General features: G+C 70.6%; 105 protein-coding genes and 1 tRNA gene (2 of these 106 running past the window's edge). 36 read left to right on the forward strand and 70 right to left on the reverse strand.

Annotated elements, in window-relative coordinates; all coding sequences use genetic code 11:
* The 4 genes from AC5YDA_RS00300 to argG form a co-directional block, all read right to left on the reverse strand.
* Positions 1–763: the 5' portion of a universal stress protein gene (locus AC5YDA_RS00300; RefSeq protein WP_496187890.1), read on the reverse strand. The gene continues 155 nt to the left of window position 1, outside the view; only the first 763 of its 918 coding nucleotides appear in the window; the start codon lies at positions 761–763; the stop codon falls past the left edge of the window.
* Positions 764–845: 82 nt separating this feature from the next.
* Positions 846–2,162, reverse strand: a complete 1,317-nt coding sequence (locus AC5YDA_RS00305) for an MATE family efflux transporter (RefSeq protein WP_496187891.1) — start codon at positions 2,160–2,162, stop codon at positions 846–848.
* Positions 2,149–2,964, reverse strand: a complete 816-nt coding sequence (locus AC5YDA_RS00310; protein ID WP_496187892.1) for a hypothetical protein — start codon at positions 2,962–2,964, stop codon at positions 2,149–2,151. Before AC5YDA_RS00310 ends, AC5YDA_RS00305 begins: the two co-directional genes overlap by 14 nt.
* Before the next feature lies 1 nt (position 2,965).
* Positions 2,966–4,396, reverse strand: coding sequence for an argininosuccinate synthase (argG, locus tag AC5YDA_RS00315; protein ID WP_496187927.1), 1,431 nt, complete (start codon positions 4,394–4,396; stop codon positions 2,966–2,968).
* A gap of 70 nt (positions 4,397–4,466) precedes the next feature.
* Between argG and AC5YDA_RS00320 the strand changes: the two genes are divergently transcribed.
* Positions 4,467–7,034, forward strand: coding sequence for a PEP/pyruvate-binding domain-containing protein (locus AC5YDA_RS00320; RefSeq protein WP_496187893.1), 2,568 nt, complete (start codon positions 4,467–4,469; stop codon positions 7,032–7,034).
* Here the strand turns inward: AC5YDA_RS00320 and AC5YDA_RS00325 are convergent.
* The 9 genes from AC5YDA_RS00325 to AC5YDA_RS00365 form a co-directional block, all read right to left on the reverse strand.
* Positions 7,006–8,484, reverse strand: coding sequence for an SDR family NAD(P)-dependent oxidoreductase (locus AC5YDA_RS00325; protein WP_496187894.1), 1,479 nt, complete (start codon positions 8,482–8,484; stop codon positions 7,006–7,008). The two genes, AC5YDA_RS00320 and AC5YDA_RS00325, sit on opposite strands and share 29 nt — an antisense overlap.
* 136 nt (positions 8,485–8,620) lie before the next feature.
* The gene (gdhA, locus tag AC5YDA_RS00330; protein WP_496187895.1) at positions 8,621–9,964 is read right to left on the reverse strand and encodes an NADP-specific glutamate dehydrogenase; all 1,344 of its coding nucleotides are present in this window, start codon (positions 9,962–9,964) and stop codon (positions 8,621–8,623) included.
* Positions 9,965–10,079: 115 nt separating this feature from the next.
* Positions 10,080–11,834, reverse strand: a complete 1,755-nt coding sequence (leuA, locus tag AC5YDA_RS00335; protein WP_496187896.1) for a 2-isopropylmalate synthase — start codon at positions 11,832–11,834, stop codon at positions 10,080–10,082.
* A 234-nt stretch (positions 11,835–12,068) separates the two neighbouring features.
* A complete protein-coding gene (locus AC5YDA_RS00340) occupies positions 12,069–13,262 on the reverse strand; it encodes an FUSC family protein (protein ID WP_496187897.1) in 1,194 nt (397 codons plus the stop codon).
* Between the two features lie 40 nt (positions 13,263–13,302).
* Entirely contained in the window at positions 13,303–14,337 is a 1,035-nt protein-coding gene (era, locus tag AC5YDA_RS00345) for a GTPase Era (RefSeq protein WP_496187898.1), read from the reverse strand.
* Positions 14,334–15,722, reverse strand: a complete 1,389-nt coding sequence (locus tag AC5YDA_RS00350; protein ID WP_496187899.1) for a hemolysin family protein — start codon at positions 15,720–15,722, stop codon at positions 14,334–14,336. Before AC5YDA_RS00350 ends, era begins: the two co-directional genes overlap by 4 nt.
* 68 nt (positions 15,723–15,790) lie before the next feature.
* Entirely contained in the window at positions 15,791–16,243 is a 453-nt protein-coding gene (ybeY, locus tag AC5YDA_RS00355) for an rRNA maturation RNase YbeY (protein ID WP_496187900.1), read from the reverse strand.
* Positions 16,240–17,190, reverse strand: a complete 951-nt coding sequence (locus AC5YDA_RS00360) for a PhoH family protein (protein ID WP_496187928.1) — start codon at positions 17,188–17,190, stop codon at positions 16,240–16,242. Before AC5YDA_RS00360 ends, ybeY begins: the two co-directional genes overlap by 4 nt.
* 138 nt (positions 17,191–17,328) lie before the next feature.
* Complete coding sequence (locus tag AC5YDA_RS00365) at positions 17,329–17,772, reverse strand: DUF5709 domain-containing protein (protein ID WP_496187901.1); 444 nt, start codon at positions 17,770–17,772, stop codon at positions 17,329–17,331.
* 69 nt (positions 17,773–17,841) lie between these two features.
* Between AC5YDA_RS00365 and AC5YDA_RS00370 the strand changes: the two genes are divergently transcribed.
* Positions 17,842–18,570, forward strand: a complete 729-nt coding sequence (locus tag AC5YDA_RS00370) for a queuosine precursor transporter (protein ID WP_496187902.1) — start codon at positions 17,842–17,844, stop codon at positions 18,568–18,570.
* Here the strand turns inward: AC5YDA_RS00370 and AC5YDA_RS00375 are convergent.
* The 5 genes from AC5YDA_RS00375 to hrcA all read right to left on the reverse strand — a co-directional run bounded on the left by AC5YDA_RS00375 (position 18,561) and on the right by hrcA (position 23,586).
* Positions 18,561–19,301: a PP2C family protein-serine/threonine phosphatase gene (locus tag AC5YDA_RS00375; RefSeq protein ID WP_496187903.1), complete on the reverse strand. Its 741-nt coding sequence runs from the start codon at positions 19,299–19,301 to the stop codon at positions 18,561–18,563. The two genes, AC5YDA_RS00370 and AC5YDA_RS00375, sit on opposite strands and share 10 nt — an antisense overlap.
* A 64-nt stretch (positions 19,302–19,365) precedes the next feature.
* Entirely contained in the window at positions 19,366–20,586 is a 1,221-nt protein-coding gene (gene tgt / locus AC5YDA_RS00380; RefSeq protein ID WP_496187904.1) for a tRNA guanosine(34) transglycosylase Tgt, read from the reverse strand.
* Positions 20,583–21,329, reverse strand: a complete 747-nt coding sequence (locus AC5YDA_RS00385) for a 16S rRNA (uracil(1498)-N(3))-methyltransferase (RefSeq protein ID WP_496187905.1) — start codon at positions 21,327–21,329, stop codon at positions 20,583–20,585. Before AC5YDA_RS00385 ends, tgt begins: the two co-directional genes overlap by 4 nt.
* Before the next feature lie 34 nt (positions 21,330–21,363).
* Positions 21,364–22,545, reverse strand: a complete 1,182-nt coding sequence (gene dnaJ / locus AC5YDA_RS00390) for a molecular chaperone DnaJ (RefSeq protein WP_496187906.1) — start codon at positions 22,543–22,545, stop codon at positions 21,364–21,366.
* A gap of 18 nt (positions 22,546–22,563) precedes the next feature.
* The gene (hrcA, locus tag AC5YDA_RS00395; RefSeq protein WP_496187929.1) at positions 22,564–23,586 is read right to left on the reverse strand and encodes a heat-inducible transcriptional repressor HrcA; all 1,023 of its coding nucleotides are present in this window, start codon (positions 23,584–23,586) and stop codon (positions 22,564–22,566) included.
* A gap of 105 nt (positions 23,587–23,691) precedes the next feature.
* Between hrcA and AC5YDA_RS00400 the strand changes: the two genes are divergently transcribed.
* Entirely contained in the window at positions 23,692–24,540 is an 849-nt protein-coding gene (locus tag AC5YDA_RS00400) for an MBL fold metallo-hydrolase (protein WP_496187907.1), read from the forward strand.
* Between the two features lies 1 nt (position 24,541).
* Here the strand turns inward: AC5YDA_RS00400 and AC5YDA_RS00405 are convergent, their stop codons facing one another.
* Together AC5YDA_RS00405 and AC5YDA_RS00410 are read right to left on the reverse strand one after the other, a co-directional pair.
* On the reverse strand, positions 24,542–25,300 hold the full coding sequence (locus AC5YDA_RS00405; protein WP_496187908.1) for an inositol monophosphatase family protein: 759 nt from the start codon (positions 25,298–25,300) through the stop codon (positions 24,542–24,544).
* Complete coding sequence (locus AC5YDA_RS00410; RefSeq protein WP_496187909.1) at positions 25,300–26,163, reverse strand: DUF3097 domain-containing protein; 864 nt, start codon at positions 26,161–26,163, stop codon at positions 25,300–25,302. The genes AC5YDA_RS00405 and AC5YDA_RS00410 overlap by 1 nt, the downstream gene beginning before the upstream one ends.
* Positions 26,164–26,269: 106 nt before the next feature.
* Between AC5YDA_RS00410 and acs the strand changes: the two genes are divergently transcribed.
* Both acs and AC5YDA_RS00420 read left to right on the forward strand, forming a co-directional pair.
* A complete protein-coding gene (acs, locus tag AC5YDA_RS00415; RefSeq protein WP_496192701.1) occupies positions 26,270–28,153 on the forward strand; it encodes an acetate--CoA ligase in 1,884 nt (627 codons plus the stop codon).
* Positions 28,154–28,424: 271 nt separating this feature from the next.
* Entirely contained in the window at positions 28,425–28,640 is a 216-nt protein-coding gene (locus tag AC5YDA_RS00420; RefSeq protein WP_496187930.1) for an RNA-binding S4 domain-containing protein, read from the forward strand.
* 31 nt (positions 28,641–28,671) lie between these two features.
* Here AC5YDA_RS00420 and hemW read toward each other — a convergent pair whose 3' ends face one another.
* Complete coding sequence (hemW, locus tag AC5YDA_RS00425) at positions 28,672–29,886, reverse strand: radical SAM family heme chaperone HemW (RefSeq protein ID WP_496187911.1); 1,215 nt, start codon at positions 29,884–29,886, stop codon at positions 28,672–28,674.
* Positions 29,887–29,918: 32 nt separating this feature from the next.
* Positions 29,919–30,758, reverse strand: coding sequence for an S-methyl-5'-thioadenosine phosphorylase (locus AC5YDA_RS00430; RefSeq protein WP_496187912.1), 840 nt, complete (start codon positions 30,756–30,758; stop codon positions 29,919–29,921).
* 74 nt (positions 30,759–30,832) lie between these two features.
* Between AC5YDA_RS00430 and AC5YDA_RS00435 the strand changes: the two genes are divergently transcribed.
* Complete coding sequence (locus AC5YDA_RS00435) at positions 30,833–31,453, forward strand: rhomboid family intramembrane serine protease (protein ID WP_496187913.1); 621 nt, start codon at positions 30,833–30,835, stop codon at positions 31,451–31,453.
* A gap of 3 nt (positions 31,454–31,456) precedes the next feature.
* Here the strand turns inward: AC5YDA_RS00435 and lepA are convergent, their stop codons facing one another.
* The 3 genes from lepA to holA form a co-directional block, all read right to left on the reverse strand.
* On the reverse strand, positions 31,457–33,289 hold the full coding sequence (gene lepA / locus AC5YDA_RS00440; RefSeq protein ID WP_496187914.1) for a translation elongation factor 4: 1,833 nt from the start codon (positions 33,287–33,289) through the stop codon (positions 31,457–31,459).
* 106 nt (positions 33,290–33,395) lie between these two features.
* Positions 33,396–33,656 carry a 30S ribosomal protein S20 gene (gene rpsT, locus AC5YDA_RS00445; protein WP_496187915.1) on the reverse strand — a complete coding sequence of 87 codons (261 nt, stop codon included), beginning with the start codon at positions 33,654–33,656 and terminating at the stop codon, positions 33,396–33,398.
* 107 nt (positions 33,657–33,763) lie between these two features.
* Positions 33,764–34,759, reverse strand: a complete 996-nt coding sequence (gene holA, locus AC5YDA_RS00450) for a DNA polymerase III subunit delta (RefSeq protein ID WP_496187916.1) — start codon at positions 34,757–34,759, stop codon at positions 33,764–33,766.
* 63 nt (positions 34,760–34,822) lie between these two features.
* Between holA and AC5YDA_RS00455 the strand changes: the two genes are divergently transcribed.
* Positions 34,823–35,302, forward strand: coding sequence for a SixA phosphatase family protein (locus AC5YDA_RS00455; RefSeq protein ID WP_496187917.1), 480 nt, complete (start codon positions 34,823–34,825; stop codon positions 35,300–35,302).
* A 16-nt stretch (positions 35,303–35,318) separates the two neighbouring features.
* Here the strand turns inward: AC5YDA_RS00455 and AC5YDA_RS00460 are convergent, their stop codons facing one another.
* From AC5YDA_RS00460 to AC5YDA_RS00480, 5 genes are all read right to left on the reverse strand, one after another.
* Positions 35,319–37,664: a ComEC/Rec2 family competence protein gene (locus tag AC5YDA_RS00460; protein WP_496192702.1), complete on the reverse strand. Its 2,346-nt coding sequence runs from the start codon at positions 37,662–37,664 to the stop codon at positions 35,319–35,321.
* Positions 37,651–38,451: a ComEA family DNA-binding protein gene (locus AC5YDA_RS00465; RefSeq protein ID WP_496187919.1), complete on the reverse strand. Its 801-nt coding sequence runs from the start codon at positions 38,449–38,451 to the stop codon at positions 37,651–37,653. The genes AC5YDA_RS00460 and AC5YDA_RS00465 overlap by 14 nt, the downstream gene beginning before the upstream one ends.
* 120 nt (positions 38,452–38,571) lie before the next feature.
* On the reverse strand, positions 38,572–41,040 hold the full coding sequence (gene leuS, locus AC5YDA_RS00470; protein ID WP_496187920.1) for a leucine--tRNA ligase: 2,469 nt from the start codon (positions 41,038–41,040) through the stop codon (positions 38,572–38,574).
* 167 nt (positions 41,041–41,207) lie between these two features.
* Entirely contained in the window at positions 41,208–42,140 is a 933-nt protein-coding gene (locus tag AC5YDA_RS00475) for a carbohydrate kinase family protein (protein WP_496187921.1), read from the reverse strand.
* Positions 42,141–42,159: 19 nt separating this feature from the next.
* Positions 42,160–43,110, reverse strand: a complete 951-nt coding sequence (locus tag AC5YDA_RS00480; protein ID WP_496187922.1) for a DUF4192 domain-containing protein — start codon at positions 43,108–43,110, stop codon at positions 42,160–42,162.
* Between the two features lie 111 nt (positions 43,111–43,221).
* Here AC5YDA_RS00480 and AC5YDA_RS00485 point away from each other — a divergent pair, with 111 nt between their 5' ends.
* The 9 genes from AC5YDA_RS00485 (at position 43,222) to AC5YDA_RS00525 (ending at position 50,143) form a co-directional block, all read left to right on the forward strand.
* Positions 43,222–43,773 (forward strand): hypothetical protein, encoded by a 552-nt coding sequence (locus AC5YDA_RS00485; protein WP_496187923.1) that lies wholly within the window; start codon positions 43,222–43,224, stop codon positions 43,771–43,773.
* Positions 43,774–43,934: 161 nt separating this feature from the next.
* Entirely contained in the window at positions 43,935–45,089 is a 1,155-nt protein-coding gene (locus AC5YDA_RS00490) for an ABC transporter substrate-binding protein (RefSeq protein WP_496187924.1), read from the forward strand.
* 85 nt (positions 45,090–45,174) lie between these two features.
* On the forward strand, positions 45,175–46,059 hold the full coding sequence (locus AC5YDA_RS00495; RefSeq protein ID WP_496187932.1) for a branched-chain amino acid ABC transporter permease: 885 nt from the start codon (positions 45,175–45,177) through the stop codon (positions 46,057–46,059).
* Positions 46,059–47,030 (forward strand): branched-chain amino acid ABC transporter permease, encoded by a 972-nt coding sequence (locus tag AC5YDA_RS00500; protein WP_496187933.1) that lies wholly within the window; start codon positions 46,059–46,061, stop codon positions 47,028–47,030. Before AC5YDA_RS00495 ends, AC5YDA_RS00500 begins: the two co-directional genes overlap by 1 nt.
* The gene (locus tag AC5YDA_RS00505; protein WP_496187934.1) at positions 47,027–47,812 is read left to right on the forward strand and encodes an ABC transporter ATP-binding protein; all 786 of its coding nucleotides are present in this window, start codon (positions 47,027–47,029) and stop codon (positions 47,810–47,812) included. The genes AC5YDA_RS00500 and AC5YDA_RS00505 overlap by 4 nt, the downstream gene beginning before the upstream one ends.
* Positions 47,805–48,509 carry an ABC transporter ATP-binding protein gene (locus AC5YDA_RS00510; RefSeq protein WP_496187935.1) on the forward strand — a complete coding sequence of 235 codons (705 nt, stop codon included), beginning with the start codon at positions 47,805–47,807 and terminating at the stop codon, positions 48,507–48,509. The genes AC5YDA_RS00505 and AC5YDA_RS00510 overlap by 8 nt, the downstream gene beginning before the upstream one ends.
* A gap of 2 nt (positions 48,510–48,511) precedes the next feature.
* Positions 48,512–49,153 (forward strand): CBS and ACT domain-containing protein, encoded by a 642-nt coding sequence (locus AC5YDA_RS00515; RefSeq protein ID WP_496187936.1) that lies wholly within the window; start codon positions 48,512–48,514, stop codon positions 49,151–49,153.
* 79 nt (positions 49,154–49,232) lie between these two features.
* A tRNA-Ala gene (locus tag AC5YDA_RS00520) sits at positions 49,233–49,305 on the forward strand.
* Between the two features lie 124 nt (positions 49,306–49,429).
* Positions 49,430–50,143, forward strand: coding sequence for a purine-nucleoside phosphorylase (locus tag AC5YDA_RS00525; protein ID WP_496187937.1), 714 nt, complete (start codon positions 49,430–49,432; stop codon positions 50,141–50,143).
* 17 nt (positions 50,144–50,160) lie between these two features.
* On the opposite strand, the gene AC5YDA_RS00530 is transcribed toward AC5YDA_RS00525, so the two are convergent.
* Genes AC5YDA_RS00530 through AC5YDA_RS00545 form a run of 4 tightly spaced genes read right to left on the reverse strand, consistent with a single transcriptional unit; the run spans position 50,161 to position 51,994 of the window.
* A complete protein-coding gene (locus tag AC5YDA_RS00530; RefSeq protein ID WP_496187938.1) occupies positions 50,161–50,805 on the reverse strand; it encodes a histidine phosphatase family protein in 645 nt (214 codons plus the stop codon).
* A 4-nt stretch (positions 50,806–50,809) separates the two neighbouring features.
* Positions 50,810–51,193 carry a ribosome silencing factor gene (gene rsfS / locus AC5YDA_RS00535; RefSeq protein WP_496187939.1) on the reverse strand — a complete coding sequence of 128 codons (384 nt, stop codon included), beginning with the start codon at positions 51,191–51,193 and terminating at the stop codon, positions 50,810–50,812.
* Positions 51,180–51,845, reverse strand: a complete 666-nt coding sequence (gene nadD / locus AC5YDA_RS00540; RefSeq protein ID WP_496187940.1) for a nicotinate-nucleotide adenylyltransferase — start codon at positions 51,843–51,845, stop codon at positions 51,180–51,182. Before nadD ends, rsfS begins: the two co-directional genes overlap by 14 nt.
* Positions 51,842–51,994, reverse strand: a complete 153-nt coding sequence (locus AC5YDA_RS00545; protein WP_496187941.1) for a hypothetical protein — start codon at positions 51,992–51,994, stop codon at positions 51,842–51,844. The genes nadD and AC5YDA_RS00545 overlap by 4 nt, the downstream gene beginning before the upstream one ends.
* 173 nt (positions 51,995–52,167) lie before the next feature.
* Here AC5YDA_RS00545 and AC5YDA_RS00550 point away from each other — a divergent pair, with 173 nt between their 5' ends.
* Entirely contained in the window at positions 52,168–54,036 is a 1,869-nt protein-coding gene (locus AC5YDA_RS00550; protein WP_496187942.1) for an FAD-dependent monooxygenase, read from the forward strand.
* An 81-nt stretch (positions 54,037–54,117) separates the two neighbouring features.
* Here the strand turns inward: AC5YDA_RS00550 and AC5YDA_RS00555 are convergent, their stop codons facing one another.
* The 7 genes from AC5YDA_RS00555 to AC5YDA_RS00585 form a co-directional block, all read right to left on the reverse strand.
* A complete protein-coding gene (locus AC5YDA_RS00555; RefSeq protein WP_496187943.1) occupies positions 54,118–55,359 on the reverse strand; it encodes a glutamate-5-semialdehyde dehydrogenase in 1,242 nt (413 codons plus the stop codon).
* A gap of 146 nt (positions 55,360–55,505) precedes the next feature.
* Positions 55,506–56,636 carry a glutamate 5-kinase gene (gene proB, locus AC5YDA_RS00560; RefSeq protein ID WP_496187944.1) on the reverse strand — a complete coding sequence of 377 codons (1,131 nt, stop codon included), beginning with the start codon at positions 56,634–56,636 and terminating at the stop codon, positions 55,506–55,508.
* Positions 56,637–56,638: 2 nt separating this feature from the next.
* Positions 56,639–58,141 carry a GTPase ObgE gene (obgE, locus tag AC5YDA_RS00565; RefSeq protein WP_496187945.1) on the reverse strand — a complete coding sequence of 501 codons (1,503 nt, stop codon included), beginning with the start codon at positions 58,139–58,141 and terminating at the stop codon, positions 56,639–56,641.
* A gap of 119 nt (positions 58,142–58,260) precedes the next feature.
* Positions 58,261–58,641, reverse strand: coding sequence for an RNA-binding S4 domain-containing protein (locus tag AC5YDA_RS00570; protein WP_496187946.1), 381 nt, complete (start codon positions 58,639–58,641; stop codon positions 58,261–58,263).
* A gap of 108 nt (positions 58,642–58,749) precedes the next feature.
* Positions 58,750–59,007 (reverse strand): 50S ribosomal protein L27, encoded by a 258-nt coding sequence (gene rpmA / locus AC5YDA_RS00575; protein WP_496187947.1) that lies wholly within the window; start codon positions 59,005–59,007, stop codon positions 58,750–58,752.
* Positions 59,008–59,019: 12 nt separating this feature from the next.
* Positions 59,020–59,331 (reverse strand): 50S ribosomal protein L21, encoded by a 312-nt coding sequence (gene rplU / locus AC5YDA_RS00580; RefSeq protein WP_496187948.1) that lies wholly within the window; start codon positions 59,329–59,331, stop codon positions 59,020–59,022.
* Between the two features lie 140 nt (positions 59,332–59,471).
* The gene (locus AC5YDA_RS00585; protein WP_496187949.1) at positions 59,472–60,110 is read right to left on the reverse strand and encodes an alpha/beta hydrolase family protein; all 639 of its coding nucleotides are present in this window, start codon (positions 60,108–60,110) and stop codon (positions 59,472–59,474) included.
* A gap of 40 nt (positions 60,111–60,150) precedes the next feature.
* Between AC5YDA_RS00585 and AC5YDA_RS00590 the strand changes: the two genes are divergently transcribed.
* The 7 genes from AC5YDA_RS00590 (at position 60,151) to AC5YDA_RS00620 (ending at position 69,383) form a co-directional block, all read left to right on the forward strand.
* The gene (locus AC5YDA_RS00590; RefSeq protein ID WP_496187950.1) at positions 60,151–61,035 is read left to right on the forward strand and encodes a transglutaminase-like domain-containing protein; all 885 of its coding nucleotides are present in this window, start codon (positions 60,151–60,153) and stop codon (positions 61,033–61,035) included.
* A gap of 70 nt (positions 61,036–61,105) precedes the next feature.
* Positions 61,106–62,353, forward strand: a complete 1,248-nt coding sequence (locus tag AC5YDA_RS00595; protein ID WP_496188048.1) for a DUF445 domain-containing protein — start codon at positions 61,106–61,108, stop codon at positions 62,351–62,353.
* Between the two features lie 28 nt (positions 62,354–62,381).
* Positions 62,382–63,110: an NYN domain-containing protein gene (locus AC5YDA_RS00600; RefSeq protein WP_496187951.1), complete on the forward strand. Its 729-nt coding sequence runs from the start codon at positions 62,382–62,384 to the stop codon at positions 63,108–63,110.
* Between the two features lie 118 nt (positions 63,111–63,228).
* Positions 63,229–63,891, forward strand: coding sequence for a 4Fe-4S dicluster domain-containing protein (locus tag AC5YDA_RS00605; RefSeq protein ID WP_496187952.1), 663 nt, complete (start codon positions 63,229–63,231; stop codon positions 63,889–63,891).
* A 13-nt stretch (positions 63,892–63,904) separates the two neighbouring features.
* Positions 63,905–65,152: an NrfD/PsrC family molybdoenzyme membrane anchor subunit gene (gene nrfD, locus AC5YDA_RS00610; RefSeq protein ID WP_496187953.1), complete on the forward strand. Its 1,248-nt coding sequence runs from the start codon at positions 63,905–63,907 to the stop codon at positions 65,150–65,152.
* Positions 65,149–68,361 carry a molybdopterin-dependent oxidoreductase gene (locus tag AC5YDA_RS00615; protein ID WP_496187954.1) on the forward strand — a complete coding sequence of 1,071 codons (3,213 nt, stop codon included), beginning with the start codon at positions 65,149–65,151 and terminating at the stop codon, positions 68,359–68,361. Before nrfD ends, AC5YDA_RS00615 begins: the two co-directional genes overlap by 4 nt.
* A complete protein-coding gene (locus AC5YDA_RS00620; protein WP_496187955.1) occupies positions 68,337–69,383 on the forward strand; it encodes a 4Fe-4S dicluster domain-containing protein in 1,047 nt (348 codons plus the stop codon). Before AC5YDA_RS00615 ends, AC5YDA_RS00620 begins: the two co-directional genes overlap by 25 nt.
* Positions 69,384–69,388: 5 nt before the next feature.
* Here the strand turns inward: AC5YDA_RS00620 and AC5YDA_RS00625 are convergent, their stop codons facing one another.
* The 6 genes from AC5YDA_RS00625 to AC5YDA_RS00650 all read right to left on the reverse strand — a co-directional run bounded on the left by AC5YDA_RS00625 (position 69,389) and on the right by AC5YDA_RS00650 (position 77,648).
* Positions 69,389–70,468 (reverse strand): sensor histidine kinase, encoded by a 1,080-nt coding sequence (locus AC5YDA_RS00625; RefSeq protein ID WP_496187956.1) that lies wholly within the window; start codon positions 70,466–70,468, stop codon positions 69,389–69,391.
* Positions 70,469–70,473: 5 nt separating this feature from the next.
* Positions 70,474–71,172 (reverse strand): response regulator, encoded by a 699-nt coding sequence (locus AC5YDA_RS00630; protein WP_496192703.1) that lies wholly within the window; start codon positions 71,170–71,172, stop codon positions 70,474–70,476.
* A 35-nt stretch (positions 71,173–71,207) separates the two neighbouring features.
* Positions 71,208–72,215 carry a DUF2891 family protein gene (locus tag AC5YDA_RS00635; RefSeq protein WP_496192704.1) on the reverse strand — a complete coding sequence of 336 codons (1,008 nt, stop codon included), beginning with the start codon at positions 72,213–72,215 and terminating at the stop codon, positions 71,208–71,210.
* A 1-nt stretch (position 72,216) separates the two neighbouring features.
* Positions 72,217–74,895 (reverse strand): Rne/Rng family ribonuclease, encoded by a 2,679-nt coding sequence (locus tag AC5YDA_RS00640; RefSeq protein WP_496187959.1) that lies wholly within the window; start codon positions 74,893–74,895, stop codon positions 72,217–72,219.
* 199 nt (positions 74,896–75,094) lie between these two features.
* A complete protein-coding gene (locus AC5YDA_RS00645; protein WP_496187960.1) occupies positions 75,095–75,817 on the reverse strand; it encodes a TIGR03936 family radical SAM-associated protein in 723 nt (240 codons plus the stop codon).
* Between the two features lie 97 nt (positions 75,818–75,914).
* A complete protein-coding gene (locus AC5YDA_RS00650; protein ID WP_496187961.1) occupies positions 75,915–77,648 on the reverse strand; it encodes a SulP family inorganic anion transporter in 1,734 nt (577 codons plus the stop codon).
* A 190-nt stretch (positions 77,649–77,838) separates the two neighbouring features.
* Here AC5YDA_RS00650 and AC5YDA_RS00655 point away from each other — a divergent pair, with 190 nt between their 5' ends.
* The 4 genes from AC5YDA_RS00655 (at position 77,839) to AC5YDA_RS00670 (ending at position 83,733) form a co-directional block, all read left to right on the forward strand.
* Positions 77,839–79,908, forward strand: coding sequence for a glucose PTS transporter subunit IIA (locus tag AC5YDA_RS00655; RefSeq protein ID WP_496187962.1), 2,070 nt, complete (start codon positions 77,839–77,841; stop codon positions 79,906–79,908).
* Positions 79,909–79,914: 6 nt separating this feature from the next.
* Positions 79,915–80,763, forward strand: coding sequence for a PRD domain-containing protein (locus tag AC5YDA_RS00660; protein WP_496187963.1), 849 nt, complete (start codon positions 79,915–79,917; stop codon positions 80,761–80,763).
* 62 nt (positions 80,764–80,825) lie between these two features.
* Positions 80,826–82,547: an AMP-binding protein gene (locus tag AC5YDA_RS00665; protein WP_496187964.1), complete on the forward strand. Its 1,722-nt coding sequence runs from the start codon at positions 80,826–80,828 to the stop codon at positions 82,545–82,547.
* A gap of 1 nt (position 82,548) precedes the next feature.
* Entirely contained in the window at positions 82,549–83,733 is a 1,185-nt protein-coding gene (locus tag AC5YDA_RS00670; protein ID WP_496187965.1) for an MFS transporter, read from the forward strand.
* Here AC5YDA_RS00670 and AC5YDA_RS00675 read toward each other — a convergent pair.
* The 5 genes from AC5YDA_RS00675 to AC5YDA_RS00695 are packed head-to-tail and all read right to left on the reverse strand — an operon-like array spanning position 83,699 to position 88,357.
* Positions 83,699–84,031, reverse strand: coding sequence for a DUF3017 domain-containing protein (locus AC5YDA_RS00675; RefSeq protein WP_496187966.1), 333 nt, complete (start codon positions 84,029–84,031; stop codon positions 83,699–83,701). The two genes, AC5YDA_RS00670 and AC5YDA_RS00675, sit on opposite strands and share 35 nt — an antisense overlap.
* The gene (locus tag AC5YDA_RS00680) at positions 84,028–84,888 is read right to left on the reverse strand and encodes a bifunctional methylenetetrahydrofolate dehydrogenase/methenyltetrahydrofolate cyclohydrolase (protein WP_496187967.1); all 861 of its coding nucleotides are present in this window, start codon (positions 84,886–84,888) and stop codon (positions 84,028–84,030) included. Before AC5YDA_RS00680 ends, AC5YDA_RS00675 begins: the two co-directional genes overlap by 4 nt.
* Positions 84,889–84,940: 52 nt before the next feature.
* Positions 84,941–86,497 (reverse strand): bifunctional phosphoribosylaminoimidazolecarboxamide formyltransferase/IMP cyclohydrolase, encoded by a 1,557-nt coding sequence (gene purH, locus AC5YDA_RS00685; protein WP_496187968.1) that lies wholly within the window; start codon positions 86,495–86,497, stop codon positions 84,941–84,943.
* Between the two features lie 15 nt (positions 86,498–86,512).
* Positions 86,513–87,100, reverse strand: coding sequence for a phosphoribosylglycinamide formyltransferase (gene purN, locus AC5YDA_RS00690; protein WP_496187969.1), 588 nt, complete (start codon positions 87,098–87,100; stop codon positions 86,513–86,515).
* 9 nt (positions 87,101–87,109) lie between these two features.
* Positions 87,110–88,357 carry a cell division protein PerM gene (locus tag AC5YDA_RS00695; protein WP_496187970.1) on the reverse strand — a complete coding sequence of 416 codons (1,248 nt, stop codon included), beginning with the start codon at positions 88,355–88,357 and terminating at the stop codon, positions 87,110–87,112.
* A 99-nt stretch (positions 88,358–88,456) separates the two neighbouring features.
* Between AC5YDA_RS00695 and AC5YDA_RS00700 the strand changes: the two genes are divergently transcribed.
* Positions 88,457–90,157, forward strand: a complete 1,701-nt coding sequence (locus AC5YDA_RS00700) for a hypothetical protein (RefSeq protein ID WP_496192705.1) — start codon at positions 88,457–88,459, stop codon at positions 90,155–90,157.
* A 33-nt stretch (positions 90,158–90,190) separates the two neighbouring features.
* Here the strand turns inward: AC5YDA_RS00700 and sucD are convergent, their stop codons facing one another.
* A complete protein-coding gene (sucD, locus tag AC5YDA_RS00705) occupies positions 90,191–91,072 on the reverse strand; it encodes a succinate--CoA ligase subunit alpha (RefSeq protein WP_496187972.1) in 882 nt (293 codons plus the stop codon).
* A gap of 1 nt (position 91,073) precedes the next feature.
* Positions 91,074–92,258, reverse strand: a complete 1,185-nt coding sequence (sucC, locus tag AC5YDA_RS00710) for an ADP-forming succinate--CoA ligase subunit beta (protein ID WP_496187973.1) — start codon at positions 92,256–92,258, stop codon at positions 91,074–91,076.
* 228 nt (positions 92,259–92,486) lie between these two features.
* Between sucC and AC5YDA_RS00715 the strand changes: the two genes are divergently transcribed.
* Positions 92,487–93,377 carry a M23 family metallopeptidase gene (locus AC5YDA_RS00715; RefSeq protein WP_496187974.1) on the forward strand — a complete coding sequence of 297 codons (891 nt, stop codon included), beginning with the start codon at positions 92,487–92,489 and terminating at the stop codon, positions 93,375–93,377.
* A gap of 25 nt (positions 93,378–93,402) precedes the next feature.
* Here AC5YDA_RS00715 and AC5YDA_RS00720 read toward each other — a convergent pair whose 3' ends face one another.
* Complete coding sequence (locus AC5YDA_RS00720) at positions 93,403–95,859, reverse strand: UvrD-helicase domain-containing protein (RefSeq protein ID WP_496187975.1); 2,457 nt, start codon at positions 95,857–95,859, stop codon at positions 93,403–93,405.
* A 47-nt stretch (positions 95,860–95,906) separates the two neighbouring features.
* Here AC5YDA_RS00720 and AC5YDA_RS00725 point away from each other — a divergent pair, with 47 nt between their 5' ends.
* Both AC5YDA_RS00725 and AC5YDA_RS00730 read left to right on the forward strand, forming a co-directional pair.
* Positions 95,907–97,136 carry a phospholipase D-like domain-containing protein gene (locus AC5YDA_RS00725; protein WP_496187976.1) on the forward strand — a complete coding sequence of 410 codons (1,230 nt, stop codon included), beginning with the start codon at positions 95,907–95,909 and terminating at the stop codon, positions 97,134–97,136.
* An 88-nt stretch (positions 97,137–97,224) separates the two neighbouring features.
* Positions 97,225–97,488 carry a GlsB/YeaQ/YmgE family stress response membrane protein gene (locus tag AC5YDA_RS00730; RefSeq protein ID WP_496187977.1) on the forward strand — a complete coding sequence of 88 codons (264 nt, stop codon included), beginning with the start codon at positions 97,225–97,227 and terminating at the stop codon, positions 97,486–97,488.
* A gap of 97 nt (positions 97,489–97,585) precedes the next feature.
* Here the strand turns inward: AC5YDA_RS00730 and AC5YDA_RS00735 are convergent, their stop codons facing one another.
* Together AC5YDA_RS00735 and AC5YDA_RS00740 are read right to left on the reverse strand one after the other, a co-directional pair.
* Positions 97,586–98,266 (reverse strand): response regulator, encoded by a 681-nt coding sequence (locus tag AC5YDA_RS00735; protein WP_496187978.1) that lies wholly within the window; start codon positions 98,264–98,266, stop codon positions 97,586–97,588.
* Positions 98,263–99,543 (reverse strand): PspC domain-containing protein, encoded by a 1,281-nt coding sequence (locus AC5YDA_RS00740; RefSeq protein WP_496187979.1) that lies wholly within the window; start codon positions 99,541–99,543, stop codon positions 98,263–98,265. The genes AC5YDA_RS00735 and AC5YDA_RS00740 overlap by 4 nt, the downstream gene beginning before the upstream one ends.
* Before the next feature lie 86 nt (positions 99,544–99,629).
* On the opposite strand from AC5YDA_RS00740, the gene AC5YDA_RS00745 reads away from it, so the two are divergent.
* Genes AC5YDA_RS00745 through AC5YDA_RS00755 form a run of 3 tightly spaced genes read left to right on the forward strand, consistent with a single transcriptional unit; the run spans position 99,630 to position 101,240 of the window.
* A complete protein-coding gene (locus AC5YDA_RS00745) occupies positions 99,630–100,790 on the forward strand; it encodes a PspC domain-containing protein (RefSeq protein ID WP_496187980.1) in 1,161 nt (386 codons plus the stop codon).
* Positions 100,787–100,966, forward strand: coding sequence for a hypothetical protein (locus AC5YDA_RS00750; RefSeq protein WP_496187981.1), 180 nt, complete (start codon positions 100,787–100,789; stop codon positions 100,964–100,966). Before AC5YDA_RS00745 ends, AC5YDA_RS00750 begins: the two co-directional genes overlap by 4 nt.
* Before the next feature lie 31 nt (positions 100,967–100,997).
* Positions 100,998–101,240: a PspC domain-containing protein gene (locus tag AC5YDA_RS00755; RefSeq protein ID WP_496187982.1), complete on the forward strand. Its 243-nt coding sequence runs from the start codon at positions 100,998–101,000 to the stop codon at positions 101,238–101,240.
* Between the two features lie 4 nt (positions 101,241–101,244).
* Here AC5YDA_RS00755 and AC5YDA_RS00760 read toward each other — a convergent pair whose 3' ends face one another.
* Positions 101,245–102,147, reverse strand: coding sequence for an oxygenase MpaB family protein (locus AC5YDA_RS00760; protein WP_496187983.1), 903 nt, complete (start codon positions 102,145–102,147; stop codon positions 101,245–101,247).
* A 56-nt stretch (positions 102,148–102,203) separates the two neighbouring features.
* Between AC5YDA_RS00760 and AC5YDA_RS00765 the strand changes: the two genes are divergently transcribed.
* Positions 102,204–102,356, forward strand: a complete 153-nt coding sequence (locus tag AC5YDA_RS00765; RefSeq protein WP_496187984.1) for a hypothetical protein — start codon at positions 102,204–102,206, stop codon at positions 102,354–102,356.
* Here the strand turns inward: AC5YDA_RS00765 and AC5YDA_RS00770 are convergent.
* From AC5YDA_RS00770 to AC5YDA_RS00825, 12 genes are all read right to left on the reverse strand, one after another.
* Positions 102,340–103,011: a 4'-phosphopantetheinyl transferase family protein gene (locus AC5YDA_RS00770; protein ID WP_496187985.1), complete on the reverse strand. Its 672-nt coding sequence runs from the start codon at positions 103,009–103,011 to the stop codon at positions 102,340–102,342. The two genes, AC5YDA_RS00765 and AC5YDA_RS00770, sit on opposite strands and share 17 nt — an antisense overlap.
* Positions 103,008–104,576: a glutamine-hydrolyzing GMP synthase gene (guaA, locus tag AC5YDA_RS00775; protein WP_496187986.1), complete on the reverse strand. Its 1,569-nt coding sequence runs from the start codon at positions 104,574–104,576 to the stop codon at positions 103,008–103,010. The genes AC5YDA_RS00770 and guaA overlap by 4 nt, the downstream gene beginning before the upstream one ends.
* 30 nt (positions 104,577–104,606) lie before the next feature.
* The gene (locus AC5YDA_RS00780; protein ID WP_496188049.1) at positions 104,607–105,461 is read right to left on the reverse strand and encodes a carbohydrate ABC transporter permease; all 855 of its coding nucleotides are present in this window, start codon (positions 105,459–105,461) and stop codon (positions 104,607–104,609) included.
* The gene (locus AC5YDA_RS00785; RefSeq protein WP_496192706.1) at positions 105,458–106,384 is read right to left on the reverse strand and encodes a carbohydrate ABC transporter permease; all 927 of its coding nucleotides are present in this window, start codon (positions 106,382–106,384) and stop codon (positions 105,458–105,460) included. The genes AC5YDA_RS00780 and AC5YDA_RS00785 overlap by 4 nt, the downstream gene beginning before the upstream one ends.
* Complete coding sequence (locus AC5YDA_RS00790; RefSeq protein WP_496192707.1) at positions 106,371–107,669, reverse strand: extracellular solute-binding protein; 1,299 nt, start codon at positions 107,667–107,669, stop codon at positions 106,371–106,373. The genes AC5YDA_RS00785 and AC5YDA_RS00790 overlap by 14 nt, the downstream gene beginning before the upstream one ends.
* A 197-nt stretch (positions 107,670–107,866) precedes the next feature.
* Positions 107,867–108,400 carry a cysteine hydrolase family protein gene (locus AC5YDA_RS00795; protein ID WP_496187987.1) on the reverse strand — a complete coding sequence of 178 codons (534 nt, stop codon included), beginning with the start codon at positions 108,398–108,400 and terminating at the stop codon, positions 107,867–107,869.
* Positions 108,393–109,910 carry a purine-cytosine permease family protein gene (locus AC5YDA_RS00800; RefSeq protein WP_496187988.1) on the reverse strand — a complete coding sequence of 506 codons (1,518 nt, stop codon included), beginning with the start codon at positions 109,908–109,910 and terminating at the stop codon, positions 108,393–108,395. Before AC5YDA_RS00800 ends, AC5YDA_RS00795 begins: the two co-directional genes overlap by 8 nt.
* 52 nt (positions 109,911–109,962) lie before the next feature.
* Complete coding sequence (locus AC5YDA_RS00805; RefSeq protein ID WP_496187989.1) at positions 109,963–110,916, reverse strand: PfkB family carbohydrate kinase; 954 nt, start codon at positions 110,914–110,916, stop codon at positions 109,963–109,965.
* Positions 110,916–111,089, reverse strand: coding sequence for a DUF2200 family protein (locus AC5YDA_RS00810; protein WP_496187990.1), 174 nt, complete (start codon positions 111,087–111,089; stop codon positions 110,916–110,918). The genes AC5YDA_RS00805 and AC5YDA_RS00810 overlap by 1 nt, the downstream gene beginning before the upstream one ends.
* A gap of 87 nt (positions 111,090–111,176) precedes the next feature.
* Entirely contained in the window at positions 111,177–112,055 is an 879-nt protein-coding gene (locus tag AC5YDA_RS00815) for a MaoC/PaaZ C-terminal domain-containing protein (RefSeq protein WP_496187991.1), read from the reverse strand.
* A 1-nt stretch (position 112,056) separates the two neighbouring features.
* Positions 112,057–113,445 (reverse strand): 3-oxoacyl-ACP reductase, encoded by a 1,389-nt coding sequence (locus tag AC5YDA_RS00820; protein WP_496187992.1) that lies wholly within the window; start codon positions 113,443–113,445, stop codon positions 112,057–112,059.
* On the reverse strand, positions 113,445–114,369 hold the 3' portion of the coding sequence (locus AC5YDA_RS00825; protein ID WP_496187993.1) for an acetyl-CoA C-acetyltransferase. The gene runs 338 nt beyond the window's last position; only the last 925 of its 1,263 coding nucleotides appear in the window; its start codon lies off the right edge, out of view; it ends in the stop codon at positions 113,445–113,447. The genes AC5YDA_RS00820 and AC5YDA_RS00825 overlap by 1 nt, the downstream gene beginning before the upstream one ends.

The following is a 114,369-nucleotide window of genomic DNA, read 5'->3' on the forward strand; positions in this document are numbered from 1 at the left end:
CGACCAGGGCCGTCGAGGGTCGTCCCTCGATGACGCGCACGTCGACGTCCAGGCCGGGGTGCGTCTCGCGCACCGGTTCGACGAAGACCTCCACGCCGTTGCGCAACGTCTCGATCGGGGGCAGCGACTGCAGGGCGGTGACGCCCATCGGGCCCATCATCCAGGGCGCGACGTCCCACGCGTGGATCACGCGCAACCCGACGCCGCGGGCCTGGGCCTCGTCCGCCGCGAGCTTCAGGGCGGCGTCGGCCTCCGGGGAGTCGTCCACGCCCACGACGACCGGACCACCCGGGGTCGGGATGCCGTGGTCGGTGATGACGGCGACCGGACCATGGGCGTGCGCGACCACGGCGTCCGCCGTGCCACCGAGCGCCCGTACCTTCATCGGCGCGTGCTCTCCGCGTGCACCGACGACGACCAGGTCGGCCGTCCTGGACGCCTGAGCGAGGACGTACGACGCAACACCCACGACGACCTGGGTTTCCACCTCGACCTCGGGATGGGCGTCCGCCACCTGCTTCTTCAGGGCTGCGAGCTTGTCCTCGGCCATCTCCGTGAGCCGGTTGGGCCAGTCCCCGGTCGCCAACGCATCGAACATCCGGCTCCGGCGCGGGATCGGGACCTCGGGAACCGCCATCACGATCAGGAGGGGCTGCTTCCGCATGGCAGCTCGTTCCGCCGCCCAGTCGACGGCGACGCCCGCCCGACTCGAAAAGTCGGTTCCGACAACGATCTTTCCTCTGGCCTCCAACGTGCTGCCCATGGCCTCCTCCTCGATGAGTGACCCCACCGCATCGTGTTCAGTGGTTTCGTCCAGCCTATCCCAAGCCCTCTCGCCAAGAGGATCAGACGCCGAGTCGCAGCCAGCCGTCCGACCGGGCGCGCAGGCCCAGGACGATCCCCCGCGAGGCGAGCCACGCGCCGTACCCCACCCACAGCCACACCAGCCCGGACCCGGTCGCCTGGACGGCCAGGGCCAGGGGCGCGTACACGGTCGTGGTGAACAGGCCGGCCAGGGCCAGGAACCGGGCGTCTCCGGCGCCGATCAGGACGCCGTCCAACTGGTAGGCGATCGCGCCGATCGGGGCCAGGACCGCCAGCACGAGCAGGGCCGCGCCCGCGGCGTCCTGCACGGCCGGGTCCGGGCTGAACACCCCGGGCAGCGGATCGTGGGCCACCACCAGGAGGAGGCCGATCAGCCCGCCGAAGCCCACACCCCACACCAGCACCCGGCCGAGGACGCCACGGGCCCCGGTCCGGTCGCCGGCGCCGAGACGGAGCCCCACCATCGCCTGTGCGGCGATGGCGAAGGCGTCCAGGGCGAAGGCGACCGTCGACCAGACCGTGGCGACGACCTGGTGGGCCGCCAGCTGCGTCGTCCCGAGGCCGGCGGCGGTGAAGGTGGTCAGCAGCAGGGCCGCCTGCAGCGCCGCGTTGCGCAGCACGAGCCACGAACCGAGCCGCGCCGCGGCGAGCACACCCGCAGGGGCGAACCCCAGCCGGACGCCCGCGCGCCGCGCCGCGCGCAGCACCACCCCGCCCATGATCGAGGCCCCCACCCACTGGGACAGCACCGTGCCCAGCGCCGCGCCGACGATGCCCAGACCCACGCCGTGGACGAGCGCGACGTTCAACCCGATGTTGAGCAGGTTGATCGTGACGACCACGAGCAGGGGCGTCCGGGTGTCCTGGAGACCGCGCAGCACGCCGGTGGCGGCGAGCATCAGCAACTGCGCGGGGAGGCCGAGCGCCACGACCCGCAGGTAGGACGCCCCGAGCGCGGTCGGCTCGGGCGCTGCGCCGTAGAGCGACACCACCCATCCGGCCCCCGGCACCAGCACCGAAGCGATGGCCAGCCCGATCAGGAGGCCGAGCCCCAACCCGTCGATCCCACCGGACAGCGCGCCGGCCCGGTCGCCCGCTCCCAGCCGCCGCGAGACCGTCGCGGTGGTGCCGTACGCGAGGAAGACCGACAGTCCGACCGCGAGGGTCAGCACGCTGGACGCCAGCGTCAGGCCTCCCAGGTGCGGCGTGCCGAGGTGCCCGATGATCCAGGTGTCGGCGAGCACCAGCAGTGGTTCGGCGATCAGGGTCGCGAAGGCCGGCACCGCCAAGGAGAGGATCTCCCGGTCCAGCGACCGCCCGCGATCACGCTCGGGCACGCAGCCACTCCAGCGACGCCTCCGCCCACGCGGGGGTCGCGTCCGCCTGGCTGGCCAGGATGAGCGCGGCCAGGTGGCCGAGGGCCTCGTCCAACTCGACGGCCCCGGCATCCAGCCGGACGCCGCGGGCCGCGGCCAGCCGCTCGTACTCCGCGCGGAACGCGGACGCCGCGGCGTCCGACATCGCCACGGTGACGTTGCGGACGTCGCCGACGCGCAACCCGGCCCCGAGGAGGCCGTGGTTGTGCATGAGGGCCGAGGAACCATCCCAGGAGACGGCGAGGTTGGTGTACCAGAAGTCGTTGTACGTGAGCGTGCGCGGCAGGTCGGCCAGCACGCGGCGCCACTCGGGCAGGCGATCCTGCGCCCAGGCGACCTGGAGCGCGAGCTCCGGCCACCGCGCCGCCACGCCGGCGAGGCCGTCGGCGTCCACGACGTCGAGTTCGGTCCACAAGCCGGCGAGGGCGGCGTCCGGCACCGATTCCCCCGCCGCGTGCAGTTGGTCGTACCAGCGGGCCAGCAGGCGCGCGATCCGCGGGTCGAACAGGTCGTCCGGGGTCCCGTGCCGGTACCCGGCATCGACCAGGTCGGCCAGCACGAGCCAGTCCTCCCCCGCACCGAGCACGGGCAGCGTCGGGACCCCGAGCAACTCCAACAACTGGTGGTTGGCGATCTCGCGCGCCAGCCGGGGCTCGGCGTAGCGCTTCACGACGACCGGGTCGTCGCCGACGTGACCGCGCACGACCAGGACACCGTCGTCGTCGGAGACCACGTCGCCCCAGGCGACGTCGCCCAGCTCCACGTCAGTCAGTGCCGGCTTCCATGCCGGAGACGAACTGGGCGTCGTCGATCGCGGAGGGCGCCCCTTCGGCGCCAGCCGTGATCGCGGCGGCCTCACCCGTCCCGAGTTCGCCGACGAGCTCCGAGATGGCGCCCCCGACCAGGCCCAGCTGCGAGTACTGCTCCAGGCGGGTGCGGGTGTCGGCGATGTCGAGGTTGCGCATGGTCAGCTGGCCGATGCGGTCGACGGGGCCGAAGGCGGCGTCCTCGACTCGCTCCATCGACAACTTCTCCGGGTGGTAGGACAGCGCGGGGCCGGTGGTGTCCACGATCGTGTAGTCCCAGCCCCGGCGCAGGCGCACCGTGACCTCTCCGGTGATGGCGGAGGCGACCCACTGCTGCAGCGAGGTGCGCAGCATGAGCGACTGCGGGTCGAGCCAGCGACCCTCGTACAGCAGGCGGCCGAGCTTGCGTCCCTCGTTGTGGTAGCTGGCGACGGTGTCCTCGTTGTGGATCGCGTTCACCAGGCGTTCGTAGGCGATGTGCAGCAGCGCCATGCCCGGAGCCTCGTAGATGCCGCGGCTCTTGGCCTCGATGATGCGGTTCTCGATCTGGTCGGACATGCCCAGGCCGTGGCGTCCGCCGATCCGGTTGGCCTCGTCCACGAGGGCGACCGCGTCGGGGAAGGTCCGACCGTTGATGCGCACCGGCATGCCCTGCTCGAAGGCGACCGACACCTCCTCGGTGGCGATCTCGACGTCGGAGCGGTAGTGGGCCACGCCCATGATCGGCTCGACGATGTCCATGCCAGTGCCGAGGTACTCCAGCTTCTTGGCCTCGTGGGTGGCGCCCCAGATGTTGGCGTCGGTGGAGTAGGCCTTCTCCTGGGAGTCGCGGTAGGGCAGCTGGCGCGCCGAGAGCCACGCGCTCATCTCGTCGCGCCCACCGAGCTCATTGACGAAGTCCTCGTCCAGCCACGGCTTGTAGATGCGCAGCTGCGGGTTGGCCAGCAGGCCGTAGCGGTAGAACCGCTCGATGTCGTTGCCCTTGTAGGTGGAGCCGTCGCCCCACACGTGGACGTCGTCCGCGCGCATGGCGCGGACCAGCATGGTGCCGGTCACGGCGCGGCCCAGCGGCGTGGTGTTGAAGTACGGGACGCCCGCGTTGCGGATGTGGAAGGCGCCGCACATCAGCGCGACGAGACCCTCGTTGACCAGCTCGGACTTGCAGTCCACCAGGCGTGCGCCCTCGGCGCCGTACTGGGCGGCACGCCCGGGCACCGACGCGATGTCCGGCTCGTCGTACTGGCCGATGTCGGCGGTGTAGGTGTACGGGATCGCCCCCTTCTCGCGCATCCACGCGACGGCGACCGACGTGTCGAGACCACCGGAGAAGGCCAGACCGACCTTCTCCCCCACCGGGAGCTTCATGAGGACCTTGGACATGGGTGCGATCCTATCGGCGTCCGCGGCTCCAGCACCTTCTCCGGGGCTACGGTGGACCGGAACACCGAGAGAGGGCGCGATGAAGTCCACACGTGTCAGTACCGGCATCGGCGGCCTGGACGCCGCGATCGACAGTCTCCGCATCGGCGACAACGTCGTGTGGCACTGCGATGACATGGCGGACTTCCAGCGCGTGCTGGCCCCCTACGTGGAGAGCGCCCGCCTGGAGGGGCGCCAGCTGGTGTACGTCCGGTTCGCCGACCATCCCCCGCTGCTGCACGGACGGGACGTCGAGGTCCACCGTCTCGACCCCACCGAGGGATTCGAACCGTTCGCGATCGCCGTCCACGACCTCATCTGGAAGGCCGGGCCGCTGGCGTTCTACGTGTTCGACTCGTTGGCGTCCCTGTTGGACGCCTGGCACTCCGACCTGCTGCTGACGAGCTTCTTCAAGGTCACCTGCCCGGTGCTCTACGACATGGACACCGTCGCCTACTTCCCACTGCTGCGCGACGAGGTGAGCGCCGCCACCGTGGCCGGCATCCGGGAGACGACGCAGGTGCTGTTCGACCTGCAGGTCGTCGGCGAGGACACCTATGTCCACCCGCTCAAGGTCGAGGGACGCAGTTCGGCGACCATGTTCTTCCCCCACCGCATCGCGGGGCCGAAGGCGATCCCGGTGACGTCGTCGGCCAACTCGGCGCGTCTGGCCTCGACGCGCGGACGGATGCGCCGGCGTCCGGACCACTGGACGCGCCTGGTCGACGAGGCGTTCGAGGCCCTGGACGGCGGCTTCGCCGAGCAGCGGGACGCCCACGCCGTCCTCGCGGACGCGCTGCTGGGCCGCGACGACGGCCGGATGGCGGGGCTGGCCCGCCGGCACCTGTCCCTGGACGACCTGCTGGTGATGGCGACCCGCCTGATCGGGACCGGGCACATCGGCGGCAAGGCGGTCGGCATGCTGACCGCGCGCGCGATCCTGATGGACGACATCGACGACCGGTTCGCCGAGCACCTCGAGCCGCACGACTCCTTCCACATCGGCGCGGACGTGTTCTACCACTACCTCGTCAGCAACGGGTGGTGGGAGCACCGCCTCGAGCAGAGCCACCCCGAGACGTTCCTCTCGGCCGGCGCGGCCCTGCACGACCTGATGCCGACCGGACGGTTCCCGGTGTCGATCCGCGAGCAGCTGCTGGACATGCTCGAGCACTTCGGGCAGGCACCGATCATCGTCCGGTCCTCCTCGCTGCTGGAGGACAACTTCGGCAACGCCTTCGCCGGCAAGTACGACAGCTTCTTCCTCACCAACCAGGGTTCACCGGAGGAACGGCTCCACGCCCTGCTGGACGCCGTCCGCGCCGTGTACGCCTCCGCCATGAGCGAGGAGGCGCTGCGCTACCGGGTGACCCGTGGCCTGGCGGAGGTGGACGAGCAGATGGCGATCCTGGTGCAGCGCGTGTCCGGCGACCATCGCGGCCACCTGTTCTTCCCGCACGCGGCAGGGGTGGCGAACTCGTCCAACCTGTACACCTGGGATGCCAACGTCGACGCGGACGCCGGCATGCTGCGCCTGGTGATGGGGCTCGGCACCCGGGCCGTGGACCGCACCAACAGCGACCACGCCCGCATCGTCGCGCTCGCCGACCCGCTGAACGGACGCCTGTCCGACCCCGAGGACCTCTCGTCCTTCAGCCAGCGCCGCGTGGACGTGCTCGACCTCGCCGCCGGCCGGAAGGCGGCCGTCCCCCTCGACGAACTGGTGAAGACCGACATCGGAGCCGACTGGTCGCTCTTCACCAGCCCCGACACGGCCGTGCTGCGCGCGATGGCCGAGCGCGGACGCCAGCTCAGGACGACGCCGGTGCTCGCCGATTTCCGCGGGCTGCTCGGTGAGACCGCGTTCCCCGGCCTCATGCGGGACGCCCTGGCGATGCTGTCGCAGGCCTACGACTACCCCGTGGACGTCGAGTTCACCGTCAACGTGATGAACGGCGACCCGCGCGTCGGCATCGTCCAGTGCCGCCCTCTGCAGACGCGCGGGCCGGGCCAACCGGTCGCCCTCCCGGAGGTGTCGGACGAGGCGGGCGTGCTCTTCTCCTCACGGGAGTTCATGGGCGGCAACGTCTGCCTGCCCGTGGACTGGGTGGTCATGGTCCGCGCACAGGCCTACCTCCGCCTCGGCTCCCCCCAGCGGCACGCCGTCGCGCGCCTGGTCGGCGAGTTGAACCGAACCCTGAAGGACTCCTCCTTCATGCTCCTGGGGCCGGGCCGATGGGGCACGACCACGGAGTCGCTCGGCGTCCCGGTGAGGTTCGCCGAGATCAACCACGCGAACGCCCTGGTCGAGGCCACGGACGCGGCCGGGAGCTTCCGCCCCGAACTCTCCTACGGGTCGCACTTCTTCCAGGACCTGGTGGAGACCGGCATCTTCTACGCGGCCGTGTTCGACGACCGCCCGGGTGTCGTCTTCAACCCGGGCTTGGTCCCGGGGCGCCCGAACGAGTTGCTCGACCTGGTCCCCGACGCGGACCCCGACCTGACCGACGTGGTGCACGTGGCGCGCTTCGACGACCTGTGCCTGTGGTCGGACATCGTCACCCAGCGCGTCCTGTGCGTCACCACGGGTGCGGTGCGTAGTCCTTGAGGAACACGCCGTACAGGTCCTCGCCCGCCTCGCCGCGGACGATCGGGTCGTAGACCCGCGCCGCCCCGTCGACGAGGTCGAGCGGCGCGTGCCATCCCTCGGCGGCGATGTCGAGCTTCGTCTGGTGCGGGCGCTCGTCGGTGATCCAGCCGGTGTCCACCGCCGTCATCAGGATCCGGTCGGTGGAGAACATCTCGGACGCCGAGGTCCGGGTGAGCATGTTCAGGGCTGCCTTGGCCATGTTCGTGTGCGGGTGGCCGGGGCCCTTGTAGCGGCGGGAGAACTGCCCCTCCATCGCGGACACGTTGACCACGTAGGCGCGACGGGCTCCGCGCTGCACCGCTGCACGCATCGACGGGCGCAGGCGGCTGACCAGGAGGAACGGTGCGATCTGGTTGCAGAGTTGGACCTCCAGCATCTCCAGCGCGTCCACCTCGTCGACCAGCGCCGTCCAGCTGTTCGTCGTCGCACGGTCGGGCAACAGCCCGCCGGCGTCGACGGCGGTACCGGCACGGTGTGCCGCGAGCGAGGCCGACCCCGCGCTGAGCGCCAGGGCCGCCACGTCGAGGGTCGTGGCGTCGAGCGCGTGCGGGTACTCGCCCGAGCGCAGGGTGCCCGCCAGCGCGGCGGGGTGGGCCTCACTGACCCGGTCGAACGTGATCATCCTCGGCGTGGGGCCGGCAGCCAGGGGCGTCCGCTCCCCCATGACGAGGTGGGCGTACGCCCCCGGCGAGCGCCGTACCGTCTGGCAGGCGTTGTTGATGAGGATGTCGAGCGGTCCGCGCGCGGCGACCTCGTCGGCCAGGGCGACGACCTGGGTGGGGTCGCGCAGGTCGATGCCGACCACCGTCAGGCGGTCGAGCCATTCGGGTGAATCCGACAACTCGGCGAAGCGGCGGGCCGCGTCCTTCGGGAACCGCGTGGTGATCGTCAGGTCGGCACCGTCGCGCAGCAGGCGCAGGGCGATGTACATGCCGATCTTGGCCCGTCCCCCCGTCAGCAGCGCCCGGCGTCCGGTGAGGTCGGTGCCTTGGTCGCGCTTGGCATGGGAGGAGGCCGCGCAGTCCGGGCACAACCAGTGGTAGAAGGCGTCCACGGTCGTGTACTTGGCGTGACAGATGTAGCAGCCGCGGGAGATCCGGAGTTCACCGGCGATGGCGCCGGGGGCGGACGAGGTGAGCGGGATGCCGCGGGTCTCGTCGTCGATGCGCTGCGGGTTCCCGGTCGCCGTGGCGTCCAGCACCGCTTGGTCATGGGCCAGCAGCGGCGCCCTGGCCGCTCGCTTGGCAGCGCTTCGGCGCTGTTTGCGGATCAGCTTGTGCAGGCGGCCCGAGGCGTGCTGGACGGCCACCAGGTCAGGGTGGTCCTCGGGCACCTGGTGGAGCATGCCGAGCACCCGGAGGGTGGTGGCGAGGTCAGCGGGGTCGATGCGTCCGTCAGGCTCTGTCACGGCGTCCGATGGTACCCGGGTACCTCGCACGTCCCCCCGTTGGGTCTCGTGGCGGGCCGGGACCGTGGGCCAGTCCCTCATGCGCGTGGGGAGGGGCTGACGGCTTCCGCCGCCCGCCCCTCCCCACCAGAGCGCGTCAGATGACGCCGAGGGCCATCATCGCGTCGGCGACACGGGTGAAGCCTGCGATGTTGGCGCCCAGGACGTAGTCGCCGGGCTTGCCGTACTCCTCGGCGGTCTCGGCGCACCGCTCGTGAATGCCCACCATGATTTCCTTGAGGCGGGCCTCGGTGTGCTCGAAGCTCCAGGAATCACGCGAGGCGTTCTGCTGCATCTCCAGCGCGGAGGTGGCCACGCCACCGGCGTTGGCCGCCTTGCCCGGCGCGAAGCGGATGCCGGCATCCTTGAACGCGCGGATCGCGTCGGGCGTCGAGGGCATGTTGGCGCCTTCGGCGACCAGCGTGGTGCCGTTCTTGATGAGCGCGCGGGCGCCACCGATGGACAGCTCGTTCTGGGTGGCACACGGGAGGGCGATGTCGCAGGGGACCTCCCAGATCATGCCATTGGGGACGAAGCGTGCCGACGGGTTGGCCTCCGCGTACTCGCCGATGCGGCCCCGTCGAACCTCCTTGAGCTCCTGCATCTGGGCCAGGTCGATGCCGTTCTCGTCGGCGATGTAGCCGCTGGAGTCGGACATCGCCACGACCGTGGCGCCCAGCTGCTGGGCCTTCTCCATCGCGTAGATGGCGACGTTGCCGGAGCCCGAGATGACGACCTTCTTGCCGTCGAAGCTCTCGTTGCTCAGCTTGAGCATCTCGTCGGCGAAGAAGACGGTGCCGTAGCCGGTCGCCTCGGTGCGTGCCCGCGACCCGCCCCACGTGAGGCCCTTGCCGGTCAGCACGCCCGACTCGTAGCGGCCGGTCATGCGCTTGTACTGGCCGAACATGAAGCCGATCTCACGGCCACCCACGCCGATGTCGCCGGCGGGCACATCGATGTCGTGGCCGATGTGGCCCGAGAGCTCGGTCATGAAGGCCTGGCAGAAGCGCATGATCTCGTGGTCGGACTTGCCCTTGGGGTCGAAGTCCGAGCCGCCCTTGGCGCCGCCGATGGGCATGCCGGTGAGGGCGTTCTTGAAGATCTGCTCGAAGCCCAGGAACTTGATGATGCCGAGGTAGACACTGGGGTGGAACCGCAGGCCGCCCTTGTACGGACCGAGCGCCGAGTTGAACTGGACGCGGAAGCCGCGGTTGGTGATCACGCGCCCCTTGTCGTCCTGCCAGTTCACCTTGAAGATGATCTGGCGGTTGGGCTCGCAGACACGCGGGATGATGCCGTACTCGACATACTCCGGCCGCTTCTTGACGACGAGGTCGAGCGACTCCAGCACCTCCCGGACCGCTTGGTGGAACTCCGCCTCGCCTGGGTTGCGGCGGACCACGATGTCGAACTCCTCCTGCAGGGTGGGGCTGAGTTCCATGGATTCTCCTTCGGTGTGGTGCACATGCGCGGACGATGGCCCGAGCGTCTGAAGTCTAGGGACGCCCCGCCCTGGTCGGCGGGGCGTCCCATGGATGAAACACCGGAGCGGGTCCTCAGTCGGGACGGTCCGAACGGTTGATCGCGCTCACCACGGCCCTCAGGGACGCGGTCACGATCGAGCTGTGCCGCCCGACGCCCCACAGGACGCGGGTGTCGTCACCCTGCCCGACCTCGACCTCGACGTAGGCCGCCGCCAGCGCGTCGCCGCCCTCGCTCAGCGCGTGCTCGGAGTAGTCCAGGACCCGGACGGGGTGCCCCGCCAGCACGAGGGCGTCCACGAACGCCGACAGCGGTCCGTTGCCCTCACCGGTCACCGTCTTCTCCCGGCCGTCGCGCCGCAGGACGGCCTCGATGGAGTAGGAGCCGTTGTCGGCGGACGACTTGTAGGAGATGAGTTCGATCGGCGTCAGGTCACCGAAGTACTCGGCCTCGAAGATGGACCACATCTGGTCGGGCGTGACCTCGGTGCCGGAGGCGTCCGTGTGGCGCTGGACGACGCGGCTGAACTCGATCTGCAGACGGCGCGGCAGGTCCATCTTGTGGTCGTTCTTCATGATGTACGCCATGCCGCCCTTGCCGGACTGGCTGTTCACCCGGATGACGGCCTCGTAGGTGCGGCCCACGTCGTGAGGATCGATGGGCAGGTAGGGCGCCTCCCACGGGATCTCGTGGATCGTCTTCCCCTGCTCCGCGGCCTTCTTCTCCAGCGACTCCAGGCCCTTCTTGATGGCGTCCTGGTGCGAGCCGGAGAAGGCCGTGTAGACGAGGTCGCCGGCATAGGGGTGGCGCGGGTGGACGGGCAGCCCCGTGCAGTACTCGACGGTGCGACGGATCTCGTCGATGTCGGAGAAGTCGATCTTCGGATCGACGCCCTGGCTGAACAGGTTCATGCCCAGGGTGACCAGGTCGACGTTGCCCGTCCGCTCACCGTGGCCGAACAGGCAGCCCTCGACGCGGTCCGCGCCGGCCATCATGCCGAGTTCGGACGCGGCGACGGCCGTCCCGCGGTCGTTGTGCGGGTGCAGGGAGATGGCGACGTGCTCGCGGTTGCGGATGTGCCGGCCGAAGTACTCGATCTGGTCGGCGTACGTGTTGGGCGTGCTCATCTCCACCGTGGCGGGCAGGTTGAAGATGATCTCGCGGTCGGGGCCGGGCTGCCAGACGTCGGCGACGGCGTTGCACACCTCGACGGCGAAGTCGGTCGGGGTCTGGGTGAAGATCTCCGGGGAGTACTGGTAGCCGAACTCGACGTCGCCCAGGAACTGCTCGGCATACTTCATGACCATCTCGGTGCCGCGGGTCGCCATCGCGATGGTCTGCTTCTCGTCGATACCGAACACGACGCGCCGGAACAGTTCGGCCGTGGCGTTGTACAGGTGGATGTTGGCCCGCTTGACGCCGACCAGTGACTCGGCGGTGCGGGAGATGAGGTCTTCCCGCGCTTGGGTCAGCACGGAGATCTGGACATCGTCGGGGATGCGATCCTCGTCGACCAGGCGGCGGACGAAGTCGAAGTCCGTCTGGGACGCGGACGGGAAGCCCACCTCGATCTCCTTGTACCCCATCCCCACCAGCAGATCGAACATCTTGAGCTTGCGGGAGACGGTCATCGGGTCGATCAGGGCCTGGTTGCCGTCACGCAGGTCCGTGGACAGCCAGCGCGGGGCCTGGGTGATCTTCCTGCTCGGCCAGGTGCGATCGGGGACGTCGACCGGCTCGAAGGCGGTGTAGCGGTGGAAGGGCATGGGGCTGGGCTGCTGGACCGGGGCCCCCGTCTGGACCCGGGTGCCGAAGGTGTTGCTCGTCATCGATTTTCCTCACATTGGAAGGCCGTGATGGGGATGCCAGGCGCGTGGAGACTCTCCGCAACGAGGAAGCCCGACCGGCTCGACCTCGCCGACGTCGGTGAGGAGCCCTAGGCCTCGCTGCGGCGACCAAGAAGCAGGTTCGCCCAAGCCATGGCGGTACCTTACACCCCGACGAGAAGTCGCCCTCGGCGTCCGACACGCGGACGTCGCGGGAACGGCGCGCTCGCACACCCCTCAGCCCCACACCGGTGAGGCGTCGTCGTCACCCCGGCCCGGGGGGAGTTCGGCGTCCGTGCCGCCGAAGGGGCGTCCCCAGGTGTCGGTCAGGGAGTCGCGCGCCTCGTCCCGGGACAACCCGGTCATCTGGAGCAGGTCGACGACGATCGCACGCATGAGCGACATCAGCGCGACCGGGCGCCAGTCCTCACCCTCGACCGCGGACGGCGCTGCCCGGCTCGCGATGTCGAGCAGCAGGGCGCGCGCCCGCTGGGGACGCTGCCAGTGGCCCACCGAGCCGGCGAGGGCGTGGACCGCCGTGGAGATGTCGAGCAGCATCGTGCCGATGTCCCGCATCGCGCCCACCTCCTCCGCCATCGCCTGCCCCTGGCGGGCCAGCATGTAGGACGACCGCTGCGATCGCTGCATCAGCCGGAACAACCGGCTCAGTTCCGCCACCTCGACCCGGTGCCGCCACAGGCTGGGGTTCAGCGCGACGACGCCGCGGGCGGTGGCCAGGGTCTCCTCCCACGCGAGCACCACCTGGGCCAGGGCGTGGCGCTGGGCGTGCGCGTCCCTCAACAGTTCCGGGTCGGCGGATCGCAGCCCGCGGCCGACCAGGTTCAGCAGGGTGGCGTACTCACTCAACGCCGATCGTGCGTAGCGGCGGGGTCGTGAGCTGGGGTGGCGCGGGAGCAGGACGGCCACGACGAAGGCGATCCCGGCGCCGACCAGCGCGTCGATCCAGCGTCCGGTGACCCCGCCCAGTGTCGCTTCCCACCACGACATCGCCACGACCACGACCGCGTTCACGCCCGCCTGGATGGTGGTGAGGTCGCCGCGGTCCAGCAGGCGGCCGACCAGGGCCGCGACGGACAGCGTGAGACCGATCTGCCACCAGCCGACCTGGAGGTACATCGCCGCCGCCTCACCGATGAGCACGCCGACGGTCGCACCGATACCCAGCTCGGCCACCTTGCGGGGCACCCGGTCGGCCTTGAAACCGAGGCAGACCCAGGCCGCGATCGGTGCGAAGAGGGGGTTGGTCCGGCCGAAGAGCTGCTCGGCGACCAGGTACGCGACCGCGGCCCCGATCGCCGCCTGGAGGATCGGGACGAACGAGCCGCCCACCCGGCGTCCGCCCTGGCGCACCTGCACGGCGAGGGCGACACCGACACGCCGCAGGTCGAACCGCCTGTCGGTCGTGTTCATCGGCCCCCTCCCGACGCCATCGTAAAGCGGGAAGGAGGGGTCAGAAGCCGAGCCGGTTGAGGTACTTGGGGTCCCGCTGCCAGTCCGGTAGGACCTTGACGTGCAGGGACAGGTGGACGGGCATGCCCAACAGCTCGCGGGCCTGGAGTCGGGCATCCTGGCCGACCTGCTTGAGGCGCTGCCCACGGTGGCCGATGATGATGCCCTTCTGGGACTCCCGCTCCACCACGATGCTGGCGAAGACGTCCATGAGCGGCTTGTCCTCGGGGCGGTCCTCCCGGAGCTTCATCTCGTCGATGACGACCGCGATGGAGTGCGGCAACTCCTCGCTGACGCCCTCGAGGGCGGCCTCGCGGATGAACTCGGCGATGCGGGTCTCGACGGGCTCGTCGGTCACCTCTCCCTCGGGGAACAGCGGGGGTCCGGGGGGCAGGTGCGTCATGAGCTCGTCCACCACGATCTGCACCTGGTCGCCGGTCAGGGCGCTCACCGGGATGATGCTCTCCCACCGGATGCCGAGCTCCTCCTCCAGCGAGGCGATCCTGACCAGGTGCTGTGCGATCCGCTCGCGGCTCACGAGGTCGGTCTTGGTGGCGAGAGCCACGAGCTTGGGGCGCCTGGGCAGCGCTGCGATCTCCTTGAGCAGGTACTCGTCACCGGGGCCGACGCGCTGGCTGCACGGCAGGCAGACGCCGATCACGTCGACCGTGGCCCAGGTCTCGTGGACGAGGTCGTTGAGGCGCTCACCGAGCAGCGTGCGGGGACGGTGCAGGCCGGGCGTGTCGACCAGGACGAGTTGCGCGTCGTCCGTGGTGAGGACGCCACGGATGATCCGGCGGGTCGTCTGCGGCTTGGACGACGTGATCGCGATCTTCTCCCCCACGATCGCGTTCGTCAGCGTCGACTTGCCGGCGTTGGGGCGACCGACGAAGCAGGCGAAGCCCGAGCGGTGGCCCTTCTTGTACGGGATCGGCCCCGGTGCCGGCGCGCCGGCCTGCTTCAGCAGGGCCAGCTCGGCGGCGTCCAGCCCCTCGGTGTCGAAGCCCTCCTCGAGGGGGCTCTCGTCGTCCGTCATGCGTCCTCCTTCGAAGGCGTGACCGGGGAGCGCACCTCGAGTCGGCGGCCTCCGGATTCGTTGGCGGACGCGGCGGCCAGTTCGACCATCCTGTCCACGGCGACCTCGGAGTCGGCGGACTCGTCGATCAGGCCGGCGACCACGGTCCGGACGGAGTGGCGGCGTCCGGAGGCGCGCTCGGCGACCAGCTCGATGCCCTCCCAGACGACGACCGAGCCCGGGATCGGGATCTTGTTCAGTTCCTTGGCCATCAGGCCGAGCACCGTGTCCACGTCGTCGTCGTCCACACGGAGGCCGAACAACTCGCCGAGCTCGTCGACGGGCAGGCGGCTGGACACGCGGAAGCGCCCGTCGGCCAACTGGACGAAGGGCGGGATCTCCTCGTCGTACTCGTCCACGATCTCGCCGACGATCTCCTCCAGGATGTCCTCGATGGTGGCCAGGCCTGCGGTCCCGCCGAACTCGTCGACCACGATCACCACGTGGCTGCGGGTCAGCTGCATCTCCTTGAGGAGGGTGTCGATCGGCTTGGAATCCGGGCAGAACGTCGGCGGGCGCATGAGCGAGTCGACGGTCTCGGCGCTCTGGGAGTTCGGGTTGTCGTAGCTGCGGCGGATGAGGTCCTTGAGGTACAGGATGCCGAGCACGTCGTCGACGTCGTCGCCGATCACCGGGATGCGGGAGTAGCCCGAGCGCAGCGCCAGCGACAGACCCTGCCGCAGCGTCTTGCCGCCCTCGATCCACACCATCTCGGTGCGCGGCACCATCACCTCCTTGACGATGGTGTCGCCCAGCTCGAACACCTGGTGGATCATCCGGCGCTCGCCGGCCTCGATCAGGTCGGACGCCTCGGCCATGTCGACGAGCTCGCGGAGCTCTGCCTCGGAGGTGAACGGGCCGTCGATGAAGCCCTTGCCGGGCGTCACGAGGTTGCCGAGGATGATCAGCAGCTGCGGGACGGGACCGATCACCGTGGTGAGGATCGAGATGAGGCCGACCGAACGCAGGGCGATGGAGTCGGCGTGCTGGCGCCCCAGCGTGCGTGCGGCGACGCCGAGCAGCACGAACGACACGATCGTCATCGGCAGGACCGTCCACAGGATGCGCTGCCAGAGGGGGTCGAAGCGTCCGAAGACCACCACCCCGACGAGAACGATCGCGCTGATCTCGAACACCAGGCGCAGGAACAGGGCCGTGTTGAGATAGGGCGCCGGATCCTGCATGACCTGCAGCAGACGCTCCGCGTTGCGCGCCCCGTCCTTGACGTGCCCCTCCGCCCGCGACTTGCTGAACGACTGCAGTGCGCTCTCAACCGTCGTGACGAACCCCGCGATGAGGACGCAGGCGAGGGCGATCCCGAGCAGGATCCACTCAGTTTCTGACAAGGCTTGTGTTCACGACTCCTCGTAGGCGACGCACGTCAGTCTAGCTGGCGGGCCGTCCGGACGCCCCGTCAGGCGCGGGAGGCGTCCCAGGCGGCGATGATGCGGTCGTTCAGGCCGAACATCACCTGGTGTTCCTCCGGTTCGGCGTGGTCGAAGCCGAGCAGGTGGAGGAGCCCGTGGACGAGCAGGTAGTCGGCCTCGGAGTCCGGCGTCCGGCCGTTCTCGGCCGCCTGCGCGGCGGTCACGGTCGGGCAGAGCACGATGTCACCGAGCAGGCCCAGCGGGGGCTCCTCGTCGTCGGCCGGTGGACGCAGTTCGTCCATCGGGAAGCTGAGGACGTCGGTGGGGCCGGGCAGGTCCATGAAGCGCAGGTGGTAGTCGGCCATGGTCTTCTCGTCCACCAGCAGGATCGACAGCTCCGCCTGCGGGTGGATCCGGAGCTCCTCCATGGCGAACAGTGCGAGCTGGACGAGGCGCTTCTCGTCGACCTCGACGCCGGACTCGTTGTTGAGGTCGATCATGCGCGATCCTTCCGGGGTCGGTGCGGCGCTTGCGGCAGCGTGGCGTCGTAGCGGTCGTAGGCGGCGACGATCCTGCCGACGAGGCGGTGCCGGACGACGTCGTGGTTCGTGAGCTGGCAGAACGCGATGTCCTCCACGCCGTCCAGGATGGACTGGACCTCGCGCAGACCGGACTTCATCCCCCCGGGCAGGTCGACCTGGGTGACGTCGCCCGTGACCACGATCTTGCTGTTGAAGCCCAGGCGTGTCAGGAACATCTTCATCTGCTCCATCGACGTGTTCTGCGCCTCGTCGAGGATGATGAACGCGTCGTTGAGGGTCCGGCCGCGCATGTACGCCAGCGGGGCGACCTCGATCGTCCCGGCCGTGAGCAGCTTCGGGACGGACTCGGCGTCCACCATGTCGTGCAGCGCGTCGTACAACGGACGGAGGTAGGGGTCGATCTTGTCGTTGAGCGTGCCCGGCAGGAAGCCGAGGCGCTCGCCGGCCTCGATCGCGGGCCGGGTCAGGATGATGCGGTTGACCTCCTTGGCCTGCAGGGCCTGGACGGCCTTGGCCATGGCCAGGTAGGTCTTGCCGGTGCCGGCCGGGCCGATGCCGAACACGACGGTGTGGGCGTCGATGGCGTCCACGTACCGCTTCTGGTTCAGCGTCTTGGGCCGGATGGTCCTGCCCCGGGAGGACAGGATGCTCTGGGTGAGCACCTCGGCCGGGTGCAGCTCGCCGGTCATGCCCGTCATGGTGATGATCCGCTCGACGGCGTCCTCCGTGAGGCCCTGTCCGGTGCGGACGACGGTCACCATCTCGGTCAGCACCTCGGCGCCCTGGGTGACCCCCGCGGGGGTGCCGGACAGGGTGACCTCGTTGCCGCGCACGTGGACGTCCGCATCCAGCATGCGCTCCAGGAGGCGCAGGAAGGCGTCACGTGGGCCGACGATGTTCACCATCGGGATGGACGCGGGGATCGTCACGCGCCGGGTCGCGGTGGGAAACGTGCTGGACTCGGTCGACAGGGTGGTGCCTCCAGTGTCAGGGACGGCCGCGTCTCGACCGCCGTGCGTTCTCGCCAGTGTACGCCGCGGGCGTCATTCGACGTCGTCGTCGTCCTCGGGCTCGATGATGTGCATCGCCGCCTCCTCTGCGGAGGCCGCTCCCCCGTCAATGCCCACGGCGGCGGCCACCATCTCGTGGGTGGTGTCCGCGCCACTGACGCCGTGGTTGGCGTCCACGAGGCGTCCGGCGCGCACCGAGCCGACCTCGCGGGATTCACCGTCGGGGTTCCAGGGGGAGTCGTCCGGCGCCGTGGCCTCCGGCTCCTCCTGCCTGACCCGCATCTCCAGCGTCTCCCCCTGGCGCATCTCCTCGGGCGTGTTGCCGAAGCCCTGCGCGGGCGACCAGTGGTCCGGGGCGATGTAACCCTCGTCCAACACGTCGTCGACCCCGCGGTCGATGAGCGTGTCGGACTGCTGGAGCTGTTCCAGGTTGTCCTCGCCGCCGGAGGGCTGGTCCGTGTATGCGTTCTCGCTCATGCACCGATCCTGCCACCTGAAGTTCACCTGCGCGAGGGAACACGGCAGGGACCACTAGCATCTCTGCCCGTGACCAGATCCGATCTCCGGCACGTCGCGCCGGCCCATGCCTCCGGTGGCCGTGGCCACTACGACATCGTGGTGGCCGTGTTCGTGGCGCTGCTGCTCATCTCCAACATCGGCGCGACCAAGCTCATCGAGTTCGGCCCGTCGGTCGAGGTGGCCGGGTTCCCCGTGCTGCCGATCATCACCGACGGTGGCGCCTTCCTGTTCCCGCTGACCTACGTGCTGGGTGACGTCCTGGCGGAGGTGTACGGCCTGCGCCGGGCGAGGCGCGCCATCGTGGTGGGGTTCGTGATGTCCGCCCTGATGAGCGTGACCTTCCTGGTCGTGGGAGCCGCGCCGCCGGCGTCCGACTGGCCGAACCAGGAGTCGTGGGTGCTGGTCCTGGGCTTCGTCCCGCGGATCGTGCTGGCCAGCCTGCTGGGGTACGTCGCGGGGCAGCTGCTGAACGCGTGGGTGCTCGTCCGCCTGAAGGCGCACTTCGGCGAGCGGAGCCTGTGGGTGCGGCTGGTCACCTCGACGGTCGTCGGCGAGTTCGTCGACACGCTCATCTTCTGCACCATCGCCTTCGGCCCCCTGGGCGCCTTCATGGGCGGCGGCTCGATCCCGCTCCCCTCGTTGGTGAACTACATCGTGGTCGGGTTCGTCTACAAGGTGCTCGTCGAGGTGTTGCTGTTGCCGGTCACCTACCGTGTCATCAAGGCCGTGAAGGGCCGCGAACCCGACTACGCCTGACCCTGCCCCACCTCGCCGACGTCGAGGACGACGGCGGTGACGTTGTCGCGCCCCCCGGCCTCGACCGCCGCGTTGACCAGGGCGGATGCCGCCTCGGCGGGATCCGCGTGGGCGGAGAGGATCGCTTCGATCTCGGGGTCGGTGAGCTCACCGTTCAGCCCGTCGGAGCAGAGAAGGAACCGGTCCCCCGGCACTTGGGGCAACAGCCACAGGTCGACGTCGGGGGTGTCCGGCTGGCCGAGGCTGCGGGTCACGATGTTGCGGGAGCGGTGGGTGCGCGCCTGCTCGGCGGTGATGACCCCCTCCAGGATGAGCTCCTCGGCCTCACTGTGGTCGACCGTGGCTCGGGCCAGCTCGCCGCCGGACAGCCGGTAGACGCGGCTGTCGCCGACGTTGAAGACGGCCCAGTGCGCCTCACCTCCGACCGCCACCACCGCCAGCCCGGTGACCGTGCTGCCCATGCCGCGGGCCGACGGGTGCTCCTGGCCGTGGGCGAGGATGCGGTCGTTCACAGCGTGCAGCGCGGCGACGAGGCCGGCGGGGTCGAGGTCGTCCCTGCGTGCCAGCGGAACCAGGCCGTCGATGACCATCGCGCTGGCGACGTCCCCGGCCGCGTGGCCGCCCATGCCGTCGGCCACGGCCCACAGCCGCTCACCGAGCAGGACGCTGTCCTCGTTGTGGTGGCGCACGCGCCCCACGTCACTGCGGTGGCCGCTGGTGACGGTCAGCATGGGCTCGTGTCCTCCTCGCGCCACAGGGTGTGGGCTCCGGCGAAATAGTAGTGCTCGGGGACGCTCAACGCCGGGCGTAGAAGCGCCCGAGGAACTCGGCCCGGAAGGTGTCGAACCGTCCCTGCTCGATCGAGGCACGGATGTCGTCGACCAGGCGCACCGTGAAGCGCTCGTTGTGGATGGTCGCGAGGGTCGCCGACAGCATCTCCTTGGCCTTGAACAGGTGGTGCAGGTAGGCGCGGGAGTAGTGGGTGCAGGTGTGGCAGTCGCACCCCTCCTCGATGGGGCCGAGGTGGCGTCGGTTGACGGAGGCCAGCAGGTTGTACCGGCCGTCCGCGGTGTAGACCGCCGAGTTGCGCGCCACGCGTGACGGGTTCACGCAGTCGAAGGTGTCGGCGCCGTTCTCGACGGCGGCGAAGAAGTCGTCCGGCTCGGAGATGCCGAGCAGGTGGCGCGGCTTGTCGAACGGCAATTCGTCCGCCACCCAGCCCACGATCGTGCCGAGGTTCTCCTTCTCCAGCGCCCCGCCGATGCCGAAGCCGTCGAATCGCCGGCCGTCCACCTCGAGATCGGCCAGACCGCGGGCCGCCTGTCGGCGGAGGTCCTCGTACTGCGCGCCCTGGACCACCCCGAACAACGCCTGGTAGGGCTTGCCCACCCGGGAGTCGGTCAGCTCGCGGTGTGCCCGGAGACAGCGCGCGGCCCATCGGTGCGTCCGCGCGACGGACTCCTCCTGGTAGCCGCGCGTGTTCATCAGGGTGGTCAACTCGTCGAAGGCGAACATGATGTCCGCCCCGATCTCGTGCTGCACCCGCATGCTGACCTCCGGCGTGAACCGGTGGAGGTCCCCGTTGAGGTGGCTCTTGAACGTCACCCCGTCCTCGTCGACGTGGGCGAGGCGTTCCTTCCCCTCAGCGATCACCTCGTCGTCGGCCAGACCCGAGGCGTCCATGGCCAGGACCTTGCGGAACCCGACGCCCAGGCTCATCACCTGGAAGCCGCCCGAGTCGGTGAAGGTGGGGCCGGGCCAGTTCATGAAGCGGCCCAGTCCCCCGGCCTCGTCGATCAGGTCGGATCCGGGCTGCAGGTAGAGGTGGTAGGCGTTCGCCAGCACCGCCTGGGCACCCAGGTCGGCGACGGCCTCGGGCGTGACCGCCTTGACCGTGGCCTTCGTGCCGACCGCGACGAAGGCGGGGGTGGCGATGTCACCGTGCGGCGTGCTGATGACACCGGTGCGACCGCGCCCGTTCGGGAGGGTCGCGCCGGTGGAGAAGCCGAAGGTCACTTGGCCTTGCTGACGCGCTGCTGGAAGGCCTGGAGCTGCGCGAGCGCGACGACACCGGCGGTGGAGGTGCGCAGGACGCCGTCGCTGACGAGCAACGGGCGGGCGCCGGCCGCGACGAAGTCCCTCACCTCCTCGTCGGTGAGGCCCCCTTCGGGGCCGATGATGATGAGCACGTCGCCCTCGGTCGGCAGGTCGAAATGGCGCAGCGTCAACTCGGAACCCTCGTGGAGCACGAACGCGATCGACATCTCGGGGATGAGTTCGAGCAGCTCCGAGGTGCGCATGGCCGCCGTGACGATCGGGACGCGCAGGCGACGGCTCTGCTTGGTGGCCTCGCGCGCGGTTGCGCGCCAGCGGCCGAGTTGGCGCTCCTGCCGGTCGTGCGTCCAGCGGACGACCGAACGGCTCGACTGCCACGGGATGATCCGGTCGACCCCGATCTCGGTGAGGACCTCGACGGCCAGCTCCGAGCGATCGCCCTTCGCGAGCGCCTGCACGGCGTGGTAGCGGATCGACGGGATGCCCGCGGTGAGCACCTCGGCCACCTCCAGGCTCACCGATGCCTTGTCGACCGCCACGACGGGGCCCCGGACGCCGGTGCCGGCGCCGTCGGCCACCGTGATGGTCTCCCCCACCCGGATCCGGCGCACGGTGGCCGCATGGCGACCCTCCTCGCCGGACAGGGTGACGGTGTCCCCGACCTGCGGGGAATGCAGGTCGGTCAGGAACAGGGCTTCGGTCATGACTCCTCGCCTGGGTCGTCGCGTCGGGTGTGGGTCACTCGGTGAAGGCGTCCTTCAGTTTGCTGAAGAACCCCCGGTGCGACTGACCGCGCGACACCGTGGCCTCCGGACGGGTCTCCCCACGCGCCTCCGCCAACTTGCGGAGGAGTTCGCGCTGCGAGTCGTCCAGGGACTGTGGTGTCTGCACCAACAGGGTAACGCCGAGGTCGCCCCGTCCGGTGCCACGGAGGCGCGGCACGCCGCGCCCCGCGATGACCAGGCGTGTCCCCGACTGCGTGCCGGCGGGCACGTCGAGCTTCACCCGGCTCTCTTCGGGCAGGTTGCCCTCGAGGTCGGCCTCCAGCGTCTCGATCCACACCTCGGTCCCCAGCGCGGCAGCGGTCATGGGCAGCCTGGCCACCATCTCGAGGTTGTCGCCGTCCCGCTTGAACACGTCGTGCGGGGAGACCGACAGTTCGACGTACAGGTCGCCGGAGGGGCCCCCGCCCGGACCGACCTCGCCCTGGGAGTCGAGGTGGACCCGGTTGCCGGTGCTCACACCGGCGGGGATCTTGACGTTGATCGTGCGGGTCGAGCGGACGCGCCCCTCACCTGAGCACTCACCACAGGGGTGCTCGATGACCGTCCCGTAGCCACGACAGGTGGGGCACGGCTGGACGGTGCGAATGTCGCCCAGGAACGAGCGCTGAACCGTCTGGACGTCGCCCGCCCCATGGCACGTGGTGCAGGTCACCGGTTCGGTGCCGTCCGCGGCTCCCCTGCCCGAGCAGGTGGGGCAGATGACGGCGGTGTCCACGCGGATGGGCTTGGTGACGCCGAAGGCCGCCTCCGACAGGGTGAGGTTGAGCCGGACGAGCGCGTCCTGCCCCTTGCGGACCCGGCTGCGCGGCCCCCGGGAACCCTGGGCGCCGAACATCGCGTCGAACAGGCCGCCGACGTCGAAGCCCTGCGCGCCGCCGGGGAAGCCGCCGAAGCCGCCCGGCCCGAAACCGCCGGCCCCACCCCGCATGGGGTTGCCGCCGAGGTCGTACATCTGGCGCTTCTTGTCGTCGCTCAGGACGGCGTAGGCCTCGCCGATCTCCTTGAACTTGTCGGCCGAGGCGGGGTCGTCCGCCACGTCCGGGTGGTACTTCATCGCCAGCTTGCGGTACGCCTTCTTGATCTGGTCGCCCGTCGCGTCCCGGGGAACACCCAAGACCTCGTAGTAGTCGCTCAACTCATTCCTTCTGTGCGGTCAGCCTTCAGCGAGGAATCGACCCACGTAGCGTGCGACAGCGCGCACGGATGCGATGGCCGAGGGGTAGTCCATGCGCGTGGGACCCAGGATGCCGAGGGTGGCCCATGCGCGTTCGTCCGAACCGTAGCCCGATGCCACGACGGACGTCGACTGCAGCGGTTCGTATGCGTTCTCGTGCCCGATCCGGACGGTGACGTCCGCCGTCGAGGTGGCCTCGCCGAGCAGGTGCAGCAGCACCACCTGCTCCTCGAGCGCCTCGAGGACGGGCTTCACCGTCGTCTCGTACTGGTCGCCGAACCGGGTGAGGTTCGGCACGCCGGCGACGGCCACCCGCGCCCCGGGGTCGTCGGAGACGATGTCCAGCATCGCCGAGACCACGGTCGCGGCGAGGGCGGACGCCGAGGGCGGCAGGGGGTCGGCGAACGAGGCCAGTCGGTCGACCGCCTCACGGGCGCTCGCGCCGATGAGCAGGTCGGCCAGACGTTCGCGGACGAGGTTGAGGTCGACGTCGCCGTCGGCCTCCGGCGGCAGCGCGACCAGGCGCTGCTCGACCGTCCCGGTCGTCGAGACGCACATCACCAGGCCGCGATCGGGGCCCAGGCGCAGCACCTCCACGTGGCGGACCGCGAGCGAGGACAGCACCGGGTACTGGACGATCGCCACCTGGCGGGTGATCTGGGCGAGGAGTTGGACCGTGCGGCGGACGACGTCGTCCACGTCCAGCGCGCCTGCCATGAAGGCGGTGATGGCCCGCTTCTCCGCCATCGAGAGGGGCTTGACCGTGGAGAGTCGATCGACGAACAGGCGGTAGCCCTTGTCGGTGGGGATGCGGCCGGCGGAGGTGTGGGGCTGGGTGATGTAGCCCTCCTCCTCCAGCGCCGCCATGTCGTTGCGGACCGTCGCCGGCGAGACGTTGAGATTGTGCCGCTCGACCAGCGCGCGCGAGCCGACGGGTTCCTGGCTGGAGACGTAGTCCGTGACGATCGCACGCAGGATCGCGAGCTTGCGGTCGTCCAGCACTCCCATCACCTCCTTGGCACTCACCATGACGGAGTGCCAGTCTACGCCATGCCTCCCTGCGGGTCTGAACCGGGCGCGCCCCCGGGGCCCCGGTAGGGTGGCCGGGTGGAGTTCAGCCTGTCCGAGTTCAAGCCCGTCGCCGATCGCGTCTACGTGGCGGTCGCCGAGCCGGACTCGGTCAACATCGGCCTCGTGGTCGGAACCACCGGCGCCGTGGTCATCGACACCGGCAGCTCTCCCACCCAGGGACGCGCGATCCTCGCCGCGGCACGCGTCCTGGCGGGCGAAGTGCCCATCACCCATGTACTGGTCACCCACGCCCACCACGACCACCTCTTCGGGCTGGCGGGGTTCGAGGGCGTCGCGTCGATCGGCCACGAAGGGCTCCGCGCGCTGCTCGAGGAGCGCCGTCCGGACGCCGGGGAACTGGCCCGGTTCGGCATGACGGACGCCGATCTGGCCGCACCCTCGACCACGTTCAACATGGCCTCAGCGGTCAACCTCGGCGACTGCCACGTCGAGTTCGCCCACTTCGGACGCGGGCACACCGACCACGACGCCGTCGCCGTGGTCCCGGCGCGCAAGGTGGCGTTCCTCGGTGACCTGCTGGAGACCTCGGCAGAGCCGTGGGCGGGGCCCGACTCCCATCCCGGTGAGTGGGGTGCCAGCCTCGACTGGATCGCGGGCATGATGCCGCGGGACTGCACCATCATCCCCGGCCACGGGCCCGCGCTGAACATGGATTCGGCCGGCACGCAGCGCGGCGAGATGCAGTGGCTGCACGAGCGTGCCGAGGCGCTGTACGACGCCGGCAAGCCTGCCGAGGGTGCCTGGGCCGCGGACTGGCCGTGGCCGCAGGAACCCGCCGAGCGGTTCGTGGCGCAGGCGCTCGTGCGCATGCGCGAGGCGGGGCGTCCGCGCCGGCGTCCGACGCTTCCGCTGCTCAACGGCTGAATCAGGCGAGCGCCGTCCCCATCTGAGCGACGACGGCGTCCGACCGCCCCACCGACAGCATGCGCCCGCCGATGCCGGGCGCGTAGGGGCGACCGTCGACCCGCGCCGCCCCGCCCAGTTCACCGACCAGCAGCGTGCCCGCCAAGTGGTCCCACGGGTGGATCGACCGGTAGGCGAGCCCGTCCAGTTCACCGCGGGCGAGCGCCGGGTAGTCGATCGCGCAGGAGCCGCGGGTGGGGCGCAGACGCAGACCCTCGGCGCTCTCCCTGGCCAGGCGGGGCCAGACCGCGACCCGCCACGGGCTCGGCGTGGGTCCCAACGGGGTGAGGGGCGTGCCGTTGCACGCGGCACCGGCGCCGCGCTCGGCGACGTAGAGCGCGTCGTGGAGGGGCTGCCAGATCCAGCCGCGGATGGCGACCCCTTGGCGCACCTCGGCGACCATGACGCCGAAGTCGATGCTGCCGGAGGCGAAGTTGCGGGTGCCGTCCACGGGGTCGATGACCCAGGCGTGCTCGGCGGTCGAGAGGCCCTCGACGAGCCGGGGGTCGACGAAGCTGGCCTCCTCCCCCACCACCAGCACCCCGGGCATGGCCCGCCGGAAGGCCTCGGTGAGTTCCGCCTCGGCCTCCCGGTCGGCGACGGTCACCAGGTCGCCCGGACGCTTCTGCTCCACCTCGTGGCGCGCCAGTGCGCGGAACCTGGGCAGGACCACCCGCGCGCAGACGTCCTTGATGAGGTCGCTGACGTCCTCGGTCCGCATCAGGACTCCCTGTCCAGGTGGTCGTCGGTGACGAAGTCGATGAGCCTCTCGACCTCGGTGAGGAGCCTGGGGTCGAGGTCCTTCCACCCGGTGACCTGACCGAGGATCCGCTTCCAGCCCCGCGCGACGTCCGTCTGGTCGGCGTGCGGCCAATCCAGCGCCGCCAGGATCCCCTTCTTCCAGTCGGTGCCGCGCGGGATGTCCGGCCAGCGTGTCAGCCCGACACGGGCGGGCTTGATGGCGGCCCAGATGTCGATGTACTCGTGACCCGTCACGAGCACGTGCTCTCCGCTGACCTGCTCGACGATGCGCCACTCCTTGGTGCCGGGCACCAGGTGGTCGACCAGGACGCCCAGCCGTCGTCCCTCGACCGGCGCGAACTCGCGCACGATGGCGGGCAGGTCGTCGATGCCACCCAAGTACTCCACCACCACGCCGACGTGGCGCAGGTCGGCGCCCCAGACCTTCTCGACCAGTTCGGCGTCGTGGCGCCCCTCGACGTAGATGCGGCTGGGCAGCGCCACCTTCGCCTTTTCAGCGGGCCCGACGCGGGAGCCGGACGCCGTGTGCGTCCGGTTGTAGTGCTGGGCCCTGTCACGGGCGGACGCCGCGGGTCGCGTCGGTGGCACCAGATCGACGGGCGAGCCGTCGAGCCAGAAGTTGGGCCCGAACGGGAAGCTGCGGCGCTTGCCCCTGCGGTCCTCCAGGACGACGACGCCGTTCTCCCAGCCCACGACCGCGCCCACGAAGCCGGACGAGGGCTCCTCGAGCACCATGTCCCGCTCGACGGGGGTCTTCGTCGCGACCTTCCTGCCCTGCTGCTGCCAGCCCTTCGCGAGTACATCGCCGCTGTACCGATCCACCCCACGGACCCTACCCGCCCGCCGCGCTCCCCGCCGGTCCCCTTCTGCTCCGCCGGACGCGCCGCTAACCTGACCCCGAAAAGGCACGCGTGGCAAGGAGGCCCACATGTCGGAGCAACAGATCTACGAGCCCGATCCGGACGTGGTGGAGCACGCGCGCATCAAGGACTGGCGCCAGGCCGAGGCCCGGGCGCTGGCCGACCCGGAGGCCTACTGGGCGGCCGAGGCGTCCGAGTTGGAGTGCTCGCAGCCGTGGACCGAGGTGCTGGACGACTCCCACGCTCCGTTCCACCGGTGGTTCGTGGGCGGCCGCACCAACATCGTCACCAACTGTGTCGACCGGCACCAGGAGGGCCCCCGCAAGAACAAGCTCGCCCTGATCTGGGTGGGCGAGGACACCTCGGAGGTGCGCACCTTCTCGTACTACAGCCTGAACCGTGAGGTGAACCAGTTCGCCAACGTGCTCAAGGCGATGGGGGTCACCGAGGGCGACAAGGTGACCATCTACCTCCCGCGCATCCCCGAGGCCGTGTTCGCGATGCTCGCCTGCGCCAAGCTCGGTGCCGTGCACTCGGTGGTGTTCGCCGGTTTCGCGTCCGACGCGCTCGCCAGCCGCATCGACGACTCGGAGTCCAAGGTGGTCATCACGGCCGACGGGTCGCGGGTCAACGGCCGCATCCTCGACCTCAAGGAGATCGTCGACGAGGGCATCCGGTTCTCGCCGTCCGTCGAGAACGTGATCGTCGTGCGCAACACCCGCAATGAGATCGCCATGGATCCGCTGCGCGACCACTGGTACCACGACCTGTGTGCCCTGCCGATCGCCCGCGGTCATTGCGACACGGTGCAGGTCGAGTCCGAGCACCCCTTGTACATCCTCTACACCTCGGGGAGCACCGGGAAGCCGAAGGCCATCCTGCACACCCACGGCGGGTACATGGTGGGGATCCACACCACCCTCAAGAACACCTTCGACCTGCGCGACGAGGACCGCTGGTGGTGCACGGCCGACATCGGCTGGGTGACCGGCCACTCCTACATGGTCTACGGCCCCCTGCTCAACGGAGCGACGACCTTCATGTACGAGGGGAACCCGACCTACCCCTACCCCAACCGGTGGTGGCAGCTCATCGAGTACTACGGCCTCACCCACTTCTACACCGCCCCCACGGCGATCCGGTCCCTCATGCGGTTCGGGGACGCCTGGGTCAAGCGGCACGACCTGTCGTCGCTGCGGCTGCTGGGCTCCGTCGGGGAACCCATCAACCCCGAGGCCTGGCGCTGGCTCCACGACGTCGTCGGTGGCGGCCGGTGCCCGATCATGGACACCTGGTGGCAGACCGAGACGGGGATGTTCCAGATCACCTCCGTGCCCGCGATGCCCCTCAAGCCGGGCGCGGCCGGGCGACCGGTGTTCGGCCAGGAGGCCGAGGTGGTCGACGAGCACGGGGAGCCGGTGCCCGACGGCACCGAGGGACTGCTCGTGCTCAAGCACCCGGCACCGGCGATGTTCGCCACCCTCTACAAGGACGACCAGCGCTACGTCGACACCTACTGGTCGAAGTTCCCGGGGCGCTACCTGACCGGTGACGCGGCCAAGCGCGACCCCGACGGGTGGTTCTGGATCATCGGCCGCACCGACGACGTGATCAAGGTCTCGGGCCACCGCCTCGGCACGGCGGAGGTGGAGTCCGCCCTGGCCGGCCACCCCGCGGTCGTCGAGGCCGCCGCCATCGGCCTGCCGCACGAGGTGAAGGGCAACGCGATCCATGCGTTCGTCGTGCTCAACATGACCGCCGAACCTTGCAAGGAGGTGGAGGAGGAACTCCGCCAGTACGTGGCCCGGCACCTCACCCCCATCGCCAAGCCGGACCACATCGAGTTCGTGGACTCCCTGCCGAAGACCCGCTCGGGCAAGATCATGCGGCGCGTGCTTCGGGCCCGGGCCCTCGGCCAGGACGAGGGGGACCTGTCGACGCTCGAGGAGTGAGCGGTCGAAGCGCCGCGCTCAGGTGGCGCCGGCGGACCGGTCCCGGTGGGACCCGGCTCGAACGGGCCCACCACGGCGGACCCGGCTCGGTCGGGCCGACCCCGGACGGCTGGCGTGCCGCCCGTTCCAACTGACGGTGCTACCGAGTCCCAGTCCGATGGCGGCTCCGATCAAGAGGACTGGCCTGTCCAGCCCACAACAAGCTGGGGAACTCCTACGTGCCCGGGCAGGCGATTTCGATCCCGCATGGGACCATGGAGCGGTGAGCGACATCGTGGACATCGAGGTGGGCGGAGCGATCCGGTTGGGTCAGTTCCTCAAGTTGGCCAACATCGCCGACACCGGCGGCATGGCCCGCGAACTCATCGCCGATGGGCTCGTCAGCGTCAACGGTGAGGTCGACCTGCGTCGGGGACGCCAGCTCGCCGCCGGTGATGTGGTGCGCATCGACACCGGCGAGCAGGTGTTTGAACTGCGCGTCGCCTGAGGCGCTTGCGAGGGGACCGAACCGGTGCGCCTCAGTCGAGCAGCGCGCGGATCGCCGCGTCCGCCAGCAGGCGCCCGTGCGCGCTGACCGCCACGCGGGCGTCCGACGCGACGAGCCAGTCGCGGGCGACCAGCTCCGGGACCTTGGCCCGTTCGTGCTCGGTGAGCACCTCGAGGGGCATCCCCTCCCGGAGGCGCAGTTCGAGCAGGACGCGCTCGACACGGCGGTCCTCGGGGCCCAGGACCTCCCGGCCCGCGGCCGGGGACAGGCCCTCGGCGAGGCGTCCGGAGTACGTGCGCGGGTGCTTGACGTTCCAGAACCGGACGCCGCCGACATGGCTGTGCGCCCCGGGGCCGAACCCCCACCAGTCGTCGCCGCGCCAATAGGCCAGGTTGTGGCGGCACTCGTGACCGGGCTGGGCCCAGTTGGACACCTCGTACCACTCCAGGCCGGCCCCCCGGAACAGGTCGTCGGCGACCTCGTACTTGTCGGCGAGGTCATCCTCGTTCGGGAGTGGGACCTCACCGCGCCGGACCCGCGCGGCGAAGCGTGTGCCGTCCTCGACGATGAGCGAGTAGGCGCTGAGGTGATCGGGTTCGGCGCTCAGTGCGTCCTCCACGCTGGCTCGCCAGTCATCGACCGTCTCGGTGGGGGTGCCGTAGATCAGGTCGAGGCTCACGGAGCCGAAGCCCGCCTCCCTCGCCCAGCGGACGGCGTCCAGTGCGCGTCCCGGGGTGTGGGTGCGTTCCAACATACGCAGGACGTGCGGGGCCGAGCTCTGCATGCCGAACGAGATGCGGTTGAAACCCGCCGCGACCAAGGCCTCCAGGGAGGCGGGGGTGACCGAGTCGGGGTTCGCCTCGGTCGTGACCTCGGCGTCCGCGGCGAGGCCGAAGGTGTCGCGCAGCCCGGCGAGGATGCCGGCCTGCTCGAACGGTTCCAGGAGCGTCGGGGTGCCGCCGCCGAAGAACACGGTGCGCAACGGCCGGGCCTCCCCCAGGACGCGCTGCGCCAGGGCCGTCTCGTCTGCGACCGCCTTGAGGTAGTCCGACCTGGACGCCCCGGGCGCGGCACCCAGTTCGGCGGCGGTGTAGGTGTTGAAGTCGCAGTAACCGCAGCGCGTGGCGCAGAACGGCACGTGGACGTAGGCCGACAGGCGGCGCTCGGCGATGCCGTCCAGCGCGGACGCAGGCAGGCTCCCGTCATCGGGTGCGGGTTCGCCCTCGGGCAGCGCGGATGGTGTCACGTCGATCCACTCTAGGTCAGGGTGCGCGCCGCTCAGCCGGCCACCACCCGGACCCCGGCGCCCACGTCCGGCAGCGGGAACGGAAGGGGCATTCCATCCAGGACGCGTCGGCACGGGCAGTCGCCCGTGGGCAGGTGCTGGATCGTCCGCAGCAGCAGTGCCTTGAGACGTTCGACGTTCCCCGCGAACACCTCCAGGACGTCGGCATGGCTGACGCCCTCCTCACCCTCGAGGCCGGCGTCCATGTCGGTCACGCACGCCACCGAGGTGAAGCACATCGCCAACTCGCGCGCGCACGAAGCCTCGGGCATCCCCGTCATGCCGACCACGGACCAGCCCGCCGCGGAGTGCCACCGGGACTCGGCCCGCGACGAGAACCGTGGTCCGTTGATGACCACGAGCGTCCCCCCGTCGACGAGCGGGGTGTCGTCGGTCGCCTGCCCCAGCACGGCGGCACGCCCCCGCGCGCAGTAGGGGTCGGCGAACGGCACGTGGACGACGGGCCCCTCGGCCTCCCACACGGTGTGGCCGGACCGGTACGTCCGGTCGACGACCTGGTCGGGCACCACGAAGGTCCCGGGCGTGAGGTGGGGTTGCAGCGATCCGACCGCACAGGGGCCGAGCACCTGGGTGACGCCGAGTGCCTTGAGCGCCCACAGGTTGGCGCGGTAGTTGACCCGGTGCGGGGTGTACTGGTGACGCTCGCCGTGACGGGGCAGGAACGCGACCCGCCGGCCGGCCACCTCACCGACCGTCACCGCACCGGACGGTGGGCCGAACGGGGTGTCCACCTCGACGCGCTCGGCGTCGTGGAAGAACGAGTAGAAGCCGGACCCCCCGATGATGCCGATCTCGGCCACGACACTGGTCATGGCGGCATCCTAGGGCGACCCGCTCGGGCCGGGGCCCCGGCGCCACGCTTGCCCGCGTGGCGCACACTGGACGCATGAGCCAGCAGTACGGATCATGGACGCCCTCCCCCGCCCACCCGGCGCCGACGGCGGCGTCCGCCACCCCCGCACGCCCGACACTCGGCAGGTCGCTCAGGTTCGTCGGTGGCTGGCTCGCGCTGCTGTGGATCCTCGAGGTCGTCGACCTGATGGTCATCGGAGCCCTGGACGGCTTCGGCGTCAGCCCGCGCGACGTCGCCGAACTCCCCCAGATCTTCACCGCGCCGCTGCTGCACTTCGGCTTCGAGCACCTGGCGGCCAACTCGCTGCCGTTCCTCGTGCTCGGCACGCTCACCCACCTGGCCGGACGCCGTGCGTTCTGGGTGGCCACGCTGGCCTCGGTCGTGGTGTCCGGACTCGCCGCCTGGCTGCTCTCGGCGCCCTTCACGGTGACCGCCGGCGCGTCCGGCCTGATCTTCGGCTGGCTGACGTTCCTGCTGGTGCGCGGCCTGATGAACGGGGAGTGGAAGCAGATCGTCATCAGCGCGGCCGTGTTCGGCTTCTTCGGCGGGATGCTGTGGGGGGTGTTCCCGACCCTGCCGGGCGTGAGTTGGCAGGGTCACCTCGGCGGTGCCGTGGGCGGCGTGCTCGCCGCCTGGTGGATGCGCAGGCGCTGACCCCTACTTGGGGTCGCGCGACTCGCCGGTCGACAGTGCGGCGACGAACGCCTCTTGCGGGACCTCCACGCGACCGACCATCTTCATGCGCTTCTTCCCCTCCTTCTGCTTCTCGAGCAGCTTGCGCTTGCGGCTGATGTCGCCGCCGTAACACTTGGCGAGGACGTCCTTGCGGATGGCGCGTACGGTCTCACGGGCGATCACCCGCGCACCCACTGCGGCCTGGATCGGCACCTCGAACTGCTGGCGGGGGATGAGCTCCTTGAGCTTCTTCGCCATGGCGACGCCGTACGCGTAGGCGGCGTCGGTGTGGACGATCGAACTGAACGCGTCCACCGGCTCGCCGTGCAGGAGGATGTCCACCTTGACGAGCTTGGCCGCCTGCTCGCCCGCCTCGTCGTAGTCGAGGCTCGCGTAGCCCTTCGTCCGCGACTTCAGCGCGTCGAAGAAGTCGAAGACGATCTCGGCCAGCGGCAGCGTGTAGCGGATCTCGACGCGATCGGCGGAGATGTAGTCCATACCGGTCTGCGTGCCGCGCCGCTGCTGGCACAGCTCGAGGATCGTGCCGATGTACTCCGTCGGGCTCAGGATGGTGGCCTTGACGACCGGCTCCCACACCTCGGCGATCTTGCCCTCGGGGTACTCGCTCGGGTTGGTCACCGTGTGCTCCGTGCCGTCCTCCATGACGACGCGGTAGACGACGTTGGGCGCGGTCGAGATCAGGTCGAGGTTGAACTCGGTCTCGAGGCGCTCGCGGGTGATCTCCATGTGCAGCAGGCCGAGGAACCCGATGCGGAATCCGAAGCCGAGCGCCCCCGAGGTCTCAGGCTCGTAGGTGAGGGCGGCGTCGTTGAGCTGCAGCTTCTCCAGCGCCTCGCGCAACTCCGGGAAGTCGGCCCCGTCGATGGGGTAGAGGCCGGCGTACACCATGGGGTTGGGGTGCTTGTAACCCCCCAGCGCCTGGGTGGCGGGCCTGTTCGCGAGCGTGATCGTGTCACCCACGCGGGACTGGCGGACATCCTTCACACCGGTGATCAGGTAGCCCACCTCGCCCACGCCGAGTGCCTTGGCCGGGCTCGGCTCGGGGCTGATGGCGCCCACCTCGAGCACCTCGTGGGTCGCCTTGGTGGACATCATGAGAATGCGGTCGCGGTGCCTCAGCTCGCCGTCGATGACACGCACATAGGTCACGACGCCGCGGTAGGTGTCGTACACCGAGTCGAAGATCATGGCCCGCGCCGGGGCCTGCTGGTCACCCACGGGGGCGGGGACCTGCGCCACCACGGCGTCCAGCAGCTCAGAGACGCCGACGCCGGTCTTGCCCGAGACGCGGAAGACGTCGTCGGGGTCACACCCGACGAGGTTGGCGAGCTCCTCGGCGTACTTCTCCGGCTGCGCGCCCGGCAGGTCGATCTTGTTGAGCACCGGGATGATGTGCAGGTCTGCGCCCATCGCCAGGTAGAGGTTCGCCAGCGTCTGGGCCTCGATGCCCTGGGCCGCGTCCACCAGCAGGATCGCGCCCTCGCAGGCCGCGAGCGAGCGGGAGACCTCATAGGTGAAGTCGACGTGCCCGGGCGTGTCGATCATGTTGAGCACGTAGTCGGTGCCGTCGACCTCCCACGGCATGCGGACGGCTTGGCTCTTGATGGTGATGCCGCGCTCGCGCTCGATGTCCATGCGGTCGAGGTACTGGGCGCGCATGGCACGGCCGTCGACGACGCCGGTCAGCTGCAGCATGCGATCGGCCAGCGTGGACTTTCCGTGGTCGATGTGGGCGATGATGCAGAAGTTCCGGATGATCTCCGGCCTCGTGCTGCCCGGCTGCGGCCTGGTCACGCGTCACCTCTCGTCATGACGCCGCCCCTGGGTCGGTCGGCGTGCGGGTACGGCACGACGTCGCCCCGGCACCCAGTGCGGTGCGGGGCGACGTCGCAGGAGTTCGTCAGAGAGCGGCAGCGGCCGACGCAACGGCCGACTTGCGGTTCGCAGCCTGGTTCTTGTGGATCACGCCCTTGGACGCGGCCTTGTCGAGCGCGCGGCACGCGACCTTGGCAGCCTCCTGGGCCTTCTCCACGTCACCCGCGGCAGCGGCCTCGCGGAACTTGCGAATGTGCGTCTTGAGAGCGGACTTCACGGCCTTGTTGCGCAGGCGCGCCTTCTCGTTCGTGAGGATCCGCTTCTTCTGGGACTTGATGTTCGCCACTGGCTAAGCCTTCAGTTCAGGTTGGTGAATGAGGTGTGCACCCACGTTGGGCGCGATTGGACAGCTTACCAGCGGGTCGCCGGGTTGTCGAAACGTCGCCGTGACGCTCATCGCCCCATTCCGGAGTCCGGACGTCGACCCCGCAGACCGGTGACACCGATCACCAGGCCCTCGAGGGCGAACGCTGCGTCCGCAGACTGTCCCTTGACCGCGGCGTCCGCCTTCGCGACCAGTTGCAGGGCGGACGCCAGCCCCCGCGGTGTCCACTCCCGTGACCGGGCCACGATCTCCTTGACCTTGAACGGGGGGACGCCCAACTCGCGGGCCAGGTCGCCGTCCCGCATGCGCGCCGACGCGAGGTCGCTGTACTTGCCCTGGCTGCGCAGGGCGTTCGCCAGCGCCGAGGTGACGAGGACGGTGGCCACGCCCGTCTCCAGCGCCCAGCGCAGGGCACCGAGCGCCTCGTCGCGGCGGCCGGCCATCACGTGGTCGGCGACGGTGAAGCTGGTCACGTCCGCCCGCCCGGCGAAGTAGCGCCGGACGGCCGCCTCCGTGATGACACGGTCGTCGGCGTCGGCCAACAGCTGGCGGACGGCGCCGGAGACGGCACGCACGTCGGCGCCGAGCGCTTCGACGAGCCGGTCGGCGACGGGCTTCTCGAGTCGTCCACCCAGCAGTCGCGCCTCGTTGACGGCGAAGCCGGGTAGTTCCCAAGCCTTGATGGTCGGGCAGTCGATCGTGGCCACCCCGGCCTTCTTCAGCTTGTCGAGCAGCCCCTTGCCCTTGACCCCGCCGGGGTGGACGAGCACCAATGCCAGGTCGTCCGACGGCGTCTGCGCGAACGCCACCACGTGGTCGAACAGGGCCTGATCCAGGTCGGACAGCGCGTTGATGACGACCACGGACGCATCGGCGAACAGCGAGGCGCCCGTGACCTCGGCCAGGACACCCGCGTCGAGATCACCCGCCTCCACCTTGGTGACGGACGCCGCAGGCCGCTCGACCATCGCCTGCCGGACGAGGCGCTCCACGGCGCGCTCGGCCAGAAGCGTCTCGGGGCCACTCACGAGCACCACGCGGCCGAAGAGGGGTTGGTCGTTCACGGTGCCCATACTGCCAGCCCGGACCGACAGCCCACCGGCCGGTCGAGCCCCTAGGGTGGAGGCATGAGACGCCTGTACCTCATCCGGCATGCGGAGGCGGAGTTCCTGGGCCGCGGGCGCGGCGACCACGGCCGCGTCCTCACCGAGGAGGGGCACGCCCAGGCCCGCCACCTGGGCGAACTGCTCGCCGACGCGGGCATCCAGCTGGTGCTGCACTCCACGGCGGACCGGGCCGCGCAGACGGCGTCCGGGATGGGCCTGGCTGCGGGGCTGCGTCCGGTCGACGCGCTCTACAACGCCGGGACCGTGGGGCTGCTCCGGGCGATCTCCGACCTCCAGGACGGCGTGACGATCGCGGCCGTGGTGGCGCACGCCCCCGGCATCCCGGCGCTGGTCGACGAACTGGCGGGTCCGGACGCCGACCCACACGCGGCGGCGTCCGTCCTGCACCACTTTCCCACCGCGACCGTGGCCGGCATCGAGTTCGGCGGCACGTGGGACGACCTGACGGGCTCGCGCCTGTTCTGGGCCGCCCGCGGCTGAGCGGGGGCCGTTCCGGTCACCGCTGGGTCGTGACGAGCAGGTCGCCGTCGCCACCCCGCGTCACGGCGATCGATCCGTGCACGTCGGTCCGGAAGGTCGCCGCCCCCGTCGACGACACCGACCCCAGCGTGCGTGCTGCCGGGTGCCCGTAGTCGTTGCCCTCCCCCACACTCACCAACGCCACCTGCGGACGCGTCGCCGCGATGAACGCCGGGCTGTGGCGCCCCGACCCGTGGTGGGGCACCAGCAGCACGTTCGCGTCCAAGGCCTCCCCGAGGGAGAGGTGGCCGGTCTGCCCGCGCTCCTCGGCGTCTCCCGCCAGCAGCAGGCTCACGCCACCGACCTCGGCACGCACCAGCAGCGAGGCGTCGTTCTCCACGCTCGACTCGCCCTCACCACCGCCCCGCTCTCGCCCCGGCGCCGGCGCGGCGAGCACCTCGAGCCGAACCTCGCCCACCTCCCAGGCCGTTCCGGCGCCGGCCTCCACCCGCTGGGCAGAGGCGAGCAGGCTGTCGACCCGGACGTTCGCGGCCTCGGGCGTCCGGACGCCCGAGGTCAGGACCACCTCCACGCCCAGGCCCGCCACGGTGTCCAGGCCACCCACATGGTCCGCGTGCAGGTGTGTCAGCACCAGCAACGGCACGCGCGACACCCCCAACTGGGACAGGCACCGCGCGAGCAGTGCGGGCTCGGGGCCGGTGTCCACGACGACGGCCTGGCCGGGTCCGGCGGCCAACACCGTCGCGTCCCCCTGCCCCACGTCACAGGACACCACCGCCCAGCCCTGCGGCGGCCAGCCCGGCGGGGTCGGCGTCCGGGCCAGCGCGCCCACGACGGCCACCGCGATCGCCAGGCACCACCACCGTCTCGGCAGCACGGTGGGCGCCAGCAGCACCAGCACCCAACACCCCACGACGACCACGCCGACAGCGACCGGCGTCGCCTCCCACGGAACCGCCGCCCCCGGCAACGTCTCGCCCAACCGCGCCGTCCACGCGATTCCCTGCGCGAACCAGCCCGCAGCCCACGCCGGCACCACTGCCAGCCATGGCAGGAGCGGCGCCACCACCGTGGTGGCGAGACCGAGAACGGTGGCCGGCCCGACCATGGGCCCGGCCACCAGGTTCGCCAACACCGACACGACACTGACCTGCCCGGACAGCAGGACCACGACCGGTTCGGTCGCCACCTGCGCCGCCAACGGCACCGCCAGAGCCTCCGCGCACCAGCGGGGCAGCCAGCGCGCCAGGAGGTCGGTCCAGGCGCCCGCCCACCGCAACAACCCGAAGGTCGCCAGCACCGACAAAGCGAAACCCAGCGAACGTGCCATCGCCGGCTCCGCCAGCACCACCGCCAGCATCGCCACCCCGAGGAACCGCATCCCCTGCCGGCCCCGACCCGCCCGGCCCAACGCCGCCAGCCCCACCAGACCCATCGCCGCCGCCCGCAACACGCTCGGCTCCCCCAGACACAGCACGACGAATCCCGCCACCCCAGCCACCTGCAGCCCGAGCAACCACCGCCCCCGCACGCCGCACCCCACCGCAAGGGCCCGCAGGAACCCCAGCAGGAGCGTCAGGTTCGCGCCGGACACCGCGGTGAGGTGGGTGAGCCCTGTGACGACGAAGCGATCCCGGAGGTCATCGGTCATGGCCGAGGTGTCCCCCACCACGAGCGCCGGAACGAGCGCGCGGGCGTCCGGCCACAGCGGCGCGCAGGCCTCGGCCAGGCCACGGCGCAACGCTCCGACCGTGGCGGCGACGGGGTCCGGCTCCGCCACCACCTGGGGGGCACCCCGGACACGCACCACGGAGTACGGACCGGAACCGGGTTCAGCGGCACCGAACCTGACACTCGCACGCACCGTGGCCCCCATCGGCACCGCCGCCCACGCCGTGGCCTCCTCACCGGTCACGAGGACCTGGATGGGCGCCCCGCTGCTCCAGGACCCGCCGCGGGCCGACACCGCGACCAGTTGGGCGGTCCCCCGCCACATGCCGGGCCTGGGCCCGGCCGGCGCCCACGACCTGCCCGCCCCGGACAACCGGATGTCCGCGACACCGGACGCCTTGTCCGCCACGAGCCCCGTCAGGGGGTCGTCCGCCAGCGCAGCCGCCCGTCCCGCGCCCGTGAGGACGCACGCGGCCGCCACCACCGCGGCGGCCGCCAGGAACCAACTTCCGCGTCGCCACGCCACGAGTGCCACCAGCCCGGTCAGGGCCGTGACCACCCCGAGCACGCGCGGGTCGTCGGCGGTGGCGAACCCCATGGCCGCCCAAGCGACAGCACCCAGCGCGAGGACGCGCACGGCGCTGCCGTCATCGGGATCTTCACGGGCTGGGGGCGGCTCAGACGCGGACATGCGGCTCGATGCGCTCGAAGGTCTTCTGTCCGATCCCGTCGACCTCCAGCAGTTCCTCCACCCGGGAGAACCTCTGGTGCGCCTGGCGCCAGGCGACGATCGCTTGAGCGGTGACCGGACCGACGCCCGGCAGCGTGTCGAGTTGCTCGACCGACGCGGTGTTGAGGTCCAGCCGACCCGCTGCCGATCCACCGGCCGGGGGTGCGTTCCCGCCTGCGGGGGCCGGTTCAGCCCCCCGGACCTGCCCACCCGGCTCCCTGGTGTCGCCCACGACCACCTGGGCCCCGTCCGCGACGGGCGCGGCCAGGTTGAGCTCACCGGGCCGGGCTTCGGGGAGGAGCCCACCGGCTGCGGCGATCGCGTCCTCCACCCGAGCCCCCGGCCCCACGCGGACGACACCGGGGCGGGCCACCGCCCCGATCACGTGGACACGCAGGGGTTCCGGGAGCGCGGCGGGGGTCGACGATCGGGTCGGCCCGAGGGCTGGGCTCGCCGCCACCGGCGTGGCAGCGGCGACGGCCACGGGGACCGTGCGTGCCTGGCTGATGCCCCAGACGGCACTCACCAACGCGACCAGTGCGATGACACCGATCACCGCGGCGTGTGCCCGACCGAATTCCCAGGCGTGGTGCAGCCCTCCCCGCTCCGGCGGTGCCGCCCGGCGCGGGGCCGGTTGCTCGGCCGCCGGGGCCGGTGCCTCCCCGGGCGGCCCCAACTCGGCGACCAGGGCCGCCATGCGATCTCGGACGGCGTCACTTCGGCCGGTGTGGTGGGTCAGCGGGCGCATGCCGGGACCATGGGCGGTGGATGCCCGCTCCGGTCATCCCGTCATCGACCTGTGGACAACTCCCTCCCGTGTCAGCCGTCATCCACAACGACCGTCACCGCCCGGCGGCCCCGGACCGGCTCAGGCCGGGACGATGCTCACCATCTTCGGCAGGCGGACGATCACCTTGGCGACCTCCCGCCCGGCCAGCGCCCGCTGGACGCCCTCGTCGGCCAACGCCGCCGCGGTCGCCTCCTCCTCGGAGACGTCCGCGGGCAGCTCGAGCTTGCCCCGCACCTTGCCCGCGACCTGCACCACGACCGTGACCGAATCCTGCACCAGCAGGGCGGGGTCTGCGTCGGGCCACGTCGTGCGGGCGACCGAGGGGGTGTGCCCCAGCAGCTCCCACATCTCCTCGGCCAGGTAGGGCGCGACCAGGCTCAGCGCCTGCGCGATGAACTCCGCGGCCTCGCGAACGGCCGGGTCGCCGGCGCCGGGGCCACTGTCGATGGCCTTGCGGGTGTGGTTGACCAACTCCATGATGCGGGCGACCAGCACGTTGTAGCGCTGGTCCTCCACCGCCTCGGTGATGGCCGCGATCGACGCGTGGGTCCCCTTGCGGACGCCGGCATCACCGGCCCTCGGGTCGATGCCCACCGGCGACGACACGTCGTCCGCCACGCGGTAGGCGCGCGCCAGGAACTTGCTCGTCGAGGACGGCGACATGGCCGTCCAGTCGATGTCGTCCTCCGGGGGGCCGGCGAAGACGATGGCGGTGCGGATGGCGTCCACGCCGTGCAGGTCGATCTGTTCGCCCAGGTCGACGCCGTTGCCCAGCGACTTCGACATCGCCTTGCCGCCGTTGGTCACCTGCCCCTGGTTCAGCAGGCGCGTGAACGGCTCGCTGAAGTCGATCAGGCCGGCGTCGTTCAACACCTTGGTGAAGAAGCGGCTGTACAGCAGGTGCAGGATGGCGTGCTCGACGCCGCCCACGTACTGGTCGACCGGCGCCCAGCGCTTGACGGCGTCCACGTCGAACGCGGCGGTGTCGTCGTTGGCCGAGCAGTAGCGGAAGTAGTACCAGGACGAGTCCACGAAGGTGTCCATGGTGTCGGTGTCGCGCTCGGCGGCGCCGCCACAGGTCGGGCACGGCACCTCACGCCAGGCGCGCGCCGCCTCTCCGGCCAGGGGCGAGGTTCCCTTCGGAGCCAGGTCGGCACCGGTCAGGGGGGGCAGCTCGACAGGGAGCTGGTCCTCGGGGACCGGCACCTCCCCGCAGGACGGGCAGTGGATGATCGGGATCGGGCAGCCCCAGAACCGCTGGCGGCTCAGCAGCCAGTCACGCAGCCGGAAGGTGATGGCCGACTTGCCGGTCCCTTCCTCCACCAGGCGCTCGGTGATCCGGGCGACGCCGGACGCCTTGTCGGTCAGCCCATCCAGTTCGCCGGAGTTCACGTAGGTCCCGTCCCCGGCGGTGGCGATGAAGCTCTCCTCCGGGTTCGGCTCGCCCGTGTCGATGACACGGCGTACGGGCAGCCCCATCGCCTTGGCGAAGTCGAGGTCGCGCTGGTCGTGGGCGGGGACGGCCATGACCGCGCCGGTGCCGTAGTCGGCCAGCACGTAGTCCGCCGCCCAGACCGGCAGCTTCTCGCCGCTCACCGGGTTGATGGCGTACCGCCCCAGGAACACGCCGGTCTTGGGTCGGTCCGTCGACTGCCGCTCGATGTCGGACTCCCGCCGCGTCGCCTCCAGGTACGCCTCGAAGTCGGCACGGTGCTCGTCGGTGACGATCTCGGACGCCAGCGCCGCATCGGGGGCGACCACGAAGAACGTGGCCCCGTACAGCGTGTCCGGGCGGGTGGTGAACACGGTGACCGGCTCGTCGCGACCCTCGATCACGAAGTCGACGTAGGCCCCCTCGGAGCGGCCGATCCAGTTGCGCTGCATGGCCAGCACGCGATCGGGCCAGTGGCCCTCCAGCGCCGTCATGTCGTCCAGCAGGCGCTGGGCGTACTCGGTGATCCTGAAGTACCACTGGGTCAGGTTCCGCTTGGTGACGGGGGTGCCGCAGCGCTCACAGGCGCCCTGGACGACCTGCTCGTTGGCCAACACGGTCTGGTCGTTCGGGCACCAGTTCACCGGCGAGCTCTTGCGGTGGGCCAGCCCGCGGGAGTGGAACAGCTGGAACAGCCACTGCGTCCAGCGGTAGTACTCGGGGTCGGACGTGTGCAGGCGCCGCGTCCAGTCGAAGCTCAGGCCGTACCGCTTGAAGGACGCCGCCTGGGTCTCGATGTTCCGGTAGGTCCACTCGGCGGGGTGGGCGTTGCGCGCGATCGCGGCGTTCTCGGCCGGCAGGCCGAAGGAGTCCCAGCCGATCGGGTGCATGACGTCATAGCCGCGCAGCAGCCAGTACCGGGCCGCGATGTCGCCCATGACGAACGCCTCGGCGTGGCCCATGTGCAGGTCGCCCGACGGGTAGGGGAACATGTCGAGCACGTACCGACGCTCGGCGGTGTCGTCGTCCCGGGCGACGAACGTGCCGTCGGCCTCCCAGAACTTCTGCCACCGCTCCTGAGCGGCGGCTGCGTCATACGTGCGGGCGGACTCCATGGTGTTGGTTCTCCTCGTGGACGGATCTCGACTCGTGGCATGAAAAAGCCCCTGCCTGCCGGTTGGGCATGTCAGGGGCGCCGCGTCACCGGGTGGGTGCGCGGCTAGCCAAGAAGTCGCTGGCTCGTGGTGCGATCCATGCCCGCCAGCATAGACCACCGCCCCGCTCAGGAAAGAGCTGCGTCCAGCTCGGCGCGGGTCGGCGGGTCGGCCCCCTCACGCTCGCACACCAGCGCCGCAGCCTGCGCTGCGTGGCGCAGGGCGTCCGCCAACGGCAGCTCGCGCAGCACCAGGCTGTCCAGGAGCGCCGCCATGAAGGTGTCCCCCGCCCCGATGGTGTCCACCAGCCGCACCGGCGGGCTCGGCACCTCCACCACACCCTCGGGCCCGGCGGCCACCGCACCGTCAGCGCCCCGCGTCACGACCGCCCACCGGGCGCCGTAGCGCTCGCGCAGCCCCACCACGAGGTCGGCCGCAGCGGTCGGCAGCCCGGACGCCGCGGCCAGCAACGCGAAGTCCTCGTCCGACCCCTTGACCAGGCCCCCGCGCTCCCCGACCGCGACGAGCCACGGCTCCACCAGGCGCCAATAGGCGGCGAGGTCGGGCAGCACCGTCGGGCGGACGTTGACATCGAGCGACAGTGGCCCGGATCCGCCCCGCACCCACTCCAGCAGCCTCACGTTCCCCGGACCGACCACGGTGACCAGCGACGCGATGTGCAGCCAGTCCTCCTGCCCCAGCACCGGCAACTCGTCCGGACGCCACCCGAAGTTGGCCGAGCCCGCGAAGTGGAAGGTGTAGGACGCCTTGCCGTCCTCGTCCAGGCTCACGACCGCCAACGACGTCGGCTCCGCCGCCGCCACGGCCAGCGCGGTGTCGACGCCGTTGGCGGCCAGGTGGCTCCGCAACTGCCCGGCGAACGCGTCATTCCCGAGCCGCCCCAGGAACTCGACGGGCACCCCCAGGCGCGCCAGCCCGATCGCCGTGTTCATCGGCCCCCCCGCGGAGAGTGCCCGCCACGACGACGAGCGCGTGTCGGGGCCGGGCGGGCCCGGAACCAGGTCGATCAGGGCCTCGCCGCACACCACGATCCGTCGCATGACGGCATGGTAGAGCTCTTCAGGACGCCGTGGCGACGCCCTCATCGCGCAGCCGGGCGCGGATCCCCTCCCACTCGTCGGGGTGGACCGCGTCGGCGTTGATGGCGTCCAGGAGGCCCACCCATTCGGCCGGCCCCGGACGCTCGGCCAACGCCTCCAGGCAGACCGACTGGATCGCCCCCTCCCCGTCCACCCAGCCCGCCAACCCCAGCGCCACGAGCGCGGCCCCCGCGCAGTTCGGCACGCTCGCCCGGACCACTTGGGCCCACAGGGCCACACGCACGGCAGCGTTCGCCCGCGTGGTCCCGAGGAGCACCTCCTCGAGGAAGACCGGGTCATGGCTGGCCAGGCAGAGGATGGTGGCCTCGTCGATCTCCAGATCACCGGGCGCCTCGTCGTGGCCCACCACCAACGCCATCGCCTCGGACACCACATCGCGCAGCGTCGCCTCCCGCGCCGCCACCCGCTCCAGCGAGGCCGTCACCTCGGCGGGCGTCCGACCCGGCCGCGTGAGTTCGACGAGTTCGGCCCGTGAACGACGGACCGGCCGTCCGTCCCAGGCTGCGCGCGCGAGGTGGACGCTCCCCAGCCGGTCGTACGGCGTCCCGGCGTCGTCGGGATCGGAGTACCAGCGCCCGCCATCGGCGTGCAGCACCGTGCGCGGGCAGCCCTGGGGAATCGTGGCGGCGACGTCGTCCAGCGCCCACCACGATCGCTCGGCGTCGTCGGAGTAGGCGATGAGGACGTGGGAGGCGTGGGGGAGGCGCTGCCACACCGGCCGGAGGGCCGTGGCGGTGCGGTGGCCCCCCGTCACGTCGAGGTCGACGCGAGCGGCGAGTTCCACCCTCCCGTTGTCGAGGGCCACGAGGACCAGCGAATCGGTGGGGTGGAAGCCCAGCAGGGTGGGGACGACTTCGACGAGGTCGGTCAGGGATCGCAGCGAGGTGCGCTGCTCGGGTGCTTCGGTCATGCCCCGACCATGGGCGGTGCGGGGGCGGCAGGAGCAACCACTTCACACCATCCACAGCACCCGCCGGACCGCCCGTTGGTTGTCCACAACCCGGCCGGTACGCTCGCTCGCATGACGCAGTGGCAGCAGGACCCGTACCAGCGGCGTCCCGTCGACATCGACGCCTATGCACCACCGCGCCGCTCGGGCGGCACCTGGTGGTTCGGCGTCATCGGCGTCGTGCTGGTGGCGGTCGTCCTCACGGCCGTCCTCTGGCGTCCGCCGCTCGCGGCCACCGTACCGGGCAGCACACCGGCCGCCACGGCGCCGGCGGCGGAACCCGCCGGTCCGGGCATGCCGTTCACCATGCCGGGCAGCACCGTCAGCCACGGCCGCTGGGAGATCACCGGGCACGCGTGGACCGATCAGGGAGTCGTCGTCAAGGTGAAGGTGACCGCGGACGCCGGGCGCATCAGCTACGGGTTCGTCGCCTTCTCCAACTCCGGCACGGACGTCTACGAGCCGGTTCCCGGGGCCCCCACACCCGAGATCGGCAGCGGGTCGCTGGCGGCGGGCCAGTCGATCGAGGGCCATCTGCTCCTCGCCCTGCCACGGGGCGCGTCGACCCTCATCCTGACCACTGCCCAGGGCCGGCAGGTGTCCGCCCTGCCCATCCCCGAGTGACGCGGCGCCGCCACACGGACGGGGCGACGGCACTGCTCTCACGGCTCGGACGGATCCCGGCGTCTCATCAGCGATGAGACCCCGCCCGTTCGGGGCCGCTGATTTGTAGCATGCGCTGGCATCCGCTCTCGTTCCGGGGCGGTCGACCAGGGAGAATTGACATGAAGCGCATCCTTGCCGGCCTCGCGGCCGCATCGCTCGTGCTGACCGGCTGCAGCGCCGGCGGCGGCTCGGCACCGGCCCCGGCAGCGGGCGCCACCTACAAGATCGGCCTCAACTACGAGCTGTCCGGTGACGTCGCCACCTACGGCCAGGCCAACGTCCAGGGCATCGAGATGGCCGCCGAGGAGATCAACGCCGCCGGCGGCATCGACGGCAAGAAGATCGAGCTCATCAAGTACGACACCAAGTCGGACGCCGCCGAGGCCACCACGCTGGCCACGAAGCTGATGACCCAGGACAAGGTCATCACGGTGATCGGCCCCGCCACGTCCGGCGGCATGAAGGCCACCATCCCCGTCGCCGAGCGCGCCAAGATCCCGGTCGTCTCCGGGTCGGCCACCGCCGACGACGTCACGGTCGACGCCAAGGGCGTCAAGGAGTTCGCGTTCCGCACCTGCTTCAACGACTCCTTCCAGGGCACCGCCGCGGCCAACTACGCCGTGAAGAAGTTCGACGCCAAGAAGGCCGTCATCCTGCGTGACAGCTCCAGCGACTACTCCAAGGGCCTCGCGGACGCCTTCCGCACGACCTTCACCACCGGTGGCGGCGAGATCGTGTCCGAGGACGCCTACAGCAAGGGCGCGGACAACTTCAACGCGGTCATGACCAAGTTCAAGGGCCAGCAGTTCGACGTGCTGTACCTGCCCGGCTACTACACCGAGGCCGGCAAGGCCATCAAGCAGGCCCGCGACCTCGGCATCACGCAGCCGATCCTCGGTGGCGACGGCTTCGACTCCCCCGTCCTGGGCGAGCAGGCCGGCAAGCAGCTGACCGACGTGTACTTCACCAACCACTACAGCTCCGCCGACCAGGACCCGAAGGTCCAGGAGTTCATCAAGGCGTTCAAGGCCAAGTACGGCACCGAGCCGAACGCGTTCAGCGCCCTGGGCTATGACACCCTGAAGTTCGTCGCCGACGGCATCAAGCGCGCCGGTGAGAAGACCGGCGTGGGCGTCCAGAAGGCGCTCGCCGAGACCAAGGGCTTCGCCGGCGTCACCGGCAGCTTCGACGTGGACGCGAACCACAACCCCGTCAAGGCCGTCGTCTTCATCGGCTACAAGGACGGCCAGGTCGCGGTGACCGAGAAGGCCTGACACACTTCATCCATACCAACCCGCGCAGGAGTGGGACGGCGGTCCGCCGTCCCACTCCTCGCCTGATCAGGGGAGGTCGACACCCGTGGAACAGTTGGCTCAACAACTCGTCAACGGCTTGGCGCTGGGCAGCATCTATGCCCTGATCGCACTGGGCTACACGATGGTCTACGGCATCATCCAGCTCATCAACTTCGCCCACGGCGACGTGTACATGGTCGGCGCCTACGTCGGCTACTTCTCGATGGTCCACCTCAAGCTGGGCTTCGTGGAGTCGCTGCTGATCGCGATGGCCGTCTGCACCGTGCTGGGCGTGGTGATCGAGCGGGTGGCCTACAAACCCCTGCGCAAGTCCACCCGCATCGCCGTCCTCATCACCGCCATCGGCGTCTCCCTGCTGCTGGAGTACGGGATGATGTTCTTCGTGGGCGCCGACACACGCACCTACGGGGCCCTGCCGCCCTTCATGGAGCAGAGCTTCAACGTCGGCGGGGTCCTCATCACGATGAAGCAGATCATCATCATCGGGGTGTCGGTCCTGCTCATGGTCGTCCTGCAGTACGTCGTCCGCCGCACCAAGATCGGCAAGGCGATGCGTGCGGTCAGCCAGGACGCCGACGCCGCCCGCCTGATGGGCATCAGCGTCGACAACACCATCTCGTTCACCTTCGCCATCGGGTCCGCGCTCGCGGGCGCGGCCGGCGTCCTGGTGGGCGTCTACTACAACGCGATCAACCCGCTGATGGGCATGCTGCCCGGCCTGAAGGCGTTCATCGCCGCAGTGTTCGGCGGCATCGGCCTCATCCCCGGCGCGCTCATCGGTGGCTACTTCATCGGTGCCGCCGAGACGCTCGTGGCCGGCTACTGGTCCAGCCTCTACACCGATGCCGTGGTGTTCGCGATCCTCATCCTCGTGCTGATCTTCAAGCCCACCGGCCTGCTCGGCAAGAACGTCCGGGAGAAGGTGTGATGAAGAACAAGCTCGTCCGCCAGGCGCTCACGCTCTGGCTCCCCCTGGTCGCCACCTACGTCATCGTGCTCCTGCTCGTGCAGGCCGGCATCATCGACGCGTACGCCCAGGTGACCCTCGCCACGATCTGCATCAACATCGTCCTGGCGGTCAGCCTCAACCTGATCACGGGCTTCACCGGGCAGTTCTCCCTCGGCCACGCCGGCTTCATGGCCATCGGCGCCTACACCACGGCCCTGGTCACGATGAACGTCGACTCGACCGCCGGGTTCGTGGGCGGCCTGCTGCTCGGCGGCGTCATCGCCGCCGCCGTCGGCTTCCTCATCGGCCTGCCCACCCTGCGCCTCCGGGGCGACTACATCGCCATCGCGACTCTGGGCATGGCCGAGATCATCCGCATCCTGTTGCAGAACTTCGACTTCACCAACGGCGCCGCCGGCCTCTCGCCGGTCCCCCAGTACATGGACTGGAACTGGTTCTTCATCCTGACCGTCGGCTCCGTCCTGCTGATCCGCAACTTCGTCCGCTCCCGGCAGGGCCGCGACGCGATCGCCGTCCGCGAGGACGAGATCGCCGCCGAGTCGATCGGCGTGAACACGACGCGCTCCAAGGTGTTGGCCTTCACGATCGGCGCCTTCTTCGGCGGCATCGCGGGCGGCATGTACGCCTCGTACTTCTACGTGATCAAGCCCGAGCAGTTCGGCTTCCTGAAGTCGGTCGACATCCTCGTCATCGTGGTGCTCGGCGGGCTGGGTTCCCTCTCCGGTTCGGTGATCGCCGCCTTCCTGCTGGCGATCATCTCGACGGTCCTGCAGCCGTTCCCGGGCGTCCGCATGATCCTGTACGCGCTGCTGCTGATCGTGATCATGATCTTCCGGCCCCAGGGGCTGATGGGCAACCGCGAGCTGTCGCTGAGAATGGTGCCCCGCTTCGGGCGACGCGGGCGCGACCGGGACAAGGAGGCAGCATGAACATCCTCGACGTCACGGCGCTGACGCGCAGCTTCGGCGGCCTGACCGCCGTGTCCAACGTCGACCTGACCCTGGCCCAGGGCGAACTGGTCGGCCTCATCGGCCCCAACGGCGCGGGCAAGACGACGGTGTTCAACCTGCTGACCGGGGTGTACCCCCCGAACTCGGGCACGATCGTCTTCACCGCCGGCGGCAGGACCCAGTCGATCGGGGGCAAGGCCCCCTATGCCATCTGCCGAGCCGGCGTGGGCCGCACGTTCCAGAACATCAGGCTCTTCAAGGACCTGACGGTCCTGGAGAACGTGATGATCGCCTTCCAGCAGAACGAGCGCTACCCGCTGCTCGCCTCCTTCCTCCGTCCCCCGAGCTTCGGCCGGGCCGAGGACCAGATCCGTCAGGGCGCCCTCGAACTGCTCGAGGTGATGCACCTCGACCACAAGGCCGGGGAGTATGCGGTCAACCTGTCCTACGGCGAGCAGCGCCACCTGGAGATCGCCCGCGCGCTTGCGACGAGCCCGAGCCTGCTGCTCCTGGACGAGCCGGCGGCCGGCATGAACCCCACCGAGACGGCCAACCTGACCCGTCTCATCACCCAGATCCGGCGGGACTTCGGCCTGACGATCCTGCTCATCGAGCACGACATGAGCCTGGTCATGCAGATCTGCGAACGCATCTACGTGCTCGACCACGGCATCGTGATCTCGTCCGGAACACCGGACGAGGTGCGTGCCGATCCGCGGGTGGTCGAGGCCTATCTGGGCGAGGAGGTCGACCATGCTTGAGATCACCGACCTGGAGGTCGCCTTCGGGGGCATCACGGCCGTCAAGGGCATCTCCCTGTCCGTCGCCGAGGGCGAGATCGTGACGCTCATCGGGGCCAACGGGGCCGGCAAGACCACCACCCTGCGCACCGTGTCGGGACTCATCCGCCCACGCCGCGGCAAGGTCGTCCTGGACGGCTCCGACATCACCCGCCAGTCAGCGCAGTCCCGCGTCAAGCGCGGCTTGGTCCAGGTGCCCGAGGGACGCCGCGTCTTCCCCCAGATGACCGTCCTGGAGAACCTGGAGCTGGGCGCCTACCTCCGCAAGGACGCCAAGGGGATCGCCTCCGACCTTAACGACGTCTTCGCCCGTTTCCCGCGCCTGCAGGACCGCCGCAAGCAGAACGCCGGCACGCTGTCCGGCGGCGAGCAGCAGATGCTGGCGATCGGACGGGCCCTCATGGGACGTCCGCGCGTCCTGCTCCTGGACGAGCCGTCCATGGGCCTGGCTCCCCTGCTGGTCCAGGAGATCTTCTCGATCATCAGTGAGATCAACCAAGCCGGCACGACGGTCCTGCTGGTGGAGCAGAATGCCAACATGGCTCTTCAGGTCGCCCACCGTGGCTACGTCCTGGAGACCGGGAAGATCGTGCTGGCGGGCACCGCGTCCGAGCTCACCAGCACCGACGAAGTGAAGCGCGCCTACCTCGGAGGATGACCATGTTCGTGAAGAGCCGGATGACCCCCGACCCGTTCACCGTCCGCACGGACGCCACGATCCCCGAGGCGATCGCCACGATGAAGGACCGGCGCGTCCGCCACCTCCCGGTGATGGACGCCGGCCGCGTGGTCGGCGTGATCTCCGAGGGCGACATCGACGCGAACCTGCCGTCGAAGGCGACCTCCCTGTCGGTGAACGAATTGACCTACCTCGTCAACAAGCTGACCGTCGGCAAGGTCATGTCGCGCGACCCGATCACGATCTCGCCCGACGCGCTGCTCGAGCAGGCGGCCCTCATCATGCGCGAGCACAAGATCGAGATGCTGCCGGTGGTCGATGACGGGCGGCTGGTCGGCGTCATCACCGAGTCCGACCTGCTGGACGCCTACATCGAGTTGCTGGGCTTCCGGGATCCCGGCACCCGACTCGTCGTGGGTGCCCGCGATGTTCCGGGCGCCCTGGCCCGCATCGGTGAGGTGACCCGCACGTACGGCGCCAACGTCCAGCACCTGGCGGTCTACCGCGGCGAGGACGGCACGTCCGACCTCATGCTCGGCGTGAACACGACCGACACGGCCGAACTCGAGGCCGCCCTGGCCGAGGCGGGCTTTACCGTCCGGGGCCGGTTGGAGAACGCCTGACGGGTGTCCACAGTGCGGCCGATTTTGTACAAGACCGGGATGCAGGGTAAAGTTCTTCTTCGTTCCGCACCGGAACTTTGGGGCTATGGCGCAGTTGGTAGCGCGCTTCCATGGCATGGAAGAGGTCAGGGGTTCGAATCCCCTTAGCTCCACCGATCGCAGCAAAGAACCCCGGCCGATGGCCGGGGTTCACGCGTTTTCCAGCCCTCACGACACCCCGGATCCCCGCCCCGCCCACTGCTAGCATCGACCCCGCAGTCCACCGACAGGAGTTCCATGGCCACCCCGCACATCTCGGCCGAACCCGGCCAGATCGCCCCCCTCGTCCTCATGCCCGGCGACCCCAGGCGGGCCGAGCGGATCGCCGCCGAGCACCTCGACGATGCGGAACTGGTCAGCGACGTCCGCGGGATCGGCTGCTGGACGGGCACGTGGCAGGGCACCCCGGTGAGCGTCATGGCCTCCGGCATGGGGGTCCCCAGCGTGTCCATCTATGCCACCGAGCTCTACCGGTTCTACGGCGTCCGACGCATCGTGCGCGTCGGCACGTGTGGCGGCATGTCCGAGGACGTCGCCGTGGGCGACACGATCGTCGCGACCGCCTCGCACACGAACGCCTCGCTGTCGACCCTGTTCGTGCCGGGCATCTCGATGTCGTGGACGGCCTCCTACCCGCTCCTGCGCGGCGCCATGGACACTGCCGGCACCCTCGCCGGTGCGACCGTCCACGCAGGGCCGGTGTACTGCTCCGACCACTTCTACCTGGCGAACCCGGACATCATCCGCGGCCTCGCGAAGTACGGCACCCTCGGCGTCGAGATGGAGTCGGCCGGCCTGTACGCCTGCGCGTCCGCGGAGGGCGGCGAGGCCCTCACCGTGCTGACGGTCAGCGACCACCTCTTCGACGGCTCGCGTGACATGTCGGCGAAGGAGCGCGAGACCCTGTACGCCAACTCCGTCCGGATCGCCGCCGGGGCGCTGCTCTCCTGAGCGGCGTCCGGCCTCTCTCAGCGCGAGCTGGGTGAGGCCAGCGGGCCGGCGTGGCCCACGACGACGTTGTTGTAGCTCTGGAGGCGCCAGCGCTCGTGGTGGTCCAGGATCGTCCAGGAACAGTTCCACAGGCCGCTGAGCGCGAACGACGACTCCAGCCCCAGCCCGAGGAACAGGCACATCCCCACCCGCAGCGCGAGACCGTGCCCGACGACGATGGTCGTCTCGTGCGGGTGCCGTGCGGCCAGCTCGCGCAGGACCTCGGCGACCCGCTCCCCCGCCTCCTCGGCGGTCTCGCCGGTGTCCGAGCGGCGGAAGTCGGCTCCGGAACGCAAGGCGTCCTCGAACCACGGGGTCTCCGCGGCCACCTCGGCCGCCGTACGGCCCTGCCAGCTGCCGACGTGGATCTCCCGCAGGCGGTCGTCCACCTCAACCCCGAGCCCCGACGCCGCGGCCACGGCCTCGGCGGTCGCGCGGGCACGCAGGAGGTCGGAGGTGACGACGCGGGAGGCCCGGAGCCGGACGAGGCGTTCGGCCACGGCGTCCGCCTGCGATCGCCCGATGCGGTTGAGGGGCACGTCCTGCTGGCCCTGGAACCGGCCGGCGGCGTTGGAGTCGGTCTGGCCGTGCCGGACGAGGACGAGCTTGGTGCGTGGCTCCACGGCGTCAGGAGGCGTCGACCGACGCACCCTCGTCGACGTGCAGTTCGATGGCCGGGCAGTCACGCCACAGGCGCTCGAGCGAGTACAGCTGGCGTTCCTCGGCGTGCTGGATGTGGGCGACCAGGTCGCCGAAGTCCAGCAGCACCCACCGGTTCTCTCCCTCGCCCTCGCGGCGCAGCACCCGGGAACCGTCCCTGTGCAGCTTCTCCTCGATCGCGTCGCTGACGGCGCCGACCTGGCGCTCGTTGGCAGCGGTCACGATGAGGAAGACGTCGGTGAGGGCCAGTCGCTCCGAGACGTCAAAGGCCACCAGGTCGGTGGCCTGCTTGTCCGCAGCCGCCTGTGCGGCCAGCTGGGTCAGGTGGAGCGCGTGGTCAGTCGCCGCCATGGATCTCCTTGTCATCGGGGCCGTTCAGGTAGAGGCCCCGCTTGCTGATGTACTGAACGATACCGTCCGGCACCAAGTACCAGATGGGCAGGTCGGACGCCGTCCGCTCGCGGCACGCCGTCGAGGAGATCGCCAGCGCCGGGATCTCGATCAGCGTGACCTTGTCGGCCGGCAGGTGCGCGATGTCCCGCTCGTCCAACTCGATGCCCGGGCGCGACACCCCGACGAAGTGTGCCAGCTCGAACAACTCGTCGGCGCCGCGCCACGTCAGGATCTGGGACAACGCGTCGGCACCGGTGATGAAGAACAGGTGCGTCTCCGGACCGCGGATCCGGCGCAGGTCGCGCAGCGTGTCGACGGTGTAGGTGTCGCCGGGACGGTCGATGTCCACGCGGCTGACGGAGAAGCGCGGGTTGGAGGCGGTCGCGATGACCGTCATCAGGTAGCGGTCCTCGGCCGAGGAGACCTTCTTGTGTGCCTTCTGCCAGGGCTGGCCGGTCGGCACGAAGACCACTTCGTCGAGGTCGAACCGTGCAGCGACTTCACTGGCGGCCACGAGGTGGCCGTGGTGGATGGGATCGAACGTGCCACCCATGACGCCCAGGCGCCAGGTGGGCCGGCCGGCTCCTCCAGCCAGGCCGGTGGAGCTCATTCTCGTTCGGACACCGCGTGCGGACGGCCCGAACCGAAGGTGTGGACGATGCCGAGGAGAGCGGCCAGTCCGACGAACACGAGGATGCCGGTGATGAGGGCGCCGGTCTGGTCGGCATGGCCGGCGGCTGCTTCGAGCAGGAGGGTCATGCAGGGGAGCATAGCGAAAGTCCTCGACACAGCGCCTACCACCCAGCTCTTCTGGAGCGCAGAAAAAACGTCACGACACCACGCTGTTTACCCTAGAGTTCGAGAAAAGGTCGGTAGCTCCGCCGGTCCGTCGTCGAAGTCGGACGCGTGAGCCCCCATGTCAAGGAGGACAGGTGAAGTTCCACCACCACGGGTACGTTTCCACGGACCCCCGCATCGCCGAGCCCGCCGGCGTCGGCATCGGTCGCACGGACGAACTCTCCGACGAGGTTGACGTCCTCATCGTCGGAGCGGGCCCCGCCGGCATGATCGCCGCCGCCCAGCTCGCGCAGTTCCCCGACATCCACGCCGCGATCATCGAGAAGCGGCCCCACCGCCTCGAGATCGGCCAGGCCGACGGCGTCCAGTCCCGGTCCGTCGAGACCTTCCAGGCGTTCGGGTTCGCCGAGGAGATGATCGCCGAGGCGCAGCGCATCGTCGAGACCACGTTCTGGAAGCAGGATCCGGCCAACCCCGCGAACATCGTCCGCACCGCCCGCACGCCGGACGACCCCCGCGAGATCAGCGAGTTCCCGCACCTCATCGTGAACCAGGCCCGCGTGCTGGACTACTTCGCCGACTTCGCGCTGCGCGCCCCGGCGAAGATGCCCGTCCACTACGGCCACGAGTTCCTCGGCCTCCAGGTCACCGGTGAGGGCGACCGTCCGGTCCTCGTGCAGGTCAAGGACCAGCAGGGCAACGAGCGGACCATCCGGGCCAAGTACGTCATCGGTGCCGACGGCGCCCGCTCCGGTGTCCGCAAGGCGATCGGTGCGCAGCACGAGGGCGGGGTCTCCAACCACGCGTGGGGTGTCCTGGACGTCATCGCCGACACGAACTTCCCCGACGTCCGCTTCAAGGTCGCCGTGAGCGCCGCGAGCGGCAGCCTGCTGATGATCCCCCGCGAGGGCGGCTTCCTGTTCCGCATGTACGTCGACCTCGGCGAGGTCGCCGCGGACGACAACCGCGCGGTCCGCAACACCCCCGCGGAGGCGATCATCGCCAAGGCGCAGGCGGCGCTGCACCCCTACACGCTCGACATCAAGGACGTGGGCTGGTGGAGCGTCTACGAGGTCGGCCACCGCGTCACCGACCGCTTCGACGACGTCCCCGCCGAGGAGGTCGGCACCCGGATGCCGCGCGTCTTCATCGTCGGCGACTCGTGCCACACGCACTCGGCCAAGGCCGGCCAGGGCATGAACATGTCGATGCAGGACGGCTTCAACATCGCGTGGAAGATCGCCCAGGTGCTGCGCGGGCAGAGCCCCGAGAGCCTCCTGCAGACCTACACGGTCGAGCGCCACGAGATCGCCGAGAAGCTCGTCGCCTACGACCGCGAGTGGTCCTCGATGATGGCGTCCAAGCCGTCGGCGGACGACCCGGCCGCGCTCGAGCGGTACTACGAGCAGCACGCCGAGTTCCCGGCGGGCTTCATGACCCACTACCAGCCGTCGCTGATCACCGGCGACGGGGCGCACCAGGAGATCGCCGCGGGCTTCCCGCTCGGCAAGCGGTTCAAGTCGGCCCCCGTCGTGCGCGCCGCGGACGCCAACCCGGTCCACCTCGGGCACCTGCACGAGGCCGACGGCCGCTGGCGCATCTACGTGTTCGCCGACGCCGCCGCCCCGGGCGAGGACTCCCCCACGGCCCGCCTCGCGGACTGGCTCGCCGACGACCCGGCCTCGCCGCTCCACGCGCACCGCGCCGAGGGGCAGGACCTGGACGCCGTGTTCGACGTGAAGGTCGTGTACCAGCACCCCTACACCGAGGTCACGCTGGACAAGGTGCCGGCCGTGTTCAAGCCGAAGGTCGGCCCCTTCCAGGTCCCGGACTTCAACAAGGTGTTCGCGCTGGATGCCGACGTGGACATCTTCGCGGCCCGCTCGATCGACCGTGACGGCGCCATCGTCGTCGTGCGTCCGGACCAGTACGTCGCCAACGTGCTTCCGCTGGACGCCCACGCGGAGCTGGCGGACTTCCTCCGCCCGATCTTCACGGCCTGATCGGGTGCCCCCGACCACCTGACTGCATTTCCGGGTGGCAGGATCCCCAGTATTCTCGGGGTTCTGCCACCCGGAAGTGTCTCAGGCGCGAGTCTGGCCGTGCCCCGTCACCACGTACTTCGTGGCCGTCATCTCGGGCAGCGCCATCGGGCCGCGGGCATGGAGCTTCTGCGTCGAGATGCCGATCTCGGCGCCGAAACCGAACTCGCCGCCGTCGACGAAACGGCTGGACGCATTGACCAGGACGGCCGCGGCGTCCACCTCGGCGACGAAGCGATCGGCGTTGCGCAGGTCGGAGGTGATGATCGTCTCCGAGTGGCCCGTGGTGTGCGCACGGATGTGCTCGATGGCGGCGTCCAGGTCGTCGACGACCGCAGCAGCGAGGTCGAGGCTGAGGTACTCGTCGTCGAACTCCCCTTCGACGGCGGGCACGACGACGTCGGAGACCGCCTGCACGTCGTCGGTGCCATGGACGGTCACGCCGGCGTCCGTGAGCGCGGCGAGTGCCTTGGGCAGGAACTCCGCGGCGGCGTCGCGATGGACGAGCAGGGTCTCGACCGCGTTGCACACGCTGGGGCGCTGGGTCTTGGCGTTCAGGAGGATCTGCAGGGCCATGTCCTGGTCGGCGCTGGCGTCGACGAAGAGGTGGCAGTTGCCCGTGCCGGTTTCGATGACGGGCACCTTCGCGCCCTCGACGACGGCGTTGATCAGGCCTGCCCCACCACGCGGGATCAGCACGTCGATCAGGCCGCGGGCGGCCATCATCTCGCCGGTGACGGAGCGGTCTCCCTCGACGAGCTGGACGGCGTCGGCCGGAAGACCGGCGTCCGCCACGCCCGCGCGTAGGGCGTCCATGACCGCGCGGTTGGAGGCCAGCGTCGAGCTCGAACCGCGCAACAGGGCGGCGTTGCCGGACTTCAGGGCGATGCCCGCGGCGTCGGCGGTGACATTGGGCCGAGCCTCGTAGATGATGCCCACCACCCCGAACGGCACGCGCACCTGGCGGACCGTGACGCCGTTGGGGTTGGTCCAGCCGCGGACCACGTCGCCGATCGGGTCGGGCAGCCCGGCCAGCTGGCGCAGGCCGTCGGCCATACCCTGCAGTCGCTCAGGCGTCAGGCGCAGGCGGTCGATCAGCGCCGCCCCGGTGCCGGATGCCTGGGCCGCAGCCACATCCTCGGCGTTGGCGGCGAGGATCTCGCCCCGCGCAGCCAAGAGACGCTCGGCCATCGCGTGCAGCGCCGCATCCTTGGTCGCGCGGGAGGCAGTGGCCAGGGCACGGGACGCCGTGCGCGCGGCGACGGCCTGGTCATGGAAGGTCATGCGCGCCATGGTAATTCAGCCGGGTCGAACGCCCTGCGGGGGGTCCACCAGAGCGGCGTCCGCGCCAGGACCGGACGCGCTCGGCCGGCACGCCGCCGAGCGCCGGGAAGCGTCGGTCGCTCTCGGCGATGGGCATGACCGACCGGTCAGCCGCGGAACTTCTTCCGCAGGATGAGGGCGTCCCGGTGCACGAGCTCCCGCTCGAACTCGGGACCCCGCTCGGCTGCGAGGTCACGGGTGGACCGGCCCAGCAGCGCCGGGACGTCGCGGGAGTCGTAGTTGACCAGGCCGTGGCCGACGAGCTCGCCGTCCGGCCCATCCAGGCGGACCGGGTCCCCGGCCGAGAACTCGCCGGTGAAGCCCGTCACGCCGGCGGGCAGCAGGGACGCCTTGCGCTCCACCACGGCGCGCACCGCACCCTCGTCCAGGGTGAGCACACCCGCCACTTGGGAGGCGTAGGCCAGCCACAGCATCTTGCGGGAACGGCGGCGTCCGGACGGGTGGAACAGCGTCCCCACCGGGTCCCCGGCGAGCGCCTCGCGCACCTTGGTCGCCGACGTCAGCACCGTCGTGATGCCCGCGTGCGTCGCGATGCGGGCCGCCTCCAGCTTGGTGGCCATGCCCCCCGTCCCCACCGAGGACCCGCCCCGGGAGGTGTCGACCACCAGGTCCTCCACCTCCGGGACATCGGTGATCATCCGGGCGCCCGGGCGCGACGGGTGGTCGGTGTAGAGGGCCTCGACGTCCGACAGGAGGAACAGCGCGTCAGCCCGCACCACGTGCGCGACCAGGGCCGCGAGCCGGTCGTTGTCGCCGAAGCGCAACTCGTTCGTGGCGACGGTGTCGTTCTCGTTCACGACGGGGACCGCGCCCAGCTCCAGCAGACGCGTGAAGGTGCGCCGCGCGTTGGCGTAGGAGGCCTGCCGGGCGATGTCCTCGACGGTCACCAGCACCTGGCCCACCGTCAGCCCGTGCGCGGCGAACAGGGTGGTGTAGCGGGCGAGCAGCAGGCCCTGCCCCACGGACGCGGCCGCCTGGCGGGTGGCGAGGTCGCGCGGCTTGGCGCGCATCCCCAGCGGGTCCAGGCCGGCGGCCACGGCCCCGGAGGACACCACGATCACCTCGCGACCGGAGCCCCGTGCCGCGGCGATGGCGTCCACCAGCGCGTTCATCTGGGCCATGTCGATCCGGCCGTGGGCGTCCGTCAGCGACGAACTGCCCACCTTGACGACGATGCGCTTCGCCTCGGCGACCGCGCGTCGGATGGGTGCCCCCACCCTCAGTCCTCCTCGTTGAAGTCCACGCGCCAACTCGTGTTCGGGTCGTGCGGCAGGCCCTCGGCCGCGGCCTTCGCGGCGTGGTACTCCGCGTCCAGCTCGCGGCGCCGGGCGACCGAGGGCCGCTCGCTGTGGAGCCGCTCGTCGTCGCCGCGGCGGGTGAGGAGCTCGGCGCCGGACTGCATCTGCGGGGCGAAGTCGAACACGACCGGATCGTCACCAGCCCCGATCGCCACGGCGTCGCCCTCGCGGGCCCCCATGCGCGCCAACTCGTCCTCGATTCCCAGCCGGGAGAACCGGTCCGCGAGGTAACCGACGGCCTCGGGGTTCGTGAAGTCGGTCTGCCTGACCCAGCGCTCGGGCTTGGCCCCCTCGACGCGCCAGACGAACCCGCCCATCCCGTCACCCATCCGGCGGATGGTGAACTCCGGGCCGGTCCCGCCGACGGGCTCGGGACGGATGACGACGCGCTGCGCCTCCACCCTCGGCTTGGCCGCACGCCGCTCGCGCACGAGCTCCGCCATCGCGAACGTGAGGCCCTGCAGCCCCTCGGACGACTTGGTCGAGATGCGGAACACCTTCAGTCCGCGCGCCTCGATCTCGGGCGCGACGATCTCGGCGAGGTCCGCGGCGTCGGAGATGTCCACCTTGTTCAGCGCGACCAGGCGCGGGCGGTCCTCGAGGCCGCCGTGGGCGGCCAGCTCCCCCTCGATGATGTCGAGGTCGGTGACCGGGTCACGGCCCGGCTCGTAGGTGGCGCAGTCGATGACGTGGACGATCGCCTCGCAACGCTCGATGTGACGGAGGAAGTCGAACCCGAGGCCCCGCCCCTCGGAGGCCCCCTCGATCAGGCCCGGGACGTCGGCGACCGTGTAGGTCGTGTCGCCGGCCACCACGACACCGAGGTTCGGGATGAGCGTGGTGAAGGGGTAGTCGGCGATCTTCGGCCGCGCGCGCGAGATGGCGGCGATGAGCGACGACTTGCCCGCGCTGGGGAAGCCGACCAGGCCGACGTCGGCGAGCACCTTGAGCTCGAGCAGGATGGACCGCTGCTCACCCTCCTCGCCGAGCAGGGCGAAGCCGGGGGCCTTGCGGGCAGCCGTCGCCAACGCCGCGTTGCCGAGTCCGCCCTTCCCCCCGGCGGCGATGACGACCTCATCGCCGGCGGCCACGAGGTCGGCCAGCACCTCACCGGTGTCGGCGTCGGACACGACGGTCCCCTCGGGCACCGCCAGCACGATGTCCTCGCCGTTGGCACCCTGCCGGTGGTCCCCCTCGCCGGGCTGGCCGTTGGTGGCGCGGCGCTGCGACTGGCGGTGGTAGTCGACCAGCGTGGTCAGGCCCGGATCGACCCTCAGGATGACCGAGCCGCCGTTGCCCCCGTTGCCCCCGTCGGGACCGCCGAGCGGCTTGAACTTCTCGCGGTGGACGGACGTGCAGCCGTGGCCGCCGTTACCCCCGGACACCCGCAGGGTGGCACGGTCGACGAAGGACGGGATGGCCATGGTGATACTCCGGTCAGCAGATGACGGACGGACCAGAGGATTCTACCGGGTCCCCCCACCCGTCTGGTCACCCTGCCGGCCGCCCGGCCGTATCGCCGGCGGCGCCTCGGGGTCGCCGGTCAGGGCGACTGCCGGCCCCCACCGCGGAACGCGTCCATCAGTCGCCGCTCCTTCTTGGTCGGACGACCCGCTCCGCGATCGCGGACGGCGACCTTCCCCGTCATCTCCGGGATCGGTGGCGGCTTGGCCGGCGTGTGGTCGAGGTAGGCCTGCTGGGCCACGGCCGCTCCGACACGCTTGACCAGGGTCGGGTCGACGACCTCGACGATGCGCTCGTCGCCGTCCTTCCGGACGCGGACGGTGTCGCCGGTCACGACCATCTGCGCGGGCTTGGCCGGCTTGTCGTTGACCCGCACGTGGCCGCCCCGGACGCCTGCGGTCGCGTCCGACCGCGTCCGGTACAGCCGTACCGACCACAACCACGCGTCGAGCCGAGCCATGCCGAGACCTTACCGTTCGTTCACCGGGCTCCCGGGGAGCGGCGCCCGATGGTGGGGGCATGCGAAACGGGGGCGGCCCTCAGGCCACCCCCGTTGTCACGAACTTGTTCAGGCCTCCGCCAGCGCGATGTTCACGGTCTTGCGACCGCGACGCTCGCCGAACTCGACGGTGCCCTCCTTGAGCGCGAACAGGGTGTCGTCCTTGCCGCGGCCCACGTTGTCGCCCGGGTGGAACTTGGTGCCGCGCTGGCGGACGAGGATCTCGCCCGCGTTGACGAGCTGGCCGCCGAAGCGCTTCACGCCGAGGCGCTGCGCGTTGGAGTCACGACCGTTGCGGGAGCTCGATGCGCCCTTCTTGTGTGCCATCTTGGTTCTCCCTCAGCTCTCGATGCCGGTGACCTTGACGCGGGTGTAGCGCTGGCGGTGGCCCTGGCGCTTCTTGTACCCGGTCTTGTTCTTGTACTTGAGGATGCGGATCTTGGGGCCCTTGTGTTCGGCGATGACCTCCGCCGTCACGGACACCTTGGCCAGCTTGTCCGACTCAGTGGTGATGGCGTCGCCATCCACCAGCATGAGCGGGGTGAGGTTGACGGTGGAGCCGACCTCGGCGTCGACGATCTTGTCGACGGTGAGGAGATCACCGACAGCCACCTTGTGCTGACGTCCGCCGCTGCGCACGATCGCGTACACGCCTGACCTGCTTTCCTGAATGTGTCGTCTGTGTCGAATGAAGCGACTGACGCCTCATCCACGCGGTGCCGGGAGCGACGAAGGATCGCACGCCCGCACGGGCACCGGGGATCAAGATTACGCCGCCGTGCCTGCGCCGGTCAAACTGGGAGCCGCCCGAGCCAAGCCACCACGGCAGCCACGACCGCCGGGGCCGTCCTCTCCGGGAACGAGTGGGTGGCCCCGGCCACCTCGACGACCTGTCTCTCCCCCGCCTGGCCGAGGGCCGAGGCGTCCCTCAACTCCGCGGGCGACCCGAACGGGTCGCGTGCTCCCGAGACGAGGAGCACCGGGACGCCGACCGGCTGCAACTCCGCCACCCGCGACGGCGCCGGCCGGCCCGGTGGGTGGAGCGGAAAGCTCAGGGCCACCAGACCGGCGAGGTCGGCGTCCCACGTGCGGCAGGCGATCCGTGCACCGGCCGAGCGCCCACCGGTGACCAGCGGCAGACCGGGCCACATGGCGCGCACGGTCTCCACCCCGACCAACCACGCAGGGTCGGACGCCGGGGGGCGTGGCCCGACCTTCCTGCCACCCACCCGCCACGGCAACTCCTGGCGGACGACCGCCCACCCGTGGCCGGGCAGCTCGCCGGCCAGGGCCAGCAGGTCGACGGTGTCGATCTGGCCCGAGTGCCCACCCCCGAGCAGCAGGACGCCGCGGGGCTCGGCCGGCGCGTCGACGTGCAGGCGGCCGAGGCCGTCGGGGGTGTTGACGTCGAGGACCGTGGTGGGACTCATGCGCGCTATCCTCTCACCGCCCTTCCAGAACCGGAGCAGGATGAACACGCGCACGCTGGCCCTCGGGGGCCGCCTCACCCACGTGGCCCAGTGGCCCACGTCCACGTTCACGCTCATCGAGGCACAGAGCGGCGGCGGCGTCGTGGTGACCGACCCGCTCTGGACGACCAGCGACGAGGGCATGGTCCTCACGGGGTGGACCGACCACTACGGCAACCGCGGCCAGAAGCTCATCCTGCCCGCCGGGGAGTCCGTCTTCGAGTGGACGGCGACCGCGACGGTCCCGGACGCCGTCGACGAGCAGGACCCGTCCGCCGAGCAGCTCGCCCCGACGGACCTGCCCGATGACGCCCTCACCTACCTGTGGCCCTCGCGCTACTGCCAGTCCGACCTGCTCAGCGCAGACGCCTGGCGCCTCTTCGGCACCGGCCCCCGCACGTTGCAGCGTGCGCTCGACGTCTCCGACTGGGTGCACGGGCACACCGAGTACCGCACGGGCAGCACGCGGTCGACCTGGTCGGCCCTCGACACCTTCACCCACGGGTACGGCATCTGCCGGGACTTCGCGCACACGTTCGTCGCGCTGTGCCGGGCCCTCAACATCCCCGCCCGCTACGTGTCCGGTTACCTCCCGGTGATGGACGTCACCTCCGACAGCCCCGGCAGCCGGGACTTCCACGCGTGGGCGGAGGTGTGGTTCCGGGATCGCTGGTGGACCATCGACCCCCGCCACAACGTCCCCCGCAAGGGCCACGTGAAGATCGGCCACGGCCGCGACGCCGCCGACGTGCCGCTGGTGACCACCTTCGGCAACCCCCGGCTCAAGAGCATGGTCGTCACCTGCCGTGAGGTCGGGGCCGGCGGTGACGCCCCTGCGCACGGTCAGGCCCCGACCCTGCCCTCGGGTGGCCCCGGCCCGCTCTAGTCAGGGACGGTTCGGGGGCCCGGGTCCGCCACCCCTGTCCCACGCGTGGAATGCTGGGCAGGTGCAGTTGATGACCATGTCCGCCGCGGATGAGCAGCGCCTGAGGCGCCTGAAGCGCATGAAGGCCATCGCGTTGTCGTTGCTGCTGCTGGCCGCCGTCGTCTACCTGGCCACGCTGCGCCTGGGCCACTCCGGCGTGTGGGGGTACGTGAACACCATGATGGAGGCCGCCATGGTCGGCGCCCTCGCGGACTGGTTCGCCGTGACGGCGCTGTTCCGCTACCCGCTGGGCATCCCGATCCCGCACACAGCGATCATCCCGCGCAAGAAGGACGAGCTCGCCGGGTCGTTGCAGTCCTTCTTCGCCACCAACTTCCTCACCGAGGAGGTCGTCCGCGAGCGCATCGCCGACGCCCGCCTGTCCCACCGCCTGGGCGGCTGGCTGCGCGACGAGGCGCACGCCCGGCGGATCGTCGCCGAGGGCGTCCGGGTGGCTCGTGCCCTGCTCCGCCGCGTCAAGGACGACGACGTCCGGGCCCTGGCCGTCGACGTGGTCCTCCCCCGGCTCGACCGCGAGCCCGTCTCCCAGATCACCGGGGCCCTGCTGGACGGCATCGTGGCCGACCGTGCCCACAAGGGGCTCGTGGACCTCCTGTTCCGGGAGCTCCACACGTGGCTGACCAAGAACCCGACGGCGTTCACGACGATCCTGCACGACCGTGCCCCGCGCTGGTCGCCGCACTTCGTCAACCAGCGCGTCGTCTCCGCGCTGTACTGGCAGGCCCTGGACTGGGTGGCCGACGTCCGTGACAACCCCGAGCACCCAGCGCGCCACAGCCTGGACACCCTGCTGCTCCGCATCGCCGGGGACCTGCAGGCGGACGCATCGGTCCAGGGCCGCTTCGAGGCCCTCAAGTCGCGCCTGCTCACCCATCCGCAGGTGGGCGCGACGGTCGTGTCCCTCTGGGCGTCCGTGCGCAAGAGCCTGGAGTCCGCCCTGGACGACGAGGAGTCCGGCCTCCGCGAACGCGCCATCCGCAGCGTCCGGGAGCTGGGCGAGTCCCTGCTGCACGAGCCCGCCACGGCCGAGCGTGTCGACTCCACCGCATCGGACGCCGTGGCGTGGCTCGTCACCACCTACGGCAACGAGCTCAGCTCGGTGATCAGCCACACCATCCAGCGGTGGGACGGTCGGGACGCCAGCGAGCGCATCGAGCTCTACGTGGGCCGCGACCTGCAGTTCATCCGCATCAACGGCACCGTGGTCGGTGCCCTGGCCGGGCTGGTGATCCACGCGATCAGCCGGCTCGTCATCTGACGCACCCGACGCCCAGAAGGGAGATCCCATGCCTGCGATCGACAAGCAGGACGCACGCCTCGCCATCCTCATCGATGCCGACAACGCCAACGCGGCCCACATCGAGAACCTCATCATCGAGGTGGCCAAGTACGGCCACGCCGGCGTCCGCCGCGCCTACGGCGACTGGACCTCCCCCCGCCTGGGCTCGTGGAAGTCGGTGCTGCTGACGCACTCGATCCAGCCCATCCAGCAGTTCAGCTACACCACGGGCAAGAACGCCACCGATTCGGCCATGATCATCGACGCGATGGACCTGCTCTACTCCGGACGCCTCGACGGGTTCTGCATCGTCTCCTCCGACAGCGACTTCACCCGGCTGGCCGCCCGGATCCGCGAGCAGGGGCTCACCGTGTACGGGTTCGGCGAACGCAAGACGCCCAAGCCGTTCGTCGCCGCCTGCGACACGTTCGTGTACGTGGAGAACCTGGGGGCGGCGCCGAAGGCGGCCACCGCGCCGGAGCCACAGCGGCTCGCCCCCGACCCCGCCCTCGACCGCCTGCTCGCCGAGGCCTTCGAGGGCGCGGCAGACGACGACGGCTGGGCGCGCCTCAGCGACGTGGGCAGCAACCTGTCACGGCTCGCGTCCGACTTCGACTCCCGGACCTGGGGCTTCACCAAGCTGCGCGACCTGCTGCAGGCCCATCCGCGCTACCAGGTGAAGTCGCGCGCGTCCGGCAGCAACCGGCCCGCCCAGATGTACGTGCGCGTGCGCTGAGGCCTCCCCCGCCCAAAGGCGGCTTCACCGAATCTTCACGGTTCCGCGGCATGGCCCGCCCGAGGTCTTTCCTATGGTCAGCGCAGGACAACATTGCCCGACCAGGAGGACATCAGGGATGGCGGATCCGACTCCCATCAAGACCGAGGGGCCCCGGTGGGGCATGGTCATCGACCTGCAGAAGTGTGTGGGATGTGATTCCTGCACCGTCGCCTGCAAGGCCGAGAACCGGACGCCCCCCGGCGTCAGCTACAACGTGGTCCTCGAGGAGGAGACCGGCACGTATCCCAACGTGCGACGCATCAACATCCCCCGGCCGTGCATGCAGTGCGACGAGCCGCCGTGCGTGACGGTGTGTCCGGTGAACGCGACCTACAAGCACGACAACGGCATCGTGGTGATCGACGGTGATCGCTGCATCGGTTGCCGCTACTGCATCACCGCGTGCCCCTACGGCGCCCGCAGCTTCGACTTCGGCGAGTCCTACGAGGCAGAGGTCACCGGCGCGGATGCGCTGCAGTCACCCGAGTACGGCTTCGACCGTGGCTCGCGCGAGACGTGGAAAGCCCCCATCGGCACCGTCCGCAAGTGCAACTTCTGCATGCACAGGCTCGAGCGCGGGGAGGAACCCGCCTGCTGCGAGACCTGCATCGGCGACGCCCGCTACTTCGGGGACCTGAACGACCCCAACAGCCTCGTCTCGAGGCTGGCGGCCTCACCGAGGGCCTTCCGGCTCAAGGAGGAGCTCGGAACCCAACCCCGCGTCTACTACCTGCGCTGAAGGAGCCGTACCCATGTCGACCGCGACCGCGCCACGGACCACCACACCACCGGGCCGACAGCACTGGTGGAGCTACGTCCGCCACGAGCCGTTCCTCACCCCTCGCAACCGGAAGCTCTGGTACGGCTTCCTGGTCATCGTCCTCGCCATCGGGGCGTGGCCGATGCTCAACCGCCTCATCAACGGCATGTCCGTCACCGACCTGTCGTCCCAGATGCCCTGGGGTGCCTGGGTTGCCTTCTACATCTACTTCGTCGGCCTGTCAGCCGGAGCCTTCCTCCTGTCGAGCCTGATCTACGTCTTCGGCATGCACCAGTTCGAGGGGATCGGCCGGGCCGCCCTCCTGTCCGCGGTCGTCTGCATGGGCGTCGCCCTGGCCTTCATCGGCCTCGACCTGGGCCGCGTCGACCGGGCGCTGATCACTCTGGTCTTCTTCCACTGGACCTCACCGCTCAGCTGGGAGGTCCGCTTCTACACGCTGTACATCGCCCTGCTGACCGCGGAGCTGGTCTTCGCCCTCATGCTGCAGCGCCGCACCATGGAGCCGGCCAAGGCGCACAGGTGGATGCGGATCCTCGGCATCATCGGGGTGCCGCTGGCGATCTTCGGTGTCCACGGCGGCACCGGAACGATCTTCGCCGTCGTCAAGGCGCGCGGCATGTGGTTCGGCGGTCTGTTCCCGATCGTGTTCGTGGTGTCGGCCGTCGTCTCCGGAACCGCGCTGGTCATGGCGATCCACTACTGGCAGCGCCGGGGCGCCGGAAAGAAGCCGGACGGCGGGCTCATGCGCCAGCTGTCGACGGTCCTGGTGGGCGCGATCTTCATCGACCTCGGCCTCATGTTCTACGAGTTCGTCGTGCCGCTGCTCGCGTTCGAGCACCACGACAAGTCCATCATGTCGATCATGGCCTTCGGCCCCTACGCCTGGTCGTTCTGGCTCTTCCAGATCGGCTTCCTCCTGGCGGCACTCGTCATCTGCATGTCGCCCCTCAAGCGCAGGGCGGGCTGGCTGGTGACGGCGGCCATGCTCGTCGTTGTCGGGATCCTCGGCGTCCGCTTCAACATCGTCGTGCCGCCGCTCGTGCCCCCGGTCATCGAGGGCTACCCCGTCAACGACTACTTCCCCACACTGACCGAGTGGCTCGTCTGCGCCTTCCTGTGTGCCGGCGGCGCGCTGGCCTACAGCCTCGTGTCCGAGTGGCAACCCATCCACGACCCCGACCCTGACGAGCACGACCTGAACGAGGAGTTGGCTGCATGACTGCGACCAAGACCGACCACACCCTGCCCGAGCCGGAGGACCAGCCGCGCGGCGGCATCAGCCGACGCACCGTGATCGGCACCGCCGCCGGCATCGGCGGCGTCGCGGCCGTCGGGGGCATGTTCCACGAGGGTTTCCGGGACCCGTTCACCCAGGCGGTCGCCCACGGCACCGGCGACGCGGACGACGGCTACGACGCCACCGACCTCATCCACTCCCTGTGCATGCAGTGCAACTCGTTCTGCACGATCAAGGTGCGCCTCGAGGAGGCCCCGGAGGCACTGGGCGCGACCGCCCTGATCCGCAAGATCGCGGGCAACCCGTACTCGGCCCTCACCACGCAACCGATCGGCCCGATCCCCTACGACACCCCCTTGGCCGATGCCGCCCACGGCATCGGGACGATGGCGACCGAGGCGCGCTCCCGCTCCGGAGGGATGATCTGCCTGAAGGGGCAAGCCGGCCTCCAGATCGCCCACGACGCGCTGCGGCTGAGCAAGCCGCTGCGGCGCGTGGGGCCCCGCGGGTCGGGCCAGTGGCAGAGCATCACCTGGGAGGAGGCGCTCTCGGAGATCCTCGACGGCAGCTCCGCCCTGGGTACGCCGGGCCTGCGGGACACGATCAAGTTCGCGCCGAAGAAGCCGGTCATGGACGACTGGGCGGCGGTCCAGGCCGGCACCATGACCGCGGCCGACTTCGAGGCCAAGTGGGGCGACAGCCTGCTCGACCCGAAGCGGCCCGGGCTCGGCCCACGATCGAACCGCTTCGCGATCCTGGGTGGCGACCGGATGGCCCTGATCGGTGCGCGGATGGCCCTCCAGAGCTTCGGCACCATCAACCAGTTCAACCACGGCGGAACCTGTGGCGTCACGGGGGTCGTGGCGAACGCCCAGACCCATCCGACGACCAACTTCAAGCGCATGTACGCCGACATCGACTACTGCCGCTACCTGATCGTGTGGGGCGCCGAGCCGCTCACCGCGAACAAGGGCCCGACGTACCTGGCCCCGCGCATCGGGCGGGCGCGCGAACTCGGGATGAAGATGGTCGTCGTCGACCCGCGCATGTCGAAGACCGCCGAGAAGGCTGACGTGTGGCTACCCGTCCGGCCCGGCCACGACGCCGAGCTGGCCTGGGCCATGATCCGCTGGATCCTCGACGAGCAGCGCCACGATGCGCGTTACCTCGCCCAGCCGAACAAGGCCTCAGCCAACGCGGTGGGTGAGCCGACGTGGTCGGACGCCACCTACCTGGTCAACACGTCCGATCCGAAGCGTCCCTACCTCACCACCGCGGACCTCGGGTTGGCGCCTGCGCCGCAGCCCGACCCGGTCACCGGCAAGGTGCCGGACGGCGAACCCGTCTGCCTCGTGGGCGGGGTGCCCGTGGGTACCGCCACGGCGGTGGGTCCGGCCGACCTCGACGTCGAGGTCGAGCTCATGGTCAACGGTGCGCCCGTCAGGGCGAAGTCGGTGTTCCGCCTGCTCACGGAGCGCGCCCACGAGCGCACCGTCGACGAGTGGGCAGCGGCCGCGGGCATCCCCGCCAGCCGGGTCGTCGACGTCGCGCGCAACTTCACCTCGCACGGCAAGCGTGCCTGCATCACGAGTTACCGCGGCCCCGCCATGCACGCCAACGGCTTCGACGCCGTCCGCGCCATCGGCTACCTGAACTTCCTCATCGGCAACCACGACTGGAAGGGCGGGCACATCACCGCGCAGAAGGGCTTCAGCCCGATGGCCGGTCGCTACGAACTGGCGAAGGTGCAGAACCCGAACGCGGCCTGGGGCATCCCCGTGACGCGGGAGAAGGTCCGCTACGAGGACACGGCCTTCTTCAAGGCGGACGGCTACCCGGCCAAGCGTCGCTGGTTCCAGTTCCCCGGCAACATGTGCCACGAGGTCATCCCCAGCGCGGTGGCGGGTTACCCGTACAACCTGGACGCCCTGTTCATCCACCGGCACAGCCCGCTGAACTCGTCCCCGGGCGGGCACCGCCAGGCCGAGATGATGCACGACACCGACAACATCAAGCTGATCGTCAGCTTCGACCTCGTCATGGGTGACACGTCCCAGCACGCCGACTACGTGCTGCCCGACCCGAGCTACCTCGAGCGGTTCACCCAGGAAGGCATCTACCCGGTCCAGCAGTACGCGATCACCCAACTCGGCCAGCCCACCCTGCGCGCCGTCGAGGGACCTCGCCCGGTGGAGTGGTTCTATCTGGAACTCGCGAAGGCGCTGAAGCTCCCGGGCGTGGGGCAGGACGCCTTCGGCCCCGGGGCACACTTCGACACGGTCGAGGACTACTGGCTGAAGATGGCCGCGAACGTCGCCCACGCGGGAAAGGCGCCCGTCCCGGACGCCGACGCCGAGGAGATGCGGATCTTCACCGAGACCCGGACCAAGTACCTCAAGGACGCCTTCGATGAGCGGGTGTGGAGGGCAGCGGTCAAGCCCGAGGAGTGGGCGAAGGTCGTCTACGTCCTGAACAGGGGTGGGCGGTTCGAGGGCCACGGCGGCAAGAACCACGAGAACGGCTACGAGGGCGAATGGCTCAAGTACCGCTACGAAGGGTTGTGTGCCTTCTACTCCCCGAAGGTCGCCGCGGCCAAGGACCCGATGACCGGCAAGAACTTCGACGGGCTGGCGACAGTCCGCGAACCGTTGCGCTCCGACGGCTCGCCCATCCCACGGGAGGGCCTCCCCCTGCAGTTGGTCGGCTGGAAGCCCCGCTTCCAGGGCACCTATCGCACGGCCAACTCGCCGTGGCTGCGCGAGGTCCGTTCGAACAACTACCTCTCCATCAGCGGCGCCGATGCCGGTCCCCGCGGCATCTCCACCGGGGACCGCGTGCGCATCCGGTCGGCGTCCGGTGAGGCCGAGGGCGTGGCCCTGGTGACCGAGGCGATCCGGCCCGGCGTCGTGGGGGCCGATTCCACGTTCGGGCACACCGGCTACGGGGCCCGCCCGATCACCATCGACGGCAAGGTCATCCACGCGGAGACCGGGTACGGGCACGGCAAGGCCGCCCAGGCGGTCACGCCCGGCCACGAGGAGACAGGGTTCGCCGGGCCCCGCTCGGTCGGGTTCTCGATCAACGACCTCATGCCCGACGACGTCAACGGCCTCGGTGGGGGCGGCGTGAACGACCCCATCGGGGGCGGTTCCGCCCAGCTCGACACGTGGGTGGAGGTGACACGGATCTGACGGCCCTGCTCCCGCGTCCGACGCTGCGCGACGGACTCTGCACCAGGCGGCGCGGCTCAGGCTGCGCCGCCTGCGCGGCCGCCTGCCCGCGGAGTGCGTGGACGGTGCCGGAGGGCGACGAGCCGCCACGGCTGGACGCCGACGCCTGCGTCGGCTGTGGCCTGTGTGTGCCGGCCTGCCCGGCCGGTGCCGTCACCGACGTGGGGCCGGACGCGGCAGCGGTGGTGTCGGCCGTTGCGGGGTCCGGCCCAGGCGACGCGGTCGTGCGCTGCCACGTGGCGCAACAGGTGGCGGCGCCTGCCCATCCGGCCGGCGTGCTGGTCCCCTGCCTGGCCGCCATTGCCCCCGAGACCTTGGCCGCGGCCGCCGCTCGCCTGCACAGCGGGTCCCTGACGCTCGAGCGCAGCACCTGCGAGGCCTGCCCGATCGCCTCGGTCCAGCACGTCGCCCGCGTGCTGCGTGCGGGGGCCGGCCTCGCGGCGTCCGTAGCTCCGGAGGTGCAGGTGACCGACAGCCTGCTCGAACGGGGCCGGCCGTCGGGGCCCAGCCGCGCCGCGCCCCGTCCCCTCGGACGCCTCCGCAGCCGGAGATCGCTGTTCCGGCCGCCGTCCGGCGAGTCGAGGCCGGCGCCGGCCACACCGCGCGCGCTCCTGCTGGAGGCCGCCCCGGAGGCGCCGCTCCCCCGCCTGGAGATCCGCTCCGGCTGCACGGGGTGCGAGGCCTGTGCACGGGTCTGCCCCACCGCTGCCGTCCGTTGGGAGAACGTTCCCGGCGGCTCAACCGCCGAGTTCGACCCGCGCGCCTGCGTGGACTGCGGCGAGTGCGCACGCGTGTGCCCCGAGGACGTCGTCGAAGTGACGGGCCGCAACTCCGGCCCCCACGACGTCGTCGAAGTGGCCACTCTGCAGCGCGACCGCTGCTCCCGCTGCCGCGCCATCCTCGCCCCGGGCGAGGAAGGGCTGTGCTCCCGCTGCCGCGGTCGTCGAGGCATGCTCGACGACGTCTGGGCCGCGCTCGCCTGAACCCCTCACGCCTCGGGCGCCAGCGGGATGCGCAGCGTGAAGGTCGCCCCGTGCCCGAGCCCGTCGCTGGTCGCCGTCAAGGTGCCGTCATGCATCCCGGCGATGGTGCGCGCGATCGTGAGGCCGATGCCCGATCCCGTCCCCTCGGCCCCGTCCACCCGGAAGAAGCGTTCGAACACGTGGGGCAGGTCATCGGCGGCGATGCCCTTGCCGGTGTCCCGTACCCGGATCACCCCTTCGGCGTCGCCCAGGCGACCCTGCACGGTGATCACACCGCCGGCCGGTGTCGCTGCGATGGCGTTGCCCACCACGTTCGTGACGACCTGTGAGATCCGGTCGGCGTCCGCCACGACGGGGATGGGATCGTGCGCGAGGTCCACGACCAGGGTGACCCCGGCATCGACTGCTTGCGAGCGCAACCGCTCCGCCGCGCCCCGAACGGCGTCGCGGAGGTCGAGAGGGTGGGGGTTGAACGCGAGGTGGCCCTCCTCGGCCCGGGACAGTGAGGACAGGTCGTCCGACAGCCGGCGGAGCCGACGCGTCTCGTGGGCCATCTGCGTGAGGTGCTCGGGATCGGGCGGCAGGAGGCCGTCGATCATGCCCTCCACGTAGCCGTCGATGATCGTCAACGGCGTCCGCATCTCGTGGGCGACCTCGCCCAGCAGTCGGAGGCGCCGGGCCTCCGTCGCTGCCAGCGCGGCGCCGAGGGTGTTGATGTCATGGGCCATCTCGGCCAGCTCGGTCTCCACCGGGACGGGGACGTCCGCGCTGTAGTCGCCCGCCGCGAACCGGCGGGCGCCCTCGCGAACGCGGTCGACCGTGCGGTTCACCCGGATCGCCACGAACACACCGACGCCGACCGCGACGAGCGTGCCGGCCAAGAGGCCCACGATGAGCGCCTGGTCAACGGACCGCGCGAAGTCCTCGGCGACCCCGGGCCCGGGGCCGACGCCGAGCTCGGCCCGCGCCACGCGTCGCAACTCGGCGTCGAAGATCTGGGGCGCCAACACGCGGACGACCCCGTACATGACCAGGGCGCCGAGCAGGCCCACACCCACGTGTCCCACCAGGAGGCGGAAGGACATCCTCCTCATGCCGTGTCCGCCAGCAGTCGATAGCCCACGCCGCGCACCGTCCCGATCAGACGGGGGTTGGCCGCGTCGTCCCCGAGGGCGGCCCTGATGCGGCGGATGTGCACGTCCACGACCCGTTCGTCCCCGTAGAAGTCATAGCCCCAGACGCTCTGCAGGAGCTGGGCGCGCGAGAAGACGCGGCCGGTGTCGGAGGCCAGCGCGTGCAGGAGGTCGAACTCGAGCGCGGTGAGGCTCACCGGCCGGTCGTCGACGGAGACGACCCGGGTGCGCGGGTCGATGACGAGACACGCGGACCTCAGCACGGGGTCCAGGGGCGGAGAGCCCCCGTGCCGGATGCTCCTGCGCAGCACGGTGTTGACCCGCGCGACGACCTCCCGCGGGCTGAAGGGCTTGGTGACGTAGTCGTCGGCGCCGGCCTCCAGGCCGATGAGTTTGTCGAGTTCCTCGGCTCGGGCGGTGACCAGGATCACCGGGACGTCCGACACCTCGCGGATGGTGGCCAGGACCTCCATGCCGCCGGTGTCCGGCAGGCCCAGGTCCAGCAGCACGAGGTCCACGGGCTGCGCGGCGAGCTTGCGGAGTGCCTCGGTGCCGAGCGCAGCCTCGACGACGTCATAGCCGGCATCCATCAGGTAGGCGCGCAGCATCGTCCGAATCGGCCGCTCGTCATCGACCACCAAGACGCACTGCCCCACAGGTGCTCCTTCGAAACCCGGATGTTGCGCCCACCCTAACCGGCGAGTTCCGCTTTGAGCGCGAAGCTGACGAGCCAGTGCGTCGCCATGAAGTCGCCCGACGTGATCTCGGACGCCACGGTCGCGATCTGGGAGGCGCTGGCCTCGGCGATGCGCGCCCTCGGGCCGGGGTCGAGGAGCGGCGCGAGTTCGCGGAGGTGCCACGCGCGGGAGAGGGCCAGGCCCAACAGGTGCGCGGCCTGGCCGTCGGTGGCATCGATGCCGGCCGGGGCCGTCAGCAGCGGGTCGCCGTCGTCGGCCAGCCCCGGCAGGAAGGCGCCCAGCCAGTCGCGGAACTCCTCGGTGGCGAGGACCCGCTGCATCAGCACCGCCTCGGACAGCCCCGCCGAGAGGAAGTCGTGACCGCTCGGCTCCCACGCGATCGGGTAGCCACGGTCGGCACCGAACCACCCGCGGGCGTGGCGATCGACGACGCCGACCAGGCTTGTCGACCCGACCGAGGTGGCGGCATCGCGCGCGAGCAGCAGCGCGAAGGCCGTGTTGGAGTGGACGCCGTGCCGCACCGGGCCATGCAGGGTGGGGAGCCATGCCAGGAAGCGATCGGTGAGGGCGACGCCCAGCGGTCGGGTGGCCTCGGCCCAGTCCTCGCGTCCGGACCCCGCGGCCGCTGCGGCGAGTTGCAGGGCCCAGGCCCACCCGTAGGGCCGTTCGAACCCCGGACGCCGCTCCAGCACGGCCACCTCCGCGGCGACGTTGGCCACGGTGAGTCGCTCGTCCAACAGGGCGACGAGGTCGTCGCGGGTCGTGGCGTCGAGGTGGTCCGACGCCTCGGCGAGCAGCATCAGGCCCGACCACAGCATGTGGACGCACGAGTGCCAGTCATAGCTGCCGTGGAACGCGGGGTGCAGCCGCTGCGGGGTCGCGTCCGTGTCGTCCGGCCCCGTCACCGTGTGCTGCGCCGCCCACGGATAGGTCTGCCGTACCGCGGCGACCACGGTCCGCGCCCACTCCTCGGCGTGTGCGGACCGCCAGTCGGACCCCATCTCAGGCCTCCGCGGGCCCTTCGGGCGCACCCTGCTCGGCGGGCGCGTGGTCCGGGGGCGACGGGTGGGTCGGAGGCGTCGGAACCGGGCTGCTCGGTGCCGCGTGCACCGGCGCGGTGGCAGCAGCATCCGCACGGCCACCGCGGGAGCGGCCACCGCGGGAGCGGGGCCCACGGCGTCCGGCGCCGTCACGATCACCACCGTCGGCGGGTGCCTGCGACGTCACGGGTGCGTCGTGGACGTGGTAGCCACGGCCGGCGCAGTTGTCGCACGAGACGGTGAACGCCTCGGCGAGGCCGGTTCCGATGCGCTTGCGGGTCATCTGGACAAGGCCGAGCGAGGTGACCTCGGCCACCTGGTGACGCGTGCGGTCACGGCCCAGGCACTCGACCAGGCGGCGGAGCAGCAACTCGCGGTTCGCGGGCAGGACCATGTCGATGAAGTCGATGACGATGATGCCCCCGATGTCGCGCAGGCGCAGCTGGCGGACGACCTCCTCGGCCGCCTCGAGGTTGTTCGACGTGACCGTCGCCTCCAGGTTGCCCTGGCTGCCCGTGAACTTCCCGGTGTTGACGTCGATGACCGTCATGGCCTCGGTGCGGTCGATGACGAGCGAGCCACCCGACGGCAGGTGCACCTTGCGCTCGAGCGCCTTGGCCACCTGCTCGTGCACGCGGAACTTCTCGAAGATGTCGCCCTCGGTCTCGCGGTCCCAGCGGCGCAGGCGCTCGGACAGGTGCGGCGCCACGTGGGTGACGTAGGCCTCCATGGCGTCCCAGGCGTCCTCGCCCTGGCCGTTCCCGTCGACGACCAGCGCGCTGAAGTCCTCGGTGAAGAGGTCACGGACGATGCGGACGGTCAGGTCGGGCTCGGTGTAGAGCTGCTGCGGCGCGTTGCCGGCCTTGACCTTCTTCTCGATGACCTCCCACTGGGCACGCAGGCGGCTGACGTCGCGCTCGAGCTCCTCCTGCGAGGCACCTTCGGCGGCGGTGCGGACGATGACGCTGGCCTCCCCGCCGACGGCCTCGTCGAGGATGCCCTTGAGGCGTGCCCGCTCGTTCTCGGGCAGCTTGCGGCTGATGCCGGACAGTTGGCCGCCCGGGCAGTAGACGACGTAGCGGCCCGGGATCGAGATGTGCGCCGTCAGGCGCGCACCCTTGGCGCCGATCGGGTCCTTCGTCACCTGGACGAGGATCGCCTGACCCGACTTCAGCACCTTCTCGACCTTGCGGTCGTCACCGGTCACACCGAAGGAATCCCAGTCGACCTCGCCGGCGTACAGGACGGCGTTGCGCCCGCGCCCGATGTCCACGAAGGCCGCCTCCATCGAGGGCAGCACGTTCTGGACGCGACCGAGGTAGACATTGCCGATCATGGACGCCGAGCTGTCGCGGTCGACGTAGTGCTCGACGAGGACACCGTCCTCCATCACGGCGATCTGCGTGTAGTCGTCAGCCTGCCGGATGAGCATCTGGCGCTCGACGGCCTCCCGGCGGGCCAGGAACTCGGCCTCGGAGAGGATCGGCGCGCGGCGGCGCCCGGCGGCCCGACCCTCACGGCGACGCTGGCGCTTGGCCTCCATGCGGGTGGAACCCTCGATGCCGGTGATCTCGTCAGCCGCGGTGCGGGTACGGGTGGTGCGCGGTTCGCGCACCTTCACGACGACGTCGATGCCCTCCTCGGAGTCGGCGCCGGTGTCCTCTCCGCGGCGGCGGCGACGACGACGGCGACGGCTCGAGGTCGCGGGACCACCGGCCTCGTCGGAGGAGTCGTCCCCCTGCTCGGAATCGTTGTCGGCGTCCTCATCGGACGCATCACCGTTCTCGTCGTCGGAGTCCTCGTCGGAATCGGCGTCACCGTCGGAATCGGCGTCGTCGTTGGAGTCCTCGGTGTCGGCACCCTTGCGGCGCCGACGCCCGCCGCGGCGGCGGCGCCGGCGGCGCGGGGTCGACTCGTCCCCCGAGTCGACGCCCTCGGCACCATCGCCCTGGTCGTCCTCGTCCTCGTCGTCGTCGTCGACCTGACCCGAGGCGTCCTCGCCGCCGCTGATCGCGGCGGCCAGGTGGTCGAGCGCGGCGGAGACATCCGCCGGCCGGAAGGGGTTGGCCACGTCGTCCGACAAGCGCGGACGCTCCGCGGTCAGGCTGGCCAGTTGGTCACCCACGGGGTCGACCGATTCCGCGTCCGGCTGCTGGTCAGCCACGGCCTCCTGCTCCACGTCGGCGCGACGTCCACGCCGACGGGTGGAGCGACGCCGTGCCGGCGGGGCCTGCTCGTCGCTCGCGGCTGCCTCCGCCGGGGCCTGCTCGGCGCCGGGCTCCTCGGCCGGAGCGTCCTCGCCCGGGGTCATCTCGGCGCTCGGCTCCTCGACGGGAATCTCCTCGACGGGGGTCTCCTCGACCGGTGCCCCCTCGACGGCGGGTTCTTCGGTTGCGGCCTCCTCCGCCGGGGTCTCCTCGACGGCGACGTCGTCGACGGGGCCGTCGGCCGAGACCTCGCTCCACTCCGCCTCGACCGACTCGGGCTCGACGGCGGGAGCGATCTCTGCCGGCGCAGGAGCGGACTCGATGGCCTTCGGTGGGCCGGCGGGACGGCTCGCGGAGCGACGGCGCCGGGGTGCGGGTGTCGACGACTCCGGGGAATCTGCGGGTGCGCCGATGGGGGCATCCGAATCGAGCATGGTGCTCTCCTCTACACGACAGGAAGCCTGTCGAGACATGCGCCATGCCCTGGCAACGTGGCCGAACACAGCGAAGCTTGCGGTTTGACAGGGCCTCCGCGGTCGACGTGTCTCGTCGTCGCGGCTACGGCCCGGTCAGGCGCCGGGGACGGCGTCCAACCTGATCGCCATTCTTCCACACCCGAGGGCGAAACCCCAGCTACGCCTCGCCACGCGCCTCAAAAGGCCCGACGATTCGGGAACCATCCCACTCCCCCTGGGTCAACCGCATGAGGAGGGGTGGCTCTGCGGGGATGAAGGACTCATGGACGCGGCCGAGCGCCTGCACGATGTCGTCGGGGCGGACGAGGGGCGTGCCATGGCGGGAGATGAGCAGCAGCGCGTCGTCCTGCGTCACGGACAGCTCGATCACGGCGTCCCGTGCGTCAAAACTGCGCAGACCCGTCTTGGTCATCCGTTCGACCTCGATGTGGTCGGACGCCAACAGTGCGGCCACGGCCGACTCCAGGACGGCGCGGGAGAGCCCCACCACGCGGATCTCCCACGCCGACGCCTGGAGGCGGTCGGCGATGCCTCCCGGAGGCGACGGGACCACCTCGAGCACGGCGAGCCCGTCCGGCAGTGCCTGGTTGAGGGCGTCGGCCACTGCTTGTGGCGCGACGGACTCCCGCAGGCTGATCTCCAGGTACTCGGCCTCGGTCGCAGCCCCCGTCGGGGACGCGTTGGAGAACGAGATCCGCTGGTGCGGGTTGTAGCCGGAGCTGAGCGCCATGGGCACCCCCGCCCGCCGCAGGGCCCGCTCGAACGCCCGGTGGAAGTCACGATGACTCATGAAGCGCGCCCGGCCCCGCTTGGCGTAGCGGACCTGCAGCTTCTGCGCCGGCGGTGCCTGCTGCTCGGGCTGGCGTCGTTGATCGTTCACGGCTCTTCATCCTAGGCGCACTGACCCCGCCGGGAGTCACGGGCACGACGACGGTCGCCTCCGGGCGCGGCAGGAACGCCGTCCGGTCACGGTTCCTTCACGACGGCAGGCCGGACGGAGGGCGTCCGACCTCGGCCTCGAAGGCCGCGGCATAGGCGGCCACGGCCGTGGGCAGCGTCGGGTGGATGTTCGACTCCCCCACCCTCTCGGTGAGACCGGCGCGATCGAACCGCTCCCGCACCTCGGCCTTCACCCGGGCGAAGGCGAGGACGATCCCGTCGTCGGCCAGGCGTGCGCGCAGTTCCTCCAAGGCGTCGACGGCGGTGATGTCGGGGTCGATGTTCGCCTCGGCGTTGATCAACAGGCATCGCGCGGGGGGCTCTGCCTCCTCGACGGCCTGCTCCGCGAGCGCCAGGAAGTTGGTCGCGTTGGCGAAGAACAGGGGAGCGTCGTAGCGGAACACGACGAGTCCCTCCACCTGGCTGGCCTCGGGGTAGTCATCGATGTCGTGCATGCCGGCGAGCCGCGGGACGAACCCGAGGACGCCGACGTGCGGGTGCACGATCCGGCGCAGGAGGTCGAGCAGGCTCAAGGTGACGGCCACGCCGATTCCCTCCAGGACGCCGAACGCCACCACCCCGAATGCGGTCACGGCCGTCAGCACGAACTCGCTGGGCCGGAACCGGGCGATGCGCCTCAACGCGGCCAGGTCCACCAAGCGGACGGCCGCGTAGATGATGATCGCCCCCATGGCCGCGCTGGGGAACGTCGAGAGCACGGGCCCCGCGACCATCAGCACCAGCACGACGCCACCCAGCACGACCAGCGAGTGGGCTTGCGTCCTGCTGCCCATGGCGTCCCCCAGCACCGTCCGGCTGCCGCTCGAACTGACCGGGAACGCCTGCGTCAGCCCCGCGCCCACGTTGATGATGCCGAGGGCCAACAATTCCTGCCCGGCGCGCACCTGCTGCCGATGCCGCGCGGCGAAGGCGCGGCCGGTGAGCACATTGTCCGAGTAGCCGACCAGCGCGATGCCGGCCGCCCAGGGCAGGAGAGCGACCAGATCGATGCCGGAGGCGTCCGGTACTCGGGGCACCGGCAGCCCGAGCGGCACCGCTCCGATCGTGACCATCCCCCAGCCCGACACCCACGGCAGGGCCGCGAACCCCGCTGCCGCCAGGATGACGATCAGCGGTCCGGGCCAGTGCGGCCGCCAGGCGGCCATGGCGAACACAGCAACCAGGGTGACGAGGGCGAGGCCGACCGTCGGCAGGTGGACGGAGTCCCACTGCCGCACCAAGGAGTCGACCTCCGCGACAGGGTTGTCGCCGGTGACCGTGAGCCGGGTGATCCGTCCCAACTGGGACGCGATCATCAGGACGGCCACGCCGATCAGGTAGCCCTGCAGCACGGGCCGGGAGAGCAGAGTGGCCAGGAACCCCAACCGCGCCACCCCGCCCAGCAGTGCCACGAGCCCGACCGCCAGGGCGAGGAGCGCAGCGACGTCGGCCCAGCGGTCCGCCCCCACCGTCGCGGTGAGCGCTCCCACCGCCGCGGCCGTCATCAGCGCGGTCGTCGACTCGGGGCCGACCGACAGTTGGCGGGAGGAGCCCACCAACGCGTAGAGGGCGAGGGGCGCGAGCATGCCCCACAGGCCCACCACCGGCGGCAGACCGGCGATCTGCGCGTACGCCATCACCTGCGGCACGAGGTAGGCGGTGACGGTCAGCCCGGCCAGCACGTCCGTCCGGAGCCAGGCCCTGTCGTAGTGCCGCAACACCATGAGCCCGGGCAGCACGTGCGCCCAGAACGACTCCTTCGGCGCGGCCATACGGCACGATAGCGCGCACGGACCCGCCAGTTGTGGCCCAACCTGCATGAGTGCTACATTGCGGATCGAGCCCATCGGCTCACCAGGGTTGTTACCCGCAAGGGGCAAGACCTGAGATGCGAATCATCGCATCTCGGGTCTTTTTTTGTTTTCATGGGCCTGTCGGGCCCTCACAGACAAGGGGATCATCGTGGAACCCACCACCACGTCAGCCGCACAGGCCATCGTCGATGGCGTCGGCGGGGCGGACAACATCACCTCACTCACCCACTGCGCCACCCGGCTCCGCTTCGAGCTGAAGGACGCCGGCAAGGTCGACCCGGCCGCGCTGGACGCCAATCCTGTCGTCCTGGGTTCGGTCCCCCAGTCGGGCGACCGCCACCAGGTCGTCGTCGGCGGCGCCGTCCAGGGCGTCTACACCGACATCATGAACCTGCCGAGCATGCGGGCCCTGACCTCCGGTGCCGCCTCGGACGCCGACGTCAAGGCCGCCGCCCGCGCCAAGGTTCGCGGCAAGAACGCCTGGGTGGACGCCTTCTTCGAGTACCTCTCCGACAGCTTCCGCCCGCTGCTGGGCGTGCTGCTGGGCGGTTCCCTGATCATCGCCATCGCGGCCGTCCTGGACGCCTTGGGCATCGTCCCGTTCCAGGGCGTGGACCGCGCCTCGGCGGCCGGCGCGACGTGGATCTTCTGGGACACCATGTGGCGGTCGGTGCTCTACTTCCTGCCGGTCATGGTCGCGTACAACGCCGCCAAGAAGCTGAACATCGACCCGTGGCTGGGTGCGACGATCATGGCGGCCCTGTTCACGCCCGAGTTCCTCAGCCTGGGGGCGAAGAAGTTCGTCGAGACGGCCGCGGGCAGCGGGCTGTACCAGCAGGTGCAGGGCTTCCCCGACACCGTCTGCACGATCAACCCCGCCTTGGGCACGGAGTCGTGCGTGGCCACCATCTTCGGCCTGCCGATGCAGCTGAACGGCTACGGCGGCCAGGTGTTCGTGCCGCTGATGATGGTGGCGCTGCTGGCGGTCCTGTACCGGTTCCTGAAGAAGGTCTTCCCCGAGAACGTGCAGATGGTCTTCGTGCCGTTCATCTCGATGCTGGTCATGATCCCGGTCACCGCGTTCCTGGTGGGCCCCCTCGGCGTCTGGCTCGGCAACGGGCTCGGCATGGGCCTGTCGTGGATGAACACCAACGCCCCGTTCGTGTTCGCGATCCTGATCCCGATGGTCTACCCGTTCCTGGTGCCCCTCGGCCTGCACTGGCCCCTGAACGCCCTGATGCTGGTCAACATCCAGACGCTCGGCTACGACTTCATCCAGGGCCCCATGGGCGCATGGAACTTCGCCTGCTTCGGCGCCACCGCCGGTGTCCTCTACCTGTCGATGCGCGACAAGGACAACGTCATGCGCCAGACCGCGACCGGTGCGTTGGCCGCGGGCCTGTTCGGCGGCATCTCCGAGCCGTCCCTGTACGGCATCCACCTGCGCTTCAAGCGGATCTACCCGCGCATGCTCGTCGGCTGCTTCGCCGGTGGCCTCACGATCGCCCTGCTCGGCTCGCCCTTCGGCGGCGTGAAGACCGGCGCGTTCGCGTTCACCTCGCTCCTGACCATCCCCGTGTTCAACCCGATGTGGGTCTACGCCCTTGCGATCGCCGTGGCCTTCGTGACCGCGATGCTCCTGGTCATCATCTCGGGCTACAAGGACAAGGATGCTCCCGTCGAGGAGACCGACGCGGCCCCCATCGCCCCGGCGGCAGCCGCGGCCGCACCAGCGACGTCCTCGGTGCACGGCATCACCACGGTGGGCGCCCCGGTCGCCGGACGCGTCGTCAGCCTCGACGACGTCGAGGACAAGGTGTTCAGCTCCCGGACGCTGGGTGAGGGCGTCGGCGTGGTCCCGACCGGACGGCTCTTCGTCTCCCCCGTCAGCGGTACCGTCGCCACCGTGACCAAGACGGCCCACGCCTACGGCATCAAGACCGACGCCGGCGTCGAGGTGCTCGTGCACATCGGCATCGACACGGTGCGCATGAAGGGCGAGGGCTTCACCGCCCACGTCGAGAAGGGCCAGCGCGTCGAGGCGGGTGACCTGCTCGCCGAGGTCGACCTGGACGCCGTGCGCACGGCCGGGTTCGACACCACGACGCTGGTGACCGTCACCAACACCAAGGCGCTCACGAACGCCGAGGGCTCCGTCCGTCCGCTCGTCGGGCGCGACGCCGAGGTCGGCGAGCCCATCATCGAGGTCAGTCGCTGATCCATCGTGGAGATCCTGCGCGTCTTCAACAACAACCTCGTCCTCGCCCGCGACCCGGGCGGGGACGAGGTGATCCTCACCGGTCGCGGCCTGGGCTTCCAGGCCAGGCCGGGCCAACGGGTGGATCCGTCCCGTGTCGTCCGCCGTTTCGTCCCCTCGGACGGCCGGGACCCGGATCACCTCGCCGAGCTCCTGGCGGGCATCCCGCCCGAACATCTCCACCTCGTGAGCGCCGCCCTGGCCGAGGCCGGGGTGACGCCCTCGGCGTCCGGCGGGGGCACGACCCTGGTGATCGCGTTGGCGGACCACGTCAACTTCGCGATCCACCGCCAGGAGGTGGGGATGGACCTCATCTATCCCCTGGTGGCCGAGGTGACGAACCTGTACGCGACCGAGTACGCGCAGGCGCGGGCCGTGCTGGCCGCCCTGAACGCCCGCCTCGACCGGCCCCTGCCGGAAGCCGAGGCGGTGGCCATCGCGCTCCACCTCGTCAACGCGGGTTTCTCCACCGGGGACCTGTCCGCGACCTACGCGATGACGGGGATCATCCAACAACTGGTGGGCGTCATCGAACAGACCTACGGCCTCACCCTGCCGACCACGTCCGTCAGTGTCGGACGCCTCATCACCCACCTCCGGTACCTGTTCGTGCGCATCCACCAACACAGCCAGTTGAGCGAGGAGGGTTCCGCCATCGGCGCCGCCATCCGGAACGCGCACCCTCGGGCGCTGGAGTGTGCCGAACGACTGGCCCAGGTCGTCGAGTTGCGCCTGGGCTCCGCGCTCACCGAGGACGAGATCTCCTATCTGACCCTGCACGTGGCGCGGGTCGTCCTGGACTGCCCGTCCGCCTGACCCCCGCCCGCGATCGTGGCGCGAACCTACGCAACCGTCGGTCTCGGCGTACTGTTTCGCCCATGACCTTTGCCGGCCGCCCCGCGACCGCCGCGACGGACGCCGTCCGCATCGCGCGCGACTTCCTGTTGGACCACCCCCATGACTACGACACCGTCGTCCGCGACTTCGCGTGGCCGAAGCTCACCGAGTTCAACTTCGCCCTGGAGTGGTTCGACGTCGTGGCCGGGGAGCACCCCGACCGGGCCGCCGTCACGATCGTCGACGACGAGACGGGACACGTCGAGACCTGGACCTACGGCGACCTCGCCCGGCGATCGGACCAGGTCGCCTCGTGGCTCACCCGGATGGGCATGCGCGCGGGCGACAGGGTGATCGTGATGCTGAACAACACCATCGAGCTGTGGGAAGTCCTCATGGCCCTGATGAAGGTGAACGCGGTCGCCATCCCCACCTCGACGCTGCTGAACGAGGAGGACATCGCGTGGCGCGTCGAGTCCGCCGGCGCCCGGTTCGCGATCGCCCCGGCCACGCTGGCGGAGCGGTTCCACCTCGTCCGCCCCGACGCGACGCTCATCGCGGTCGGCGACGACGTGGACGGCTGGCTGCGCTGGGAGGACTCCCTCGGCGCCCCCGACCACTTCACCCCGGACGGCCCCACCCCGGCCGACTCCACCTCGTTGCTCTACTTCACCTCGGGCACGACGGCTCGCCCGAAGCTGGTGCGCCACACGCAGGTCTCCTACCCCGTCGGCCACCTGTCGACGATGTACTGGCTCGGCGTCCGACCCGGCGACGTGCACCTCAACATCTCCTCTCCCGGCTGGGGGAAGCACGCGTGGAGCAACTTCTTCTCGCCCTTCCTGGCGCAGGCGACCGTGTTCATCGTGAACTACGACCGGTTCAACGCCGAGCGGCTGCTCAAGGTCATGGACGCGCATCAGGTGTCCTCCTTCTGCGCACCGCCGACCGTGTGGCGCATGCTGATCCAGGCCGACCTGTCGCACCTGACCAGGCCGCCGCGCGAGCTCGTCGGTGCCGGCGAGGCCCTCAACCCGGAGGTCATCAACAAGGTCCGTGCCGCGTGGGGCAACACGATCCGCGACGGGTACGGCCAGACGGAGATGACGTGCGCCGTCGGCAACTCCCCCGGACAGCCCGTCAGGATCGGCGCGATGGGACGCCCGCTGCCCGGCTACCGGGTCGTGCTGCTCGGCACCCAGACCGGCGAGCGCCTGGAGGGCCCGGGTGAGGGCGAGATCTGCCTCGACCTCTCCCACGACCACGCCGGCCTCATGGGAGGCTACTTCGAGGCCCCGGAGCTCACGGCCGAGGCCTGCCGCGACGGCTACTACCACACCGGCGACATCGGCGAGCGTGACGAGGACGGCTACATCACCTACGTGGGCCGCGCCGATGATGTGTTCAAGGCGTCCGACTACAAGATCAGCCCGTTCGAGCTCGAGTCCGCCCTGATGTTGCACGAGGCGGTCGTCGAGTGCGCCGTGGTTCCCTCCCCGGACGAACTGCGTGGCGCGGTCCCGAAGGCGTACGTGCTGGTCGGGGCCGCTCACCGGGCCGGACCCGAGCTCGCGGCGTCCTTGTTCGCGCACTGCCGCGAGCACCTCAACGGCTACCAGCTCGTCCGGATCCTTGAGTTCGTCGAGGCGCTGCCGAAGACGATCAGCGCCAAGATCCGACGCGTCGAACTGCGCGACGCGGAGGCGGAGCGCGTGGCGTCCGGCATCGTGGAGGGGCAGTACTTCTACCGCGACTTCCAATGAGGTGAGCGGGGCCCCACCCTGGCGGCGCCTCTCACTGGCCCTCGTGGCCGCGGGGTGGGGCGCCAACCAGTTCGCACCGATGCTGCTCGTCTACCGCGCCGAGCGTGGAATGACGGAGCAGGCCGTCACCGGGCTGTTCGCCGTGTACGTCGCCGGCTTGGTGCCCGCCCTGCTGGTCGCCGCTTGGTGGAGCCAACACCACGGCAAGCGACCGATGCTGCGCGTGTCGGTGGTGCTGATGCTGGCCGGGTCGCTCCTGCTGCTGGCGGGGGCCGACGCCCCGTGGCTGCTGACCGCGGGCCGGGTCCTGGGCGGGATCGGGATCGGGTTCGCCATGGGTCCGGGGACCGCCTGGATGAAGGAACTCTCGGCCGGCCAGCTCCCCGGCACCGGTGCCCGTCGCGCCGCGCTCGCCCTGACCGCCGGCTTCGCGCTGGGACCGACCGCCTCCGGCTTCGCCGCCCAGTGGCTGCCCACCCCGCTCCACCTCCCCTACGCCCTGCACCTCGTCGTGCAGGCCGTCGCCACCGCGCTCGTGTGGAACCTCCCCGAGGCGGGGCGCGGCGACAACCCGACGCCGACCGTCGGCGAGGTGGCGCGCCACGTGGGGCGGGGTTGGTACCTCCGCACGGTGCTGCCCACCGCCCCGTGGGTCTTCGGCGTCGCGTCGGTGGCGTTCGTGGTGATGCCGTCCGTGGTGGGACCGCTGGCCGGACTGCCCCGGATCGCCGCCGCCGGAGCGGTGGCCGGCCTGACCCTGGGAACCTCCGTGCTGCTGCAGCCGTCCATGAAGCGGTGGGCGAGCCACCACCCCGGCCGCGTCAGCGCGCTCGCGATGACGGTGACCACCCTCGGCATGGGCCTGGCGACGGCCGCTGCCCTGTCGCCGGCCTGGTGGTGGCTGCCGCTGGTCGCGGGCGTGATGGGGGCGGCCCATGGCCTGCTCCTGGTGGGCTCCATGACGACGGTTGAACTGAACACGCCGCCCGAGATGATGGCCGCGACGACCGCCGTCACCTACTGCCTGACGTACGTGGGCTTCCTGTCGCCGTATCTCGTCGCGCTCCTGAACGCGGTCGGTCCGTCGTGGCTCGTCCTCGCCGCCGGGGCCGGCATCGCAGCCGTCACCACCGCGTGGCTGGTGGCCCAACCTAGGGCTGCGGCGGGACCAGCAGCGACAGCGTGAGGATGCCGGCGCCCAGCAGGCCCAGGCACGCCACGTCCACCCAGCGACGGCGGACGCCGAGCAGCCCGACCCGATCGTCCGGCAGGACGGCACGGAGGAAGGTGCCGACGGCGAAGGCGAGGCCCACGACGAACGAGCCCCGCTTCCAGTGGCTGAGGGCGACCCAGGCCATGCCGGTGGTGACCCCGAGGAGCACCACGAACAGCGGCCACTGTCCCAGCACCAGCCTGTACCACGGCCGTGGCGCACGGGGGCCGTGGTCAGGCGTCCAGCCCGCCTCGGGCTCGCGGCGGCTCACGAGCCGGACGCTACCAGCGCCTCTGCACGATCCACGACGTTCGAGAGCAGCATGGCCCGCGTCATCGGACCGACCCCACCGGGGTTCGGGGAGATCCAGGCGGCCTTCTCCCAGACGTCCGGGGCGAAATCGCCCACCGTCTTGCCGTCCACCCGGCTGACACCCACGTCCACGAGCACCGAGCCCTCGCGGATCATGTCCGCGGTGATCAGCCCCGGGACGCCCGCAGCACCCACCACGATGTCCGCACGGCGGGTGTGCTCGGCCAGGTCGCGCGTGCCGGTGTGGCACAACGTGACGGTCGCGTTCTCGGAGCGCCTGGTCAGGATCAGGCCGAGCGGGCGCCCGACCGTGATGCCACGTCCCACGACGCACACCTCGGCGCCCTTCCAGTCGATCCCGTGCCGGCGCACGAGCTCGACGATGCCGCGCGGGGTGCACGGCAGGGTCGCGGGCTCGTTCAGTACGAGCCGGCCGAGGTTGATCGGATGCAGGCCATCGGCGTCCTTGTCGGGGTCGATGAGCGACAGCGCCCAGTTCTCGTCGAGGTGCTTCGGGATGGGCAACTGCACGATGTAGCCGGTGCAGGCGTCGTCGGCGTTGAGCGCCTCGATCGCCTCGCGCACCTGCTCGGCGGTGGCGTCAGCCGGCAACTCCACCTGGATGGACGCGATACCCACCTCCTCACAGTCCCGATGCTTCATCCTCACGTAGTTCTGGCTGGCCGGGTCCTCCCCCACCAGCACCGTGGCGAGGCCGGGCACGTGGCCGGCCTCGCGCAGGGCTGCGGTCCGAGCCGTCAGCTCGGCCTTGATCGCGGCGGCCGTGGCCTTGCCGTCGAGTCGCTGGGCAGTCATGTGCGTCGCTCCTGGGTTGGCTTCGTGGAAGTCGGCTCAGTGAAGGTCCGGCTCAGTGGAAGAAGTGCCGCGTGCCGGTGAAGTACAGGGCGACGCCCTTGTCCCGGCACAGCGCGATGGTCTCCTCGTCGCGGACCGAGCCGCCCGGCTGGACGATGGCCTTCACGCCGCCGTCGATGAGGATCGCGGGGCCGTCGGAGAACGGGAAGAACGCGTCCGAGGCCGCCACACTGCCCCGCGCCCGCTCGCCGGCGCGCTCCACGGCCAGCTTGCACGAGTCGACGCGGTTGACCTGGCCCATGCCGACGCCCACCGAGGCGCCGTCGGACGCCAGCAGGATCGCGTTGCTCTTCACCGCACGGCAGGCCCGCCAGGCGAAGGAGAGGTCGGCCAGCGTCTGCTCGTCGACGGCCTCGCCCGCCGCCAGCGTCCAGTGGGCGGGGTCGTCGCCGGGGGCGTCGATGCCATCGGAGTGCTGCATCAGCAGACCCCCGGTGATCGGCCGGATCTCGGCGCCTCCCCCCGGGTACTCCGGGACGACGAGGATGCGAATGTTCTTCTTGCGGTTCAGGACCTCGACCGCGCCGTCCTCGTAGCCGGGCGCGATGATGACCTCGGTGAAGACCTCGGCGACCTGCTCGGCCATGGCCACCGAGACGGGGCGGTTCGTGGCGATGACACCGCCGAACGCCGACACCGGGTCACACTCGTGCGCCTTGCGGTGGGCCTCGGCGATGTCGGAGCCCACCGCGATCCCGCACGGGTTGGCATGCTTGATGATCGCGACACAGGGCGCATCGAAGTCGTACGCCGCGCGGTAGGCCGCGTCCCCGTCGGTGTAGTTGTTGTAGCTCATCTCCTTGCCGTGCAGCTGCTCCGCCTGCGCGATGCCGTCCCGGCCGTGGCCGTTGCGGTACAGGGCGGCCGGCTGGTGGCTGTTCTCCCCGTATCGGAGGGATCCCACCTTGTCCCACGTCGCACCGACCCAGGTGGGGAACCCGTCCCCACCGGAGGTGTCCGTGAGGACGTTGCCCATCCAGGAAGCGACGTGCACGTCGTAGGTGGCGGTGTGGATGAAGGCGGCCGCGGCGAGCGCCTTGCGCTGGGCGAGCGTGAAACCTCCGGACGCCAGCGCCTCGGTCAGGTGGCCGTACTGGTCGGGTGAGGTGATGATCGCGACGGACGGGTGGTTCTTCGCGGCGGCGCGCACCATGGACGGTCCGCCGATGTCGATCTGCTCGACGCACTCATCGGGCGTCGCACCCGAGGCGACGGTCTGGGTGAACGGGTAGAGGTTGCTGACGACGAGGTCGAACGGCTCGACGCCGAGCTCTGCCAGTTGCTGCACGTGCGCCTCCAGGCGCCGATCGGCGAGGATGCCCGCGTGCACCTTCGGGTGCAGGGTCTTCACCCGACCGTCGAGGCACTCGGGGAACCCGGTGAGTTCCGACACCTCGGTGACGGGCACACCGGCCTCGGTGAGCAGCTTGTAGGAGCCGCCGGTCGAGACGACCTCGACGCCGGCGTCCGCCAGTGCGCGGCCGAGGTCGGCCAGGCCGGTCTTGTCGTACACCGAGACCAGGGCCCGGCGGATGGCGATGCGATCCATTCTTCTCTTCTCTCCTCAGCGGGACGCGGCCAACGCGTTCACGGTGTCCACGAGCAGGCGCCGTTCGGCGACCTTGATGCGCTCGTGCAGGGTTTCCTCGGTGTCGTCCGGCTCGACCCGGACGGCCACTTGGTCGATGATGCGGCCGGTGTCGACGCCGGCGTCCACCTCGAAGATGGTGCAACCGGTCACCTTCACCCCGTGCGCGAGCGCGTCCCGGACGCCGTGCGCCCCGGGGAAACTCGGCAGCAGCGCCGGATGGGTGTTGAGCATCCGTCCGCCGAAGCGGGCGAGGAAGGCGTCGCCGACGAGCTTCATGAAACCAGCGCTGACGATGAGGTCGGGCTCGTACTCGGCGCAGGCGGCAGCGAGCGCAGCATCGAAAGCGGGGCGGTCGACCACGCCCGCGGCGTCCTTGTGGTCGCCGAGGCGAACGGTGAAGGTGGGGACACCCGCGGCGCGGGCGCGGTCCAGGCCGGTGCACTCGCGGTCGGCGCCGACGGCGACGACCTCGGCGTCCACCGCGCCGGAGGCCTGGGCGTCCAGCAGCGCCTGCAGCAGGGTTCCCGAACCGGAGACCAGCACGAGGAGCCGCAACGTCATGGGGTCACCTTATCCAGTGGTCGTCGGCTCCGGCGTCTTTGCCCGCAGCGCCAGCCACAGCGCCCGTCCCACCCCGACCAGGGCTCCGGCCGCCGCGAGCGGGGCGGTCGCCCACAGCAGCAGGTCCGGGAAGAGCGGCCCCAGGCCCACCAGGCGACCCTCCCCGAGGTCGCCGCGCGCGAGCCACGCCAGGACGATCCAGGGCAGCCCCGGGGCGAGCCCGGCGAGCGCTCCCTGCCACAGGTGCGACAGCCACACGGGCTCGCTGCCGCGCAGCAACCACCAGGCGGACGCCCCCGCCGCGGCCGGGCCGACGCAGAGCCAAACCCAGTCCGCGGCCCCCGGGACGCTCGGCACGGCACCGAGGACGGGGATCGCCGGCAGCACGGCAGGGATCGCGACTCCCGGCGCGACCAGCCCCGTGCCGCCGAGCGACACACCGGCCCCGAGCGTGAAGGAGCCCGCCCAGGCGATCAGGTTGGGCAGGTGGGCCACCTGGACCAGGACGAGGATGACCGCGCCCACGGGATCCGGATGCAGCGACTCGTGGAGGACGACGACCTGCTCCCAGTGCGCCACCAGCGCCACGCCGGCTGCGAGGGTCGCGCCTCCGGAGAGGACGGCCAGTCCCAGGCCCGTGGCACGCGGCAGCCGGCGGACCCAGTCGGGCTGCCCCGCCAGGGGGTCCAGGGCCAGGCCGAGGAAGGCCCCGGCCCCCGCTCCGACCAACGGGAGGGCGATGAGTCCGGGCACGGCCTGGGACACCTGCGCGGGGCTGCCGAGCACCGCAGCCAGGATGAGCCCCACCACGAGGTACGACCCGATGCCGGCACCGGTGACCGATGCCCAGGCCAGCCAGCCGTCCTTCACCGACGAGGCGGGGTCGAGGCCGTACTGGCCGGCGGCGTGGTGCGCGGCGAGCGCGCAGCCGAGGGCGACGAGTGCGGCGAGGCCGAGTGGCACCATCGTGACGGTGGCGCCTCCCAGCGTGACCGTGACGCCGTGCAACGCCAGCCAGCCCTGCCCGATGGTGGCGATCACGTCGGCCGCGGCCAGGTGGACCGCCGTGAGCCACGACACGCTGACGATCACACCCACCAGCACCCACCCCAGGAGGGCGGCCGCCGCGGTCCAGACGACGGAGGCCACCAGCCAGGGGACGTACGGGATCCGTTGGAGCGGGTCGGGCGTCGGCTCGGTCGGGGAGGCCACCGTGAGGCTCACGGGGGTCCGGCGGGGGTCGAGGGGTGTGCGCATGATGGGTCCATGGTCGCCTGCTGTTCGCGTCGTGACCGTGGGGACACGCCCCAACCTTGGTAAAGTCGAGGAGATGTGACCACGAGCATGGGGAGGAACATGGCCGAGCAGGAGGGTCCGACCCCGCGGCGTGCGCTGCCTCCGCGTGATGACGTCCCGGACGTGGACGACGTTGCCGACGACCTGGAATCGACCGCCTTCCGCCGCGGCCTGTGGTCCCCTGCGTCCGACGGTGGCGGCGCGTCCGGCTCCACGCCCGGGACGCCCATCCCCCCGCCGGCCGTCCTGCCCGCGTCGGACGTGGCGCCCGCGAGCGCCGGGCGGCGCTTCTCCGCGGTCGACCTCCCCACCGACGAGTCGCGTCCGCTGCCCCGCCGGTCAGCCCTGTCACCCGCCGCGACGCGGACCCGCTCGCCCCGGACCCCGGACGCGGTGCCCACCGGCTCCTCGACACCCACGGGCTCCTCGAAGCAGGCCACCCCGCCCTCCCGGGCCCCGCGGCGGAGCCTGCCCGGCGAGCCCGGAGGGCCGCCCCGCCCCCGCCAGGGCCGCCGGGGCCCGGTCATCGGCATCATCGTCGCCGTCGTGCTGGCCCTCCTGGCCGCCACCGTCTGGTACCTGACCGGCCCGGGTGCCGGACCCGGGCGGCCTGCCCCGTCCCCCACCCCGACCATCGATCCCGCGGCCACCTACCTGCTCCAGGCCGACGACCTCGCGGGAGTGCGCCCGAACACGACGTGGGCGGTCGCCACCACGGCGACCACGCTGGGCGCGTCCACCCCCAAGCCCCTGTGCGTCACCCCCGTGCCCGAGTTGGAGAAGCAGCCCGCCGGCGTCCTGGTCCGGACCTTCTCCCCCACCTCCGGGGAACCGGGTGGACTGCTGCACCAGGTCGAGGTCTACCCGACCCCCGAGGACGCCACGGCCGCCTACACCGAGCGCCTCACCCAGTTGGGCTCCTGCGAGCGCAACACCGCCTGGCTCGAAGGCGGCTTCACGGTGAGCGGGCTCGGGGACGAGTCGGCCGGGGCCGGCGTCGTCCTCCAAGCCGACCAGCCCGAGTACCACGCGATCATCGTCAGCCGGACCGGCACGCGCGTAAACGTGGTCGACGCCACGCAGGCGTCCGGGATCCCGGATCCCGCCGCGTCGATCGGCGCCCTGACCGCCGTGTTCACCCGCCAGTGTGGCGACGGCGGGACCTGCCCGTCGGCCTCGCCGTCCGTGGGACGGGGCGTCCCGCCGGCGGTCGAGCCCTTCGGCTTCCTGGCCGGTGTCGACCTCCCGCGGATCACTGCCAGCGCCGGCGAGTGGAGAGGGACGCCGGTGGCCGCGGGCGTCACCACGACCGGCACGCGTTGCGAGGGGGTCGACCTGACCCAGGCCCCCGGGGCGAGCCAGCAGCAGCAGCGCACCCTGCTCCTCCAGGACGACGCGGCGGCTCGGCGGCTCGGCGGATTCGGCGTCGACGAGGTCGTCTACACGTTCAACACCCCGGAGGAGGCTGCCGGTTTCGTCGGCACCCTCGTGGGCGGCATCGACGGATGCGCCGCACGGACGGCGACCGCGGAGGTCGCCAAGACCGGTGACCTGACCGGTCCGGGTGCCGGAGCCGCCTGGGCGGTCTCGCGCCAGGTCGACCAGGCCGCGACCCGTGCCCGCTACCGTGTCGCCGCGCTCGCGGCCGGCAATCACGCGGTGTACCTGATGGCCAACCCCACGGCGGAGTTCGACTTCTCCGACGAGGCCTTCCACCACGTGGCGCTGCGCAGCGCGGAGAGGTTGACGCAACTGCCCTGACGGGCAGTCGCGTCAACCTCTGACACCGACGCGTCAGCGCGCCCGCATCACCTGACGCACGAGGCTGGCGGTCTCGGACGGGGTCCGGCCGACCTTCACGCCGACCTTCTCCAACGCGTTCTTCTTGGCTGCGGCCGTGCCCGACGAGCCCGACACGATGGCGCCTGCGTGGCCCATCGTCCGTCCCTCCGGGGCCGTGAAGCCCGCCACGTAGGCCACGACGGGCTTGGTGACGCTCTTCTTGATGAACTCGGCCGCCCGCTCCTCGGCGTCGCCGCCGATCTCACCGATCATGACGATGCAGTCGGTCTCCGGGTCGTCCTGGAACGCCTGGAGGGCGTCGATGTGCGTGGTGCCGATGATCGGGTCACCGCCGATACCGACGCACGAGCTGAAGCCGATGTCGCCCAACTCGAACATCATCTGGTAGGTCAGCGTGCCCGACTTGCTCACCAGGCCGATGTGGCCCGCGCGCGCGATGTTCGGCGGGATGATGCCGACGTTCGAGCGCCCCGGCGAGATGAGGCCCGGGCAGTTGGGCCCGATGAGACGGACGCCCTTCTCCTCCGCGGCTGCACGGAACTCGGCCGTGTCCTTCACCGGGATGCCCTCGGTGATGACGACGACGAGATCGATGCCGGCGTCGATGGCGTCCATGACGGCCTTCTTCGCGTGCGGCGGCGGCACGAACACGCACGACACGTTTGCCCCGGTCGCGTGCTGAGCCTCGGCGACCGTGTTGAAGACCGGGATCGGGTCCTCCTCGAAGGTCACCGACTGCCCGCCCTTGCCGGGCGTGACGCCCGCGACGATGCGCGTCCCGAACATGAGCATGCGGTTGGTGTGCTTGCGCCCCTCGGTCCCCGTCATGCCCTGCACGATCACCTTGCTGCGATGATCCAGCCAGATCGCCATGTCACTTCCCTTCCATGGCCGCACTGGCCAGCTGTGCGGCCTTGGCGGCGGCCTCGTCCATCGTGTCCACGAGCGTCACCAGCGGGTGTCCGTACTCCTCCAGCATCGCCCGCCCGACCTCGACGGCGTTGCCGTCGAGGCGCACGACGATGGGCTTGGACGCCCGGTGGCCCAGCTGCCTGAGCGCCTCACGGATGCCCTTGGCCACCTCGGAGCACGCGGTGATGCCGCCGAAGACGTTCACGAAGACGACCTCGACCTGGGGGTCGGAGAGGATGATGTCCAACCCGTCCGCCATCACCTGGGCGGACGCCCCTCCACCGATGTCGAGGAAGTTGGCCGGCTTGGGGGTACCGGGCAGGCCCTCACCGGCGTAGGCCACGACGTCGAGGGTGCTCATGACCAGGCCCGCGCCGTTGCCGATGACCCCCACGTGGCCGTCGAGCTTGACGTAGTTGAGGTCCTTCTCGCGGGCCCGGAGCTCGAGCGGGTCGATCGCGGTGGCATCGACGAGGTGCTCACGCTCGGGGTGGCGGAAGTCGGCGTTGTCGTCCAGGGTGACCTTGCCATCCAGCGCGACGATCGCCCCCGACCCGGTCTTGACCAGGGGGTTCACCTCCACCAGCGTGGCGTCGGCCTCACGGTACACGTCGCCCAGCTTCACCAGCACGTCGGCCACTTGAGCGGCAACCTCCTCGGGGAAGCCGACCTCGCTGACGATCTTCTGCGCGGCCGCCGCGTCCAGCCCGGTACGCGGGTCGATGCTGAGGCGGACGAGCGCCTCGGGGCGTTCCTCGGCCAACTGCTCGATCTCGACGCCACCCTCGAGGCTGCACATCGCCAGGTAGTTCCGGTTGGCCCGGTCCAGCACCAGGGAGAAGTAGTACTCCTCCGCGATGTCGGCCCCTTCGGCGACCATGACGGCCTCGACGAGGTGACCCTTGATGTCCATGCCCAGGATGGCCCGCGCGTGCTGCTCCGCCTCCTCGGGCGACTTCGCCAGCTTCACGCCTCCGGCCTTGCCACGACCGCCGACCTTGACCTGTGCCTTCACGACCACGACGCCCCCGTCGAGCGCCACGGCGGCAGCCTTGGCCTCCTGCGGCGTGCGTGCAACGATGCCCCGCAGCACCGGGACGCCGTGTGCCTCGAAGAGGTCGCGGGCCTGGTATTCGAATAGATCCATGCTCTCCGTCCTCGCGGGCACCGCATCGGCGCGGCACCCGCGACGAGGCTATCGGGCGGCCCCGGACACGACCACCCCAGGTCCACGATCGGGCCCTCGTCAAACGTCGGCAACTCTCTGAGAAGAATTCTGAGAATCACACAGAAACTGCTACTGTCCTGATGGCTCCTACGGGGGCAGCTGGCCGCAGGCCGGCGGCTGAAATTTTCTCAGGAAAGGTGTCAGGGCGTGGCGCGAATCTCGGGCTCCTACCAGCCGCGTTGTGCCGTCGCCGATTCCGACGAAGCCTTCCTCACCGAGCCCGGTCTTCCCCGCCGCATGGCCCGCCGCAACCGTTTCCTGCGCAGCGGCATCGCCCTCGGCGCGGCCGCCACCGTGGGCGTCCTGGCCGTGGTGACGCCGGCCATCGCGCAGAGCGTGTCCGCCGCCAACGCCGCGACCACCGATGCCGCCGGGTTCGCGGCCACCGACACCTCCCGCGTCGGCACCACGGATGCCTTCAACGCCCGCGGCAACTCCACCGACCGCAACACGGCACGCCCCGCGGTCGATGTGAGCGAGGCCGCCCTGCAGCGCGCCAACTCGCTCGACGCCGTCGCCCAGCAGGTCGCCGACACCCAGGCGTCCGTCGCCGCCCAGGCGCGCGCCGCGTCACTGACCAGCACCGGCTCCGCCATCGACGCGGTGACCGAGCGCGTCGCCGCCCAGCTCTTCTACTGGCCGACGGAGGGTGAGATCAACTCCCCGTGGGGCATGCGCCTCCACCCGATCCTCCGCTACACGCGCCTGCACGGTGGCGCCGACATCGGCGGTGCCGTCGGCGCACCCATCTACGCCGTGGCCGATGGTGTCGTCACCAAGGCCGACCTGGGCTACAACGGCGGTTCGGGCAACAACGTGCGCATCGACCACGGAACCATGAACGGCAAGGCGATCGAGACCTCCTACCTGCACATGCACACGCTCAACGTGCGCGAGGGACAGGCGGTCAAGAAGGGCCAGCTCATCGGTTCGGTCGGCAACACGGGCCTCTCCACGGCCCCGCACCTGCACTTCTCGGTGTACGTCAACGGCGCCAACAGCGATCCGGCGCCGTACCTCTACGCCGGCCGCCGCTGATCTCCCCTCGTCGGCCCCACGGGGCCTAGAGCTTCTCCATCGGCGCGTGCCGCACGGACAGCTTCTTCAGGCCCGCCGAACCGAAGTCGACGATCACCTTCAGGCTGTCGCCCGCTCCCTCGGTCGCGGTGACCCGTCCCATGCCGAACGTGGTGTGCAGCACCCGGTCGCCGGTCGCCAGCGCGGCGGTGACCTTGGCGGTGGCCGGTTGGGCGCCGAATCCCACCGTGCTGCGCCACGCCTGCTCCGTGCGCCGGGCGGCCCCGGAGGACCACCCCGCCACCTGGCTGCCCAGACGGCGCCAGTCGAGCAGGTGCGGGGGGATCTCGGAGATGAACCGGCTGGCGGGGTTGTACTGCGGCTGCCCCCACATGACGCGGACGGTCGAGCGCGTCAGGTAGAGCCGCTGCCGCGCGCGGGTGATGCCCACATAGGCCAGCCGGCGCTCCTCGGCCAGCTCGTCCGGGTCGGACATGGCCCGCATGTGCGGGAAGATCCCGTCCTCGAAGCCGGTCAGGAACACGACGGGGAACTCCAGCCCCTTGGCCGTGTGCAGGGTCATCAGCGTGACGACCCCGCGGCCGTCCCCGTCCGCATCGGGGATCTGGTCGGAGTCGGCCACCAGCGCGATCCGCTCCAGGAAGGCGGGGAGCGAGTCGTCCGGCTCGGGTGACCCGGCGGCCAGTCCGCCGCCCTCGGGGCTGCCCTCGTCGGCATCGGCAGGGAGCAGGCCCGCGTTGCCGGGACCGATGTCCTCGGTGTGGGCCGCCGCGACGAACTCACCGGCGACGCTCACGAACTCGATGACGTTCTCCAGGCGCGTCTGGTCCTGCGGGTCGGTCGAGTTCTGCAGTTCGTCGATGTAGCCCGACTCGTTCAGGATGGAGGCGAGGATCCGGTCCGCGCTCACCCCGTCCGCGACCAGCCGACGGTGCTCCGCCATCATCGTGGCGAACGTCGTCAACTGCTTGGCCGACCGCGGCGCGAGCCCGACGACCTCATCGATCCGTTCCAAGGCATGCCCGAACGGGATGCGCTGTTCTGCGGCGAAGGCGTCCACCAGGGCCTCCGCCCGGTCGCCGATGCCGCGCTTGGGCACATTGAGGATGCGCCGGACACTCACGTCATCGGCGGGATTGGCGATGGCACGCAGGTAGGCGATCGCGTCGCGCACCTCGCGGCGCTCGTAGAACCGGACGCCCCCGACCACCTTGTAGGGCAGCCCGACGCGGATGAACACCTCCTCGAAGGCACGGGACTGCGCGTTGGTGCGGTAGAACACCGCCACCTCGGAGTACTTGCCACCCTGGTCGACGAGCTTGTCCACCTCCGTGGCGACGAACTGCGCCTCCTCGTGCTCGGTGTCGGCGACGTATCCCGTGATCAGGTCGCCGTCGCCGGCGTCCGACCACAGCTTCTTGGCCGGACGTCCCGCGTTCCGCTCGATCACGGCGTTGGCCGCGGTGAGGATCGTCTGGGTGGAGCGGTAGTTCTGCTCCAGCAGGATCGTCCGGGCGCCCGGGAAGTCGGAGTCGAAGTCGAGGATGTTGCGGATCGTCGCCCCGCGGAACGCGTAGATCGACTGGTCGGAGTCGCCCACCACCATGAGCTCGGGCGGGTCGACGAGGTTCTCATCGGGTTGGTCCGGGACGCCGCACAACTCGCGGATGAGCACGTACTGGGCGTGGTTGGTGTCCTGGTACTCGTCGACCAGCACGTGCCGGAACCTGCGGCGGTACTTCTCCCGGATGTCCGGGTGCGCCTGCAGCAGGTGGACCGCGGTCATGATGATGTCGTCGAAGTCGAGCGCGTTCGCCGATGTCAGGCGACGCTGGTACTCCGCGTAGGCCTCGGCGTACACCGTGTCGTTGCCGCCCCCGGCCTGCTGCTTGGCGGATTCGAAGTCGACCAGCTCGTTCTTCCAGTTCGACACCGCGTTCATGACGGTGCGGACGGGGTACCGCTTGGCGTCGAGGCCCAACTCCTTGCACACCAGCGACATGAGGCGCTTGGAGTCGGTGTCGTCGTAGATCGAGAACGCCCGGTTCAGGCCGAAGCGGTCGATGTCGGCCCGCAGGATGCGCACGCACGCGGAGTGGAACGTCGACACCCACATCAGCCGGGCCCGGTTCCCGACGAGTTCCTCCACGCGGTGCCGCATCTCGGCGGCCGCCTTGTTGGTGAAGGTGATCGCCAGGACCGAGCCGGGATGGACGCCACGCTGGCCGATCAGCCAGGCGATCCGTCGGGTGAGGACGCGCGTCTTGCCCGATCCCGCGCCGGCGACGACGAGCACCGGCGACCCGGAGTGGATGACCGCTTCCCGCTGCGGCGGGTTGAGGCCTTCCAGCAGTTCCTCGGCGCTGGGTTGACGGCGCCGGGTGTGGCGCTCGGCCACCTCCCCCACCTCGCGCGCCGCAGGAGCGGCTGCGTGCGGCACGGGCTCGGCGTTGAAGGAGAACAGGTCGGGGAGTTCAGTCATGGCAGCGGCCAGCCTACTGGCGCGTCGAAGTCCGTTAGGGTGTGCCCATGGTGATCGGTGGGGTGACGAGGGCCGTCCGCTGGGGGCTCGCCGGGATGGCCACCGCCCAGGCAGGCGTCATCGCAGCCCTCATGGTCGCCGACCGACGCCGGCGGAGCAGCCGCCAGCACGCGGGCTTTCCCACCGTCCCACCCCGGGCGGTCGAGGCCGACGAGACCGAGGTGACGGTCTACACGAAGGGGCTCGACCTCTATGAGGACATGCTCGCCGCCATCAACGACGCCCGGCACACGATCCTGTTCGAGACCTACATCTGGAAGGCCGACCGGACGGGCGAACGCTTCAAGCGTGCCCTGACCGCCGCCGCCGACCGCGGCGTCGACGTCTACATCGTGTACGACTGGTTCGCGAACCTCGTCGTGCCCCAGCGCTTCTTCAACTTCGACCCGCGCCTGCACGTCCTGCTCCACCGACCGTGGACCGGGTTGCGCGGCCTCCCCGTCCGTGCGCCCGGCCTGAACCACCGGAAGGTCCTCGTGGTGGACGGCGAGGTCGGCTTCCTGGGCGGCTACAACATCGGATCGATGTACGCCACCCGCTGGCGCGACACCCACATGCGGCTCGCCGGCCCCGCCGTGGCCGACCTGGACAACGCCTTCGTCGACTACTGGAACCAGACCAAGACGACTCGCCAGCCCGAACTGCGCCAGCCCGAGGACCGGCAGTGGGAGACGCCCATCACGCTGGCGCGCAACGTGCCCAGCCTGGGCGTCTACCCGATTCGGTACATGTACCTCGAGGCCATCGACAAGGCTCGCGAACGCATCTGGTTCACGCACGCCTACCTGATCCCCGACGACGACCTGGTCTTCGCGCTGGTCGAGGCCGCCGAGCGCGGCGTGGACGTCCGCATCATCGTGCCGGCGGAGTCGAACCACGTCGTCGCGGACTGGCTGAGCCGGGGCTCCTACCACGCGCTGCTCAGCCGCGGCGTGCGCCTGTTCCTGTACCAGAACGCCATGGTGCACGCGAAGACCGCCACGATCGACGGCGTGTGGTCCACGATCGGCACCGCCAACATCGACCGGCTGAGCCTCATCGGCAACTACGAATTGAACGCCGAGGTGCTCGACAATGACCTGGCCGCCCTGATGGAGGAAATCTTCGAGATGGACCTCGGGAATTGCCGGGAACTGACCCTGAGCGAGTGGGAGGCCCGTCCCTTGGTGAACAAGGTCTCCGAGGCGATCATCGCTCCACTTCGCCCTCTGCTGTAGTCAGCCATCCCGGGGAGATCCTGATTGATCCCTGAACAAGGGGCTGTCGGCTGGCGCTGACGGAAACGTGGCCAATAACGTTTGAGCCATGGGAATCATCGGTTGGATTGTTCTGGGCCTCCTCGCTGGGGCCATTGCCAAGGCCATCATGCCGGGTAACCAGGGCGGCGGCTGGCTCGCCACCCTCGTCCTCGGCGTTGTTGGTGCCCTGCTCGGCGGCTTCATCGGCAGCGCGATCTTCAACGTCGGCCTGGAGAACTTCTGGAGCCTCCAGACGTGGATCATCGCCATCCTCGGCTCGCTGCTGGTCCTCGTCATCTGGGGATTCATCACCAAGAACCGTCGCGCCTGACCTCCATTCAACTCACACATCTCACACACGCCGAAGGCCCCCGGAACCTCCGGGGGCCTTCGTGCTGTCGGAACCGAGCCGTCCGGAGCCCGGAGTGTCAGACCAGCTTGCGGTCGGTGGCCCAGCGGGTGAGCTGGTGACGGTTGGACAACTGCAGCTTGCGCAGCACGGAGCTCACGTGGGTCTCGACCGTCTTGATCGAGATGAACAGCTCCTTGGCGACCTCCTTGTAGGCGTAACCGCGCGCGATGAGCCGCAGCACCTCGCGCTCGCGCTGGGACAGCCGGTCGAGGTCCTCGTCGATCGAGGCGATGTCGATGGCGCCGGAGAAGGCGTCCAGCACGAATCCGGCAAGGCGGGGGCTGAACACGGCGTCCCCGTCGGCGACGCGATGGATGGCATCGACCAGGTCCTGCGCGGAGATCGACTTGGTGACATAGCCGCGGGCGCCGGCGCGAATGACGCCGATGACGTCCTCAGCGGCGTCCGACACGGACACCGCCAGGAACTTGATGTCGGGCTGGGTGGCGTGCACCTGCTTGATCACCTCCATGCCGCCGCCGCCGGGCATGTGCACGTCCAGCAGGACGACGTCCGGGGTCGTGCGGGTGATCGCGTCCACGGCGGTCTCGACGTCCTCCCCCTCACCGACGATGGTGACGTAGGGGCCGATGTCGTGCTTCACACCGCTGCGGAACATGGCGTGGTCGTCGACCACCACCACACGCCGCTGGCGGTTGGGTTGGCTCGGGGTCTCGGTGGGGGTCTCTTCGGTCATCGTCTCATCTCCAGTGTCACTTCGGTTCCTCGCTCGGCCGACGAACGGATGCGGGCAACGCCGTGGTGCCGCTCCATCCGGTCGAGGATGCTGCCACGGACACCCATCCGGTCCTCTGCGATGCTTTCGGTGTCGAAGCCCCGCCCGCGGTCGCGCACGAACACCGCGACGAGTTCCTCGTCCACCTCAGCGTAGACGTCCACCACGGGGGCGCCCGAGTGCTCGGCCGCATTCCGCATCGCCTCGCGGGCTGCGCGGACGAGTTCGCGCAGCGCCGGGGTCAACTCCACATCCTCGCCCACGGTCACGGTCTCGACGTGAACCGGGAAGTTGTCCTCCACGTCCAGCGCCGCCTCGAGCAACGCGGCCCGCAGGGTGTCAGCCTCCTCGGCCTCGCCGTACAGCCACTCACGCAGCTCTCGCTCCTGTCGACGGGCCAAGCGGCCCACCTCGCGCGCGTCGGTCGACTGGCGCTGGATGAGCGCGAGCGTCTGCAGCACCGAGTCGTGCAGGTGGGCGGCCATGTCCGCGCGGGCGTCACTGAGCAGCTTCTCCTCACGCATCCGCCTGAGTGCGCGGCGTGCCCGCAGGACCCACGGCGCCGCCAACACGGCCAACCCGCCCACCAGCAGGGCCAGGCCGAGGGTCAGCATGCCGAGGGTGCCCAGGTTGGGGATCTGGGTCAGCACGAGTGTGATGCACGCCGCGAGCGAGATCACCGCCACGATGTGGGCGAGCACGATCGACCAGTGGGCGGCCAGCGTCCGGAGCCAACTGCGCCAGCCGTTCGCCTGCTCGGACGCCGTGCCCTGGGCCCGGTCGGACTGCCACCACACGAGACCGGCCGCCAGGCCGCCGAGCGCGGCGGCCACCAACCACCCGGGTTCAGCACCCCAGCCGAGCACCTGGAGCAGCCAGAGCCCACCGCCGGCCACCAACGCCAACGCGATGAACTGACCGAGGTCGGTCCCCCGTGGGCCCGGCACCGAGGTGGTCCGCATTCCGAGGCGCGTGGCGGCGTCCACACCGGGCGCGGCCTTGGCCCCGATCGCCGGCGGGATCACGAGCCAGAGCACCAGGTAGGCGGCCACGCCGACCAGTTGCCATGCCGCGAGGACCGCGAACGCCGCGCGCAGCATGAGGGGGGACACCCCGAGGTGGTCACCCAGCCCGGACGCCACCCCGGCGACCTGCGCGCGCTCCAAGGGTCGGACGAGGCGACGGGACGCGACCGCGACCACCCCGTTCGGGTCGGTCGGACCGGCGGTCTCAAGCATGCGAGCCATGCTACGGGCCTCAAGCCCGGGGAGCCCATCGGGTGAACCCTGAGTGATTTCGTGACCGGACGGAGAAGAATGGACCCATGCCCAACCTCCCCGTGCGCCATCGCACCGACGCCAGGATCGCCGGCGTCTGTGCTGCGCTGGGCCGCGCGTGGTCGATCGAGCCGCTCGTCGTGCGGGTTGCGTTCGTGGTGCTGGGCGTCCTCACCAACGGCTTCATCATCGCCGCCTACCTGGCGCTGTGGGCGCTGCTCCCCGAACCGGGCCAGCCATCGCTCGTCCGCCAGTGGTTTCCGATCACGCGGAGATGGCCCTGGCCGTGGATGGTCACGGTCGTCGTCCTCGTGACGGCGACCCTCGGCTGGCTGGTCTCGGGCAGCGGGCCGGGCGCCTTCGTGATCCTGGGGCTGGCCTGGGTGATCCTGCGCTTCGGCTTCGCCGGGCGCCGGGCGCGCGCCGAGTCCTGGGCGGCGGCGCCTCCGCCGGCCCCCACGACGGACTTCGAGCGTGCCGCCTACGCTTGGCAGCTCCGCCTCCACAACCTGGAGACCGGACGGCCCGCCGACTGGGTCCCGGAGATGGAGGGGCCCCACGGCGTGGCCGTCGGGCAGTCCGACTCCCCCGGTTCGCACCGATCCGGGAGCGGGCGCCGGGGTCGCCGAAGCTGGTTGGGTGTCCTCGTGGGCCTCGGGCTGGTCTGGACGGCCCTGGCGATCGCGGCGGCCGTGGGCGTGGTGGTGGCCCCCCTCGCCTGGGCGTCCGGCTCCCTGCTCGTGCTGGGCGCCGCGATGGTGTGGTCGGCACGCCCGGCGCGCGCCGCCTGGGGACGCCCACCGTTGCTCCTGGCCCTGACCGTGGTGCTGTCGCTGGTCACCGTCCCGTTGCTGCTGCCTGCCCCGGTGCCCGCCCCGCGCCTGAGCGCCCCGGTCGCTCCGGACGCCGTGCCCGGGGCCGTCCTGCACCTGCCGATCGGCGAGAACGTCGTCGACCTGGGGGCACTGCCCGCCGCGGAGGAGACGCTGCGCTACCGCCTCGGTCTGGGGGACGTGCTCCTCGTGGTGCCACGGGAGGGCAATGTGGTCGTGAACGCCCACGTCGACCTGGGGGAGATCATCTTCCCGGACGCCGCAGCTGATGGCGTGAACGTGCGCCGGAGCTGGTCGCGCATCGCCGACCCCGACGCCCCCACCCGCACGATCGAGGTGGGTGTGGGGCTCGGCGAGGTCAAGGTCACGTCATGAACGCCCGCGGAGACGTGCTCGGCCTCCTGGTGGGGCTCCTGGCCCTGGCCCTGGCCGCCCTGGGCCTGTGGGAGTCCTTCGGCGCGGTCGCGTGGTCCGCGGTCGCCATTGCCGCTCCCCTCCTCCTCGTCGTCATCGGCCTGATCGGCCTGCTCGCCTCCCGAGGCAAACCCTGACTGTCCGCTCGACCCCAACGAAAGGAACACCATGTCCACCGCACTCGTTCGTAGCAGTTCCGACAAGGTCATCGCCGGTGTCTGCGGCGGCCTCGCCCAGCAGTTCAACGTGGATGCCAACCTGCTGCGCGTCCTGTTCGTCCTGGCCGCGATCTTCCTGCAGTTCGGCTGGCTGGTGTACGTCGCGCTCTGGCTCCTGCTGCCCGCCGAGGACACTGGTCGTACCGGTCTTGCCAGCCTCAAGGAACAGTTCGGCTCGCGCGGCCAGGACTGACGCTTCAGGCAGCTGGTGGGGCGGGTGGCGGCGCTGACCGCCGTCCGCCCTCCACACCCGCGAGCCCCCACCGCACCGCCGCCGAGGTGACCGAGCCCAGCGCGCGGCCCAGGACCACGGGCGTCCGGCTGCCGACCATTGCCCGTGCCCAATCCGGGAGAGCCGCGATGCCGCCGGCGGCGATGGCCGCGTACCCGGGCCGCGCGATACCGCTCAGCGGGGGCGTCCGGAGCAGGAAGTCGATCGTTTCGGCCGCCTTGTCGCTGAGCTCCAACTCGGGCCGGAAGCGCTCGATCGTCGCCTCGAGCTCGGCGACCGTGCGCGGTGGTTCGGGCACCCCCAGCAGGCGCGCCGGCACGCCGGTCTGCTCGACGTAGGTGTCGGCGTCGGCATCGGAGAGCGGGCGCGGACCGTAGAGCCGGTGCGTCCAGAGGAAGGACGCGATCTCGGCGACGTGGATCCAGGTGAGCAGGTGGGGGTCGCCGGCCCGGTACGGACGCCCGCGCTCGTCCTTGCCGCGGACCCGTTCGTGGACGGCCCTCACCTGGTTGATCAGCGCCAGCGCATCCGGGATCGTGCCGTAGGTCGTGACGGCGATGTAGTTGCTGGTGCGCTGCAGCCGCCCCCACGGGTCGCCCTTGTAGCCCGAGTGACCGGCCACCCCCGCCATGGCGATCGGGTGCAGCGACTGCAGCAGCAACGCCGCCACGCCGCCGGGGAACATGGCGGCGTCCTCGTGGACGCGCCAGATGGGATCCCCCGGCGAGAACCATCGCTCCCCCGGCTTGCCCCAGATCTGCGGGCCGCGTTCGCCGGCATCCGAGCCCGCGACCCGGTCGCGCAGCAGTTCCCCCAGCCGACGCTGGAGGGTGCGGACGGGTGTCGGACGGACGGAGGTTGGCTGCATGGCATCCATCGTGCCCGACGGCCCGGGAGGGGCCATGATCCGGTGACGAAGCCGGCATGGACGAGGCACCACCAACCGGGGTCCCCGCCGAGACCAGCTACCGCGAGCCGGCCCGCCCGCGATTCGTCCAGGTGGACGTCCTGCGCACGTCGATGCTCGGCGAGGTGCTGGGCAAGCAGGTCAGGGAGCGACTCACGGCCGAACGCTGACGCAGGTCAGGAGGACGTTGCGGGCACGGTGCCAATGGGCGGTCAGGACATCGACGGATCGTCCACCGACGATGAGGGCCTGCCCCACGAGTCGGACGGACGCCGTCCCGTCGGTGTGCAGGCGCACCTGGGCCTCCTCGAAGCCCAACCAGCGCCGCATGACCGGGTGCCACGCCTTGAACACCGACTCCTTGACCGAGAAGAGCAGGCGGTCCCAGGCGGGTCCCGACGGCAGTGCGGCCAAGGCCGCGCGCTCGGCGTCCGAGGCGACGACCTCGAGGGTGCCCTCGGGGAGGGGGACGTCCGGCTCCGCGTCGATGCCCAGGCAGGCCAGGTCGGCACGCCGGGCGATGGCGGCCGCCCGGTACCCGGCGCAGTGGGTCAGGCTGCCGACGATCCCGGTGGGCCACACGGGGGCTCCGGCCTCATCGGTCGGGATGGCGACCGGGGCGACACCCAGACCCACCAAGGCCGTGCGCGCGAGGTGCCGGACGGTGGTGTGCTCCGCGACCCGCTCCGGCACCGCACGGGCCACGGCCGACCGCTCGGCCGGGAAGAGGGGCCCGGCGCCCGCGTCCCCGAACGCCTCGACGCCGACCGTCCCGACGGGCAGGACGGCCTGGATCAGACCGGCTGGTGCACCGCCGGCAGTCACTCCCACTCGATCGTGCCCGGCGGCTTGCTGGTGACGTCCAGCACCACACGGTTCACCTCGCGCACCTCGTTGGTGATGCGGGTGGAGATCTTCTCCAGCAGCTCGTAGGGCAGCCGCGACCAGTCGGCGGTCATGGCATCCTCGCTCGAGACCGGGCGCAGGACGATCGGATGGCCGTAGCTCCGCCCGTCGCCCTGGACGCCGACGCTGCGGACGTCGGCCAGCAGGACGACGGGGAACTGCCAGACGTCCTTCTCGTGGCCGGACGCCGCGAGTTCCTCCCGCGCGATGGCGTCCGCCTCGCGCAGCAGGTCGAGGCGCTCCTTGGTGACCTCGCCGACGATGCGGATGCCGAGGCCCGGGCCGGGGAACGGATGACGCCAGACCATCTCGTGGGGCAGGCCGAGCTCCTCACCGACCGCGCGCACCTCGTCCTTGAAGAGGGTGCGCAACGGCTCGATGAGCGTGAACTGGAGGTCGTCGGGCAGGCCGCCGACGTTGTGGTGCGACTTGATGTTGGCCGCGCCCTCGCCGCCGCCGGACTCGACCACGTCCGGGTAGAGGGTCCCCTGCACCAGGAACTGGATGTCCTCGGCCTCATCGATCTCACGGACCGTCTGCTCGAACACGCGGATGAACTCGCGGCCGATGATCTTGCGCTTGGCCTCGGGCTCGCTGACCCCGGCCAGCGCGGTGAGGAACTGCTCCTCGGCGTCGGCCACGACGAGGTTGATGCCGGTGATGCGGACGAAGTCGTCGCGCACCTGTTCGCGCTCCCCCTTCCGGAGCAGCCCGTGGTCGACGAAGGCGCAGGTCAGTTGGTCGCCGATCGCCTTGTGCACCAGCGCCGCCGCGACGGCCGAGTCGACGCCTCCGGACAACGCGCAGAGGACCTTGGCGTCGCCGACCTGGGCGCGGATCGCCGCAACCTGCTCGTCGACGATGTTGGCGGCGGTCCAGTTCGGCTCCAGCCCGGCGATGTCGCGGAGGAACTGCGTGAGCACCTGTTGGCCGTGCTGGCTGTGCAGCACCTCCGGGTGCCACTGGACACCGGCGAGCTTGCGCTCGACGTCCTCGAAGGCGGCGACAGGGGCGCCGGCGGTGTGGGCCAGCACCTGGAAGCCCTCGGGCGCGATCTTGACCGCGTCGCCGTGGCTCATCCAGGTGGAGAAGGTGTCGGGCAGGTTGTTCAGGAGGACGCCGCGGGTGTCGACCGTCGTGGGGGTGCGCCCGAACTCCGACAGGCCGGTCCTGGACACCTGGCCGCCCAACGCCGACGCCATGGCCTGGAAGCCGTAGCAGATGCCGAACACGGGGATGCCGAGTCCGAACAGCGCCGGGTCGACCTGCGGGGCGCCCTCGGCGTACACCGACTGGGGCCCGCCCGACAGGATGACCGCCGCCGGCTGCCTCGCGGCGATCGCCTCGACGGATGCGGTGTGCGGTACCACCTCCGAATAGACCTTCGCCTCCCGGACACGGCGCGCGATCAGCTGCGCGTACTGCGCACCGAAGTCGACGACGAGGACCGGGGCGTGCTGGAGCTCCGTGTTGGACTGGTTCACGGCGGCATCCTACTGCGCCGCAGCCCCGTCCTACTTCAGGCCGCTGTTGGCGATGCCCAGCACGATGTAGCGCTGCAGGAACAGGAACATGATGATGACCGGCAGCATCGACACCACCGACATGGCGAGGATGTAGTTGAACGGCACCACCAACTGGCTGTTGAACTGGGCCAGCGCCACCGGCAGCGTGTACTTGCTCTGGTCCTGGGCGATGATCAGCGGCCAGAGGAAGTCGTTCCACCGCCACATGATGGAGAAGATCGTCACCACGGCGATGGGCGCCCCGCACAGCGGGACCACCACCCGCAGGAACGTCCGGAACTCCCCCGCCCCGTCGATGCGGGCCGCCTCGATGAGCTCGTCGGGGATCCCCAGCATGTACTGCCGAAGCAGGAACACGCCGGTCGGCGTGGCAGCCGGCGGGATGATCATGCCGAGCAGGGTGTTCACCAGCCCCAGCTGGGCGGCCACCTGGTAGACCGAGATCAGGATCACCTGCAGCGGCACCATGATGGTGGCCAGCACCAGCAGGAAGAGGAGGTTCCGGCCGCGGAAGTTGTACTTCGCCAGGCCGTAGGCGCACATCGTGTTGATGACCAACGTCAGGATCGTCGCCGACACGGTGACGATCGTGGAGTTCACCAGGTAGGTGCCGAACGCGAAGCTCTCCAGGGCGCCGGTGTAGTTGTCGAGGTTCCACTGGGCGGGCAACGGACGCGGAGGGCGGGCCGCCAACTCCAGTTCCGTCTTGAAGCTGGACAGCAGCGTCCAGACCAGCGGGATGAGCACGACCAGCGCCGTGGCGGTGAGGAGCGTGTACCGCAGGACCAGGCCCAGCGATGGCGTCCGGCCGTGGCCGGTGGAGGTCCAGGTCGAGGTGCTCATGCGGCCTCCTGACGGCGGCCGTTGAGGTAGTTCAGCAGGGTGAAGGCGAAGACGCAGAGGAACAGGATGACGCCGCCCGCCGAGGCCAGCCCGTAGCGGATCGGCGACTCGAAGGCGCGCTCGTAGATGTACTGGACCATGAGCGTCGTGGCTCCGACGGGGCCACCACCGGTGAGGGTCCAGATGAAGTCGAACGACTGGAAGCCCGAGATCATCGAGAGGATGACCACGACCAGCGTCGTGGGCCGCAGCAGCGGCCAGGTCATGGTGAAGAACTGCTGGCGGGGGCTGGCCCCGTCGATGGCCGCGGCCTCGTAGACCGCCGGATCGATGCCCTGCAGGCCGGCCAGCATGATGAGCGTGTAGAAGCCCACGTGGATCCACAGGCCGACGAAGACGATGACGAGCATGGCGAGCCGCCCGTCGATCAACCAGCCGGGCTGGCCCAGCCCGAGCGCCCCGAGCGTGACGTTCAACAGGCCGTTGGTGCGGTCGAGGATCCACCCCCAGAGCAGACCCACGACGACCGCCGACAGCAGGCTCGGCAGGAACAGGACGGCACGGAAGAAACTCCGGCCGCGAAACGCCTGGTTCAGCAGCACCGCGTAACCCGTCGCCAGAACGGTCGTCAGCACGACGAACGCCACGGTGAAGACGAGCGTCGAGGTGAACGTCCGGATGAACGCGGCGTTGGAGGTGAGCTCCGCGTAGTTCGCCAGGCCGACCCAGCGGAAGGTGCGCCCGTTGGTCGAGTCGTAGAGGGAGATGTTGAACATGTTGATCGCGGGCCAGATGGTGAACAACCCGAACACGACCATGTTCGGCAGCACGAAGAGGTAGGGCGCCACCCGGATGGGGGTGAACCAGCGGCGGCGGCTCCGCCCGGGAGCCGCCGCCGACGGGACTGCGTCAGCCCGCGGCATTCTTGTCCGCCGCCGCCTTGATCGCCTCGGAGGCCTTCTCGGCGGTCGTCTGCCCCTGCAGCACCAGTCCGACCTGGGTGATGACCTCCTTGCCCGTCGCCCCGAAGATCGGCGAGTAGTTGGTCGGGTACGTGTCGTCCGGGGTCTTGGCGACATCGGCCAGGAAGACCTTCATGTCGTCGCCGCGATTGGTGTACTCGATCCCCTTCGAGATCAGGTCGTTGCGGGTCGGCAGGAAGTTCGCCTTGACGCCCATCGCCGTCTGCGCCTCGGCGCTGTTCATGAAGGCGATGAACTCGGCCGCCAGTGGCACGTTCTTGCCGGCGGAGAAGCCGATCATGAACTTGCCGCCGGGGAAGCCGCCACAGCGCTCCTCACACGGGTTCGGCGCGGCCGCCCACGTGAAGTCGGCATTCTTCGACAGGGCCGCTACCTGCCAGTTGCCCGAGATGTAGATCGGGACCTGCTGGGCGAGGAAGACGTCGGAGGGCGCCTTGTACTTCGAGCCCGCCTGCAGGAAGACGTCCTTGGGCATGAGGCCGTTGTTGTTGAGTTCGGCGAACTTCTCGATGGCCTTCGCGCCCTTGGCGACGTCCCAGTTGACCTCCTTGCCGTCGCCCTTGAACAGGGTCGTGCCGTACTGGTTGAACATCGTCGACAGGCGATGGGGGGAGATGTCGATCGCGATGCCGTACTCGGTGCCGGCCGCCTGCTTGACCTGGGCCGCCGCAGCGACCATCTCGTCCCACGTCCACGTCTCGCCGAGCTTGGGGTATTTCACCCCGGCCTTCTCGAAGAGGTCGACGTTGACCAGCGGGCCGTTCATCGTGAGGTCGGAGGGCACCGCGATCGGCGCGCCCGCGGCGTTGTGCGTGAACGGATCGGTGCCCTTGAGGAACTGGCCGTCCAGCGCGGCCTTCTGCGAGCTGAGGTCGGCCATGTCCTCCAGGAACGGGCCCAGGTTCGTCACGCGGGCCACGTCGGGGGCGTTGTTTCCGGCCAGGCGTGCCTGCAGTGTCTGCTCGAGGTTGGCGTACGGGACGACCTCGAGGTTGACCTTGGCGTCCTTCTCCTTCTCGAACTGGGCGATCAACTCACGCGTGGCGGCCTCGTCCGGCCCATCGGTGAAGTAGACGTAGGTGAGTTCGCGTGGGGCGCCCGGCACGGCGGTCGGCGCTGCCGTGGGCGCTTGGGTGGTGGCGGGCTGGCCAGGCGCGCAGCCGACCAGGGCGAGTGCTCCGGCCGCGAGGAGGGCGGCGAGGCGCAGGGTGCGTCGTTCGGTCACGGTTCTCCCTCTCCAGGGCGTCGTCGCCCCGCTGGTCACACGCGACGATCCCAGATCGTGCAGCGAGGGGGACCGCAGCGTCTCTTGTCCGTCACCCTACGTCGCACCTCCGCGCAGGGCCAGCCCTCGCGCGTCCGGAGCCGGCGCGTGGGACCGTCGGCACCGGCTCTCGGCGGGGAGTCAGAGCTCGGCGGGAGTCAGAGTTCGGCGGCCGCGGCCAGGCGCACCTGCGGCGGGTAGAGGCCCATCACGGTCACCGCGGCGGTGTGGTTCTCCGCGGTCGACCCGGCGCAGGCGTCGGTGACCACGGTGAGCGTCGCGCCGGCGTCCGCAGCCGGGAGGACCGTCGAGATCACGCAGCAGTCGGTCGACACGCCCGTGATGATCAACTCGTCCTCGCCGACCACGGGCGCCAGGACGTCCCACTTGCCGAACGTGGGGGCGTCCAGGACGAGGGCGTCGACCTTCGCGAGTTCGTCGACCAGGTCGAAGTACGGGTCGGATGCCGGGCGGTCCGCGAACGGCCACGCCTCCATGTAGGCCCGCCAGGACCCCACGCGTCGGGACGCCTCGGGGGGCACCCACCGGGTGATGATCGTCCGCCCCCCGAAGCGCGGCAGGAGCTCCCGGATACGGCCCAGTGCGTCCGGCCACATCGGGGAACCCCACTCGGACGCCGGGTCGGCGAAGATCCGCTGCGGGTCGATGACCACGAGCCAGGGCTCAGCCACGACTCTCCTGGCGGGCGATGGTGCCGCGCCGGACGACCAGGGTCACCAGGAAGCTGCCGACGAGGGCGAGCAGGACACCGAGGTTGGCCCAGGGCCACGTGCCTTCCCACGACTCCACGCCGTCGACGACGGTGCGCACGCCCAGACCGAGCGGCTCCAGCAGGTAGCCCTGCCAGTTGGCCCACGGGGCATCGCCCGCGAAGTTGTTGACGACCAGACCCCAGCCGATGAGGGTCGCCACGACCATCGTGATGATCGAGACCCAGTCGAAGGCCCGGTAGCGCCCCGACGCGTCGAACAGCGCCAGCTCGTCGTAGGGGCGCTTCCGGGTCACGATGTCGGCGATCAGGATGCCCGCCCACGACGCCATCGGGACGCCCAGGATCAGCAGGAAGCTCTGGAACGGCCCCAGGAAGTTCTCGGCGAAGAACACCACCCAGACCGTGCCCAGGGTCAGGATGACACCGTCGATCCCGGCCGCTGCCGGACGTGGGATCTTGATGCCGAGGCTCAGCAGTGTCAGGCCCGAGGAGTAGATGCCGAGCACGGCGCCCGAGACGAGCGCGAGCACGGCGGTGATCCAGAACGGGATCAGCACCCAGATCGGCAGGATCGTCGCGAGCGTGCCGATCGGGTCGTTGACGATGCCCTCGGTCAACGTCTGGTCGGAGCCGGCGAGCAGAAGCCCGTAGATGACGAGGATCACCGGGGCGATGGAGCCGCCGAGGGTGTTCCAGAAGATGATGGCGCCGTTCGACGCGTCCCGGTGCTGGTAGCGCGACCAGTCCGCGGCGATGTTGATCCAGCCCAGCCCGAAACCGGTCATGACCATCGTGAACGCACCGAGCACCGCGCCCACCGGGCCCGGCTCGAGCCCCTGCACGACCGGCCAGTCGATGTGCTGGATGGTCAGGGCCATGTAGACGAGCGTGATGGCGCCGGTGATCCAGGTCAGGATCGACTGCAGCTTCATGATCGTGTGGTAACCGAGCACGGATGCCACGACGATCAGCGCGGCGACACCGACGGCGGCGAACACCTTGGTCATGGTCCCGCCGCCGATGCCGAGGATGCCGAACACGGTCGCGGTGGCGAAGACGGCCATGATCGCGAGGAACGTCTCCCAGCCGATCGACAGGAACCAGCTGACGATGCCCGGCAGCTTCTGCCCGTGGACGCCGAAGGCCGCCCGGCTGAGCACCATGGTCGGAACGGACCCCCGCTTGCCCGCGATCGCGATGATGCCGCAGAGCGCGAACGAGATCGGGATGCCGATCAGGGCCACCAGGACGGCTTGGCCGAAGGAGACGCCGAAGCCGTAGATGAAGGCGGCGTAGCTCATGCCGAACACGGAGACATTCGCCGCGAACCACGGCCAGAACAGGTCACGGGGCCGGGCGGTGCGCTCCGACTCGTCGATGATGTCGATGCCGTTGGTCTCGATCAGGCGGGACTTGGTCGCCGCGTCGAAGCTGCTGCCCGGCTGCGGTGCCGGAGAAGAGGCGGTCATCTCCGCAGTGTCGCACGCGGTGTGCCGCCCGGACCATGGCCACGCCGGGGGGTCAGCCGCTGACGTCCGCCAGGAAGGCCTCGATCTCGGAGGCCGTGGGCGCGGTCGCCGGACCGCGCCGGGTCACGGTGATGGCACCGGCGACGTTGGCCCGTCGGCAGGCCTCCACCCACCCCGTGCCCCGCGCCAACTCGGCGACCAGGACGCCCGTGTGCGCGTCACCGGCCCCGTTGGTGTCGACCGGTTCCTGCGGGAAGCCCGGCACGTCGACCGTCTCGCCGTCCACGCTGACCGCGCACCCGTGGTGCCCGTCCCGGACGACGACGGCGGTGCCGGGCAGCGATCGGGCCAGCGCGTCGGCGGCGTCCGCCATGGGGGTGCCGGGGTGGTCGGCGCGGCTGCGGCCGATCGCGACGAGGAGGTCGTCGGCCTCCTCCTGGTTGGACGTCCAGATGGTGGTGTGCGCCAGGCTCGCCTCCCGGACGTCCGCGGGCAGCGTGGCGAACACCGCGCCGGGGTCGAGGACGACATCGACACCGTCGGGGAGGGTGTCCAGCCAAGCCAGCAGCGGATCGCGGGTGGAGTCGACCGCCAGCGAGTAACCGGTCAGGCAGACCAGGTCGCCGGCACGGGGGTCGCTCAGGGCGAGGCTGGCCACGCTGATCCGGCGCTCCGCGCCCAGGGTCGTGACGAAGGTGCGCTCGGCGCTCGGCTCCACGAGGACGACGCAGAGTGCCGTGTCGGCGTCCGGGACGGCCGGGGCCGACCACGCCACGCCCTCCACCTGCAGCGTGCGACGGATCAGGTCGCCGTTGGGGCCGGTGCCGATCGCCCCCGCGTGGATGCACGCAGCACCCGAGCGAGCCGCGGCGACGAGGATGTTCACCGCTCCCCCGGCATGCTGGTTCCAAGCCTCGGCCATCACGTTCTGGCCGCGGCGCGGCAGGCCGGCGATCATGGCGGTGGCGTCCACGAGCGCCTGCCCGGTGTGGATGATGCGCCTCATCAGGCGGAACGCTTGATCGTCTCGACCGCTTCGGCCAGGCGCGCCTCGTCGTACCCGGGCAGCCACCCGATGACCCCGTTGAGCTCCGCGAGCGGGCGGCCCCTCTTCTGGACCTTCGGCACGTAGAGCGGGTGGACGCTGGCCCAGCTGTACCCGAAGAGGCGCTCGTTCACGGCGTCATCCTACGGTCCGGCCGCTCGGCTCACTCACCGGTGACTTGTTACCCGACTTGGGGGCACAGGTTCACACTGAGTTCCCGCTCACTCCGATTCGCCGATGCGCCCCACGAGGTAGGGCTTGGCCTCGCGGTTCTGGACCGCGAAGGACGTGCCCTCGGTGGCGAACCCCACCGTCGCCGGCAGCAGGATCGGACGCTTGAACTCCACCTGCACCGTGTACGCCGCGGGCAGCCGGGGTTCCAGCGCCGCCAAGGCGCGCGCGTGCGTCCACATGCCGTGCACGATCGCCCGCCTGAAGCCGAAGAGCCTCGCGGTCAGGGCACTCAGGTGGATCGGGTTCACATCCCCCGACACCGCGGCGTACCGCCGTCCGAGGTCGGCCGGCAGGCGCCACTGCTGGCTGGGGGTGGTACCGCGTGGCGCACCGAGGGCATCGGCCGCCGGGTGCGTCTCGGCTGCCGGGCCGGGATCAGCCCCGAGCACCACCTTGCCTCCCGGTGCCAGGTAGGTGCTCGTCCCGGTCCAGGCGACGTCGCCCCCGCGCCCACGCACCTCGCCCCGCAGGTCGAACAAGGCACCCTTGCGATGGGGACGCGCGCTGCCGGCGCGGACCACCAACGCGAGGTCCTCGTCCACCGACACCGGGCGGTGCAGGGTCATCGTGTTCGACGCGTGCACCAGTCCGGCCAGCGCGTAGGGGAAGTCGCGTTCGGCCATCAGCGCCATCTGCAGCGGGAAGGTCAGCACGTGCAGCCAGGTCGGTGGGACGCGGTCGCGCACCGTGAAGCCACACACCCGGGCATAGGCGGACAGGCGGGCGACGTCCTGGTGGTGCGACGCCACGATCGCCGCCCGGTCCGGGATGGGCCCCGCACCGCGTCCGGGCCCGATCGACCCGGCGACACCGCGCGCCAGCAGCGGCCCGATGGCAGGCAGTTCGGCGTGGACGAGGTCGGCCATGTCAGCGTCCGACCATGTTCTGGCCGCAGACGCGGATCACCTGGCCGTCCACGCCCCCGGACGCCGGATCGCACAGGTAGGCGATCACCTCCGCCACGTCGACGGGCAGGCCGCCCTGGGAGAGCGAGTTGGCCCGCCGGAAGATCTCGCGCTGGAGGTACGGGATCGTGGCGGTCATGTCCGTCTCGATGAAGCCGGGCGCGACGCCGTTCGCGGTGATCCGGCGATCGGCCAGTTCGTCCCGCATAGCCCAGGTCAGCCCCATGACACCCGCCTTGGACGCCGCGTAGTTGGCTTGGCCCTTGTTGCCCGCCCACCCGGACGTCGAGGCGATGCCGACGATCCGGCCGTCGGACGCCAGGGCACCCGGCCCGTCCTTCAGCAGCACCGCGTTGATGCGCATCTCGGCGGCGAGGTTGACGTCCAGCACCGGGGCCCACAGCTTCTCGTCCAGGTTCGCGAGCATCTTGTCCCGGGTGATGCCCGCGTTGTGGACCATCGCATGGATGCGGGCGTCCGGCCCGTGCACGCGGGCCACGTGCTCGGCGATGCGGACGCCGGCGTCCGGGCCGGTGATGTCCAGTTGGAGCGCGGAGCCGCGCAACTCGTTGGCGACCCTGGCCAGCCCCTCCCCTGCGGCGGGGACGTCCACGACGACCAGTGCGGCGCCGTCGCGGTGGAAGGTCCGCGCGATGGCGGCCCCGATGCCACGTGCGGCCCCCGTGACCACGACGATGCGGCCCTCGAAGGGATGACCCGACAAGGCCACCCGCCCTGACTTGCCCGGCGCCACCCGCCACACCTGGCCGGACACGAACGCCGAGCGCCCTTCGAGCAGGAACGACAGGGTCGAGGTCAGGTCGGGGGGCCGGACGCCCGCGGCGAGCACCACGAGGTTGGCCGTCGCTCCCCCGCGCAGTTCCTTCCCGACGGTGCGCATGATGCCGTCCAGGGCCTGGGCCACGGCCTTGGCCTCCACACCGGAGACCGCATCCGCCTCGGTCGCGAGGAAGATCACGCGCCCCGACTTCTCCAGCCCCTTCATCACCGGACGCAACACCTGGCGGACCAACTCGAGTTCCGCGATGCTGCGCAGGCCCGTGGCGTCCACCACGAGGGCGCCCGGGCGCGTCGAGTAGCGGGGCGGCTGTGGACGCCCCTTCTCGTCCGGCGTCCGGTTGTCGGCGACATCCAGGAGCGGCTCCATGGTCGAGGGGACGAGGGGGTCCAGAGCCTCCGCGGCGATCCCGCCCCCGGGGAGGGACGCCACCACCACCGGTCCGGCGGGAAGGACGCGCCCTCGGCGCAGGACCGGCGGGTCGACCAGCCCCGCCCTCGCGGTGGCCTTCTTGCCGAGGGGCGACGTCAACAGCGCCTCGAGGACCGACATCACACGGCCTCCAGGATCGCCGTGACGGCCATCCCGCCGGCGGCACAGATGGAGACCAGGCCCCGGGCGCCCGCGCCCTTCTCGGCGAGCATCTTGGCCAGCGTGGCCACGATCCGACCACCGGTCGCGGCGAACGGGTGGCCGGCGGCGAGCGAGGACCCGTTCACGTTGAGCCTGGCCGGGTCGACGGTGCCGGTGCCGTTCTTCTCGAGCGCGGCCAGCGTGGCCAGGACGGTCGCCGCGAAGGCCTCGTGGATCTCGACGAAGTCGAAGTCGTCCAGCACCAAGCCGTTGCGCGCCAGCAACTCCGGGATCGCGCGGCCCCCGGCGAGCAGCAGGTCCTCGGTGCCGGTGACGTAGTCCTGGGCCCCGACCTGGGCGTCGACGACGCGGGCCAGCACGGGCCAGTGGTGCTCGCGGGCGTAGGACTCCTCGGCCAGCAGGACGACCGCGGCACCGTCGGAGAGCGCGGTCGAGTTGCCCGCGGTCATCGTGCCGTCGGGGCCACCGAAGACCGGGCGGAGCTTGGCGAGCGCCTCCATCGAGGTGTCGGGGCGGAGGATGGTGTCCCTGGTGACCTTCAGATAGGGGGTGACGAGGTCGTCGAAGAAGCCGGCATCCCAGGCCCGTGCGAGGTTGCGGTGGGATGCGAGCGTCAGTTCGTCCTGGGCCTCGCGACTGATGCCCCACTTCGCCGTGGTGAGCGCCTGCGACTCGCCCATGGTCAACCCCGTGCGGGGCTCGATGACGGCGGGCGGCACCGGCGCCAGGTCGGCGGGACGCACCCCGGCGAAGGCCTTGACGCGGTCGAGGGGCTTGCGCGCACGGGAGGCTTTCAGGAGCGCGTGGCGCAGGACCTCCGTCACGACGATCGGGGCGTCCGAGGCGGAGTCGACGCCACCCGCGATCGCGGTGCTCGCCTGG

This window comes from Propioniciclava sp. LT294 (assembly GCF_059516005.1).

Bases quoted from the DNA above. Each gene is read 5' to 3' on its own strand.
- AC5YDA_RS00320 (WP_496187893.1), top strand. From the start codon at position 4,467: ATGAAGTCCACACGTGTCAGTACCGGCATCGGCGGCCTGGACGCCGCG.
- gdhA (WP_496187895.1), bottom strand. From the start codon at position 9,964: ATGGAACTCAGCCCCACCCTGCAGGAGGAGTTCGACATCGTGGTCCGC.
- leuA (WP_496187896.1), bottom strand. From the start codon at position 11,834: ATGACGAGCAACACCTTCGGCACCCGGGTCCAGACGGGGGCCCCGGTC.
- AC5YDA_RS00340 (WP_496187897.1), bottom strand. From the start codon at position 13,262: ATGAACACGACCGACAGGCGGTTCGACCTGCGGCGTGTCGGTGTCGCC.
- era (WP_496187898.1), bottom strand. From the start codon at position 14,337: ATGACGGACGACGAGAGCCCCCTCGAGGAGGGCTTCGACACCGAGGGG.
- ybeY (WP_496187900.1), bottom strand. From the start codon at position 16,243: ATGATCGACCTCAACAACGAGTCCGGCGTCGAGGTCGACGAGAAGCGC.
- AC5YDA_RS00360 (WP_496187928.1), bottom strand. From the start codon at position 17,190: ATGGTGAACATCGTCGGCCCACGTGACGCCTTCCTGCGCCTCCTGGAG.
- AC5YDA_RS00365 (WP_496187901.1), bottom strand. From the start codon at position 17,772: ATGAGCGAGAACGCATACACGGACCAGCCCTCCGGCGGCGAGGACAAC.
- AC5YDA_RS00375 (WP_496187903.1), bottom strand. From the start codon at position 19,301: ATGCTGACCGTCACCAGCGGCCACCGCAGTGACGTGGGGCGCGTGCGC.
- AC5YDA_RS00385 (WP_496187905.1), bottom strand. From the start codon at position 21,329: ATGACCGAAGCCCTGTTCCTGACCGACCTGCATTCCCCGCAGGTCGGG.
- AC5YDA_RS00405 (WP_496187908.1), bottom strand. From the start codon at position 25,300: ATGCGGACCGAGGACGTCAGCGACCTCATCAAGGACGTCTGCGCGCGG.
- acs (WP_496192701.1), top strand. From the start codon at position 26,270: ATGTCGGAGCAACAGATCTACGAGCCCGATCCGGACGTGGTGGAGCAC.
- AC5YDA_RS00430 (WP_496187912.1), bottom strand. From the start codon at position 30,758: ATGACCAGTGTCGTGGCCGAGATCGGCATCATCGGGGGGTCCGGCTTC.
- AC5YDA_RS00435 (WP_496187913.1), top strand. From the start codon at position 30,833: ATGAGCCAGCAGTACGGATCATGGACGCCCTCCCCCGCCCACCCGGCG.
- AC5YDA_RS00455 (WP_496187917.1), top strand. From the start codon at position 34,823: ATGAGACGCCTGTACCTCATCCGGCATGCGGAGGCGGAGTTCCTGGGC.
- AC5YDA_RS00460 (WP_496192702.1), bottom strand. From the start codon at position 37,664: ATGTCCGCGTCTGAGCCGCCCCCAGCCCGTGAAGATCCCGATGACGGC.
- AC5YDA_RS00465 (WP_496187919.1), bottom strand. From the start codon at position 38,451: ATGCGCCCGCTGACCCACCACACCGGCCGAAGTGACGCCGTCCGAGAT.
- leuS (WP_496187920.1), bottom strand. From the start codon at position 41,040: ATGGAGTCCGCCCGCACGTATGACGCAGCCGCCGCTCAGGAGCGGTGG.
- AC5YDA_RS00475 (WP_496187921.1), bottom strand. From the start codon at position 42,140: ATGCGACGGATCGTGGTGTGCGGCGAGGCCCTGATCGACCTGGTTCCG.
- AC5YDA_RS00480 (WP_496187922.1), bottom strand. From the start codon at position 43,110: ATGACCGAAGCACCCGAGCAGCGCACCTCGCTGCGATCCCTGACCGAC.
- AC5YDA_RS00485 (WP_496187923.1), top strand. From the start codon at position 43,222: ATGACGCAGTGGCAGCAGGACCCGTACCAGCGGCGTCCCGTCGACATC.
- AC5YDA_RS00490 (WP_496187924.1), top strand. From the start codon at position 43,935: ATGAAGCGCATCCTTGCCGGCCTCGCGGCCGCATCGCTCGTGCTGACC.
- AC5YDA_RS00500 (WP_496187933.1), top strand. From the start codon at position 46,059: ATGAAGAACAAGCTCGTCCGCCAGGCGCTCACGCTCTGGCTCCCCCTG.
- AC5YDA_RS00505 (WP_496187934.1), top strand. From the start codon at position 47,027: ATGAACATCCTCGACGTCACGGCGCTGACGCGCAGCTTCGGCGGCCTG.
- AC5YDA_RS00510 (WP_496187935.1), top strand. From the start codon at position 47,805: ATGCTTGAGATCACCGACCTGGAGGTCGCCTTCGGGGGCATCACGGCC.
- AC5YDA_RS00515 (WP_496187936.1), top strand. From the start codon at position 48,512: ATGTTCGTGAAGAGCCGGATGACCCCCGACCCGTTCACCGTCCGCACG.
- AC5YDA_RS00525 (WP_496187937.1), top strand. From the start codon at position 49,430: ATGGCCACCCCGCACATCTCGGCCGAACCCGGCCAGATCGCCCCCCTC.
- rsfS (WP_496187939.1), bottom strand. From the start codon at position 51,193: ATGGCGGCGACTGACCACGCGCTCCACCTGACCCAGCTGGCCGCACAG.
- nadD (WP_496187940.1), bottom strand. From the start codon at position 51,845: ATGAGCTCCACCGGCCTGGCTGGAGGAGCCGGCCGGCCCACCTGGCGC.
- AC5YDA_RS00545 (WP_496187941.1), bottom strand. From the start codon at position 51,994: ATGACCCTCCTGCTCGAAGCAGCCGCCGGCCATGCCGACCAGACCGGC.
- AC5YDA_RS00555 (WP_496187943.1), bottom strand. From the start codon at position 55,359: ATGACCTTCCATGACCAGGCCGTCGCCGCGCGCACGGCGTCCCGTGCC.
- obgE (WP_496187945.1), bottom strand. From the start codon at position 58,141: ATGGCCATCCCGTCCTTCGTCGACCGTGCCACCCTGCGGGTGTCCGGG.
- AC5YDA_RS00570 (WP_496187946.1), bottom strand. From the start codon at position 58,641: ATGGCTCGGCTCGACGCGTGGTTGTGGTCGGTACGGCTGTACCGGACG.
- rpmA (WP_496187947.1), bottom strand. From the start codon at position 59,007: ATGGCACACAAGAAGGGCGCATCGAGCTCCCGCAACGGTCGTGACTCC.
- AC5YDA_RS00585 (WP_496187949.1), bottom strand. From the start codon at position 60,110: ATGAGTCCCACCACGGTCCTCGACGTCAACACCCCCGACGGCCTCGGC.
- AC5YDA_RS00590 (WP_496187950.1), top strand. From the start codon at position 60,151: ATGAACACGCGCACGCTGGCCCTCGGGGGCCGCCTCACCCACGTGGCC.
- AC5YDA_RS00595 (WP_496188048.1), top strand. From the start codon at position 61,106: ATGACCATGTCCGCCGCGGATGAGCAGCGCCTGAGGCGCCTGAAGCGC.
- AC5YDA_RS00600 (WP_496187951.1), top strand. From the start codon at position 62,382: ATGCCTGCGATCGACAAGCAGGACGCACGCCTCGCCATCCTCATCGAT.
- AC5YDA_RS00605 (WP_496187952.1), top strand. From the start codon at position 63,229: ATGGCGGATCCGACTCCCATCAAGACCGAGGGGCCCCGGTGGGGCATG.
- nrfD (WP_496187953.1), top strand. From the start codon at position 63,905: ATGTCGACCGCGACCGCGCCACGGACCACCACACCACCGGGCCGACAG.
- AC5YDA_RS00615 (WP_496187954.1), top strand. From the start codon at position 65,149: ATGACTGCGACCAAGACCGACCACACCCTGCCCGAGCCGGAGGACCAG.
- AC5YDA_RS00625 (WP_496187956.1), bottom strand. From the start codon at position 70,468: ATGTCCTTCCGCCTCCTGGTGGGACACGTGGGTGTGGGCCTGCTCGGC.
- AC5YDA_RS00635 (WP_496192704.1), bottom strand. From the start codon at position 72,215: ATGGGGTCCGACTGGCGGTCCGCACACGCCGAGGAGTGGGCGCGGACC.
- AC5YDA_RS00640 (WP_496187959.1), bottom strand. From the start codon at position 74,895: ATGCTCGATTCGGATGCCCCCATCGGCGCACCCGCAGATTCCCCGGAG.
- AC5YDA_RS00650 (WP_496187961.1), bottom strand. From the start codon at position 77,648: ATGGCCGCGCCGAAGGAGTCGTTCTGGGCGCACGTGCTGCCCGGGCTC.
- AC5YDA_RS00665 (WP_496187964.1), top strand. From the start codon at position 80,826: ATGACCTTTGCCGGCCGCCCCGCGACCGCCGCGACGGACGCCGTCCGC.
- AC5YDA_RS00680 (WP_496187967.1), bottom strand. From the start codon at position 84,888: ATGACTGCCCAGCGACTCGACGGCAAGGCCACGGCCGCCGCGATCAAG.
- purH (WP_496187968.1), bottom strand. From the start codon at position 86,497: ATGGATCGCATCGCCATCCGCCGGGCCCTGGTCTCGGTGTACGACAAG.
- purN (WP_496187969.1), bottom strand. From the start codon at position 87,100: ATGACGTTGCGGCTCCTCGTGCTGGTCTCCGGTTCGGGAACCCTGCTG.
- AC5YDA_RS00695 (WP_496187970.1), bottom strand. From the start codon at position 88,357: ATGCGCACACCCCTCGACCCCCGCCGGACCCCCGTGAGCCTCACGGTG.
- AC5YDA_RS00700 (WP_496192705.1), top strand. From the start codon at position 88,457: ATGGCCGAGCAGGAGGGTCCGACCCCGCGGCGTGCGCTGCCTCCGCGT.
- sucD (WP_496187972.1), bottom strand. From the start codon at position 91,072: ATGGCGATCTGGCTGGATCATCGCAGCAAGGTGATCGTGCAGGGCATG.
- sucC (WP_496187973.1), bottom strand. From the start codon at position 92,258: ATGGATCTATTCGAATACCAGGCCCGCGACCTCTTCGAGGCACACGGC.
- AC5YDA_RS00720 (WP_496187975.1), bottom strand. From the start codon at position 95,859: ATGACTGAACTCCCCGACCTGTTCTCCTTCAACGCCGAGCCCGTGCCG.
- AC5YDA_RS00725 (WP_496187976.1), top strand. From the start codon at position 95,907: ATGGTGATCGGTGGGGTGACGAGGGCCGTCCGCTGGGGGCTCGCCGGG.
- AC5YDA_RS00730 (WP_496187977.1), top strand. From the start codon at position 97,225: ATGGGAATCATCGGTTGGATTGTTCTGGGCCTCCTCGCTGGGGCCATT.
- AC5YDA_RS00735 (WP_496187978.1), bottom strand. From the start codon at position 98,266: ATGACCGAAGAGACCCCCACCGAGACCCCGAGCCAACCCAACCGCCAG.
- AC5YDA_RS00740 (WP_496187979.1), bottom strand. From the start codon at position 99,543: ATGCTTGAGACCGCCGGTCCGACCGACCCGAACGGGGTGGTCGCGGTC.
- AC5YDA_RS00745 (WP_496187980.1), top strand. From the start codon at position 99,630: ATGCCCAACCTCCCCGTGCGCCATCGCACCGACGCCAGGATCGCCGGC.
- AC5YDA_RS00750 (WP_496187981.1), top strand. From the start codon at position 100,787: ATGAACGCCCGCGGAGACGTGCTCGGCCTCCTGGTGGGGCTCCTGGCC.
- AC5YDA_RS00755 (WP_496187982.1), top strand. From the start codon at position 100,998: ATGTCCACCGCACTCGTTCGTAGCAGTTCCGACAAGGTCATCGCCGGT.
- AC5YDA_RS00760 (WP_496187983.1), bottom strand. From the start codon at position 102,147: ATGCAGCCAACCTCCGTCCGTCCGACACCCGTCCGCACCCTCCAGCGT.
- AC5YDA_RS00765 (WP_496187984.1), top strand. From the start codon at position 102,204: ATGGACGAGGCACCACCAACCGGGGTCCCCGCCGAGACCAGCTACCGC.
- AC5YDA_RS00780 (WP_496188049.1), bottom strand. From the start codon at position 105,461: ATGAGCACCTCGACCTGGACCTCCACCGGCCACGGCCGGACGCCATCG.
- AC5YDA_RS00785 (WP_496192706.1), bottom strand. From the start codon at position 106,384: ATGCCGCGGGCTGACGCAGTCCCGTCGGCGGCGGCTCCCGGGCGGAGC.
- AC5YDA_RS00800 (WP_496187988.1), bottom strand. From the start codon at position 109,910: ATGACCGCCTCTTCTCCGGCACCGCAGCCGGGCAGCAGCTTCGACGCG.
- AC5YDA_RS00805 (WP_496187989.1), bottom strand. From the start codon at position 110,916: ATGAGGCGCATCATCCACACCGGGCAGGCGCTCGTGGACGCCACCGCC.
- AC5YDA_RS00815 (WP_496187991.1), bottom strand. From the start codon at position 112,055: ATGGCCGACCTCGTCCACGCCGAACTGCCTGCCATCGGGCCGCTGCTG.
- AC5YDA_RS00820 (WP_496187992.1), bottom strand. From the start codon at position 113,445: ATGTCGGTCCTCGAGGCGCTGTTGACGTCGCCCCTCGGCAAGAAGGCC.